A 115,343-nucleotide genomic window follows, 5' to 3' on the forward strand; every position below is an offset into this window, starting at 1 on the left:
CGACAAAGATTGCATCGATGACGGAGATTGAAACGACCATCATGGAGCGAATATTCAGCCGTGCATTTGAAAGTTTGCAGGAAGCATGGAAGACCGTGTTGGATATTTCCCCAAGGATGGAAGCGCTCGAGACCAATCCGCAATTTATGCAGATTGTATCTCCCAATGAAACGATTGCTCTGATCTCGCTCAGCACCAAAATTGGTGACACGACAGGCATGATCAATCTATGTATACCGCATGTCGTTCTTGAACCTATTATGTCACGGTTGTCCACTCATCAGTGGTTTGTTTCGGAGAAGAAAACCAGAGCTCCGGAAGAATATGATGCTTTAAGAGAGCGTGTGAACAAAGCCAAATTACCCATCGTTGCGGAATTGGGAGAATCCAGAATTTCAATTGCAGAATTTCTGGGTCTGTCCGTTGGTGATGTCATTACGTTGAACAAACCAGTGGATGAGGGACTTTCCATTAAAGTGGGTGACAAACTGAAATACATGGGCAGTCCGGGGACAATCAAGGACCGTGTGGCTGTGCAAATAGACGAGATTGTCACCGAAGGAGTTGAAGAATTTGACGAGTAAGGATTATTTATCCCAAGAAGAAATCGATGCTTTGCTCAGGCAATCGGAGTCGATAAACAGCTCGGAGCCCGCTGAAAAGACGGTTGATGATTTTTTGACCGAGCTGGAGCAGGATGCCTTGGGGGAGATTGGTAACATTACATTTGGTAGCGCGGCAACAGCCTTATCCACGCTATTGGGCCTCAAAGTAGATATTACAACACCTAAAGTTTCTATTATTAGTCGAACGCAGTTTGAAGAAGCTTTTCCCAAGCCGCATGTTGCCGTTCATGTGAATTACGTGGATGGATTTGAAGGCATTAACTCGCTTGTTATCAAGAAGAGAGATGCTCAAGTCATCGCTGATTTGATGCTGGGTGGCGAAGGAAATCCGGTCGATGAAGAACTGAACGAAATCCATATTAGTGCAGTACAGGAAGCAATGAACCAGATGATGGGTTCATCTGCAACTTCAATGTCCACGATTTTTAATCGTTTTGTGAATATTTCTCCTCCGGGAATCGATATTCTCAATCTGGAGAGTGGAGAAGGTGTAAGTAATCTCCCGGCAGATGAGACTCTTATCCAAGTTTCATTTCGTTTGTTAATCGGGGATCTGATTGATTCCAATCTGATGCAGTTGCTTCCAGTGCATTTTGCCAAAAACATGGTAGATATGTTGATTGGAGGTGCTCAGGAGTCAACTGCCAGCGCACCAGTGGCATCAACCCCTGAACCTGCACCAGCACCCGTACCCGCAACGCCACCACCAGTGGCTGAGCAGCCGCCCGTTCAACACCAGCAGCCCCCACAGGCTCCTCAGCAGCCTGTTCAGGACTATAACGGATATGGACAGACTCCGATGGGGATGCCGCAAGGAATGCCGCCACAGCAGCCGTATGGCATGCCACCGCAGCAACCTTATGGTGCACCTCAACATTATGGTGGAATGCCAAATAGGAATGTTAACGTACAGCCAGTTCAATTCGCCAATTTACAAAATGGGGCGTACGGTCAGGTAGACGAAAACAATTTGAATTTATTGATGGACATTCCCCTTAAAGTCACCGTAGAATTAGGAAGGACCCAGAAGCAAATTAAAGATATTTTGGAACTGTCACAGGGTTCGATTGTCGAACTGGATAAGTTAGCCGGGGAACCTGTCGATATTTTGGTGAATAACAAACTGATCGCCAAGGGAGAAGTTGTCGTTATAGACGAAAACTTTGGTGTTCGTGTTATAGATATCGTTAGCCAATGGGACCGAATTCAGAAATTACAATAAGCACAATTTAGGGAGGACTTGAATCAAGATGGCAAACCGAATTTTAGTCGTAGACGACGCTGCATTTATGAGAATGATGATCCGGGACATTTTGTCCAAAAATGGATATGAGGTTGTTGGTGAGGCACAGGATGGTTCACAAGCCATTGAGAAATTTAAAGAGCTTCGTCCGGATCTGATCACAATGGATATTACGATGCCTGAGATGGATGGCATTGCAGCTTTGAAAGAAATCAAGAAGATTGATGCTAACGCTAAAGTGATTATGTGCTCGGCCATGGGTCAACAAGCAATGGTAATCGATGCTATTCAAGCAGGTGCCAAAGACTTTATCGTTAAACCGTTCCAATCTGATCGGGTTATCGAAGCGATTAGCAAGACACTGGGCGTTTAAGAGACATGATGATGGCTCAGGGTGATATACCAGGAGGAGCTGGCGCGGGAACCAATTATTATTTACAGCTTGTATGGGTGATTGTTGTCCTGGCCGTCATCCTGGCCCTTATTGTCTATCTGATCCGGTTCTTAAACAAACGGAATCAGCAGTGGTTACGTCATGGCACGATTCGTACCCTGGGCGGGGTTGGACTGGGGCAAAACAAGTCGCTGCAAATTATGGAAATTGGTGGCGTTGTATATCTGCTTGGTGTAGGTGAAGACATCCAGTTGATAGATAAGGTTTCGGACCTGGAAGAGGCGCAAAGAATCATTGATTCCTTCGAACGGGATGCTGCTTCACAACAAGGGAATCTCTCACCTCTCATTGCCAAGCTCACAAAACGTTTCCGTAGAGAAGAACCGCCGAGGGAAATGGAACTAGAGGACACAACTTCTTTTCACGAAATGTTTGAATCCAAACTTCGGCAGATGCCTAACCGTAAAGAGAAGATGGAAAAGCTCCTGGATAAAGACAATACTACAGATCGGTCGAGGGATTCATGAAGAAAAAGATTTGGTTAGCGTGTTGTTTATTAGGACTTATCAGTCTGGCATCTGTAACGGTTGCCTTTGCCGAACCTATTCCGAATATTGATATTCAGATTGGGAACGGAGATGGAGGGACACCAAGCACGAGTTCACTGTCCATTATACTGTTAATTACGGTGCTTAGTATTGCTCCGGCCATGCTTGTGCTGATGACCAGTTTTACTCGGATTGTGATTGTACTAGGTTTTGTACGTACATCTTTGGGTACACAACAAATGCCACCCAATCAGGTGCTCGTCGGTTTGGCGCTATTTCTGACACTTTTCATTATGTCGCCAACGTTGTCTTCCATAAATCAGGTAGCGCTTCAGCCCTATCTCCAGGGAGATCTTACGCAAACCGAGGCACTTGAAAAAGCAGCGGATCCGATAAAGAAATTTATGTTTAGTCACACCAGAGAAAAAGATCTTCTGCTGTTTATGAAGTACAATCAGACTGAACAACCCAAGACTTATCAGGATATCCCAATTACTGTTATGGTGCCGGCATATGTAATCAGTGAGTTGAAGACAGCATTCCAGATGGGATTTATGATTTTTATTCCGTTTCTTGTTATAGACATTGTTGTTGCGAGTACACTCATGGCAATGGGCATGATGATGCTTCCGCCGGTCATGATCTCATTACCTTTCAAAATACTGCTCTTTGTCCTTGTGGACGGGTGGTATCTGGTTGTCAAGTCACTGTTACTGAGTTTTAACACTTGATCCGGAAAGTTAAAGGAGGACGGTCATGACTTCGGAATTTATTATCGGTCTGGCCGGGAAAGCGGTATACACGTCATTGCTGGCCAGTGCACCCATGCTTATACTAGCTCTGGTTGTAGGACTTGCAATCAGTATTTTTCAAGCGACAACCCAAATTCAGGAACAAACATTAGCTTTCGTGCCAAAGATTGTTGCCGTACTTTTGGCGGTACTTTTGTTTGGACCTTGGATTTTGAATATCTTGGTCGATTTTACGTTTAACATTCTCGATAATCTATACAGATACATAGGGTAGGCTTTAGCAGATGGAGACATTATTGCAAAGTTTCCCTGTCGCTCTGCTTATGTTTTGTCGAATCACATCATTTTTTGTAACTGCGCCGGTTTTTTCGGCTCGAAATGTACCCGCTTCAGTTAAAATTGGACTCTCTGCTTTTGTCACATTGACCGTATATATGACATATGGCATAAACCAGACAGTACCCACGGATCTGAGTTATATTTTGCTCATCATCAGAGAGATTCTAATAGGTTTGCTTTTGGGATTTGTTGCGTATCTATTGATGACAGCTGTACAGACAGCAGGTGCTTTTATTGATATACAAATTGGTTTTGGTATTGCGAACGTATATGATCCAATGACAGGTGCTTCAGCACCGCTTACAGGTAACTTCAAATATGCATTCGCAGTGCTTTTATTCCTAACCATGAATGGACATCATTATCTCCTGGATGCCCTTGTATACAGTTATCGCTGGATCCCGTTGTCGAATGTATTTTTCATAAGGCTGGCCGATGGAAGTATTGCTGAATTTTTGATTCGTACGCTAGGTGAATCGTTTATGCTTGCGTTTCAGATGGCTGCACCTATGGTAGTTGCGTTGTTTTTAACGGATGTAGGATTAGGATTTTTGGCAAAAACAGCTCCTCAATTTAATGTGTTTGCTGTCGGAATGCCGCTTAAAGTGCTCGTCGGGCTTGCTATTTTGCTTTTGCTGGTTCCCAGCTTCGCCTTTGTATTTGGTCAATTGTTCGAAGTGATGTTCAGATCCATGGAAAAATTGCTTGGGACCATTGGGCAAAGGCCGGGATGAGTGAAACGGAGGACAAGATTCGAATGAAACTTCAACTCGACCTCCAGTTGTTTTCAGGGGAAAAGACGGAGAAAGCTACCCCAAAAAAGAGACAGGATACACGTAAAAAGGGACAGGTTGTCAAAAGCATGGAGATATCAGGTGCCTCGATTCTCCTGTTTACCTTTTTAATCATGATGGTTTTCAGTGATTTTTACAAGGAGCGTACGGTTCGACTCTTCACGGATATCTTCATCAATCGGTTGAGCATGGAAGTCACTGATGAAAATGTAATGTCACTTATGATGCGATACGGTATAGAAGTGATGTTGTTGCTTGCTCCTGTTCTGCTTGGTGTAGCATTAGTTGCTCTGATCGTTAACTACATGCAGGTAGGTTTTCTACTTGTAGGTGAAGGTTTAAAGCCGAAGCTGGAGAAGTTGAATCCGATTAAGGGATTCAAAAATATTTTTTCTCTTCGTTCGTTGGTCGAATTTGCTAAATCCATTTTGAAGATGACCATCATTGGTTATCTTGTGTATAGCACAATCACAAGTTACCAGTCCGATATTGCTTCACTTTCTCATTTTTCAATGGATGCCATTTTACATTTTGCTGCTTCAATTACTTTAAGTCTTGGAGTCAAGATTGCGGTAGCTCTGTTGGTACTTGCGATCTTTGATTACATGTATCAGAAGTATGATCATGAGAAGAAGATCCGTATGTCCAAGCAGGACATTAAGGATGAGTACAAAAAAATGGAGGGTGACCCGCTGATCAAAGGTAAAATCCGGGAACGTCAGCGTCGTATGGCTATGCAGCGTATGATGCAGGAAGTACCGAATGCGGATGTAATCATTACGAACCCAACTCACTTTGCAGTTGCATTAAAGTATGAAGGTTCCGAGATGGAGGCACCACAGATTATTGCCAAAGGTCAGGATTATGTTGCCTTGCGAATCAAGGAAATTGCCAAAGAAAACGGTGTTATTACGATGGAAAACAAGCCGTTAGCACGGGCGTTGTTCCAGAGAGCCGAGATTGGTGACGCCATACCGGCCGATTTGTTCCAAGCGGTAGCCGAAGTGCTAGCTTATGTATATAAACTAAAGGGCAGAACGAAATAAAAGGGGATCGGAGGCCGTACATTCATTGAAAATTAAAGATATAGCTGTCCTTGCGGGTATCATTGGCATTGTGTTAATGATGATTCTCCCGATCCCGACCTGGCTGTTGGACTTGTTACTGGTCGTCAATATTTCAATTGCTCTGATGATACTCCTTGTTGCCATGAACAGCAAAGAAGCATTGCAGTTTTCTATTTTTCCGGCTTTGCTGCTGATCACTACACTATTCCGACTGGCACTGAACATTTCCACAACCAAGTTGATTCTTGGTAATGGTGATGCAGGAGCTGTAGTTGCTACCTTTGGTAGTTGGATTGCTGGAGGGCAAATTGCAATTGGATTTATCGTGTTTTTGATCCTCGTTGTCGTTCAGTTTATCGTTATTACCAAGGGTTCTGAACGCGTAGCTGAAGTTGCTGCTCGATTCACTCTCGATGCGATGCCTGGTAAACAAATGAGTATTGATGCGGATCTGAATGCAGGTCTGATCAACGAGCAACAAGCTCGTGAGCGTCGTTCCAAAATTGAACGTGAAGCCGATTTCTATGGAGCGATGGATGGAGCAAGTAAATTCGTAAAAGGTGACGCAATTGCAAGTATTATCATCCTCCTGATCAATCTTATCGGTGGATTTATTATCGGTATGACTGTACATGGGATGGCTTTCGCAGATGCAATGTCAACGTACTCTGTTTTGACTATTGGAGATGGATTGGTAAGCCAAATCCCTGCTCTGCTTATTTCCACAGCAGCAGGACTTATTGTCACCAGAGCGTCATCAGAAGGAAACTTGGCAGATGATATTACGGGGCAACTGTTTACATATCCAATACTTATTTATATCGTAGCTTTCGTTATTGCCATGCTCGGTTTCTTTACGCCAATTCATGTTATTACTACGCTTCCGCTGGCAGGTGTGTTGGCATATGCCGCGTGGCGCATGCAGAATAATTTGAACTTGAAACAGGAAGCGGAAGAACAGTTGGAAGAAGAACAGCAGATTGAAGAGGTCAGAAGTCCTGAAAGTGTAATTAACCTGCTTCAGGTGGACCCTATTGAGTTTGAATTTGGTTATGGTTTAATCCCGCTTGCTGATAATCAGCAGGGTGGGGACTTGTTGGATCGGATCATTATGATTCGGAGGCAGTGTGCTCTTGAACTGGGGTTGGTTGTTCCGGTTATACGGATTCGAGATAATATCCAGCTCAGACCCAATGAGTATGTGATCAAAATCAAGGGTAATGTGGTAGGTGGCGGAGAGCTGCTGTTGAATCACTACCTTGCTATGAGTCCAGGTTATGATGAGGAGTCCGTGACAGGTATTGAAACGACAGAGCCTGCTTTTGGACTTCCGGCACTATGGATTGATGAAGTAACCAAAGACAGAGCGGAACTTGCAGGATATACGGTCGTAGACCCGCCTTCCGTTGTGGCTACACATCTGACGGAATTGATCAAAAAGCATGCGCATGAGTTACTTGGAAGACAAGAAACGAAAGCCCTTGTGGATAATCTCAGAGAGAACTATTCTGCCCTGGTGGATGAACTGATCCCTTCACTGCTTTCCATTGGTGATGTGCAGAAAGTACTTGCCAAGTTATTGCGTGAGAAAATATCCATTCGTGATATGGTTACCATCTTCGAGACACTAGCTGACTATGGTACATATACGAAGGACCCTGATGTGTTAACCGAATACGTCAGACAATCCCTCTCACGTCAAATTACTCAGCAATTCTCACAGAAAGGTGAGACACTTCGGGTGATCACCGTTGGACCTGGTCTCGAGAAGAAAATTGCTGAAAGTGTGCAACAATCGGATCAAGGTAGCTATCTTGCGCTAGATCCTGTTTCTACACAAAGTGTTTATCAGAAGCTGAGTGAACAAGTGAACCGTTTGATTCAATCAGGTCAACAACCTGTTGTATTAACTTCTCCAACCATTCGGATGTATCTGCGTCAGGTTATTGAACGTACTATGCAGGACATTCCTGTGCTTTCCTACAGCGAATTGGAGCCGAATGTTGAAATTCAAAGTATCGGGGTGGTGAACTTATGAGAGTAAAACAATACGTTGTTGAGACCATGCCCGAAGCTATGCTTCAAATTCGCAAAGACCTGGGAAGTGATGCCGTCATTCTGTCCACCAAAGAGATTAAGGTGGGCGGTGTGATGGGAATGTTTCGCAAAAAACGGATCGAAGTTGTAGCTGCAGTGGATAAGGAAGAAAACAAGCAAACGACAAAGCCTGTACAAAATCAATTCACACCTGTACCTCGTGCATTTGTACCTGAAGCTTATCGGCAAACAGCACGTTCGTTTGTTGAGGCTTCTGATGAGTCGGCGACAACGAATACAGCTGATCAAAGTGTACAGGAACAATCTGCTGCCGCGTCATCTGTGTTTGAATCGCGTAATATCAGTTCAGACATAGACAGCGGCTCAGGTTCTTCAAGCACGGATCATAAACCGCGACCGCAAGGGGCGGATTTTTCGGGTTCAACAACTGCGACGAAGCCAACAGGTACAGACCTGCAGCAGGATAAGTTGATGACTGAATTGCAGGATCTTAAACAGATGGTGACCAGGCTTTCTAAGCAAGGTACTTCCGCGGACCCTCTGACAGAGGAACTGCAACCGATCCGAGAACGTCTGACAGAACAAGATGTTTGGCCTGAAGTTTGGGAAGCCTGGTTCGATTCAATCCAAACAAGATTGTCTGAGGATGAATTGAAGGAACAGGATGTAGAACGCGTTGTGAAGCTTGAGGTCATGCACTTTTTGGAGCAGCGTATTGAAGAAGGCATCCTTCCTACCACTCGAATCGTCTATGTTGCTGGACCAACAGGTGTAGGAAAAACAACGACAATCGCAAAATTGGCTGCTGAGCAAATGTTCAAAAAACATCGTAAAGTTGGATTCATTACATCAGATACGTATCGGATCTCGGCGGTAGAACAGCTTAGAACATATGCATCTATATTGAATGTTCCACTTGAGGTGGTGCAATCGCCCGGGGATACACAACGTGCCATTTCTCGATTAGAGAATTGTGACTTGATTTTTATGGATACAGCAGGTAGAAACTACAGAAATGAATTGCTTGTTTCGGAACTGCAAAGTTTGCTTGCTCCGGTAGAGAATAGCGAAACCTTTCTGGTCATGAGTATGACTTCCAAAAGCGCTGATATGGTTCAGATTACGGAACATTTCAGTAAATATGGCCTGGATAAGGTGATTTTCACCAAAATGGATGAGACTGGGAGCTGCGGTCCGTTATTTAATTTGTTACACCGTTTTCCACTCAAGCTCGCATATGTGGCTAATGGACAAAATGTTCCGGACGATTTGTTGAAGCCGGATGCAGATTCATTGTCTAAACAGTTGCTGGGAGAAGGGCCACAATGAAGGATCAGGCAGCTGCACTTCGAAATATGGTCTCCGCGCCATTGGAATTGGAAGGTATTGAGCGAGATATTCGATCCTCTAAAATCATTACTGTGGCCAGTGGTAAGGGAGGTGTTGGTAAATCCAATTTCACACTGAACTTTGCCTTGGCACTGCAGGCTTTGGGGAAAAAGGTACTTGTATTTGATGCCGATATTGGAATGGCTAATATTGATGTTCTTATGGGTACGTCTTCTTCCTATAATCTTTATCACCTGTTATACCGACAAAAATCTATAAGGGAGATCATACAACTGGGTGCCAGCGGCTTGCCTTACATTGCTGGTGGATCGGGCATGAAAGAGTTATTCTCATTGTCTGATCGTGATCTGGAGTTCTTCGCCAGTCAAGTGGAGGATATTGCCCAGGAAATGGATTATGTCATCTTCGACACTGGGGCAGGACTCTCCAGGGAGAATATGAAGTTCATCGGTGCTGCCGATGAATGCCTGATTATAACCACACCTGAACCGACTTCAATAACCGATGCTTATGCTTTAGTCAAAGTTATGCACGGCCAGGAAAATGCTACGCCCTTTCGGATGATCGTTAACCGGGTGGAGGACGAACGAGAAGCGGAACGGGTGGCAGATAAAATAGCTGGAGTGGCAAGGCGGTTTTTGCAGACGGATATTCCGCTGCTTGGGTATATTTCGGAAGACGCCCAGGTGGTCAAGGCGGTTAAAAGGCAAATGCCCTATAGTCTGGCTTATCCCAATGCCAAAGCCTCCAAAGATATAGAGAAACTTGCTCTTCGTTATCTGGCTGTACCTGCAACTCCGGGATCCGGAACCTTGACAGGAATCAGGGGATTTATGAATAAGTGGCTTAAACGGACAACATGATTTCTGAAAAAAGGAAACAGGGGTGACACAACATGGCGGTCTATCAAGTATTGGTTGTCGATGATTCCGCTTTTATGCGTAAGATTGTTACGGATTTGATCCAAGCGGATCCGGAATTCAAGGTCACGGCAACGGCATCAAACGGTAGAGAAGCGATTCAAAAATCACTGGAATTGAAACCCGATATTATTACAATGGACGTTGAGATGCCCGAAATGAATGGGTTGGATGCATTAAAATCAATTATGAAGGAATCCTTCGTTCCTGTGATTATGCTCTCAGGTATCAATGAACAAGGCATGAAAGAAACCATTATGGCGCTTGAAGCCGGAGCATTCGACTTCATTCGGAAACCATCTATTTCACATGACCAGGATATTGCTCAAGTCGGTAAGGCCTTGGTTGAGCGCATGCGTGCTGCGATGAATGAGATCAAGCGAAAAGCTGATCGTGAGTTATCGTTGAAAAATAGAGAGATTTCGCGAGCAACAGTTGTCCCTTCAGCTCAGCAGGTAAACAAAGAAATGCCAGGCAAGGATCGAGTAGAGCCTGCGAAAAAAATGATTGAACCTGCGAAGACGAGTCAACGCTCTCTTCAAGAGCGGACTGACGTCTTTCAGGCCAAATCCAAGAAACCTATTGAGCCATTATCACCTTCGAAACCAGGCCGCTTGGAGAAAAAAACGGAACCTTTGCCGAAAGCAGAGCGGACTTTGGAGACGAATGTAGAGAGAGTAGTGAAGTCAGCTAATCCAGTGCAGACTCCGAAGGAAGTTCGGCTACCTAATGCAGCTAGACTGGCAGCTGACCAAATAGCAGCAGCCTCTGCAAAAGCCAAGGATGTAATCAAGCCTAATCCTGTCTCTAAAGGTACAGTGGGAGCGGAAGGAACATTCAACAAGCTTGTGGCAATAGGTTGTTCTACGGGTGGACCGAGGGCTCTCAAGACATTGCTCGAGCAGTTGCCTGCTGATTTGCCTGCACCGGTCATTATTGTGCAGCATATGCCGCCCAATTTCACACGTTCTTTGGCTCAACGATTGAATACATTCAGTCCATTGCATGTAGTTGAAGCTGAAGAAGGCATGGTCCTGAAAAAAGGTACCGCCTATATAGCACCCGGCGGATTCCATGTGAAAGTTAACAAAACAGCAGACGGGAAGTTTATCGTGAAGTTGACTGAAGATCAACCAGTGAATGGACATAGACCTTCAGTGGATACGATGTTTGAGTCACTTCTGCCGTTTACATCTTTACAAAGGCATCTTGTTTTGCTGACAGGAATGGGAAGTGATGGAGCACGTATGATGAAGAGATTATACGAAGCTGGAGTTACATCAACCTTTGCCGAGAATGAAGAAACATGTGTTGTATATGGTATGCCGCGTTCTGCTGTAGAGCTGCAATGCGTTCGTCATCTTTTGCCACTGCAGGAGATTGCGTCTAAACTTGTTCAAGCAGTGAAATAACGGAGTGTAACTCACGGAGGAGGTGCCTCACAATGGACATGAACCAATATTTATCCATGTTTATTGATGAGTCTAATGATCATCTGCAATCGCTTAACGAAAACATGCTTCAACTTGAAGGCAATCCAGAAGATCTGGGTATAGTTCAGGTAATATTCCGCTCTGCTCATACCTTGAAGGGTATGGCAGCAACAATGGGCTTTGAAGATTTGGCATCACTGACACATAAAATGGAAAATGTGTTGGATCTGGTTCGTAATGAGAAGTTAAAAATGCAGGATTACATTTTTGACACCATGTTTAAGAGTCTCGACGCCTTGGAAACGATGGTTCAGGATATTACCGAAGGTGGACAAGGTAAAGCTGATGTTTCGTCAATCGTTGCTTCGCTTCAGGCCATTGAAAACGGTGAAATGACAAACGGAGATACATCTGCTACGGAAACAAAAAAGCCAGCTAACGCTTCAATTGCTTCGGCTGTGGAACTGGATGAATTCCAATATTCGGTGCTGGATCAGTCGATTGCCGAAGGTCATCGTGTGTTCTATGTGGATGTACTCGTTAGCGAGCATAGCCAGTTAAAAGGTGTACGGGCTTACATGGTTTTTGATATGCTGGAACGTTCAGGTGAAGTCGTAAAGGCTTACCCTTCCGTTCAGGATATTGAGCAAGAGAAGTTTGAGCGCAGTTTCTCGTTGTATTACATAACAACTAAAGAGGCGCACGAACTGGAAGAAGGCATCATGAGTATCTCTGAGATTGAAAGTGCAAAGCTGATTCAACTGGATCAGGAGACTCTTCAGCAGATGGCTAATCAGGTAGCAGCTACAGTTGAAGCGCCACCCGCATCAACAGCTGTAGCTGAAGTTGCTTCGCCGGATAACAATTCTGCACCTGCAGAAGAATCCAAAACGGCACCAGCCAAAACTGCTGCGCCGAAACAAGCTGCTGCACCTTCACGTACCATTCGTGTGGATATTGAACGTCTCGACGTATTGATGAACCTGTTCAGTGAATTGTTGATTGACCGTTCACGTCTGGAGCAATTGGCCAGTGAGACAGGCAACAATGATTTATCCGATACAGTTGCACATTTAAGTCGAGTTAGCACAGATTTGCAAAATATTGTACTGAAATTGCGGATGGTACCGGTAGATACCGTATTTAACCGATTCCCGCGTATGATCCGTGATCTGGCCAAGACACTAGATAAAAAAATCGATTTGGTTATTACGGGTGCTGAGACGGAATTGGACCGTACGGTAATTGATGAGATTGGTGATCCGCTTGTGCATTTACTGCGTAACGCGGTTGACCATGGTGTGGAATCCATTGCAGAGCGTGTAGCTGCAGGTAAACCAGAGATGGGTACAGTAAACCTGCGTGCCTTCCACAGTGGAAATCACGTGTTTATTGAAATCGAAGATGATGGTAAAGGTATCTATCGCGACAAGCTTTTGAAAACCGCGATCAAACGTGGTGTTGTAACCGAAGAACAAGGTGCCAAGATGAGTGATGATGAAGTGAATCAACTGTTGTTCGCACCTGGTTTCAGTACTGCAGATATTATCTCGGATATCTCTGGCCGGGGCGTTGGCTTGGATGTAGTAAAATCGAAGATCACTTCGCTTGGTGGTAATGTAACGATTCATTCAACTCCAGGCAAAGGTACTAACTTCTCTGTTCAGCTTCCGTTGACTCTATCCATTATCGCGGCGATGCTGGTACGACTTGGTTCAGAGAAATACGCTGTTCCGTTATCCTCCATTGTAGAGACGGCCATTGTACAACGGGAACAAGTTCGTAATATTCACGGCAATAAAATGATTACGTTCCGTGAGTCACTGATTCCGTACTTGTCCTTGAGCGAAGTTTTCTCCGTACCGGACTTCAATGACGCTGATGAGCAGGAAACAGAAATTGTCGTGATTCGCAAAGGTGACCGTCTTGCAGCCGTAGCTGTTGAAGAATTCATTGGACAAAGTGAGATTGTTCTCAAATCAATGGGAACCTATCTTCCTGCTATTGAAGGAATCTCTGGAGCAACTATACTCGGAGATGGACAAGTAGCCCTGATTCTTGATCCTAATGCATTTATTAAATAAGCATAGAGCGAAGTCTTACATTTAATAGGGAGGTTTTTTACATGGAAGAAGAGTTGAAAGTCATCGTCTTTAAATTGGGTTCCGAAGAGTATGGTATTGAGGTAGACAAAGTTCAGACGATTGAGCGCATGATGCCAATTACCCGTGTTCCCAAGACACTTTCCTTTGTAAAAGGAGTTATCAATTTACGCGGCGTTGTTATTCCGGTCATTGATCTGCGCGGTCGTTTCTCCCTTCCGGAATCAGAATACACGGATCAGACTCGTATTGTTATCGTAGGTGTTGACGACATGCAAGTTGGCTTCATCGTAGATTCTGCTAATGATGTTATCGATATCAAGAGCAGTGCGATCGATAGTCCACCAGAAGTGGTTGGCGGCGTTAAAGCGAGATACCTACGAGGTGTTGCTAAATTGGAAGATTCACGCCTGTTGATTATGCTTAACTTGAACGAAGTATTAAATAAAAGCGAGATTGTACAGCTGGAAAGTGTTGAGGGCTAGTACCGTGGAGATGTTCAACCGATTTGAGGTATTCCAGATGGATGTGCTCAAAGAGGTCGGTAACATTGGAGCAGGCAACGCCGCAACGGCGTTGTCTCAACTCCTCAACAGACCGATTGACATGGGTGTACCTAAAGTACAAATGCTCCCTTTTGAAGAAGTTGCCGAAAAAGTGGGCGGAGATGAACGCATCGTTGTTACCGTTTTTCTTCGTGTGGAAGGGGAAGCACCGGGAAATCTTTTCTTTATGATGACACCTGAGGCTGCTAAAATGTTGTTGAATAGACTCGCCGGGTTTGATTTGAAAGAAGGACTTGCTTTTACAGATATGGAGCAATCAGCGCTTTCCGAGATTGGAAATATTTTGGCTGGATCCTATCTTTCTTCTTTGGCAGATTTCACGAAATTGTCCATGTATCCAACCGTTCCTGGACTTGCCATCGACATGGCGGGTGCCATTCTAAGCTATGGTTTGTTGCAGTTTGGCGAGATGGGTGACGCTGCATTGTTGATTGACACATCTTTCTTTGAAGGTGAAGATCAGGTTGAGGGTCAGTTTTTCCTCATTCCGGACCCACCATCCTTTGCAAAGATATTTGAATCGCTAGGGGTGCCACTGAGCCATGATTGAGGACAAAAGCGTCGTTAAAGTCGGTATGGCGGATCTAAACATCGCTCATCTTCCCGGTGTAATCCGCACGACTGGCTTGGGTTCGTGTGTGGGATTAACAATGTATGACCCACATTTGAAGCTGGCTGGAATGGCGCATGTCATGCTTCCTACTTCAGAGATCGCACGCGAAGGGAAACTGAACACTGCGAAATATGCGGATACGGCGTTGCCTGAGCTTTTGGAAAAGATGATAAAACTAGGTGCTTCTCACTCACGTATTGTGTCTAAAATGGCCGGAGGCTCTCAGATGTTTGCCTTTGCCGGGGCTGGAGATACCATGCGCATTGGACCACGTAATGCAGATTCTTGTCGAGAGTGGCTTCAAAAACTCAATATCCCTCTTCTTGCAGAAGATACCGGTGGAAATTATGGACGAACAATTGAAATGGATTGTGAAACTGGACTTTTGACTATTCGAAGTGTACAAATGGGTGTAAAGGAATTATAAGACTATGATAGGAAACTACCGCATTAATCTTGGAGCAGGCATCGTTGGGTTTATTATTACTTTTTTTGTAGCATACAGCAGCAATGTGTTGATGACCAGTTTAATTCGCGGATTGATCGGATTCGTAGCCTGGTTTGTCCTTGCATACGGTTTACGCTGGGGATTGGGATTGCTGCTGAACCCTCAGGTCGAGGGGAATGGATATGGTTATGATTCACCAAATGCTCAAGATCAAAGAGGTTCACAGGTGGACATTAAAATCGAAGACGATGGACAAGAGCTGAATGATTTGCTCAAGAGTGGACAGAACGCTTCATCTGGGGACGATCTTCCGCCATCTGAGACGAAAGCTCCAACGGGATTCGCTCCTTTGGATCCGCCTAAACTTGTCCGGACCAAGGATCCGGAGGAATTGGCGCAGGCCGTTCGTCACCTGACAGACAAATAAGGAGGGTGAAAGCAATTGAACGAGCGTAAAGCTTCACATTTGAACCATTCTGATCTGTGGGAAAAGTGGAAAGAACATGGAGATCTTGAAGCCAAGAAAGCTTTGATTGAAAAGTATCTTCACATTGTAAATTATGTATCCGGTCGACTGGCTGTTGGTTTGCCCAAAAATGTTCCCAAAGATGACTTGGAGAGTAACGGCGTTATGGGGTTAATTGATGCTTTGGAGAAATTCGACTATGAACGTGGTTTGCAATTTGAGACGTATGCATCATGGAGAGTCCGCGGAGCCATTCTTGACGGTCTGCGTCAAGGTGATTGGGTTCCGCGTTCTGTTCGAGAGAAGGCCAAGCGTATTGAAGACGCCTACCAACAGCTGGAACAAAGCTATCTGAGGTCCGTTAGTGATGAGGAAATGAGTCAGTATCTGGACGTGTCTACCAAAGATTTTCAACATATGCTTCAGGAAGTGGCAGTCATGTCACTTTGCTCGCTGGAGGACCCCATTCGTGAAGAAGAGTCTGAGACTCGTCTGTCTTTGATGGTGGATGAAAAAGCTAAAAATCCGGATTATAAAGTGAATGAATTTTATTTGAAGGAAGCTTTGGTGCAAGGGCTTGACAAATTGACGGTAAAAGAGAGAACGGTTGTATCACTCTTGTATTACGAAGATCTTTCTCTTAGTGAAATTGCGGAAGTCATGTCTCTTTCTCCGTCTCGTATATCTCAGTTACATTCCAAGGCAATATTACGACTACGCGGCACATTGGACAAACAGAAAGATTTGTTGATGCGTAAAGATTAATAGAGATAAGTAATATAATTGGAGTTTGGGGAGTGGGAAGTCAAAAAGGGGGAAGAACTGCAGTGACACAGCGGACTGCTTTGGAACAATGTTTAAACATTGTTTTATCGGACGACAAATGCATAGCCTACCTTGAATTTTCCAAAGAGGAAGAGGGCTTTGCCTGCACGATCGATGAACTCGAACAATTCGTGGCGAACAAGGGCATCAAACAAGGTGTATTGCGAGAGGCATTACTACTTTTTGTGAGTAACCCTGAAACCTATTTAAAAGATAAATATAAGATTGCCGAAGGGATCGCTCCTATCCAGGGAACAGATGGATTCATCAAAATTCTGGTTGGGATGGACGATACAAACGAACGACGACCGCTTGAATCGGAAGATGGAACCGTCGATTACAAAGAAGTGACCCGGTTAAACAATGTCCGTAGTGGTCAGATCATTGCAGAGCGAATCGCTCCTTGCGAGGGCATACCAGGCAGGGCAGTAACGGGTGAGGAAATTCCTTATCGTCCGGGAAAAGAAGCTCGGTTTAAAGTTGGAAAAAACGTTGTGATTAACCCGGATGGTTCTGCAATGTATGCTGCACTGGATGGGCTAGTTACCAAAACGGACGGTAACAAACTGAATGTGTTTCCAGTCTATGAAGTCAATGGCGACGTTGACTACAATAACGGTAATATCGACTTTGTAGGCACGGTTGTCATACGCGGCAATGTACTTACCGGATTTAAAGTAAAAGCAGCAGGTGACATTCGTGTCGTCGGAGGTGTCGAAGGAGCGGAACTGGAAGCAGGCGGCTCAATCGAAATAACCGGTGGTATTATTGGGTATAACAAAGGACTTGTACAAGCAGGCCATAATGTTAAATGTACGTTTATTCAAGAAGGCAACGTGGATGCTGGTGAAGATGTTCTGGTTTCCCAAAGCATAATGCATTCCAATATTCGTGCTGGCCATGGTGTCATCTGTGCAGGAACTAAAGGTCTAATCGTTGGTGGTTCAATTCAGGCAGGTCAGAATGTATCAGCTCGTGTTGTAGGTAACAGTATGTCGACGGTCACTTCCATTGAAGTGGGTGTTCTGCCAAGGCTGCGTAACGAACTGAATGATCTGCGCAAGGAAGCCAGAGAACAGATGGACTCCTTGGACAAAACGAAGAAGGCTCTGACTTTGTTAGACCAGTTAGCTGCCGCTGGACAATTAAGTCCGGATAAGATGTCGATGCGAATCAAGCTGAATGCTACGCAGAAATCTGCTCTTCGGATTAGCGAAGAAACGAAAATGCGTATCTTTGAAATTGAAAAGGCACTTGAAGATACAAGCAAGGCTCGTGTTGATATTCTGAAGATGATTTATGGAGGCTCTAAAATAGTTATCGGCAGATACACGAAATTTATTAAAGATCCAGTGAGTCGAATTTCATTTTATTATCATGATGGCGATATTACGATGGTTCCATACGTTTAAGTACAGCATTCAGGCACAGGAAGAAATCCATTCGAAACCGTGAGGTGAGCGTATGAGTTTCAAAGCAGTGGAGTTGCAGATTGCGGTACCACGAACAAGCGAAGCGGGACGTTATCAAAGTGAAGCCCAGCAGAGACCGATTACGGATCAGAATCTTCTGGCAGAGCAAACGACGAAGGAAGCCAATGAAGCAAGGCAACGAAGTGAAGCAATGGACGAAACTTCACAGACTTCGGTGCGTGATGGTCAAACCAATGATGGGAATCAGCAGAGTGGTTCCGATGGACAGCAGACTGTTGAGGCTCAAGAAACTGTCAAACCTGCAGAACACCCGTACAAAGGAAAACATATAGATCTGTCTTTATAATAAATGGTTGTTATAGACAATGCAGTCTTGCGCACCGATGGTTGAATCAGAAGGAGAGAACCCAATTTGTCACCATGGATCATTATTGTCATATTAGGGGCCTGCGCCATCGCCTACGCTTATATTATGCCTCGGAAAAATAAGGCGCAAGAGCCAGGGCATCAACTGGTGCAGGAGATGGAATCTACGCTTGAACACTACATGACCGAGATTGAAAATGATAATGATGCCCTTATTCAACGTGTGGCTGAAATGAAGGGAGAAGCGACAGCAGCCGATCAACGTATGCAATTGCAACTTCAGGAATTACAGCAGCGGTTGGATCAGCTGGAACAGAGCAAAAAGAACGAACCTGTCGCATCGCCTGTTCTACACTCAGGTAATGTACCCGTACAAGCTTCCGAAGGTTTGCAAGCACAAGCGCTCGTGAAAAGTGTACAAGCAGAGGCGGCCCAGCAGGCGTTAGATTCAGACCCACAGAACGGCAAGGTCGAAACTTTGCCTGGGCGTGAATCAATTAAAGATCGATATGCAGAACTCTTTAATTTACATGCTGAGGGCAAGTCGATGGATGCCATATCCAAGCAGACAGGTATTCAGCGTGGTGAGGTACAGTTAATACTGCAATTGGCAGAACGGGAGGACAGCTAAGTCATGGACAAGCGATCCTTATGGATTGGTCTGGGGAGCGGCATGATTATTGGGGCAGTTTTGCTTCAACTGGCCACAGTTGGACAAAATGCATTAGCAGATAGTAATCTGGCCCCCGAGCAGACCGCCAATATGACCAAAGAACAGCTTGAAACAGCGGCAAAAAGCCTGGATATGAAGTTGGTCGGTTCTGAAGAGGAGCTATACACAGAAGCAGAGTGGGTGGCGAAGAAAAAGAAGGAGAGCAGTGAGTTGCAGGGGAATGCAGCAACACCGCCTGAGACAGTAACTTCTACGGATACACCTACAGAGCCTGAGAAGCCACAAGAGCCTGCGGCAAATGAGTTTGAAGGACAGAAAGAGATAACTGAGCCGAAGACATCAGAGCCTGTAACGCCGAGCAATCCGAAAGGCGCAACAGTATCATTTAAGGTACGTTCAGGCAATAGTCTGGCGATCGTTGCAGCAAATCTAAAAAACGCGGGAATCGTAGATGATGCTCAAGCGTTTATAAAAGCTGGCAAAGCTGAACGAATCAACACCAAAATTCAAGTGGGTACGTACGCGCTTGAAAAAGGCGAAAGTTTTAAATCCATTATCGCAAAAATTACGAAAGAACCGTCAAACTGAGCATGCTCGGACAGGACGGTTTTTGCTTATTGAACGGTGCAATTTCAAAACTGAACAATAATTTAGTGTTGAGTTACATATCAAGGTTAAAATGATTCGATACTAGCAAAAAGTAAAAATAGAATTAGCTTCAAATACTGTTGCATCAGACCTCCAGCTGTGCTATATTAGATAACGGTGTTAAAACACACGCATGTGCTAATTTTGTTGAGGGTGCTTTCCTTATGGAGAGTCTTGGCGAAAAATGATGCCGGCGGAGGACACAATAAAACCATATTAGGAGGTGTGTGAAGATGGCAGTAATCTCCATGAAGCAGCTTCTCGAAGCTGGGGTACACTTCGGTCACCAAACTCGTCGTTGGAACCCAAAAATGGATCGTTATATCTTCACTGAAAGAAACGGAATTTATATCATCGACTTGCAAAAGACGGTGAAAAAAGTCGAAGAGGCTTACAACTTCGTTAAAGGAATCGCAGGAGAGAATGGTACAATTCTTTTCGTGGGTACTAAGAAACAAGCTCAAGATTCTGTTAAAGAAGAAGCTGAACGCGCTGGTCAATTTTACATCAACCAACGTTGGTTGGGCGGTACCCTGACTAACTTCTCAACTATTCAAAAACGTATTGATCGTTTGAAACAGTTGGAAGCTTGGGAAGAAGACGGTACATTCGCTGTATTGCCTAAAAAAGAAGTTATCTTGCTTCGCAAAGAAAAAGATCGTCTGGAGAAATTCTTGGGCGGTATTAAAAATATGAAAGGCCTGCCAAGCGCCCTGTTCATCATCGATCCACGCAAAGAGCGTATCGCTGTTGCGGAAGCTCGCAAATTGGGTATCCCAATTGTAGGTATCGTTGATACTAACTGCGATCCGGATGAGATCGATTATGTTATCCCAGGTAATGACGACGCGATCCGCGCTGTTAAATTGCTGACAGGTAAAATGGCTGATGCTGTAATCGAAGCTAACCAAGGCGAAGAAACTTCCGCTTAATAGATTCGAACATATGTTATAAACTAAATGAAAAGGGTGGTTGGCAGGTGGATAACCTCTCACTGCCCTTTTTTTAGAGTGTACGTACAATACTTAATTTTGGAGGGAATTTATAATGGCAGTTAATGCGAGTGCAGTAAAAGAACTTCGCGAAAGAACGGGCGCAGGTATGCTCGATTGTAAAAAAGCACTGGAAGAAGCAAACGGTGATGTAACGAAAGCAGCTGAATTGTTGCGTGAGAAAGGTCTTTCCGCAGCAGCGAGCAAAGCTGGCCGTGCAGCAACTGAAGGTGTTGTTGAATCTTACATCCACGCTGGTGGACGTATTGGTGTATTGGTTGAAGTTAACTGTGAAACAGACTTCGTTGGTAAAACGGATCAATTTAAGGATTTCGTTAAAGATGTAGCTATGCAAATTGCTGCAGCTAATCCTAAATTTGTTACACGTGAAGAAGTTCCTGCAGATGAGCTGGAAAAAGAAAAAGAAATTCTGAAAGCTCAAGCTCTTAACGAAGGCAAACCAGAGAAAATCATTGAAAAAATGGTTGAAGGTCGTATTGGTAAATACTACGAAGAGTACTGCCTGATGGAACAAACTTTCGTTAAAGATCCAGACAAAACGATCTCCCAATTGCTGAATGAAAAAATCAGCCAAATTGGTGAAAATATCTCCATCCGTCGTTTCGTTCGTTACGAACTGGGTGAAGGTCTTGAGAAAAAAGTAGACAACTTCGTAGAAGAAGTAATGTCCCAAGTAAACAAATAAGACGGTTTTTAAACCGGCGAGCAGGATTGATTTTCGAAGATATAAGAATGAACATACTTCGAAGCGTAAACTCCCTTATATCTCAGGAAAACAGTGCCTTACCGGTTAAACGTTTTTCCTAAAAGAGCGGAACACAACTGTGTTCCTTTCTTTTTAAGCAGGAGGCCATGCGCGAGAAGTTTTGTTGGTTGAACACCAAGCGTGTTCGATTCAAAGTGGAGGGTGAATAATTGGAACAGCCAGTATTTAAACGTGTTGTCTTAAAGGTCAGCGGAGAGTCTCTTTCCGGTCAAAACGGCTACGGTATTGATGCAGATACGATCTCGTCGATTGCCCAACAGGTAAAAGAGGTTGTTGCACTTGGTGTACAGGTTGCTATTGTATGTGGCGGCGGAAACATCTGGCGCGGAATTGCAGGTAGCGAAAATGGCATCGATCGTGCAACTGCCGATTATATGGGAATGCTGGCGACAGTAATGAACTCGCTGGCACTGCAGGATGCTTTGGAACAGATTGAAGTACCTACGCGTGTACAAACATCTATTGCAATGCAACAAATTGCGGAGCCTTATATTCGTCGTAGAGCTATTCGCCATCTGGAGAAAGGCCGGGTCGTTATTTTTGCAGCAGGTACAGGTAACCCGTTCTTTTCCACGGATACAACAGCAGCACTGCGCGCAGCGGAGATTGAAGCAGAAGTTATCTTGATGGCCAAAAATAAAGTTGATGGTGTATACTCAGCAGATCCGTTTAAAGATAGTACAGCTGTGAAGTTTGATCAGTTGACTTACATGGATATTCTTAACAAAGACCTTGGTGTAATGGATTCAACGGCATCCTCGCTTTGTAAGGACAACAACATCCCGTTGATCGTATTTGCCATTACGGAACAAGGTAACATCAAACGTGTTGTTCTGGGCGAACGTATCGGAACAATCGTTAAAGGGAGTGTAGATTAATGCCACAAGCGGTTAAACAACATGCCGAAGAGCGTATGGAAAAAGCAATTCAAGCATTGCGTCGTGACCTGGCTACTTTGCGTGCAGGCCGCGCAACTCCAGCCCTTCTGGACCGAATTCAGGTAGAGTATTATGGAGCGATGACACCACTGAATCAACTTGCTAATATCAGTACTCCGGATTCCCGTACACTGATGATTCAGCCTTGGGACAAATCTTCCATGGGTGAAATCGAGCGTGCCATCATGAAATCCGATCTGGGTCTTACTCCAGCCAACGATGGTAACATGATCCGTTTGTCTATTCCGGCATTGACGGAAGAACGTAGAGCGGAACTTGTAAAGCTGACGAAGAAGTTCGGTGAAGAAGGTAAAGTAGCGATTCGTAACATTCGCCGTGATGCGAATGATGATATCAAGAAAATGGAAAAGTCCGATATTTCCGAGGATGAATCACGGAGACATCAGGAAGATATCCAAAAATCGACCGACAAGTTTATTGCTGAAGTCGATAAGGTACTCGCTGCCAAAGAAAAAGAAATCATGGAAGTGTAAGACAAGCGCAGCCCCTCCAATACGGTGGGGTTTTGTCTCTTTTTCCAAGCTTCAGATGAAGAAACTTCAGGGATTTTGGAGGAACAGGAATGATCAAACGGGTTCGGTCGTGGTGGAATGGGGCTGACAAGCAGGAAACGCTGACTATATCCGAGGACAATATCCCGCAGCACGTCGCCATCATCATGGACGGCAATGGACGATGGGCCAAACGTTTGGGACTCCCGCGTATAGCCGGGCACCAAAATGGCATGAAGGCGGTCAAACGTGCGACCATCGCGGCGGATGAACTGGGCATCAAATATCTGACGATGTACGCTTTTTCGACAGAAAACTGGACGCGTCCAAAAGAAGAAGTGGATTTTCTGATGCGACTTCCGCAAGAATTTCTGGCCATAGAGCTGGATGAACTAATAGAAAAAAATGTGCGCATTCGCATGATGGGCCAAGAGGAACATTTACCTTCTCATACCATCAATGCCTTGCGGGAAGCCATTCGTCTTACGGAACATAATACAGGTCTCGTTTTGAACTTTGCAATGAACTATGGAAGTCGTCGTGAAATGACGGACTGTGTTAAACAGATTGCTCTGCATGTAAAATCGGGGGAACTATCTGCAGAGGACATAACACCCGAACTCATTGACAGGCATATGCTGACGGTTGATATGCCTGATCCGGATCTGCTGATCCGGACGAGCGGAGAGCTTAGATTAAGCAACTTTATGCTTTGGCAGCTTGCATATAGTGAATTATGGTTTACGGATATATACTGGCCCGAATTTGGCAAAAAGCATTTGCTTGAAGCAGTAGCCGAATATCAGCGCAGAACAAGGCGTTACGGCGGTTTGAAATAGATGGAGGATGAAGCCGTTGAAACAGCGATTAACGACAGGAATCATAGCAGGTGTGTTGTTTTTAGGTTTTTGCATGCTGGGCGGACCCTGGTACCATGGTTTGGTATTGCTTATGGCTCTCATCGGTTATTATGAATTTGTTAAAATGACCGGGGTGAAGCCTTTTTCAGGTGTGGCCCTGATTGGATACGCTGGTGTTTTTGCCATTGTGTTTCCTTGGGAAATGCTTTGGGAGGCCAGACCGCTATCCTTATTTCAGGTCATCTGGATTGTAATGCTTGTACTGATGACCGCTTCGGTTGTTACCAAAAATAAGGTGCCCGTAAATACAGTGGCCATGCTTTTCCTTGGCGTGTTGTATATAGGAATCGGTTTCTATTACATTGCAGAATCCAGACATCTGCATCATGGGTTGTTCTGGACGTTTCTGTTGCTGGGCTCCATATGGGCCAGTGATGCAGGAGCTTACTTTGTAGGGAAACTCATTGGTAGAAATAAGCTGTGGCCTTCCATCAGTCCAAACAAAACCGTGGAGGGTGCATTGGGTGGCATCGTAATTGCAATTGTTACGTCTATTATTTTTGCATTAGTGTCAGATGGTTTGCTTTCCTGGCAGAGAGCAATTGTGATTGGGATTGCCTGTGCAGTTGTAGGTCAGATGGGTGACTTGATCCAGTCTGCTTACAAACGTGTATATAATATCAAGGATTCAGGTAATCTTCTCCCAGGGCATGGAGGCATTCTTGATCGGTGCGACAGCTGGATTGTTGTTTTTCCATTCGTACATATACTAATGCTACTGCCCTATTAAAGAAGAACATAAGTCTGAGATAACAGCATTGTTCGCCGTAGGCATTGGATAATTAAAGATGAGGTGCAGCATGAAAAAAATTGCGATTCTCGGCTCGACCGGTTCCATTGGAACCCAGACACTGGATGTAGTTGACATGCATCCTGAACTCTTTCAAGTGGAGGGACTGGCTGCCGGAGGCAATACAGACCTGCTGATTGAACAAGCCAAACGTTACCGACCGAAGAAGATATCGGTGGGGTCCAAGGAATTGGCGGATAAGGTTGCTCCACATTTGCCTGCAGGAACGCAACTGTTTTATGGCACAGAAGGACTTGTAGAAGTGGCGGCAGGAACTGATGCGCATATGGTTGTAACAGCAGTGGTGGGAAGTGTTGGATTGGAGTCGACGCTTGCAGCCATAGATGCGGGTAAACAGATCGGACTGGCCAACAAGGAGACATTGGTTACGGCAGGGCATATTGTTACTACAAGAGCGACTGCCAAAGGAGTCTCTTTACTACCCATCGATAGCGAGCACTCTGCGATTTTCCAATGCTTGAATGGTGAAAACAGAGAACGCTTGACAGGTATCACGCTCACTGCTTCAGGCGGATCATTCCGTGATCTTACCCGTGAACAGTTGAAGAGTGTGACTATAGAGGATGCGCTTAAACATCCGAATTGGTCAATGGGTTCCAAAATTACGATAGACTCGGCAACCATGGTAAACAAGGGACTTGAAGTGATTGAAGCACATTGGTTATTTGGTCTTCAATATGATCAGATTAATGTATTGCTTCATCCAGAGAGTGTGATTCATTCTTATGTGGAATTGGATGACACCAGCATCATCGCCCAACTGGGGAATCCGGATATGCGAGTTCCAATTCAATATGCATTGACTTACCCTGACCGTCTGCCATCGCCAGCACAGCGTCTGTCTCTTGCTCAAGTTGGGAAATTACATTTCCGCGAGATGGATATGGAGCGGTTCCCATGTTTAAGAATGGCATATGAGTGTGGTAAAATGGGAGGAACCGCAACAACGGCGTTTAATGCAGCCAACGAGGTTGCCGTAGCCCGTTTCTTGCGTAAAGAGATATCATTCCTTAAAATAGAAGATATTATTGCTTCTGTGCTGGAAGCACACCACAATGTGGACGAGCCTGATCTGCAGGAAATCGCCCGTTGTGATCAGGAGAGCCGTAAGCTTGCGTCCAGTCTGTAATCTCTTTTTTCATAACAAATTGGAAGAAGTGATTCTCTTGTGCGGCATCAGAGAATAATGATAATCTAGAGGGACAGACTGCGGTATGTGCCGTGAAGGAGGATGGATAGGGATTGGAAACCATACAAGTGGTATTTCTAACGGTGCTCATGTTCTTTGTCATCGTGACGGTTCATGAATGGGGGCATTACTATTTTGCCAAACGCGCCGGTATTCTTGTACGGGAATTTGCGATCGGTTTTGGTCCCAAATTGTTCTCATATAAAAGAAACGAGACCCAGTTTACATTGCGTTTGTTGCCTTTTGGTGGATATGCACGGATGGCAGGGGAAGATCCGGAACTGGTAGAGATCCAAGAAGGACAGACCATTGCGGTAAGATCAGCGGATGACCAGGTGAAGATGATCTATCTGGACCAGCTGGATAACCGTAAAAATGTAATACGTGGTGAAGTCATCTCCATTGACATGGAGAATGCCCTGAAGCTTCAACTTGATGTAGATGGTGAAATTCAGGAATACCGAATACATCCCCAATCGATGTTGGTAAGTCGGGGTAAACAAACGCAGATTGCACCGAAAGATCGTCAATTCGGAAGCAAAACGGTTGGACAGCGTGCGTTGGCTATTTTTGCTGGCCCGCTGATGAACTTTATTTTGGCCTTTGTGCTGTTCGCTGTATATGCGCAAATGGCAGGAGTTCCGGTGGAGAACCCTAAAAATCTCCAAATTGGCGAAGTGCTTGAAGGTGGGGCAGCTGATCAGGCGAACCTGCAAAAGGGCGATATTATCGAGACGATTAATGGTACTGCTATTGGTACAGATTCACAAAAAATGGTGTCGATGATTGCCGATTCCAAAGACAAGCCGATGGAATGGACGCTGCGCCGGGGGTCGGATACGTTTAATATAACGATTACTCCACGTGCTGTAGAGGGACAAGAAGGCGGTAAAGTGGGGATCGTACCTACGCTACCAACCCGATCTGTTGGATTTGCAGAGACATTTAAAGTCTCAGGTGTGGCCATGGTTGATACAACCAAAGTGATATTTGAAGGTTTTAAACATCTGATCAATCAATTCAACATGGATGATATTGGTGGTCCGGTTCGTACATTTGAAGTAACAGGGCAAATTGCCAAGCAAGGGATTGAGCAGTTAACGAGATGGGCAGCGATTTTGAGTCTGTATCTTGGGATATTCAACCTGCTACCAATACCTGCGCTGGACGGCAGCCGCCTGGTATTTTTGGGAATTGAAGCGCTGCGCGGCAGACCAGTTGATCCCAATCGTGAAGGTATGGTACATTTCATCGGATTTGCGATGTTGTTCGTCTTGATGCTGGCAGTAACGTATAATGATATATTACGTTTAATTAACGGATAATTACGTTTGGACTATGCTCTGAACTTTTCTTTCAGAGTGTAGTCGTTATGGGAGGACGCTGGAGTCTTATGTCAAAGGAAAATGATAAACAGTTCGTGACCGAAATCACACCACAGGGTGAGGATTTCTCACGCTGGTATATTGATGTTATCAAAAAAGCTGATCTCATGGACTATGCACCCGTACGCGGTTGTATTGTGTTCAAACCAGACGGATTTGAAATCTGGGAACATATTAAGGATGAGTTGGATCGTCGTTTCCGGGAAACGGGTCATCGCAATGCGTATTTCCCAATGTTCATTCCTGAGAGCTTCTTTCAAAAGGAAAAAGAACACGTGGAAGGGTTTAACCCTGAATTACCATGGGTTACGGAAGCTGGGGGAGAGAAGCTGGAAGAACGTCTGGCAATCCGCCCTACATCCGAAACGATTATTGGTCACATGTATTCCAAGTGGATTCAGTCGTATCGGGATCTTCCGGTACTGATCAACCAATGGGCTAACGTAGTCCGTTGGGAAAAAAGAACATTGCCTTTCCTTCGTACAAGTGAGTTCCTGTGGCAGGAAGGTCATACTGCGCATGAGACCGAAGAAGAAGCACGTGAAGAAACGATGAAAATGCTTGAGATTTATCGTGAAGTCGTTGAGGAGTATTTGGCTATTCCTGTAATTGTCGGTCAAAAAACCAAATCCGAGAAGTTTGCGGGTGCGGTGGATACGTACTCCATCGAAGCCATGATGAAGGATGGACGGGCTGTTCAAGCAGGTACATCTCACTACATGGGTACGAACTTTGCAAAAGCATTTGAAATTCAGTATCTTAGCCGGAACAATGTGCTGGAGCTGGCTTACACTACTTCATGGGGAGTAAGCACACGTTTGATCGGTGCTTTAATTATGGTTCACGGAGATGACCGTGGTCTCGTACTTCCTCCTAAAGTTGCACCGACACAAGTGGTCATGATCCCAATTGGACCTCCGAAAACGCGTGATGCTGTGGTTGGGCGTGCAGATGAGCTGTTCAGTGAGTTGAAAAAAGCTGGAGTCCGTGTGAAAATGGATGATCGCAGCGACGTTCGTCCAGGCTGGAAGTTCAACGAATACGAGATGCGTGGTGTTCCGATTCGTCTGGAGATTGGTCCACGTGATATGGAAAATGGCGTTTGTGTACTCGTATCACGGATCACAGGTGAGAAAAAAGTTGTAGAACAAGCGAACTTGGTAGAAGAAATCCAGTCTATGCTGACACAGATCCAGGTAGATATGTTAGAGCGTGCTCGCACATTTATGTCGGATAACTTCTACTCCGTGGATACACTCGATGAGATGAAAGAACTGATGGAAAATAAACGCGGGTTTACTCTGGCTGGATGGTGCGGTTCAGAAGCTTGCGAAGATAAAGTAAGAGAAGTCACTGGTGCAACAAGCCGGAACATTCCGTTCCAGCCTGCGGAAGAAAAGCATACGTGCCTGGCTTGTGGTGAAAAGGCAGAACACACGGTTGTGTTTGCAAGAGCGTATTAAGTCAGGATAACCTGACGAAGAGCACTTTTTCACCAGTTGAGTAATGAATGGGAGCTTCTGTCGGATAAAATGAGTCGGTGCGAGTTCGGATCGGTGACATTTTTGAATGCAGGGGCTTTTCATGCTTTAAGGGGGTACAAGGAGGAACACGATGAGCGGATTTGATGAGAAGAGAAAACGGTTTGAGTTGTTGATGAAACAGGCAGAGCTTCCGTCTGGTCTGTTAGATCCCTATTTTTTGGATGGATGGATTGAACAAGTAGAGACCAATCGAACTAATCGGGAATGGAATATTCTGATTGCGAAGGATACATTGGTACCAGCTCCAATCTATCGTACATTTTGTCTGCATATTCAAGAGAAGATGAATCATATCGCCAAAATTTCATTTGGCTTTAAATATACGGACAAGGTACAGAATGGCGATATCGTTAGTGAATATTGGAATTTGTTTCGGGAGTGGGTTACACGTGAGATTCCATCCGTGAATGGTTGGATGAACCGGACTACGTTTGAATGTGAAGCAGATCTCCTGCAACTGACGATGAGTGATGCAACGTCAATGGAATTGGCTCGTAAGAAACAGATTGATCAGGCCATTAAGACGTTCTATGAAAAATACTTTCATCTACCGCTCCGCATCAAGATGCAAGTAGGCGAAGTGGGAAGCAATAAAGAGGCCATGGAACAGTTCCAGGCCCAAAAACGTGTTGAGGAACTTGAGGTCATCGAAAAGATGATGAGTGAAGTGGATACAGAAATCCCGGTGGATGAGGAGCAGGGGGATCTGCGTTTGCAGATGGGTTACGATATCAAGGAGCCAGCAGTGCCTATGCAGGAAATCCAGGATGAAGAGAAAAAGGTTACGCTTCAAGGTACGGTGTTTGGTCTGGATCGCAAAGAACTGCGAAACGGCAATACGTTGTTTACCTTCTATCTAACCGACTTCACGGACTCCATGCAAATGAAGATGTTTGCCAAAACAAAAGAGGATGTTAAAATTCTCAGTTTGCTTGCTAATGGTAAATGGGTAAAAGTGCGTGGTCGTGTAGAGTACGACCGGTTTATGCAAATTCCTGAACTTGCAATGATTCCATCCGATCTGATTGAAGTCAAAGCACCTCCTTCTCGCAAAGACAATGCACCAGAGAAGCGGGTGGAGTTCCATCTGCACTCTACGATGAGTACCATGGATGCTGTAACTTCAATTGACAAATACGTGAAAATGGCAGCAGAGTGGGGTCATAAGGCCATTGCTGTCAGTGATCATGGCGGGGTGCAGGTATATCCCGAGGCTTCCAAGGCTGCTAAGAAAAATGGAATTAAAATGATCTACGGTCTTGAGGCTAATGTCGTGAATGACTCTGTCGCAGTTGTAATGGCTCCGCAGCCTTTGGATCTGCAAACCGCGACATACATCGTATTTGATATCGAGACCACAGGTCTTTCGGTAACGCAGAACAAAATTATTGAGATTGCTGCCGTGAAGATGCAAGATGGCAAAGAAATCGACCGGTTTGCGACCTTTGTCAATCCGCATGAGCGTATTCCCTACAACATTCAGCAATTGACGAATATTAATGATGACATGGTAAAAGACGCACCTGAACTTGAGCCTGTTATTCGTGATTTTGTGCAGTTTGCGGGAGATGGTGTACTTGTTGCCCATAATGCACGTTTTGATATGGGCTTTATCCAAGCTTCCCTGAAGCAAATTGGACTGCCGGAGCTCCCTAACCCGGTTCTTGATACGTTGGAACTGGCGCGATTGTTATTTCCGAAAAATAAAAACCACCGTCTGAATACGATGGCGGATAAATATAAGGTTGGACTCGAAAGCCATCACCGTGCCATTGATGATACGGTTGCACTCGCGGGTATCCTGATTGGACTGCTAAATGATGCTGCACAGATGAAAGGTTTGACGAGGCTCGATCGTTTGAATGATTATGTGGGTGTCGATTTGTCGAATACAAGACCTTTTCATTGTGGAATCTATGCACTGAATGATATCGGTAAGAAAAATCTATATAAGCTGGTATCTCTCTCTCATACGGAACATTTCAAGCGTGTACCTTGCATTCCCAAATCAAAACTGATTAATTTGCGTGAAGGCCTTGTTGTGATATCGGGCTGTGAAAAAGGGGAGTTTTTCGAAGCGGTACTTAACAAATCGCTCGAAGAAGCGGAAGAGATCGCCGAGTTCTATGACATACTGGAGATCCAACCACTTACCATGTATATGCATTTGGTGGATAAAGGTCTGGTGGCTACACCCGAAGAGATCAAAACAGCGATCCGTAAAGTCATTGATATAGGTGCAAAGCTTAACAAACCGGTCATAGCCACAGGTAACGTGCACTATCTGGAGCCGCGTGACAAGTTATATCGGGATATCACCATTCACGGAATTACAGGATTTAGTCCACTGAAAGATCAACGTAAACCGGATGCACATTTTAGAACGACAGAGGAGATGCTGGAAGAGTTCCAGTTCCTCGGTCAAGACAAAGCATACGAGGTTGTTGTTACTAATACGGTGGAGTTGTCTGACCGATTTGAGGAAATTAAGTTATTCCCGGACAAACTGTTTACTCCGATTCTGGAAGGTGCGGACGAAGAAATTCGTAATACCTGCTATAACACTGCCAAGTCCATCTATGGCGAAGAATTACCAGAAGTAATCGTGGCACGGCTGGAGAAAGAACTCATTCCAATTATTAAATATGGTTTTTCTGCCAACTATCTGATCTCGGAACGCTTGGTTAAAAAATCGAATCAGGATGGTTATCTCGTAGGTTCGCGGGGATCGGTAGGCTCCTCTGTCGTTGCTACATTCCTGGGTATATCCGAGGTTAATCCGCTGCCAGCTCATTATATTTGTGTGAATTCAGAATGCAAATACAGCGAGTGGTTCTTGGATGGTAGTGTTCGGAGTGGATTTGACCTTCCAGAGAAAGAATGTCCGAATTGTGGTGGTACGCTTAAAGGAGAAGGCCAGGATATTCCGTTTGAGACTTTCCTTGGCTTTAAAGGAGATAAAGTTCCCGATATTGACTTGAACTTCTCTGGTGATTATCAGCCTCATGCTCATAACTATACGAAAGTACTGTTTAGTGAGAAGAGTGTTTTCCGTGCCGGGACCATTGGTACGGTGGCTGAGAAAACAGCATTTGGTTTTGCCAAGAAATATGAGGAAGAACATCACAAGAAATGGCGCGGAGCTGAATTGAATCGATTGGCTTCGGGATGTACAGGGGTAAAACGGAGCACTGGACAACACCCCGGCGGTATTGTGGTGGTTCCTGATTACATCGAGGTCGAAGACGTTACACCTGTTCAATTTCCGGCTGATGACGTTAATGCAGAGTGGAAAACGACACACTTTGATTATCATGCTTTTGAAGAAAACTTGCTGAAACTCGATATTCTGGGACACGATGATCCGACGATGATGCGGATGTTGCAGGATTTGACAGGGGTCGATCCAACGACCATTCCGATGAATGATCCCAAAGTCATGAGCATGTTTAACTCCACCGAAGCGCTGGGAGTTACACCGGAACAGCTTCGGTCGCCAGTTGCGACATTTGGTGTGCCGGAGATGGGAACGAAGTTTGTACGTCAGATGCTTGTTGAATCCCAGCCGACATCTTTTGCCGATTTACTGCAAATCTCCGGATTGTCACATGGTACAGGGGTATGGCTTGGAAACGCTCAGGATCTGATTAAGAACGGAACGTGCAACATTAAGACTGTAATCGGTTGTCGGGATGACATCATGTTATTCCTGATCTATAAAACGGGAATGGACGCTAGTCTGGCCTTTAAAATCACGGAGAGCGTTCGTAAGGGACGTGGTTTGCCACAGGAATGGATTGACGAGATGAAGAATTGTAAAGTGCCTCAATGGTACATTGATTCGTGTCTCAAAATCCAGTACATGTTCCCGAAGGCTCATGCGGCCGCTTATGTTATTTCAGCAGTACGTACGGCGTTCTTCAAGCTATATCATCCGATTGAATATTACGCAACCTACTTTACCGTGCGGGCGGATGAGATTGACATCGAACTGATGTGTCAGGGATATGATGCGATCTATCGAAAAATAACGGAAATTGAGCAATTGGGTTTCCAGGCACCTCCAAAAGAGAAAAACATGTTGCCTGTCCTGGAAATGGGTCTGGAAATGACAGCACGCGGATTCTCGCTGAAATCCATTGACTTATACCGTTCGGAAGCAACGAAGTTCATCGTTGACGGAAATTCATTAATCCCTCCATTTTCGGCGCTGGCAGGAATCGGTGATAATGCCGCTCGTAATATTGCTGCAGCTAGAGATCATGGTGAGTTTCTGTCGGTTGAGGACTTCCAGCAGAAGTCGAAAGCAAGTAAGACCATTGTTGAACTGCTGTCGAATATGGGATGTTTCCGGGGCTTGCCAGAGAGCAATCAGCTTTCTCTTTTCTAGGCCTGAATTTGGATCTTAAAATGGTGATTGATGGGGGCAACGTAATTTTTCCTTCATTAGTAAGTAAACCGCCTGAATCATCGCTTACTTGTCACTATTACCAGACTATGTTATAATTTTTGAAGTGAACGAGATAGTACGAATTTCTAAAGAGTGGGGAAACCCACTCTTTAGTCTTTGGTATACAAGAATCTTGGGTATTGAATAATCTGCCAGTGCTTTTTTGCTGGTGTAACCTAAGTTGGAGGTTATTGGTTTTGAGCACAACGAACATTAAATCTACCGTGGAAGAAATGATCCAACCCTACTTGAACGAACAAGGCTTCGAGCTGGTTGACATCGAATACGTCAAAGAAGGCAGCAACTGGTTTTTACGGGTGTATGTCGACAAAGAGGGTGGCATCGACATCGACGATTGCGTCTTGATCAGCGAAAAGCTGAGCGCCAAGCTGGATGAGAACGATCCGATTCCAACCATCTATTTCCTTGAAGTGTCTTCTCCCGGTGCGGAGCGTCCACTGAAAAAACCTGAGGACGTTACCAAAGCTGTAGGCAAAAATGTTTTTGTTACAACCTACGAGCCGGTGAACGGATTGAAGGAATTTGAAGGCAAGCTGCTTTCCTTTGATGACGGGGAACTCGTGATTGAAGCGGGTAAAAAACAGCATGCCATTTCTTATGATAAGGTTGCCAGTGCGCGCCTAGCTATTTTGTTTTAAGTGCCTTGTTCACTTTATTAATGAAAAAGACACATCTCACGATAACGGCAAGGTGCTCATGAGTTCAGAGCCTTTCGCCGTTTTACGTATGAGATGCCATGTTTGAAAGGGGGATCAACATTCATGAGTATGGATTTTATTGAAGCAATGAATGAATTGGAACGGGAAAAAGGGATCAGCAAGGATGTGCTGTTTGAAGCGATCGAGGCTGCACTAATTTCCAGCTACAAGCGGAATTTCAACACGGCCCAGAATGTGCGTGTTGACATGAACCGTAATACGGGAGTTATACGGGTGTATGCCCGCAAATTGATCGTGGAAGAAGTCCTGGATTCACGTACCGAAATTTCATTGCCTGCTGCACGAGAAATCAACCCACACTTCCAGCTGGAAGATATTGCGGAGATTGAAGTTACGCCGCGTGATTTCGGACGTATCGCCGCACAGACTGCCAAACAGGTAGTGACCCAGCGGATTCGTGAAGCCGAACGCGGCCTGATCTACAACGCTTTCGTAGATAAGGAAGAAGATATCGTTACGGGAGTGGTGCAGCGTCAGGATTTGCGCAATATCTACATCGATCTGGGCAAAATCGAAGCGGCTCTACCGCTAACCGAATTGATGCCGAACGAGAAGTTTGTTCATGGTGACCGTATTAAGGCGTATATCACCAAGGTCGAGAATACGACCAAAGGGCCGCAAATCATCTTGTCCCGTACCCATCCGGGTCTCTTGAAACGTCTCTTTGAACTGGAAGTGCCTGAGATCTTTGACGGTGTAGTTGAAATTCGCTCCGTCGCTCGCGAAGCAGGGTTCCGCTCCAAGATTGCCGTACATTCCCGCAACGAGGAAGTTGATCCAGTTGGATCTTGTGTAGGTCCTAAGGGAATGCGCGTGCAGACCATTGTGGGTGAGCTGCGCGGTGAAAAAATCGACATCGTTCGTTTCTCCGATCAGGTAGACGAATATGTTGCCAATGCACTGAGTCCTTCCAAAGTGTTGGAAGTTCATGTATTTGAGGAAGAAAAGATGGCTCGGGTTATCGTTCCGGACTATCAACTGTCGCTCGCAATTGGTATCAAAGGCCAAAATGCCAGATTGGCAGCCAAATTAACTGGCTGGAAAATCGACATTAAGAGCGAGAGCCAGGCGGAACAGGAATTCGGCAGAGAAAAAGATTCTTCTTCTGAAATGCATCAGGATTCCGTCTCCGTCGACTAAAGTAAAGTACGGGGGGCGCTGACGTATGAAACCAAAAAAAGTGCCGCTGCGCAAATGTGTGGCATGCCAGGAAATGATGCCCAAAAAGCAGCTGATTCGCATCGTTAAAACGCCAGAGGATGAAGTGCTGATCGATTTGACTGGCAAAAAATCCGGACGTGGTGCCTATTTATGCGGCAAAGAGTCCTGTTTTAAGCTCGCACTCAAAAACCGGGCTTTGGATCGGGCGTTAAAAGGCAAAGTCTCACCTGAAATTTACGAGCAACTAGCAGCTGACTTCATCGCGGTTGAGGATGAATTCATAGCAGCACAGGAGCGTGAACATGACTAATATTAAAACGCTGTCTTATCTGGGACTCTCTATGCGTGCAGGTAAACTTGTAACAGGTGAAGAAATTGTACTTAAAGCGATCCGTTCTTCCGAAGCTAAAATGGTTATTGTTGCGGGTGACGCCTCAGCCAATACACAAAAGAAATTTCGCGATAAATGCGGAACTTATAAGGTTCCTCTGTTGATCGGATTTGACCGGGATAGTCTGGGTTCAAGTATCGGTAAAGACACGCGTGTTGTTCTTGCAGTAACGGATCGAGGGTTTGCAAAAATGATCTCCAAGCAAGTCGGTATAATGTCGGAGGTGGAGTATATTGAGTAAACAGGAAAACAAGGATAAATTGCGAGTTTATGAATATGCGAAGTCCCTTAATATGAGTAGTAAAGAAATTATAACCATTCTTAAAAAGCTGGAAATTCCCGTAAACAATCATATGAGTGTCATGGAGAATGGTTCAGTCGGTAAGGTGGAACAATTTTTTAAAGATATAAAATCCACTGCTGCTTCCAAAAAAGGCAACGAAGCAAAACCAGTTGCTACTTCGGCAGTACGCAGTGACAAACCAGTGGACAGCAACAAGCCGGCCGGCGGAGTGAACACGCCGAATAGCAGTAACACATCCGGTAGTCCCGTACAAACAAAAATACAACAGGAAAAGCAGGTAGGTATGAACAATAGACCAAATTCCAACAATAACAATGGCACCCAAAGACCCAGCGGCCAAGACAGCCGCAACAGAACGAACTCTTCCCAAGGCTCAAGCCAAGGAGGACAATCAACTAACCGTCCAAGACCGGCTCAAGGTGGACAAAGCAGTACTGCATCCCGTCCGCAAGGAACGGGTCAACGTCCAAATAACAGCGGTGGCGGTCAAGTAAGAACTTCAGGACCTAACAGCGGCGGTAATACAGGTACTGGCGGCAACCGTAGCGGTGGCCAAGGTCAGAGCCAAGGACAAGGCCAACGCAGAAGTGGCCCAGGTGGTACTACTGGCAACAATAACAATAGTGGCAACCGTTCAAACAGCGGTGGTGGTGGACGTCGTTATGATGACAATCGTGGTGGCAACTATCGTGGTAACCGTGGTGGCAAGAACAATCGCAACAGAAATCAACAACAGTACCAGCAACGTGAGAAAATTGATAACACACCTAAGAAAATCATCGTTCGTGGTGATATGACCGTTGGTGAAACAGCGAAGTTGCTCCATAAGGATGCTTCCGAAGTTATCAAAAAACTCATCGCGATGGGTGTTATGGCAACAATCAACCAAGAACTTGATATCGAAACAATTCTGCTGCTTTCTGGAGAGTTCGGTGTCGAAGTTGAAGTGAAGATTGTGCTCGAAGATGACCGTTTCGAAACACTGGAAGAGAATGATGATCCTGCAGATTTGCAGTCTCGTCCTCCAGTAGTAACCATCATGGGACACGTTGACCATGGTAAAACGACATTGCTTGACGCGATTCGTTCTACGAATGTAACAGGCGGCGAAGCAGGCGGAATCACGCAACACATCGGTGCGTATCAAGTTGAAATCAATAACAAGAAAATTACGTTCCTGGATACTCCGGGTCACGAAGCGTTTACAGCGATGCGTGCGCGTGGAGCACAGGTTACGGATATTACAATTATTGTTGTTGCTGCGGATGACGGTGTTATGCCACAAACGGTTGAGGCCATTAACCATGCCAAAGCTGCTGGGCTTCCAATTATCGTAGCTGTCAATAAAATCGATAAACCGGGTGCTGATCCGGATAAAGTAAAACAAGAATTGACTAACTATGAACTCGTTCCGGAAGAATGGGGCGGAGATACCATCTTTGTTAACGTGTCTGCGAAACAAAGAATGGGTCTGGAAGGTCTGCTTGAAATGATTCTGCTCGTTGCAGAAGTGAACGAATACAAAGCTAACCCGGACAAACGTGCCCGTGGTACAGTGATCGAAGCCGAGCTGGATAAAGGACGTGGCCCAGTTGCCCGTATCCTCGTACAGCACGGTACGTTGAAAGTCGGAGATGCTTTCGTAGCAGGTAACTGCTTCGGTCGTGTCCGTGCGATGGTCAATGATAAAGGTCGTCGTCTGAAAGAAGCTGGACCTTCAACACCTGTCGAAATCACAGGTCTGACAGAAGTTCCAGGTGCTGGAGATCCATTCATGGTGTTTGAAGATGAGCGCAAGGCGCGTTCCATCGCTGACAAACGTGCGATTACGCAACGTGAATCCGATCTGGGGACACATACTCGCGTAACGTTGGATGATCTGTTCCAACACATTAAAGATGGCGAGATCAAAGATCTGAACGTTATCATCAAAGGTGACGTACAAGGTTCGGTTGAAGCATTGAAAGGTTCCCTTGCTAAGATCGAAGTTGAAGGTGTTCGCGTGAAAATCATTCATAGCGGCGCTGGTGCAATCACTGAGTCCGACATCATTTTGGCTGCAGCATCCAATGCCATCGTGATTGGTTTTAACGTTCGTCCTGATAACCAGGCGAAAGCAACTGCAGATCAAGAGCAAGTAGACATCCGTCTGCATCGCGTAATCTACAGTGTTATCGAAGAAATTGAACAAGCGATGAAAGGAATGCTTGATCCGATCTACAAAGAAAAAGTTATCGGTCATGCTGAGGTTCGTAGCACGTTCTCCATCAGTAAAGTGGGTACCATCGCTGGTTGTATGGTTACCTCAGGTAAAATTACGCGTTCTGCGGAAGCACGCCTGATTCGTGACGGCATCGTCCTTTACGAAGGTAAGCTGGATTCCCTGAAACGTTATAAAGATGATGCCAAAGAAGTAGCCCAAGGCTATGAGTGCGGTATCACACTGGATAAATATAATGATCTCAAAGAGGGCGACGTTATCGAAGCCTTCATTATGGAGACAGTACAACGATAAGCAAGGAAGCATGAGGTGAACAACAATGGCTAAGATTCGTACAGGTAGAGTGGGCGAGCAAATCAAGAAAGAATTGAGTTTGCTCATCCAGTCTGAACTGAAGGACCCGCGTATCGGCTTTATTACCGTAACGGGAGTCGAAGTGACAGGAGACTTGTCGCAAGCCAAAGTTTATCTGAGTGTCTTCGGTGAACAGGAACAAAAAGATAACTCGCTCAAAGCACTGGCAAAAGCAAATGGATTTTTGCGTTCCGAGCTGGGCAAACGTATCCGGTTTCGTCATGTTCCCGAGTTGATATTCAAGATTGACGAATCCATCGCTTATGGTAGCCGAATTGAGAAGCTGCTTGGCGATATTGGTTCCGACAAGAACGAATCCCAGTAACAGAATAGAGGAGACGGCAATGCACACTTATGAACAGGCGCTCCAGGCCGGAAAGCAATTTCTGCTGGAGCATGATGATTACCTGGTCGTGTCGCATGTACAGCCGGACGGTGACGCAGTCAGCTCGACGGTAACGGTGGGCTGGCTGCTGTCATGTCTGGGTAAGACATTCACGATGATTAACGAAGGCGATATCCCGCATCGCATGCAATTTTTGTGGGGAGCAGGCAACATTGTGAACATGACCGAACAACCACTGCAGCGAAAATATAAAGCTGTTATCTGTGTGGATTGTGCAGACTTTGCCAGAGTAGGTTTGACGCGTCATTATTTCGAAGAAGATGCTGTTATTTTGAATATCGATCATCACCCTACGAATGACGGTTATGGTACAGTCAACATCATTAAGTCAGATGCTGCTGCAACGGCTGAAATTTTATTCGATTTTCTGAACCTTTTCCAAGTAACATGGGATAAAGATGTTGCGACAGCAGTTTATACAGGATTGCTTACGGATACAGGTGGTTTCCGCTATGCCAATACCAGTCCAAATGTAATGACAACGGCCTCCAGACTGCTTGAACATGGTGTGGATGGACCTTATCTTGCCCAGACCTTGCTGGAGCAGGTGACTCTTCCACAAGTTCGAATTTTGAATCAGGCACTAACAAGCCTACAGATGACAGATGATGGAAAGATAGCCTGGGTTGTTATTACACCTGATGATATGGTAGCTTGCGGAGCGGCTAATGAAGATCTTGAAGGGGTAGTAAACTATCCGCGCAACATTCAAGGCGTGGAAGTGGGTATCTTTTTCAAAGTCATCAACGAGAACGCCGTCAAGGTTTCTCTGCGTTCGGCTGGCAAGATTGATGTTGCTGCATTAGCACAGACCTTTGGCGGAGGCGGGCATGTGCTCGCAGCCGGATGTCGTCTTGAAGGTAGTCTTGATGAAATTGTCGCAAAAGTACTGAAGCAGGTGAATTCACAATGGTAAAGCCATTTGAAGGTGTACTTCCGGTATATAAACCGGCGGGATTTACTTCTCATGATGTTGTAGCCAAGATGCGTCGCATTCTCAAGATGAAGCGCATTGGTCATACGGGCACACTGGACCCACAAGTTACAGGCGTCCTGCCGCTCTGTCTTGGACGGGCGACACGCGTTGTAGAATACATGCAGGAGCTTCCGAAGGAATATCTGGCTACGCTTAGATTGGGACTGTCTACTGACACAGAGGACATGACAGGGGAAGTCATTGAGCGTGCTGAAACACCGGTGGAAGTCACACAGGATCAGGTTCAACAGGTGCTTGAGCAGTTTCTGGGCACGATCTCTCAGGTTCCTCCCATGTATTCTGCGGTAAAGGTAGACGGCAAACGTCTTTATGAGCTTGCTCGTGAAGGGAAGACGGTAGAGCGTAAGAGCCGTGAGGTCACAATCTATGAGCTTGAGCTTACAGGGATTGAAACTCAAGGCGATACGACCGATATATCTTTCCGCGCCTTGTGTTCAAAAGGTACCTACATACGTACATTGTGTGTAGACATCGGTCGACAACTCGGATATCCATCGACCATGGTTCGACTGGAGCGTACGATATCAGCAGGTATCACTGCAGATCATTGTCTTCGTATTGAAGAAGTGGAACAATTTATGGCTGAGGGAACTTTGGCGGAGGCGCTGATTCCTGTTGACGAGGCTATTGCTTCGATTCCGGCCCACAAGGTTGGAGATGAACAGGCCAAAGGAGCACTTCAAGGTCAGAAGCTGTCTGCACGTCTTCTGGAACCGCCAGTAGAGCAACCAGGTTTATTACGGTTGTATGCTCAGGATGGTACGTTTCTGGGGATATTTGAACGGGATGAACTAAAACCAACGGTGAGGGCAGTTAAAGTCTTTTTGCCGGAATAAAGAGGTATCGGGCTTGGAGTTTTAGTGGTAATGCTCAAGCCTGGCCTATCTAGTGAAATGCAGGTGAATGATTGTGAAAACTGTAATGCTAACCTATCCGCAGACGTTACATTCGACTGAGCTGGGCGCACTTCCCCAAGTGCTTGCAATTGGTCAATTCGACGGACTGCATCTCGGACATGCAAGTGTCATTTTATCAGCTGTCCGCATTGCGCGGGAAACGGGCATGCAGGCAGCGGTCATGACCTTTCATCCACATCCGAAGGAAGTTATGCGCAAAGGGGATTACGAGGGTTATCTAACTCCCTTGAGAGATAAAGAAGATATCCTGGCAGGAATGGGCGTTGATGTACTTTATGTGGTGGAGTTCAATGAAGAGTTCTCACGGTTGACTCCACAGCAATTTGTACACGACCTGTTGATTCCTCTTCAAACACGAACAGCGGTTGTGGGTTTTGACTTCCGTTTTGGTCATAAGGGGGCAGGGGACGAACAGCTTCTTCGTACGTTGGGAGAAGGAGAGATGACGGTGGAAACCGTTCCTCCTTTCTTGTTGAATGGTGAAAAAGTGAGCAGTTCTCTCATTCGTGGCCTGTTGAAGCGTGGGGAGATGGATGAGGCCAGTCAGTGGCTTGGCAGACCTTACAGCATCAGAGGAACCGTCATTCACGGGGAGAAGCGTGGACGAACGATTGGATTTCCCACAGCCAACCTTGAACTCACGGATCATTACGTTACTCCATCGAAGGGTGTTTATGCTGTTCGTGTGCAGTATGGCGAACAGGAACTGCATGGCGTAATGAATCTCGGTGTGAAACCTACGTTTCACGAAAGCGGGATGAAACCTACGTTTGAAGTGCACCTGCTTGATTTTGACGGACACTTGTATGACCAGGAACTAAAGGTTGAGCTCGTTCACTATATTCGTGCAGAACGAAAGTTCGACTCTATTGATGCATTGATTAGTCAGATTCGTGAAGATGCATTAACCGCCGGTCGCCTGTTATCTTAAAGGTTCTGGATTAAATGCATGTTTACATTTACTTTGACTAGGCAATTATGATATACTGTACTACGTTGTCGATTGAGATAACATTAACCTTGGCTTGGTTGCTTGCTCTCACCGGCGGTGACGAGGCTAATGGCGATTATATTGAAGGAGGTGAACAGGATGGCATTGACTCAAGAACGTAAACAACAACTGATCGACGAGCACAAAACTCACGAGTCCGATACAGGATCTCCAGAGGTGCAAGTTGCTATCCTTACGGAAAACATCAGAAGTTTGACAGACCACTTGCGTACGCATAAGAAAGACCACCACTCACGTCGTGGACTTTTGAAAATGGTAGGTCAACGTCGTAAGCTTTTGGCTTACGTGAAAAACAAAGATGTTAAACGTTACAGCGCACTGATCGAAAAACTCGGATTGCGTCGTTAATTATCGTACATGTTTTCAAAACCAACCTGGCTGTTATCCGTCATTCTTTTGTCTAAAAGGACAAGCGGAACTTACAGCCGGGTTGTTTTGTAGATGAACATGTTGCCATATATTTGTAGATGGGGCTCCGTGAGGAGCTTTTGTTGTGCAGGTTAGCATGTTGAAAGATCCATACATAGCTAATGAATGCAGGACAAGCAGGAAATACTGTGAATATGCAGAATCCATTGAATTAGGAACGAATAAAAGGAGGGGTTTCATGGAACAGCGTGTTGAAATGCAGCTTGGTGGAAGAAAGCTTACGCTTGAGACTGGGCGTTTGGCCAAGCAGGCTAATGCTGCCGTTAAGGTAACATACGGGGATACCGTTGTATTGTGTACCGTGACAGCATCAAGTGAGCCGAAAGATCTGGACTTTTTCCCATTAACGGTGAACTATGAAGAAAGATTGTACGCCGTAGGTAAAATCCCGGGTGGATTTATTAAACGTGAAGGCAGACCGAGTGAGAAAGCAATTCTTTCAAGCCGTCTGACAGACCGTCCAATTCGTCCATTGTTCCCGGAAGGCTTCCGGAATGATGTACAAGTTCTGAATATTGTTATGAGTGTGGATCAGGATTGCGAACCGCAAATCGCTGCAATGATTGGTACATCAGCAGCATTGAGCATTTCGGATGTTCCATTCAGCGGACCGATTGGTGGCGTAAAAGTTGGACGCATTGATGGCCAATTCATCATTAATCCAACGATTGCACAGCTTGAAATCAGTGAACTTGAACTGGTGGTTGCAGGAACTAAGGATGCCATCATGATGGTTGAGGCTGAAGCAAACGAATTACCTGAAGAAGTGATGCTCGAAGCAATCATGTTCGGACATGACGAGATCAAAAACATTGTTGCGGTAATCGAACAACTCGTGCAAGTTGCCGGTAAGGAAAAAATGGCTGTTAAGTTGCATGCCGTTAATGCTGAAGTCAACAGCAGTGTGCGTGATTTCGCAAGTGCTCGTCTGGTTGAAGCTGTTAAAATTGCTGAGAAGCATGCTCGTCAAGATGCAATCGATGTAGTGAATGACGAAACGGTTGCTCACTTTGAAGAGAAATATATTGAAAGTCCTGAATTGCTTAAAGACGTGAAGGAAGTTCTGCACGATATCGTTAAAGAAGAAGTGCGCCGTCTGATTACGCATGATAAAGTTCGTCCAGATGGACGTGGACTTGCTGAGATTCGTCCAATCGAATGTGATACTTCCCTGCTGCCACGTACGCATGGTTCAGGTTTGTTCACACGTGGTCAAACGCAAGCACTTAGCATCTGTACACTTGGTGCACTTGGCGATGTTCAAATTTTGGACGGAATTAGCCTTGAAGAAACGAAACGTTTCATGCATCATTATAACTTCCCACCATTCAGCGTAGGTGAAGCTCGTCCATTGCGTGCTCCAGGCCGTCGCGAAATCGGACATGGTGCTCTGGGTGAGCGTGCGCTTTCCAAAGTAATCCCTTCCGAAACAGACTTCCCATACACGATTCGTCTGGTATCAGAAGTTCTGGAATCCAACGGTTCAACTTCCCAGGCAAGTATCTGTGCAAGCACACTAGCTATGATGGATGCAGGTGTACCTATCAAAGCTCCAGTTGCGGGTGTAGCTATGGGTCTGATCAAAGACGGAGATCATGTATCCATTCTGAGTGATATTCAAGGTATGGAAGATCACCTCGGCGACATGGACTTCAAAGTAGCCGGAACACCTGAAGGTGTAACTGCGATTCAAATGGACATCAAAATTGATGGAATTGATCGTCAAATTTTGTCTGAAGCATTGGCTCAAGCCAAAGAAGGTCGTTTGCACATCTTGAGCAAAATGACTGAAGTGATGAATACGCCACGTGAGCAGTTATCACAATATGCGCCTAAAATTACAACGATGCATATCAATCCGGACAAAATCCGTGATGTTATTGGTGCAGGTGGTAAGATTATCAATAAAATCATCGAAGAAACCGGTGTTAAAATTGATATTGAACAGGATGGACGTGTCTTTATCGCTTCTTCCAACCAGGAGATGAATGATAAAGCTAAAGCGATTATCGAAGGTATTGTACGCGAAGTATTGGTCGGCGAGATTTATGTCGGTAAAGTAAAACGCGTTGAGAAATTCGGTGCATTCGTTGAAGTACTTCCAAACAAAGAAGGTCTGGTGCACATCTCACAACTGTCAACAGAACGTGTTGCCAAAGTGGAAGATGTTGTAGCCATCGGTGATTCCATTACGGTAAAAGTAACGGAAATTGACCCACAAGGTCGAATCAACTTGTCCCGTAAAGCGGTTTTGACTGCTGAAGCTCCGGCTCAATCCTAGGATACCGAAGCAACAGGTTATAAATGGATAGATTGAATGAAGAGACAGAATGTGAATTTCTGGCTCTTTTTTTAACGTTTAAATACGAAAAACAAGGATGAAACCATGGCTTAGTATTCATATTCCTGCCCTTGTCCTCATATGATGGGGACAAAGACGGCGGGAGGATGGAGCTGTGGGAAACCAATCCAAAAAGCTGGCGGCTGTTCTGGCAGGTGTGACTGCGGTCATGTTGATCGGACAAGTTGGCAGTGTACGTACATACATTACGGAGATCCGTGATGGGCCAGGTACGCAAAATGCTTTTGACATGTTCAAGGAAGCAACGGGAGAAGATGCGCTGTTGTCGGCGATTCGGGATAAAGCGGCTGAGACAAAAATTGCTCCGGTAAATGCCAGGGTAGATCGGGTATGGAAAGCGATTCCTGGCTATAATGGCATGGAGATTGATGTGGAAGCGACATACCGTAAGGCACTGAGTGGAACGTTGAATACCAAAATTGCTTATATCTACCGTCAGATTGAACCGGCGATTCAGCTTAAAGATTTGGGTGCACATCCGATCTATCGGGGAAATGCGAACAAACCGATGGTTTCTTTTATGATTAATGTCGCGTGGGGGAACGAATATATCATACCGATGCTGGATACGCTCGATGCAGAGAAAGTGAAAGCCACTTTTTTTCTGGATGGAAGTTGGTTAAGCAAAAACGTTGAACTGGCCAAGGAAATTCAGAAACGAGGGCATGAGCTGTCCAATCATGCGTATTCTCACCCGAATATGAGTCGATTGAGCGCAGAACGAGCCAAGCTGGAAATTAGTAAAACGCAGGATCTGCTCCATAAAACACTGGGGGTAGAGAATCGCTGGTTTGCTCCGCCTTCAGGTGACTTTAATCAGAAGACCGTTGATATTGCTTTTTCCATGGGATTGCAGACAGTGTTATGGACAGTAGATACTGTAGATTGGCGTAAACCAAGCCCGGATGCCGTTGTTGCCAAAATTGCGAAAAATACCGAGGCAGGCACGTTAATTCTAATGCACCCTACAGCTGCTTCTTCGGGAGCTTTAAAGGGTATGATTCAATCCATTCGGGCCAAAGGTCTCGTGCTCGGAACGGTAAGTGAGACGTTGTCTTCGGAACGTGTAAACACGTCTGCGGTTGAGTGAACGTTGTTTTTTTGTTAATATCAAAAAGTTGGAACCAAATGTCGATTTCAATTTCAAGGTTGAGATCAAGGCAATTATAGAGATGTAGGAGGGCCAACCATGAAAAAAATTCAGCTGGGCAATGGCCTCAGAGTTGTCATGGAACAGATACCGACCTGCCGTTCTGTGTCTTTCGGAATATGGGTCAAGACAGGTTCGCGTAATGAGCAACCTGCAAGTAACGGAGTATCACATTTTATTGAACACATGTTATTTAAGGGAACAGATCGTTATGATGCTAAGGCGATTGCGGAACAGTTCGATGCGATTGGTGGTAACGTGAATGCGTTCACTTCCAAAGAATACACGTGTTATTATGCAAAAGTGTTGGATGAACATTTACCGATTGCCGTTGATGTGTTATCTGATATGTTTTTCCGTTCCAAAATGGATGATGGTGAATTGATCAAGGAGAAAAACGTCATCCTGGAAGAAATCTCAATGTATGAAGATACGCCTGATGATATGGTTCATGATCTGATGGCCTTGGCCGCTTATGGTGAGCATCCGCTCGCATACCCTATCCTGGGTACGGAAGAACGTCTCAAAGCGATGGATTCCAGCCATCTGCGTGCATATATGAAGGAGCACTACACAATTGAGAACACGGTCATTAGTATTGCGGGTAATATTGACGACAGTGTAATTGATCTGATGGAGAAGCATTTTGGTGCTTTTGATGTTAATGGAGTAACAGAAGCAGTGACGATGCCGGCGTTCCAAAGCGGACAGCTCTTCCACAAAAAGAAAACGGAACAGAATCATATCTGTATCTCGTTCCCAGGCTGTAAAATCGGAGATCCGCTTCAATTCGCTATGGTTGTTCTGAATAACGCTATTGGTGGAGGCATGAGCTCCAGACTGTTCCAGGAAATACGCGAGAAACGGGGACTTGCATACTCCGTGTATTCCTATCATAGTTCTCATGCAGACAGCGGACTGTTCACGATATACGCGGGTACAGCACCGAAACAGACAAAAGAAGTGCTCGACCTCACCAAAGAGGTTCTGGGCGACCTGGCTGTAAACGGCTTGACCGAAGATGAACTCCGCAAAGGAAAAGAACAGCTGAAGGGAAGCCTGATTCTCAGCTTGGAAAGCACAGGCAGTCGCATGAACCGTCTGGGTAAAAACGAGCTAATGCTAGGCAGACACCATACGCTGGATGAGATGATTACCAAAATTGAGCAAGTAACCATGGACGATATTAACGCGGTGCTTGATCTGATGTTTGCTGAGCCTTTTGCACTTGCCATGGTTGGCGCTTCGGATAAGACGATCGCTGGATTGAGAAGGGATGATTTTGTTGCATTACGTTCAAATACAGAAACTGCCGGGCAATGAAGATATTAAACTGCCTCAAAAAATGTCGGAGCTGGCATCCGGCTTTGATGTCGTAGCTGCACTTCAGGAAGATGTTGTATTGCAGCCGGGTCAGCGTACGCTGATTCCAACAGGACTGGCAATGGCAATGCCAGCTGGATTGGAAGCACAGATTCGTCCTCGGAGCGGACTGGCTTTCAAACATGGAATTACCTGCCTCAACACACCGGGTACCATTGATGCGGACTATCGCGGAGAAGTCAAAGTACTGTTGATCAATCTGGGTCAGGAACCGTTCACGATTGTACGGGGAGAGCGCATCGCACAGATCGTCTTCCAGACGGTGCCTGCGGTTGAATTGACGGAAGTGACGGAACTTTCAGAAACGGTACGTGGTGAAGGTGGATTTGGTCATACCGGGAAATAAACAGCGTATATATACCCATTCTTTAGAGTCGTCCCTGACAGGGGCGGCTCTTTTTTACATTTGAGAAACGGACGGTTGAATGCAATTATTGTTTTCACCCCGCTGTGGGCCCCTGCATACGATAAGGCATACATGTGGTGAAAGGAGTGACGTCCCGATGCTGACCGGAGTCCGGATTGTAGTCCTGGGCGGAGATGCGCGGCAGCTTGAAGTCATTCAAAAGTGCGCAGAGCTGGATGCAACGGTAAGTGTGGTGGGTTTCGATAAAATAGAGCGTTCCATTCCGGGGATTGAGCATCAGGAACTGGAGGACGAAGTATTTGCTTCCGCAGATGTACTGGTACTGCCTGTTGTCGGTTGCGATGACCAGGGAAAAGTGAGTACTTCATTTAGTGACACGCCGATCTATTTGAAAAAGGAACATATTGCAGCATTACCGGAGCATTGTATTGTGTTCACAGGTATGGCTAAGCCTTACTTGCGCGAACTTTGTCTTGAAAATGGGCTGCGACTTGTTGAAGTACTTGATCGTGATGATATTGCACTGTACAACTCCATTCCAACAGCTGAGGGAGCCATCGCCATAGCAATTCGGGAGACGGACTTCACAATCCATGGTTCGGAATGTATTGTGCTTGGCCTTGGTCGAACAGGATTCACAATGGCCAAAACACTGCAGGGACTTGGAGCAAATGTACGGGTGGGAATCAGGCGGGAAGAGGATGCTGCCCGCGCTACAATAATGGGCTGGAAGCCTTTCATGACAACGGATTTGGCCGCTCAAACCGGGGAAGTTGACTTGCTTTTTAATACGATACCGACTATGATAATCACAGCACAAATCCTGTCCAGAGTGCCGCAAAAGGCTGTTATTATCGACCTTGCATCCGCTCCTGGCGGCTGTGATTTCAGGTATGCAGACAAACGCGGTATCAAAGCGCTACTTGCGCCTGGCCTCCCCGGCATTGTTGCTCCCAAAACGGCTGGCGGCATTATTGCCGACGCGTTGATCCGTTTGCTTTTGGAAGAACAGAACGCACGGGAGGTTAAATCATGAACTGGCAGGGAAAAACGGTAGGTTATGCAATTACGGGTTCTCATTGTACGTTTGAAGAGGTTATGCCGGTTATTAGCCGCTTCGTGGCTGAAGGTGCCAATGTCATTCCGATTATTTCGAATTCGGTGCTGACGACCGATACACGCTTCGGTACGGCGCAAAATTGGCAAAAACAGTTGAAAGATATAACAGGTAATGATATCATTTCTACAATTGTTGAAGCGGAGCCATTAGGGCCTTCCAAGCTGCTTGATGTGCTGGTGATTGCTCCATGCACAGGGAATACAACAAGCAAGCTGGCTAATGCGATGACCGACAGTCCAGTGCTGATGGCAGCCAAAGCGCAGATGCGCAATCAGCGTCCGCTTGTACTTGCCATTTCCACGAATGACGGTCTGGGCTTGAATGCTGCGAATATCGCCAAATTGCTCGTGGCCAAATACTTGTATTTTGTGCCATTTGGGCAGGACGATCCAGTGAAGAAACCAAACTCGTTAGTCGCCAAAATGGAATTGATTCCAGAGGCTTGCTGGAGTGCCCTTGAGGGCAAACAGTTGCAGCCGATGATTGTGGAGCGTTCTTCACAAGCTTAAGAGATCAATGATTCGGTGACAACGTTTATGCGCTTGGAGAAATGAAGGGTTTGAGAGACAAAGAAAATCATGGGGGACGATATGCTGGATTGAACAGCTACTTGTGTCCACGTTCCTGTCTATAAGGCATTCCTGCTTGCGGGCAGTAAAGGTTAAGCAAGCGGGAGAGGTCTATTGTGAATGTATGCGTCATGATCTCGATAACAACCGCCACCTTTGAGTTGTGATTGTCTAAGACAATTACAAAAAAACAAAGAGTGGCATGGAATGCCGTATAAAATGCTGAAATTATCGCATCAGAACGCTCCCTAGAGTGATCCATTTGTTGATTTGACCCGTGTCCAGTCTTCTTGCGTACACAAATGGAGGAATAAAGATGCGTATCATGGTACAGAAATTCGGAGGCACGTCTCTCTCCACTGTTCAGGCGAGAGAGCATGTGCTCCGTCACGTTAAACGTGAACTTGAGGCAGGATTGAGTCTAGTCATTGTTGTGTCTGCGATGGGACGTCGAGGCGAGCCATATGCGACCGATACGTTGCTGGACTGGGCTGCACAGAACGGAAACGCACTATCCGCACGCGAAAAGGATTTACTGCTGTGCTGTGGTGAAATCATATCGGCGACAACTTTGAGCAGTTTACTCGAACATGAAGGCATTCCAACTACAGTGCTGACCGGTGCACAAGCAGGTTTTGTGACGGACGACAATTTCGGGAATGCCCGGATATTGGATGTCCGTCCTGTTCGTGTGTTGGAGCAGCTGCAGCTCGGGCGTGTCGTTATTGTAACCGGATTCCAGGGGCAGACGGAGAACGGAGACTTCACGACATTGGGTCGTGGGGGAAGTGATACGTCTGCGACAGCGCTTGGTGCAGCATTACGTGCTGAAATGGTGGATATCTACACCGATGTGAACGGGATACTCACAGCCGATCCGCGAATTGTTGAGGATGCGCGTCCGCTGACTGTTGTGAGTTATGCCGAGATCTGTAATATGGCCCACCACGGGGCCAAGGTAATCCATCCACGTGCGGTCGAGATTGCCATGCAATCCCAGATTCCAGTGCGGGTAAGATCTACTTTTGCAGACACGGAAGGAACGCTGGTCACGCATCCGGAAGGATTTCGGGATGTGCAGACAGGCATTGTTGACCGTTATGTAACAGGTATCGCCTACGTGAGCAATGTCACGCAAATTACGGTGGATGTACCTGGTGGTGCAGATCGGCTGCAACTAAAAGTGTTCAAAACCATGGCTGAGAATTCGATCAGCGTTGATTTTATTAATGTTACCCCCTCGGGAGTTGTCTATACGGTTTTTGACAGTGATTCCGAGAAAGCCATACAAGTATTGCAGGAGATAGGTCTCAAGCCACAAAGCCTGTCCGGTTGTGCCAAAGTGTCTGTCATTGGCGGAGGCATTAATGGTGTACCCGGAATTATGGCTCGAATCGTCGAGTCCTTGACACTGGCTGACATTCAGATCCTGCAATCGGCAGATTCGAATACAACGATCTGGGTACTCGTAAAAAAAGAAGATATGGTTCAGGCCCTGAGGGCACTTCACGCCTCATTCGAACTTCATTTGTAAATAACTGAAGTTAGAGGAGCCAAACCTGTTTTGAAGGAGGAATCGAATTGGACTTTGGAAGATTGATTACAGCAATGGTCACTCCGTTCAATGAACAAGGAGAGATTCATTGGGAGGAAACGGCACGTCTAATCGACTATCTGATTGTAGATCAAAAGTCGGAGACGCTCGTAGTTTCCGGAACAACAGGGGAGTCTCCAACACTTAGTGATACTGAGAAAGTTCAATTATTCGAATTTGCAGTGAAACATGCAGCCGGCCGGTGCAAAATTATAGCCGGAACGGGAAGCAATAACACGGCACATTCCATCCATTTGACACAGGAAGCTGAACGTGCCGGAGTGGATGGCATATTGTTGGTTGTTCCGTATTACAACAAACCAAGCCAAGAAGGGTTGTTCAGACATTTTGAAGCGATTGCTGGCTCTACCAAGCTGCCAATTATGCTGTACAACGTGCCTGGGCGTACAGTAACCAGCCTGTCAGCAGCAACTACGCTTCGTCTTGCAGAGATCCCGAATATCGTCGCTACGAAGGAATGTGCGTCTACGGAGCAGGTTACGCTGATTGCAGCAAGTGCTCCAGAACATTTCAGAGTCTATTCCGGTGACGATGCTTCAGGCTTGCCGGCGATTGCGGTTGGAGCACATGGAATTGTCAGCGTGGCGAGTCATGTCGTAGGGGCAGAAATGAAGAAAATGATTGACGCCTTCTATGGCGGTGCACCTCTTCAGGCCGCTCAGATTCATCAACAGCTGTTCCCTGTATTTAAAGGCCTGTTCGAGTGTCCACAGCCTCTACCGAACCCGGTAGCGGTAAAATATGCGCTGACATTGCGTGGTTTGAACGTTGGCTCTGTACGTTTGCCTCTTATTCCGCCAACGGAAGAGGAGCAGGTGTACATCAAAGGTCTGCTTAATTTGTAATCATTTTGGTTGTATATGGAACTATTTTATTAATCATGGGAATATCTTCAGATCAGGAAAAGAACCGCTCCTCTTCATAGAGGCAGCGGTTCTTTTTTTACGAATAATGTGAGGTTTCTTTTCCATTGCTAAGGGGAAACCTACAGGTTAACGAGAGAGTGACTTGTTTTTTTTGTTTTTAATCATGTATAATGATGTCAAGTGACTGGGTGCGGTATTTTTTTGAAATTGAAAGCGACATCGTTTCGTGGTGTGGCTTTGCGGTGAAAAAGGAAGGAACGGCTAAGAGGGAATTTTCAACTCCAACTTGTTGGTAAAAGGGAATAACTTCGAAGAACTTCTTCCAAATATCGTGAATAAAGGTGTTCTTTTGCATTCATCCCAATAGATGGGCATGTGATGTATGGACTACTTTTCTTAACTTACAATAAATAATAAGGTACGACGTCCAACTACCATAGGAGGTTTAGATTCATTTGTCTAAGAAAAATAATAACGATAAACTGATGATTTTTGCTTTGGGCGGCGTAGGCGAGATTGGTAAAAACATGTACGTCATCCAATACGCCAACGACATTGTAGTCGTAGATGCTGGTCTGAAATTCCCTGAAGAAGATATGCTTGGTATTGATATTGTCATCCCTGACATTTCTTACCTGACTGAGAACCGTGACAAAGTAAGAGGAATTATCCTTACTCACGGACATGAGGATCACATTGGTGGTCTGCCATATGTTCTCAAACATCTGAATGTTCCTGTATACGGAACAAGACTTACGCTTGGACTTGTAGAGAACAAGTTGAAAGAAGCGAATTTGCTAGGTGAAACAAAACGTATTCTGATTGATGCGGATTCCGAGATTCAACTTGGAACTGCATTGAAAGCTTCGTTCTTCGCTACTAATCATAGTATTCCGGATTCTGTTGGTGTATGTGTCGAAACACCGGAAGGTGCAGTTGTTCACACAGGTGACTTCAAATTCGACCACACGCCAGTCAATGGTCAATATGCAGATCTTCAGCGTATGGCACAGATCGGAACAAATGGCGTGCTTGCGCTGTTGTCTGACAGTACGAACGCTGAGAAACCTGGATTCACACCATCGGAGAAAAATGTGGGTATCGTTCTGGAAGATATCTTCCGTAAAGCAAGTCAACGTGTTGTCGTAGCGACATTTGCTTCCAACGTACACCGTATCCAACAGGTGATCAATGCAGCAGAAGTGACTGGACGTAAAGTTGCAGTTATTGGACGCAGCATGGTGAATGTGGTGGGTATTGCTTCTGAACTGGGTTACCTTGAGATTCCGGATGGCATGATCATTGAACCTGAAGAAGTAGGCAAGATGGCTGCAGATCGTGTCGTGATTCTCTGCACAGGAAGTCAAGGAGAGCCAATGTCAGCACTGACACGTATGGCTCGTTCCACGCACCGTAAAGTGGACATCCTGCCAGGCGACACTGTCATTATCGCGGCAACACCGGTTCCAGGTAACGAAAAATATGTAGGCCGTACGATTGATGAACTGTTCCGTCTGGGCGCTAACGTGCATTACAGCGGTGCTAACAGTGGTGTTCACGTATCTGGTCACGGTAGCCAGGAAGAGTTGAAACTGATGCTCAACCTTATGAAACCGAAATTCTTCTTGCCAATTCACGGTGAATTCCGTATGCAGCGTCGCCACGCGGTTCTTGCTGAATCTGTAGGCGTTGAACCGGAAAACATTTTCATCACGGACATCGGTGAAGTGATTGAAATTCAAGGTGGAGCAGCACGTAGAGCAGGTAAAGTCACTGCAGGTAACGTATTGATCGACGGCTTGGGTGTAGGCGATGTGGGTAACATTGTACTGCGTGACCGCAAATTGTTGTCACAAGATGGTATCCTTGTTGTCGTGGTAACACTGAGCAAACAGGATGGAAAAATTGTTTCCGGTCCTGACATCATCTCTCGCGGATTTGTGTATGTACGTGAATCGGAAGGACTTCTTGATGAGGCCAACCGGATCGTTAGCAGCACATTGCAGAAGTTGATGAGTGAGAACGTTAACGAGTGGGCTTCACTCAAAACAAATGTTAAAGATGCTTTGGGACGCTTCCTGTATGAACAAACTCGTCGTAGACCGATGATTTTGCCAATCATTATGGAAGTTTAAAATAGGCTAAACAAAAACATATATTCAGGCACACAGTCGCCCCTTCTCTACGAGTAATATTGGACGGTTCCTCGTAGAGAAGGGGCTTTTTTTGCGTTTTTCAGGAAGATCAGCAATATGGTCAATATGTAAGCAATTTGGATGTAGCGGGTATAAGGCGGCTGGAAAAATCCCCATACTAAGGAATACATTAAATGTTTCTGGAGAAGGGGATTAATGAAATGAATGAACGTATGAATGGCAAGCAGGCGTCAAAATCCAATCAACCGGAAGTTGAAGCGCCAGAGATTCCGATTCAAGAGGACAAGAACATCTCGCCCGTGACAGAGACGATTCAGCAATTTGGGCAGACACAGTCGCCGGCAGGTGAATCAAATATTTTCTGTATGACCATTATTGGACAGGTCGAAGGGCATCTGATTTTGCCGCCACAAAATAAAACAACAAAGTATGAGCATATCATTCCACAGCTGGTGGCTGCAGAGCAGAATCAGCGTATTGAAGGTATACTGATCATTTTGAACACGGTAGGTGGAGATGTAGAGGCCGGTCTGGCCATTGCAGAGATGATTGCTTCTCTAAGCAAACCTACGGTCACTGTGGTCATTGGAGGCGGACATAGCATTGGAGTGCCGATTGCTGTAGCTTCAACGTATTCCCTGATTGCCGGAAGTGCAACGATGACAATCCATCCCATACGGATGAACGGCCTTGTCATTGGTGTACCTCAGACGTTTGAGTATATGGAGAAAATGCAGGAGCGGGTTGTACGGTTCGTGACGTCTCATTCGAATATCTCGGAAGAGATGTTCAAAGAACTGATGTTTAAGACCGGTGAGTTGAACCGGGACATCGGCACAGCTGTAGGAAGCGCGGATGCAGTGAAATATGGATTGATGGATGCGGTAGGCGGAATTGGACAAGCTATTGCTCAGTTAAATCAGCTCATAGGAGACAAGAGACAGACGCTGCAAGCGGGAGGTTATACCCAATGACGTTATATACAGTGATGCCCCCTGAACAACTCTGGTCAGGAATGTGGAAAGAGGGCGAAGATACAAGAGAAATCAAGATGAATGGTTTATTAATGCAGGTGAGGCCTGTAAATGACAATGAAGCCGTTATTGTACGTTTGCTGGATTGTCCACTCGAAGCCTATCTTAATCCTGCCAATATGCCCGGTTCGACCATTCCGCTTTCGGGTAACTTGGGATCAGCATAACGCGACGAATTCAGACAAATTGAGCAGAAAAAGAACATATGTACGGATTATATTTGTATGGTATAATATTCTTCTGGGGGTGACCTGATTTTGGCCAGAAGAAAAAAGAGGAAAAAAAAGGGCGCTGGTTTTAGTGGCGTTTTAAAATATGAAATTTACGGAATTGTGCTTATTACCCTTGCTGTCATAGCATTATCGGGTGAAGCCACCGTTGGACGTTCGCTTTCCAAGATGTTCGGACTGATGCTTGGTAAGTTTTATTTTGCGATTCCGCTTGTTGGTATTTATTATGGTCTCATGGTGATGATTCATCGGAAATGGCCGAGTGGCTGGACCACACGCAAAACAGGACTGGTATTGTTGGTCTTTGCCTTAACCCTGATGAGTACCGTCTCCGCAATGCACCAGAAGCTCATTCCGGTTGGTGCGCTTGAGCCTGGTGCTGTGATTACACAGGTACATAATGATATGCAAACCGAGTTGTTAACCCCTGTTGTACCAGGGGAGAGGGACTCCATGCTTAACAAGGATATCAGCGGTGGTTATCTCGGAGCTGGGCAATTCGCTCTTTTCCTGTGGCTGTTCGGCAGTCTGGGTGCGAGACTCATCATGATTGTCATGTTTGTCATCAGTTTTATGTTGATTACGAGTCTATCTTATGTGGATCTGATTCGAATATTCCGAACCAAGGTCTGGGATGCCGGGAGTTCGATGTACAAGAAGATGGAATCGCGGTCTTCTGCACGATCAGCTGTAACTTCTGATGGAAGGAAAAAAGGTAACGCTCGTAAAGTGGTACCTGTTCCTGTTGAAGATGATGAAGACGAGTACGAGGATGAATTAGAGGAACAACATTTGCCAAAACGAAAAGCCCCAATATTCTTTCAGCTTTTTGGAAAATGGGGAGCTAATCGAGAGCAAGAGACATCAGGACGTGAAATGGATGAGGTCGATTCAGTTGAAACAGAACAGATTGTATACCGCGCCGAGCAAGATCACAATGTAGAGACGTGGCAGGATGCAACCGAAGACGTAGCGAACAAATCAGCTTCATCACATGTTCCGGTTCAGGCCAAACCTAACTCAGCGCCGATCATTCGAGACTTTTTTGAGCATGTCAGAGCCGAAGATGCAAGCATTGAAGATGATTTGGACGATGCTTATCCTTTCCCTGATGATCTCGCTGATCCAAACGTAGTTCAACAGGGCGAACATGACATTAAAATAACGGATGAACTTGTAGAGACAGAGTGGTCAGCATCCGGTGCAGGTATGGACGAGCTGAATGCTGAGGATGGGCTTCAGAGTGGAGAAGAAGTGCCTAATGATGCAATGTTGGGAGCAGATACTCCAACTCCTGAAGGGCAGGACACACAACCAGTGAAACCACCACCCCCTCCTCCGAAGCCTTACAAGCTGCCATCCTTCCGTCTTCTTGCCAAGCCTAACAATGCGGGTAAGGCAGGCGACCAGAAGGATTATATGCAGACAGCGCGTAAGCTGGAAGCTACACTGGAAAGCTTCGGTGTTCGTGCCAAAGTACTTGAAGTGGTTCGGGGTCCTGCTGTTACAAGATATGAAATTCAGCCTGATATCGGTGTCAAGGTCAGCAGAATTGTCAGTCTGACTGATGACATTGCGTTGGCTCTGGCTGCAAAAGATATTCGGATGGAAGCGCCGATTCCCGGGAAGTCCGCTATAGGTATCGAGGTTCCTAATGGCGAGGTGTCGGTTGTAACGATGCGTGAAGTAATGGAGACGGCAACATTCCAGGATGCAGAATCCAAAGTGACCATTGCATTTGGCCGGGACATCTCCGGACAGACAATCATTGGTAACTTGGCTCGTATGCCCCATTTGCTGGTCGCGGGTGCGACAGGTTCCGGTAAGTCTGTGTGTATTAACGGAATTATTACCAGCATATTGTACAAAGCAAAGCCGGATGAAGTGAAGTTCCTGATGGTCGATCCCAAGATGGTTGAGTTGAACGTATATAACGGCATTCCTCATCTGATGGCGCCAGTTGTAACTGATCCCAAACGAGCGTCACTTGCTCTCAAAAAGATTGTGGTCGAGATGGAGAAACGATATGAACTGTTCTCCAAATCAGGTACACGTAACGTCGAGGGTTACAACAATCTGATGAAAGACAATCCTGCGGCTGTTCTGCCTTATATTGTTGTCATTGTGGATGAGCTTGCAGATCTCATGATGGTTGCAGCCGGAGATGTTGAGGATGCCATTGCGCGACTCGCTCAGATGGCTCGTGCAGCCGGAATCCATCTGATTATTGCCACCCAACGTCCGTCTGTTGACGTTATTACCGGGGTAATCAAGGCTAACATTCCATCTCGAATTGCCTTCGGCGTATCTTCACAAGTGGATTCCCGAACGATTCTGGATATGGGTGGGGCTGAGAAGCTGTTGGGTCGTGGAGACATGTTGTTCATGCCTATGGGTGCATCCAAACCGGTTCGTGTACAAGGTGCCTTTATGAGCGATGAAGAAGTCGAGAATATTGTAAACTATGTACGGGGTCAAGGTGAAGCGCAGTATGATGAGTCCATTGTACCTGAAGTGGATGATTCCATTCAGGCGGCAGATGAAGTACAGGATGAGTTATATGAGCAAGCGGTACAGATTATTTTGGAGGCAAAACAAGCGTCAGTCTCCCTATTGCAACGTCGTATGCGGGTTGGTTACACACGTGCAGCGCGTTTAATTGACTCCATGGAAGCCCGGGGGGTCATCGGTCCTTACGAGGGTAGCAAACCACGGGAAGTGCTGGTATCACTTGAACAGTATCAACAGAATAAAATAAGCTCATAGTGACTTGGAGCATCGGTCGTTTAAGCCCTCAACCTATTGGTTGGGGGCTTTTTGTATGCTCTGCAGACTGAAGTTTTGCCATCTACTCCAAAGATCGGATGATTTGGTGCATAGGAAACAAGCAGGCTTGTCATAATAACCTTAGCGATTCTGTTAATCCCACAAGAGAAAGGTAGAGCACAGTCGATGCGAAAAATGAACCTATGGCTTTTCACTGCTATTTTGCTGATATCCGCATTGGGAATCCGTTATTTGCTTCCTGGGAATACAGCAACGGAAAGTTCAGCCGAGCGTACACCGCAGGTAGAAGAAAAGGCCTTGCCTACGTTTAGCAGCAATACAGTGAAATATGGAAGTTACGGTCAGGATGTATATGAGCTTCAGGGACGTCTGAAGTATCTGGGATTTTACAATGGTAAAATCGACAGTAATTTTGGCAGCAGCACATTGAAATCCGTCAAATGGTTTCAATCCGAGTTTGGCATGAAGGCAGATGGGGTGGTTGGAGCTGAAACCAAGCTCAAGCTGTACAATGCGTCAACCAAATGGTCGCCAACAGAACCGCCGCTACACAAGGAATCCTCTGGTGGGGGTGGAGGAAGCAACAACAATACGGCAGATAAAGAGCAAGACAATATGGGATCTGCCAATGCACTCCGTCTCTCCGAGAATGAACTCAAGATTATGGCTAACGCCGTATATGGTGAAGCCCGGGGTGAACCGTTTGAAGGTCAAGTCGCAGTAGCGGCAGTTATTCTGAATCGCGTAAAATCCCCAAGCTTTCCGAGTACACCCTCAGGGGTAATTTTTCAACCCGGTGCATTTACAGCTGTAGCGGACGGACAGATCTATCTAGAACCAAACGCACAAGCCAAGAAGGCAGTTGAGCAGGCCCTGAATGGCTGGGACCCATCCGGTGGTTGTCTCTATTATTTTAATCCCAAGACAGCAACATCCAAATGGATCTGGACCCGTCCACAGGTGAAAACAATCGGGCAGCATATTTTTTGTATGTGATGATGTTGGAAGCAACCAGAAGGCGTGACTTCGGTTGCTTCTTGCCTTTTGAATGGGTTAAAATGGTTGTTACATTTAGCGTAATACGATTGCATGACAAATGACGCCGTAAAGGGGTTTTGACATTTGAATACATCAGGATTCGAACGAGGCAGCAAGAGAGAGTTTCGTATACATGTGCTTCCGACTAAACGTTTCAAAACGTTTGCTATATCGCTATATGCAGGTGTTCCCTTACGAGAAGATACAGTAACCAAAGTAGCGCTGACACCTTTTGTACTACGACGGGGGACGGAGTCCTATCCGGAAACAACGCAATTTCGTGAACAGCTGGAGCATCTGTATGGAGCCGGTTTTGGTTTTGACGTCTATAAACGCGGGGATTATCAGATAGTACAGTTTCGGATGGATACCATTAATGACTCCTTTGTTGGAGGCGATGAGCAGTTGCTGGATCGGTCATTTGCCTTCCTGGGAGAGGTTCTTACCCAACCTGCACAGGAGAACGGACATTTCAGGACGTCGTATGTACAAGCAGAGCGAGAGACGGTTCGGAAAAAGCTGGAGTCCATCGTTAATGATAAAATGCGGTATGCCGCTGAACGCAGTATCGAGGAAATGTGCAAGAACGAGCCGTACCGTCTTCACCCCCTGGGTGAGCGAAAGGATCTGCCCGGGATTGAGCCTGACATACTGACTGCGTCTTATCAGGAGTGGCTGCAACAGGCGAGTATGGATCTGTATGTGGTAGGGGATACGACACTGGAGGAGGTGGAGAACCTTGTTCAACGTCATTTCAATGTAGATCGAACCTCCTCCTCCGATTACCAGGCACAGGCGGCAGTTCGAGGAAATAAGGAAGTAGAGACCGTTGTTGAGCGACTGAATGTGAGTCAAGGAAAACTCAATATGGGACTCCGTACATCGATTACTTATGGAGATCCTCAGTATGCAGCGGCACTCATGTACAACGGGATTCTCGGTGGGTATCCTCATTCCAAACTGTTTGTTAATGTTCGTGAAAAAGAAAGCCTGGCGTATTACGCTTCTTCGCGATATGACGGACATAAGGGCATTGCCACGATTCAATCCGGAATTGAAATCCCTAATTATGAGAAGGCTGTCACCATCATCAAGCAGCAGCTGGAGGAAATGAAAAGCGGTACAATCAGTGATCTGGAAATGTCCCAGACCAAAGCAATGATTCGTAACCTGCTTAAGGAGATGCAGGATTCTGCTTTTGAGATGATCGCTTATGATTTCAATCGACAGTTGTCTGGCAAAGAGAGAACAGCTGAAGAACTGCTAGCTCAGGTAGAACATATTAGCAAGGAAGATGTTCGTGAGGCGGCAGAACAGTTCCGTCTGGATACGATTTATTTCTTGCGGGACGAGAAGGAGGAATAGTCGGTGGAGAGCATTCGGTATGAACATTTGCAGGAGACACTATATTACGAAGTAATGGATAACGGACTGCATGTCTATATTTTGCCTAAACCGGGATTCCAGAAAACGTATGCTACGTTTGCAACCAAGTATGGATCGGTGGATAATCATTTTCAGGTTGAGGGACAGGAAGCAGTCAAGGTTCCGGATGGAATTGCCCATTTTCTGGAGCACAAAATGTTTGAAGAACCCACAGGCGATATTTTTGCAACATTTGCGTCTCACGGTGCCTCAGCTAACGCATTTACGAGCTTCGATCAGACGGTTTATTTGTTTTCAGCGACCGAATATGTGAATGAAAATATACAAACATTAGTTGACTTTGTGCAAAATCCTTACTTCACGGATCAAAATGTGGAAAAGGAAAAAGGCATTATTGGGCAGGAAATTGATATGTATGCTGACAATCCGGATTGGCGAGTTTATTTTGGATTGATCGAAGCCATGTATCAGACACATCCGGTGCATATCGATATTGCAGGAACGGTGGAATCCATTCGTACGATTACCAAAGAGATGTTGTATGAGTGCTATAACACCTTCTATCACCCGAGTAATATGCTCTTATTCGTGGTAGGTGGTGTAGATCCACAGGAAGTGATTGATATGGTTCGTTCGAACCAAGAACAGAAGGATTATAAGCCACAGGGGAGTATCGAACGTTTCTTCGAACCGGAGCCAGAGCGAGTAGGAGAAGCCAGACGGGAAGCAAAACTGGCTGTTTCACTGCCAAAATGTCTCTTTGGATTCAAGGAGACGGACATTGGACTTACTGGAGAAAAATTGTTGCGGCGGGATATGACAACGCAACTGATGATGGATCTTTTGTTTGGTTCAAGCACACGATTATTTCAGAAGCTCTATGATGAAGATCTGATCTCGGACAGCTTTGGACATGAGTATAACAGTTCGCCGCAATATGCGTTTTCAGCTATTGGTGGTGACACGAAAGATCCGGATCAACTGCTGGCACGTATACGTGAAGAAGTGGATGCCATTGTAGAAAAGGGGTTCGAATCCACGGATTTTGAACGTGCACGCAAAAAGAAAATAGGCGGATATTTGCGTATGCTCAATTCTCCGGAGAACATTGCGCATGAATTTACACGTCAGCAATTCCGTGGCGGTGATTTCTTCAATATGCTTCCGCTCTATGAATCGATTACACTGGAAGATGTAAATCTCAGACTGAGAGAGCATATTCGCTGGGATCAACTGGCTGTATCGCTAGTCGTGAGTCCTTGATATGGAGAGGGGAACAGGACAATTGAAGGCAATTGGGGAAATGACTGTACTGGTGACTGGAGCAAGCGGTGGCATCGGAGCCGCTATCGCAGAACGTTTCGCCAGAGTGGGAATGAATGTTGTTATACACTATATGAAATCGCATGAGGCAGCGAATGAAGCTGCCAGACGGTGCATGGAACAGGGCAGTGGGAGAATCATGACGGTGTCTGCGGATCTTCGCAGCCGGGAACAGATTGAACGTATGCGTGAGAAGCTGGAGTCACACAATCTCATGCCAGATATCCTCGTGAACAATGCAGGAATCTCGCACTATGGGATGTTGTCTGATGTTACAGAGGAGATCTGGGATGAAGTGATGGCCATTAATCTCAAAGGCACGTTTATGTGTACACAGGAAATGATGCCTCACATGATCTCCCAAAGGTATGGTCGAATCATTAATGTATCGTCGATCTGGGGGCTGTCTGGTGCCTCTTGCGAGGTGTTGTATTCCACAACCAAGGGCGGGGTGAATGCATTCACCAAGGCACTTGCAAAAGAACTCGCACCTTCCGGAGTAACCGTAAATGCTGTGGCTCCTGGCGCCGTTCAGACATCCATGTTGAACCATCTGGATCAGAGTGAACTGAAGATGCTGGAAGAGGAAATTCCGGCAGGAAGACTTGCTCAACCTGATGAAATCTCATCACTGGTTTATTTTCTGGCCCTCCCTGAATCGGGGTATATCAATGGGCAGATTATCAGTCCAAATGGCGGTTGGTTAACGTAAGCAGCAAGTAAACTTGAGTGGCTATGAACGAAACAAGTGAAGGTTGGCCGAGAAGCATCCGTCTTCCGGATTATTTTCAAAATGCTCGTATATAAAATGCTTCGAAAGCACATATTACAACTGTTGATTTTAAATCTCATGCGTCATCTAAGGAGGATTTATCATGTCAACAGAAAAAACAGTGCTCTCCAGCTTTGACACATGGAAGAAGTTCCTGGGTGACCGCGTACTGCAAGCAGAGAAGATGGGGATGAGTGAAGAAACCATCAACAAACTTGCGTATGAAATCGGCGATTTCCTTGATGAGAAAGTCGATCCGGCGAACCATTCCAACCGGGCATTGAAAGAGTTATGGGATGTCGGCGATGCAGATGAGCGTCGTACGATCGCGTGCCTGATGGTCAAATTGGCCAAACAAAACGCATAAGATTACAGATGAAGAGCTCCCGCAAGGGGGCTTTTCTCTAATGATTACAAACGGATTACAGAGCTGTTCTTGTAATTCATTTTCATTTTATATATCATTAACGTGACCCATTTTTAGAAGATGTCTCAGTTTGCTGTCCAGTGGACACGTTCTGTTGCTGTCGAATAATGTGGAATAATGCATTACGGGGTGTTGAAATGGAATCTAAACAATGGTACATGGAATATAAAATACATAAGAACAGACCCGGTTTGTTAGGCGATATTGCCTCTATGCTGGGGATGCTTGAAGTGAATATATTGACCATTAACGGTGTGGAAGGCAAAACGCGAGGTATGCTACTTGAATCGGATGATGATGAGAAAATCCGTTTGCTTGGTGAAATGCTCGGCAAAGTCAACAGCATCACCGTATCGGCTTTGCGTCAACCTAAATTGGTGGATATTTTGGCTGTGCGTCATGGCAGATATATTGACCGTGACTCGGATGATCGCAAGACATTTCGTTTCACACGAGATGAACTTGGGTTACTTGTGGACTTTTTGGGTGAAGTATTTAAGAGGGAAGGCAATCAGGTCATCGGTTTGCGCGGAATGCCTCGTGTTGGTAAAACGGAGTCCATTATTGCGGGCAGCGTATGTGCGATGAAGCGATGGACTTTTGTTTCCTCCACACTTCTTCGTCAGACGATAAGAAGTCAAATGTCCGAAGACGAATTGAACCCGAACAATGTTTTCATCATTGATGGAATTGTAAGTACGATTCGTTCCAGTGAGCGGCATTACAATTTGTTGCAGGATATTATGTCGATGCCAAGTACAAAGGTTATCGAACATCCGGATATTTTTGTGCAGGAATCCGAATATGATTTTAATGATTTTGATATTATTATTGAATTGCGCAATATTCCAAATGAAGAAATTATTTATGATACGTTTACGGCAAGCTATACCGACGAACTGTAAGGCTCCGTACGGAATCATGGAATAGATTAGCAACAACTCATGAGATAAACATAAGGAGGAGATGGCATGTCTGAACTGGGTCAGCAGTTAAGAGAGGCCCGGCTGCAAAAAGGGATGAGTCTTGACGATGTACAGGAAATGACAAAAATTCGCAAGAGGTATCTAGAGGCCATAGAAGCAGGAGACTATAAAGTGCTGCCGGGTAGCTTCTATGTGCGTGCTTTCATTAAAACCTATGCGGAGACCGTTGGACTGAACCCTGATGAGCTGCTGGAGGGGCACAAAAAAGACGTACCGGCAGAAGAGGCGGAAGCAACGATGGAACCGGTAATACAGAAGCGTTCCAGCCGTCCGGTTGAGCGTAGTAATCGATGGATGTCTGTCGCACTGATGTGGACATTCCCTGTTTTGATTGTAGTACTGTTGTATGTATACGTGGTGTATAACAATGGTGATGAAACGGATAATCAAGGACTTGATTCGGTCAAAATTACAGACAGTCAACAACAGCCTGAAGATAAACCGGATCAGCCTGCCGACAACGGACAGGCATCTAATCCGCCTGCAACAGACTCAGGCACTGATGGTAAGGGTGAAGGCGACGCTGGCGGTAACGGTGGCGGAACAGACACGGAAGGTCAAACTGATGGTCAAACTGATGGCCAAACAGACGGTCAGACGGGAGAAAATCAGGAAGAACCGACAGATAATTCATCGTCTGCTGTAACGGTTGCAGAAGATGGGAAGTCAGGCAATATTACGAACTTCAAAGTTAACGGAAGTGCAGGCAAACCTGTAACGGTTACGATCAAAGCCACAGGTCATAGCTGGCTGGAAGTATACAAGGGCGAGAACTCCAGCGGAGAGAAGTTGGAGTATGGTAACACAGCCGAAGGCGACAGCTATACTTTTGAGCTGGATAGTGCAGGCATGTACATTAAGTCCGGTTACGCTGCAGCGACCACGATTGAGGTTGGCGGGCAAGTTGTAACGGATGGTAAGGCAACCAATCGGATCCGTTTGAAGCTTGGTGAAGACACTGGCAATACTGCTACTTCCACAGGTGCTGAAAATGGTTCAACGGACACTACAGAGGGTACCACTGGTAGCGAATAACCCGGTCAACTGCAGGAGACAATAACTGTGTCTTAACTTGCAGTTAACTTTTGGTGAAGTGAGGTGGATGGCTGTGACAGTCAGCTGGATCGTAACGGGTTTAGGGATCATTGTCAGCCTCCTGGGTTATTATCTGACTCCAAGTGCTTGGGGTTACGGAATATTGGGGTTTGGACTTGCACATGTGCTTTTGGGTGTGCTCGATATGTTCAGACAGCCCAACCGCAGCCGCTATTAGTTGGAAGCTGGACCAGCAAGCATTTTTGGCAGCCACTTCAGGTGGAAGCCAAAAATGCTTTTTTCTTTGTATAGAACAGCTTGAAATTAGACTTTTGCTTGGGGTATCCTCTATAATGTTACAGAACATATGATTAACTGAAAGGGTGACTGTTTTGAGTTCAGAAAATTCATTTGATATCGTGTCCAAAATGGACTTGCAGGAACTGACAAATGCCGTTACACAAACCGAGAAGGAAATTGGCACTCGTTATGACTTCAAGGGCAGCAAGAGCAGCCTGAAACTGGATAAGGATGCGTTAACAATCGTATCTGATGATGAGACCAAACTTAAGGCTGTCATTGACGTACTTCAATCCAAAATGGCGAAGCGTGGTCTACCATTGAAAAACATTGATTACGCAAAGGTAGAGCCAGCATCTTCTGGTACTGTCCGCCAGCGCTTGAATTTTAAACAGGGGATTGATCAGGACATCGCCAAAAAAATCAATATTCTGATTCGGGATTCCAAGTTGAAAGTGAAGAGTCAGATTCAGGGAGACCAGCTACGGGTAACGGGTAAGAGTAAAAATGATTTGCAAGCAGTCATGCAGCTGTTAAATGGTGCCAACCTGCCTCTGGATTTGCAATATACAAATTTCAAGTAATAAGACCTTCTTGTAGCAGAAGTGTTTTTTGACATGGTATTAGGCGTATATTATACTAAGTGTGCATTGCTGGCAGTCATGCATCAAGTCCAGTCCTCATCGTTTGCTGACTTTGTGAAAAGCAGTACATCTTCTGGAAGTCACCGGAACGTTTAAAGCGGTTTTGCTTTTGAGCGGTTGACTTATTTTTTTGCGTTTCTACATAGTGGGATCATGTTAATATGGATTGACATTGAAAATGTACATTTCATGTTCCGGATGATGATAACGGGATTATGATGATTGTTTGGAGTAATGGAGGATATGAGGGAGGGCGTCTTGTGAATTTACCCAACCGGATTACGCTTGCACGAATTTGCTTAATCCCTTTTTTGATGGTGTTCCTGCTCGTGGATTTTCCATTTTATCCAGAGCCGTTGCAGCTTGGAAGCTTTTCGCTTCCGTATAATCAACTGATTGCTGCTGTTATTTTTATCATCGCCGCAAGCACAGATGGAATCGACGGATACCTTGCGCGGAAAAATAACATGGTTACCAATCTAGGAAAACTGCTTGATCCGCTCGCAGACAAGCTGTTGGTTACTGCAGTTTTGATCTCGCTCGTGGAGATGGGCAAGCTGGATTCTTGGATTGCAGTGGTTATTATTAGTCGTGAATTTGCAGTTACCGGCTTGCGCCAAATCGCATTGCTGGATGGTTCGGTTGTTGCTGCGAGTGCCTGGGGCAAGCTGAAGACGGTAGTGCAGATTGTGGCAATTGTGTTGTTGCTGTTGAACAATTTCCCGTTCTCATACACGGGTATTCACGTCGATATTATCGCAGTATGGGCAGCAGCGCTTATTACCATCTGGTCGGGTATCGATTACTTTATCAAAAACAAAAACCTGCTTCATTTAACAAAAGCATAATAGTTGGTTCTAAAAATGGGTAATCATGAAGGAAGCATTGGGTCAGGGGCAATAGGAAATTATCCTATTGCCCTTTGATCACTCACCACATGTACAGGAGGATGCTCAATGAAGGCAGAAATCATTGCAGTTGGCACAGAGCTACTGCTTGGACAAATCGTCAATACCAATGCCAGATACCTATCCCGTGAATTGGCTGCGATGGGGATCGATGTATATTTCCAAACGGTGGTTGGGGATAACCTGAACCGACTTAGTGAAGCTATTCGCATTGCACAGGGCCGTGCTGACGTTATTTTATTTTCCGGTGGCATCGGACCCACTCAAGATGATCTGACCAAGGATGCGCTCGCAGCTGTTCTTAACCGAAAACTGCATACGGATCGAATGGCGATGGATAAAATTGAGAGCTTTTTCAGAGATCGTAATGTGGACATGACAGAAAATAACCGACGTCAGGCAATTGTTATTGAGGGTGGGACACCTCTGGCCAATGAAACGGGTCTTGCGGCAGGAAATGCGATTTCTGATAATGATAAACATTATGTTGTGATGCCTGGACCACCCAAAGAGCTAATTCCAATGTTTGAACAGGAAGTCAAGCCTTGGCTGTTCCAGCATGTGCTTACAGAAGAAATGCCGATCTATTCCCGAATGCTCAAATTCGCAGGTATCGGTGAATCTGCTCTGGAGGATCGACTGCTGGATCTGATTGACGCGCAGACAGACCCTACAATTGCTCCTTACGCGAGCGAAGGCGAAGTTACGGTACGTGTCTCCACTAAGGCTACGAGTGAAGGAGAGGCGAAGCTGAAGCTGGATGCGATGGAGGTTCAGATTCGGGAGCGTTTGACAGAACATCTCTACGCGAACGAGGATGTGCCTATAGAGTACACAATTGTAACCATGATGTCTGACATGGGGCTGACGCTTAGCGCTGCTGAGAGCTGTACAGGAGGTCTTGTCATGCAAAGTCTGACTTCTGTACCGGGAAGTGCTTCAATGCTCAAAGGTGGAATTGTTTGTTACTCCAATGAGATTAAGGAAAAGCTGCTAAATGTGCCTCATGATTATCTGGAAGGTGAAGATGCACCTGGAGCGGTAAGTCCTGAGGTTGCAAAAGTGCTTGCTGAGCAGATCCGCATGATTGGCGATGCTGATTTTGGCTTGGCTGTTACCGGTGTAGCTGGACCGGGATATTCGGAACGCAAGCCACCCGGACTTGTCTTCATCGCTCTGGCTGAACGTGGAAAAGAGACGGAAATTCATGAACTGCGTATTAATGGTAATCGCGAGACTGTCCGCATTCGTTCAGCCAAAGCGATTCTCTATCGCTTATGGCAAAAACTTGTGGCGATGGATTGATTAGTTAATAGCTTCGATTGCATTTGAAGCTCTAAAGAAGTATAATTAAGGAAGACGGAAGAACCGCAGAATTAGGCTTTACAGCCTTGTTTACGGTTCTTTTTTCTGTTTAATGGAAAGTTTCTTTGAGGAAGAGGCGCCTCGGCCTTTACAAAAAAAACGAATGTATGTTCGAAAAAAAGCTTGGCAAACGTGTTAAAACAAGGTATCATTATCTTATAAACAGTAAAGGGTGTGAGCTTATTGTCAGACCGTCGTGCCGCGCTTGATATGGCGCTCCGTCAAATAGAGAAGCAATTTGGTAAAGGATCCATCATGAAACTGGGTGAGTCCACTCATATGAATGTGGAAATTATTCCCAGTGGTTCCTTGGCTTTGGATATTGCATTAGGAACAGGCGGCTTGCCTAAAGGCCGTATTGTTGAAATATATGGACCTGAATCTTCAGGTAAAACAACTGTCGCATTGCATGCGATTGCTGAAGTACAACGTGTTGGTGGACAAGCAGCCTTTATCGATGCTGAGCATGCTCTTGATCCTCAATATGCAAGTAAATTGGGCGTTAACATTGACGAATTGCTTCTATCTCAGCCAGATACGGGTGAGCAAGGGCTGGAAATTGCAGAAGCTCTTGTACGCAGTGGTGCAGTAGATATCGTCGTTATTGACTCTGTAGCTGCATTGGTTCCAAAAGCAGAGATTGAAGGCGAAATGGGTGATTCACACGTTGGTTTGCAAGCGCGTTTGATGTCTCAGGCGTTGCGTAAATTGTCTGGTGCAATCAGCAAATCCAAAACAATCGCAATCTTCATCAACCAGCTTCGTGAGAAAGTCGGCGTTATGTTTGGTAACCCGGAAACAACACCTGGTGGTCGTGCTCTGAAGTTTTATTCTACGGTACGTCTGGATGTACGTCGTATTGAGAGTATCAAATCAGGCAATGACATGATTGGTAACCGTACTCGTATTAAAGTTGTGAAAAACAAAGTGGCACCTCCGTTTAAACAAGCGGAAGTGGATATCATGTATGGCGAGGGTATTTCGAGAGAAGGCAGTATCATTGATATTGGTACTGAGCTGGACATCGTTAATAAAAGTGGTGCTTGGTACTCTTACGAAGGTGAGCGTTTAGGACAAGGCCGTGAGAACGCGAAGCAGTTCATGAAAGAGCATAAAGATATTGCTGAAATCATTGAACAAAAAATTCGGGTAGCTAGTAACTTGACTACCGCAGTTCCTGCGCCAACGAGTGAAGAGCAACAAAAAGAAGCAGAAGAAGAACAAGAATTGTTTGAAATCAACGAGTAATCTCTCAAAGCCTCCCTTGCTGGGAGGCCCTGAGGGTGTTTCCCACTGGGCTCCATAAACTTATCTGATTGAGCTTGGATCAATCTGGATAAGTGGATTGTAGTGGGACTGCTCTTGCTGTCCAACAGCCCCTGTCCCAATGGACAGGGGCTGTTGGCACGCTACTGTGGAGACAAAGGCCGGGCTGAGTTCCCGGCCTTTTGTATTAGCATTCTTTATGTGAAGATGTGCTTGATGTAGTCAGAATGAACATGATGTGAAAGGGGAGACCTGAATGGATCAACATGACGAGGATTTATATGAAGAAGCAGAACAGGATGGCCTATCCCAATTTCCGGACAACGAAGAACTTATAATTACGCGTGTAGAACGGACAAAGCACAGGCAAGCTCGTTATCGAATCTCTTTTGGCATCCACTCCATAACGGTTCTTGAAGATGTAATGATTAAATACAGGATGACTCAAGGCAATACGTTTATGAAGAAGGATCTGGAAGAAATCATTGTAGCTGACGAGCGACAGCGGACGTATACACAGTCTCTACGTTTTTTGGAACATAAGCCGCGTACACGACATGAATTAAGTCAGAAACTTCGTCAAAAAGAGTTTGCTGCACCTTTAATTGAAGAGACGCTGGATCGACTTGAGCGCGAGAATTTGGTGGATGATGACCTATTTGCGAAGGAATGGACAAGACAGCGTATGGAGGGCAAGCGGAAGGGAAAACTGTGGATAAGGCAAGAGCTCCGTCAAAAGGGCATTGCCAATGATCTTATTGTTGAAGCGCTGGAAGGTGTCAGTGCGGATGCGGAATTTGAGACTGCATTGAGTGCCGGACGAAAAAAATGGAATCAGGTCAAAGGGGACGTCAAAGAGAAGAAAAATAAAACGCTCCCCTTCTTAATGAGACGTGGTTTTTCAATGGATATGGTGCGCCGGGTCGTGAATTGTTTAATTGAAGAAGATGAGGCTGAAGACGCCGAAGATGACGAAGCGTTGTTATGGGATTAGCAGACTAGAGTCTCCATACTGCATTCTCTTGACAATTTCTTTCGTCAAATACTAAAATGGACATGAGTCTGTAAGAAATGGACAACCCTTTTTCCTTCCAAAAAAGCGGTTTCGGTTTCTTAAGATTTATACCATTCTTAATTATGGGTTCGCTGGAAACAGTGAATAGTACGTGGAAACATGTACATGTGAAATGAAAATCGGCGGGGGATCGCCGTGAGTATTCGTTATTCCCAAAAATATGTAAGGTTTGAAAACTGCAAATTGACCCAAGGAATGCCTTGGAGGAACCAACGAGGAGGTGAACAGTATGGAAATTGCAATCACGATCGCTCTCGTTGCAGCCGCGCTATTCATTGGGTTCGGAGTAGGATATTTTATTCGCAAATCTCTTGCAGAGGCTAAAATCTCTAGTGCGGAACAAGCTGCCGTACAAATCGTGGAGAACGCGAAGAAAGAGGCAGAAGCACTGAAGAAAGAAACAGTGCTGGAAGCGAAGGATGAAATCCATCGCATTCGCGCTGAAGCTGAAAAAGACACTCGTGAACGTCGGAATGAAATTCAACGACAAGAAAGACGATTGTTGCAAAAAGAAGAGTCGCTGGATAAAAAATTGGAATCACTCGAACGTAAAGAAGAGCAAGTGGCTAACAAAGAGAAACGAATTGATGAGACTCAGCAGCAGATCGAAATGATCTACAAAAACCAGGTGACAGAGTTGGAACGTATATCCAACCTCACTATGGAAGACGCACGCAGTATCATACTGTCCAACGTAGAACAGGAAGTTCGTCATGAGACGGCTCAAATGATCAAGGACATTGAACAACAAGCGAAGGAAGAAGCGGACAAAAAGTCCCGCGAGATTATTACACTCGCCATCCAACGTTGTGCGGCTGACCACGTAGCGGAAACAACGGTATCTGTTGTTACCCTGCCGAATGAAGAAATGAAAGGCCGGATTATCGGTCGTGAAGGACGTAACATCCGTGCGCTTGAAACCCTTACAGGGATTGACCTCATTATCGATGATACGCCAGAAGCTGTTATTCTGTCGGGCTTTGACCCGATTCGCCGTGAGATTGCCCGTACTGCCCTGGAGAAACTGGTGGCTGACGGACGTATTCACCCGGCACGGATTGAAGAGATGGTTGAGAAATCCCGCAAAGAAGTGGATGAGCGCATCCGTGAATACGGTGAGCAAGCTACCTTTGAAGTTGGCGTGCATGGTCTGCATCCGGATCTGATCAAAATTTTGGGCCGGTTGAAGTTCCGTACAAGTTATGGTCAGAACGTCTTGAAACATTCGATGGAAGTCGCTTATCTGGCTGGATTGATGGCTGGCGAACTCGGAGAAGACGTAACTCTGGCAAGACGTGCAGGTCTATTGCATGACATCGGTAAAGCGCTGGATCACGAAGTGGAAGGATCACACGTCGAAATTGGCGTGGAACTGGCGAAGAAATACAAAGAACATCCGGTTGTAATCAACAGTATCGCGTCCCATCACGGAGATTGCGAAGCGACTTCGGTCATTGCCATGTTGGTTGGTGCAGCAGATGCACTCTCCGCAGCAAGACCAGGCGCACGCCGCGAAACGCTGGAAACGTATATCAAACGACTGGAGAAGCTGGAAGAGATTTCGGAATCCTTCGAAGGTGTCGAGAAATCGTACGCCATTCAGGCCGGACGCGAAGTTCGTGTTATGGTACAGCCTGAGAAGATCGATGATGCTGAAGCCTTCCGTCTCGCCCGTGACATCACGAAGATGATTGAGAATGAACTCGACTATCCGGGTCACATCAAAGTCACCGTCATCCGGGAAACCCGTGCGGTTGAATACGCAAAATAGAGCAATACGGAAAAGTGGCCGCGTTAATGGGCCACTTTTCCTTTTGATAGCCTCTTAAAGTGTGTTTTCAAAAAGAGGCTAGGCTTTTTCGGCTGAATTCCATATTCGTCAAAGGCTTTTTGTATAAATACACATCTTGGAACAAGAGATAGAGTCCTGCAAAGGTTCAACATTCGAAAAAGAGAACTTTGCAGGAATTGAGGAGGCAGTAATCAGTGAAAGTTTTGTTTATTGGTGACATTGTAGGCAACGTGGGACGTAAGGCATTAAAGGAAAATCTACCGTACCTGAAATCGAAGTATAAGCCACATGTGGTGATTGTGAATGGTGAAAATGCGGCAGCAGGTCGCGGTATTACCGGGGCAATTGCAAATGAGTTTTTCAACTGGGGTGTACATGGTATTACACTTGGTAATCATACTTGGGACAATAAGGATATTTTTGATTTTATAGATGATGAGCCTCGCATGATTCGTCCAGCGAACTTTCCACCAGGCACACCAGGACGAGGATACACGGTTGTCAAAGGGGAAGGGAAAGAGCTGGCCATTGTCAATCTGCAAGGAAGAACGTTCCTGCCTGCTCTGGATTGCCCGTTCCGTGTAGCTGATGAGATTGTTGATGAGCTGCGTCAGGACTATAAATGTATTCTGGTCGATATGCATGCTGAAGCGACGTCAGAGAAAATTGCCATGGGATGGCATCTGGATGGACGTGCGTCTCTCGTTGTAGGTACACATACACATGTACAGAGTAACGATGATCGGATTTTGCCTGGAGGAACGGCATACTTGACGGATGCGGGCATGGTAGGGCCGCGTGACGGCATATTGGGCATGGAGCGTGAGGCCGTGCTGCGCAAGTTCTACACCCAGCTCCCGGTACGTTTCGTTGTGGATGATGGCAAATGGCATTTCCATGGTGTGTTTGTTGAAATTGATGAAGCTACAGGTGCGGCAACACGCATCGAAAAAATTCGTCTGATGGAGGACGAGTGGCGCATGGAATAGGGGTATTGTCCCATTTTGCAGGGAAACCCGTCTAAAAAGAAGGAATTTTTTTGCCTCCCGCGAATAACATCTAGTAAGTGGAAACAAACTTTCAACATTCCCAGGGAGGTACTTACCATGGATGTATTAAAAGTTTCAGCAAAGTCCAATCCTAATTCTGTAGCCGGCGCTCTTGCAGGGGTTCTTCGTGAACGTGGAAATGCTGAACTGCAGGCAATAGGAGCGGGAGCACTGAACCAAGCCATTAAAGCGGTAGCGATAGCCCGGGGATTTGTAGCACCAAGCGGAGTTGACCTGATTTGTATTCCAGCTTTTACAGACATTGTGATCGACGGCGAGGACCGAACGGCCATTAAGCTGATTGTGGAGCCCAGATAATACATGCAGTATGCATTGAACCTGTTTACGATGGATGTAGACAGGTTTTTTTGCGTTTTCTTCGCAATAAAATATTGAGGAGGGTTTGTCCATGTCTGATTGGCGTGTAGCTGATTTTCACTGTGATGCACTGAGCAAAATTTTGATGCAGCCTGCTCTTTCTTTTGAAGATGCTCCAGAACTGGATGTGAATTTGCAACGCTTGAAAGAAGGGAAGGTAGGGTTGCAGGCGTTCGCCATCTATTTACCCGAAGTACTTGGCAGAGGCAAGTTTGAACATGTGATGGGGCAGTTGGAGATTTATCGTAGTCGTGTAGAGAGAAGTCAGGGGCGGCCTAGCGGCACACAGACGTTGTTATGGCGTGAGCAGGTGGCTCAGGTGGAGCAAACAGAGGGTACGTGGGGATTAATCACACTGGAGGGTGTGGATGGTCTGGAGGGCAACCTGTTCTATCTGGAGTTATGTTATCAGATGGGCGTTCGAATCATTGGACTAACGTGGAATTATGCCAATTGGGCGGCTGACGGAGTCATGGAGAAGCGTGGGGCGGGTCTGACCGAGAAAGGGAAAGAACTGGTGCGCCAGTGTAATGAAATCGGAATGCTGTTGGATGTGTCGCATCTGACGGAGAAAGGGTTCTGGGAACTGGCTGACTTGAGTAAGCGTCCTTTTATCGCCTCCCATTCCAACAGCTATAGCGTATGTCCCCATGTGCGCAATCTGAAAGATGATCAGATCCAGGCCATCATTGCCCGGGAAGGGCGGATCGGACTGACGTTTGTTCCCTGGTTTGTTAAACAGGAGGGGGAAGTGCTTATAGAAGACTTGCTGCCTCATATCGAGCAGATCTGTTCTCAGGGCGGACAGAACCATCTGATGATGGGGTCTGATTTTGACGGAATCTCAACGTATATTCAGAGACTTGAACACTCGGGGCATTATCCAAGACTGACGGAACTCCTGCTCAAACATTATGATGAACATTTAGTGCGCGGCTGGTTGTGGGGGAATGCGATGAGTTATCTGAGGGAACACTTGCCAGAGGGAAATCCTAAAATAAAGGGGGCTTCCGTGAAATAGTAAAGTGTTCTGTGGGACAGAATGGGTTGAATAAAGCTTGTTTTCCAAATAAAGGAGGGGAATGATGGTGAAATAAGTGTATTTCATGAATTTTCACCAGTTCGTTTTCATTTCACTCCAAAAAGGGGTATAATACCATTGGATTGTTAAGAGCCTGAGTTCAGGCCATAGATAAACAAGGAGTGAAATTTACAATGAGTAAAACAGTACCTGTGGGCGTATCTGCCCGTCACATTCATGTATCCCAAGAGCACGTTGAAATTTTGTTTGGCAAAGGTTATGAACTGACTGAATTTAAACCTCTGTCCCAGCCTGGCCAATACGCTGCTAACGAAACTGTAGCGGTCATTGGTTCGAAAGGACAGTTTGATAAAGTGCGTATCCTTGGACCTGTTCGCCCTGAAACGCAACTGGAGATCTCCATGACAGATTCATTTGCGATTGGTGTTAAAGCACCTGTTCGTGAATCTGGAAGCATTGAAGGTACACCAGGAATCACGATTAAAGGTCCTGCTGGCGAAGTAACGATCGATAAAGGTGTCATCGTAGCTGCTCGTCACATTCACTTCCATACTTCGGATGCTGCTAAATGGGGTATCGAGGACAAACAAATGCTGAAAGTTCGCCTCGGCGGAGATCGCGGTCTGGTACTGGAAAATGTACTGGCTCGTGTATCTGATTCTTTTGCACTGGACATGCATATTGATACGGATGAGGCTAACGCTGCTGGCGCTCGTAATGGCGACACTGCTGAAATCATCGATTAATACCATGGAATAGCTTCAGCAGCCTACTAGGGCAGTCTGAATAACGTATAAACCTGAGCACAGCCATTAAGGGCCGGTTAATTCCAGCCCTGTTGGCAAAGCTCAGGTTTTTCTGTTTTCTAAGTGTTCATTAGAGCATGGCATGTCTCGGATTATGCGAAGGGACGTGCGGTTTGCATGTGGAACTACAGCCCAATTCATGCTATAATTTGCTGTAATGCTCTTTTAATGTTCCCGGCAAGAAATTCACGTGGAACAGGGATGAATGAACGATTTTTTATTAATTGAGGCTGTAAGGAGTGACCGAAGGAAATGGCTAAAGACTCAAAAAAGGATTACTCCCAATATTTTGATTTCTCCGATGCCAAAGTAATTTCGCAAGATGAATTCAGCAAAAAGATAAGAATCCGGGGTCGTGAGATTAACATCAAATCGGAACCTAATCATCGTCAGGAGAAACAGCGGGGCAAGGAAGACGTCCAGGTGTTATACGAAAATGCCGTTCCCGATGAACTGAAAAACATAGGGAAAGGCAAACACTATATTGTATATACGTATGGATGTCAGATGAACGAGCATGACTCAGAGACCATCAAAGGACTTCTTGAATCAATGGGATATCAGGCTACAGAGGATCGCAAAGAAGCTGATATTATCCTGCTCAATACATGTGCCATACGAGAAAATGCGGAAGATAAAGTATTTGGTGAGCTTGGTCACCTGAAAACGCTAAAACTTGAACGTCCGGGATTGTTACTTGGCGTATGCGGGTGTATGTCCCAAGAAGAAGGCGTCGTCAACCGAATCATGCAGAAGCATGGCTTTGTGGATATGATCTTTGGTACACATAATGTGCATCGACTGCCACATCTAATCCAGGAAGCGCTGTTCAGCAAAGAAATGGTTGTTGAGGTGTGGTCCAAGGAAGGCGACATTATTGAGAACCTGCCGAAGAAACGTGAGGGTATGCGCGGCTGGGTGAACATTATGTATGGTTGCGACAAGTTCTGTACATATTGCATCGTCCCGTTTACGAGGGGCAAAGAACGCAGCCGTCGTCCTGAAGATGTCATTGCCGAAGTTAGGGATTTGGCACGACAAGGCTTTAAGGAGATCACTCTACTTGGTCAAAATGTGAATGCGTACGGCAAGGACTTTACCGACCTGAAGTACAGCTTTGGGGACTTGATGGATGCCATTCGTCAAATTGATATTCCGCGAGTGCGGTTTACAACCAGTCACCCACGTGACTTCGATGACCACTTGATTGAAGTGCTGGCCAAGGGCGGAAATCTCGTAGAGCACATTCATCTACCAGTGCAATCTGGCAGTTCGGAAGTACTTAAACGCATGAGCCGCAAGTATAGCCGGGAACACTATCTGAAACTGGCTGACAAAATTAAGAAAGCCATCCCGAATGTTGTGTTGACAACGGATATTATTGTTGGTTTTCCGGGGGAAACGGAAGAACAGTTTGAAGATACACTTTCCCTTGTCCGTGAAGTAGGGTATGATTTTGCCTATACCTTTATTTATTCCCCACGGGAAGGTACACCGGCTGCGGTGATGGAAGACAACGTACCGATGGAAGTGAAGAAGGAACGTTTGAAGCGCTTGAACGAAACAATCAACGTATATAGCCATCGAAGCAATGAAGAACAACGTGGCAAAGTTGTTGAAGTGCTCGTTGAAGGTGAGAGCAAGCGGAATTCCGAAGTTCTGGCAGGACGTACGCGCAGCAACAAGCTGGTGCATTTTGAAGGACCCAAAGAGTTGATCGGTACTTTCGTACAAGTGGAAATCACCGATCCGATGACTTTTTATATTCGGGGCAACCTGCTCTCTGAGCCGGTAGCTGCCAATCAGTAATACACACACCAATAAGATGAATGATTTTTGCACTTAGTGGGGTTGCAGCCGAGCGTAGCGAAGGTGACGGAATCGATTCTGTAGAAGCGAAGCGTTCGCCTTTGTCTCCGAATTTTAACCTTGAACAATTTTCAATCGAAAAAATCCGGAGACAAGAGCGATCAAAAGAACGATCCGACACCGCAGCGGTCACTCAGCAGTCGAATGAGCTTAGTGCAACATCCAGTATTCATCTTATATCATCTCATAGAATGGAGCGATTTCAGTGGCGCAGGAAGAAGTGCAGTACAACCATTACGGAATGCCTACCTACGATACGCGCAATCTGGTCATACGCGACGACATTATGGGAAAAGCCAAAGAATTGGCTGATATGCTCGGAACGAGTGAGGAAGTTAGACAGTTCCAACAGGCTGAAACCAAAATTCGTGATCATGAGCGCATCCAGCAGTTGATCGCAACGATCAAGAAGAAACAAAAAGAGATCGTTGCTTTTGAGAGCTTCAAAAATGTGGAGATGGTCAGCAAAATTGAACAGGAAATTGAAGATCTGCAAAGCGAACTGGACAGTATTCCATTGGTTACGGAATTCCAGCAGAGCCAGAGCGACATCAACTACTTGCTTCAGTTAGTGATCTCTGTAATCCGGGATACGGTTTCCGAAAAAGTAAACGTGGAGGCTGGAACGGATTCACCTCCGACAAGTTGCGGTTAAATGACGGAAGGGTGCGGACGCTGTCCGCGCCTTTTTTGACGATTATAGAATTATAAGTTTTCAGCGGAGCTGAAGGATTCGATAATCGCAAGAAAAGCAACTGCCAAACCACGAATGTGGCATCATCGATAAGGCTTCAATCAGAAGCTTTTCTTACATTGCATAACTCTTAACGTGGAGTGGCTGTCGCCAAGTACTCGGAATATCATTCCAAGCAAAGCTCCACGTTGTGGGGTTATTTTGTGTGGCGCGCTGATTTTTTAATGTTAAAGGCACATGACATCAAGAGAGCATGATACGTACAGTGAAAAAGGAGAAATGAATAATGAGCATTTTGGACAAAATGGTAGAAGACGGAGCCGAACGATTCTGGGGATTTCTCGGATGTCGATATATTAAAGGAGATGGCAAAGAAGTACAGATCGCGTTGACAGCAGGGGAACATCATACCAACTCCATGGGGATTATTCATGGGGGTGTATTAACTTCACTGATGGATCAGGCGATGGGGATGGTTGCAACAGCAGCAATGGAAGTAGATGGCTGTGTGACAACCAATCTGAATGTACATTTTCTCGCACCCATGAAACAAGGGGAATTAACGGTGACGGCTACAGTGTTACATCAGGCTGGACGCAGTGTTACGACTCAATCAGAGGTTCGTGATGCATCAGGCACCTTGGGATGCATGGCTACGGCTACTTTCCGTATAGCACGTCCGAGAACGTAAAGTATGAATCCCGCTGTTGACAAAAGATATTATTATGTCATAATGAAATTATCAAAATGAAAATAGTCGGTGGTGCCCATGAACGAAAACTACGAACACTTCAATTCAGAGAGCGACGAACAAGCAGCACGTGCCTATAGTTCCAAGAAATATCGTACCCCCGATGGAGTTCCTGCGGATATCGTTATGTTCACCTTGACCAAGCGGGAGCGCAAGACGGTGACCAAGACACTTCCCATTCGGGAATTGAAAGTGATGCTGATTAAGCGCAAAGGCTGGCCTTTTGCAGGTAGATGGGCATTACCCGGTGGTTTTTGTCAGGAGAATGAATCCATCTACGGTGCAGCAAAACGTGAGTTGATGGAAGAGACAGGTGTAGACGGTGGACATCTGGAGTACTTGAATGTATACAGTCAGCCGGGTCGTGACCCGAGGGGCTGGATTATATCTCACGCATTTTTCGCGCTTGTGGAGGAATGGATGCTGGATCAACGTCAAGCAGCAGATGATGCTGAGGACGTTGGATTGTTCACGATTCAGGAGGCGTTGCAAGAATTGGAACTCGCCTTTGATCACAGAACAATCATTGAAGATGCATATCGACGCATTCAACAACAGATGCTGGAGACGACGATTGCTCGTCAGTTCCTGCCACGTGATTTTACATTAAGTGAATTATATCAGGTTATTCAAAGTGTTGTACCGGATTTTGAAGAACCAAACTTCATTCGCAAGATTACGTCTACCCGCAGTCGCAAAGGCATTGTGGAAGAAGTACGGGATGAAGAGGGGAACTTGGTGAGTTCCAACCAGTACTCGCAGCGTCCGGCGCAGCTATATCGTTTTACAGAACTCGTGCCACGCCTTTCCATCTACACGTAAAAAGGTGCAGATGTGTCAATTGGATTGAATCAGGATCAACCATTTCTGAGCTAAGGGAGTGTTGACGATGAAAGCACTGATTGTGATTGATTTTACGAATGATTTTGTGACAGGTTCTTTACCTGTAGGTCAGCCGGCGGTAGAGATCGAAGAGACGATTGCAGCTGTAACCGAGGCTTATTGTAATAACAAACATGAGGTAATCATGGCCGTGGACCTGCACGAAGAAAATGATCCGTATCACCCGGAGACGGTACTTTTCCCACCTCACAACATCAGAGATACAGAGGGGAGACAGTTATATGGACGTCTTGCCCAAGTGATGGAAGTACGGAAAAACGATATTCGGTGGATGGATAAGACGAGATATAGTGCATTCTGTGGAACCGATCTGGAACTCAGACTGCGTGCACGTGGAATTACGGATATTGCACTTATAGGGGTATGCACGGATATCTGCATATTGCATACCGCAGTGGACGCTTACAATAAAGGATTTCATATTACGGTATATGAAGATGCTGTTGCCAGCTTTAATCCGGCAGGACATGAATGGGCGCTAGGACATTTTCGTTCCAGCCTGGGTGCTTCGGTGGTTAAGGCGAGTGAGACAGTCCTTGCGTAATTTAATCGATAATTCTGTTTGGTTCTGCCTGTTAAGAACCGGATGAATGTGGTGAATGGTGTATAGAGTTTTACGGGAGACTTGTTTGTTTAATGCGGATGAACAGAATCATGAAGAATGAGTCTCCATATGTTAACCCGTGTCCTCAATTGAAATCTGGGGCACGAGCGGAAGTCAGAGAGGATGAGACAAATGCAGACAACTAGCCTGGCTTTACATACGGATAAATATCAGATCAATATGATGTACGCCCATTGGGTGAATGGTACTCACAAGCGGAAGGCGGTATTTGAAGCCTATTTCCGTAAGCTTCCTTTTGGCAACGGATATGCGGTATTTGCCGGATTGGAACGGATTGTGAACTACATCAGCCAGCTTCGGTTTACAATGGACGACATCAAATTTTTATCCAAACAAGAGGAAAATTACGATCCGGTCTTTCTGGAAGAGTTGCTCCAGTTTTCATTTCAGGGCACGATTCATTCCATGAAGGAGGGAGCAATTGTTTTCCCTGACGAACCGCTCATTCGGGTAGAAGGCTCCATTATGGAGACACAATTGGTGGAGACGGCAATACTTAACTTCATGAATTATCAGACGTTGATTGCAACCAAGGCTTCGCGGATCAAACAGGTAGCCCAACAGGATACGTTGCTCGAATTCGGTACACGGCGTGCACAGGAAGCGGATGCGGCCATCTGGGGCGCACGTGCTTCGTATGTAGCAGGCTTCCATGCAACCTCCAACATGCTGGCCGGAGAGCGCTTCGGAATCCCAACAGCAGGTACACACGCCCATTCCTGGGTACAGAGCTTTATGAGTGAACAGGAGGCGTTTGACGTGTATGCCAAGGTCTTGCCTGATCAGGTTACGTTATTGGTTGATACCTTTGACACATTGAACAGTGGAGTACCTCACGCCATCAAGACAGCCAAGAAGCTAGAGAGCCAAGGCAAAAAGATGAATGCGATTCGTCTGGACAGCGGTGACCTTGCGTACTTATCCATTCAGGCACGTCAGATGCTGGATGAGGCTGGCCTGGATTATGTGAAAATTGTAGCATCCAATGATTTGGATGAAAACACGATTTTCAACCTGAAGGCACAAGGAGCACGGATTGATACATGGGGTGTCGGGACACAGTTGATTACCGCTTCTGACCAGCCATCTTTGGGTGGAGTGTACAAATTGGTAGAACGTGAAGTGGACGGTGCCATGTTGCCTACGATCAAAATTTCTGCCAATCCTGAAAAGGTGTCCACTCCAGGTAAAAAGGAAGTGTTCCGGATCATTGATCCGAAACATGGCAAAGCGATTGCGGATTATATCTGCTATCCAGATGAAGAGCAGCCGCTCCAAGGCGGACCGCTCAAGCTGTTCAACCCGCTACACCCTTACCTGAAAAAAACCGTTACCCGCTACGAAGCGGTCAATATGCTGGAGCCGATCTTTGTGAACGGACGCAAAGTGTATGAGCTGCCTAATCTGGATGAGATTCGGGCGTATCACCGGGAACAGATGAATCTGTTCTGGCCTGAATACCAACGGAAGCTCAACCCGGAGATCTACCGTGTAAACATTAGCCCTGCGGCATGGAATATGAAGCAGAAGCTTATTGCGGAACATGTGAAATCCACAGAGGAATGATCTAAACTTAAGAATGACAAAAAGGCATAACCAGGTAAGAATACTGGCTTATGCCTTTTTGATGATCATGGAATGTATACGTGTTTAGCGAAGGTTGAACGATTCGACGCTTACAAGCAAAATTTCAGCTAAACGCGGTCTGTCTTCAGAAAGTATGTCGATAGACGTTTTTTATATGATCCGATTAACTCGGACCCGTATGTAAGAAATCTCATGGACAGACTGCCAAGGTAGCAGGCTATACTGGAAATGGTCATGCGCAATTCAAAAAGTTATTCTGGAGAACGCAGTAATTATTTCTCGGGAAAGCGCAGGAGACGCCAAATTCTGCATCTATTGATTCAATCCCGCAGCTGTAGGGGATGAAAGTAAGAGGAGGTGCAGACATGAGATGGATATTAGGACTGGTCTGGATCGCTTTTATTGCCTATGCATTGATGCTGGCACCGGGGCAGTCACCTGGAAGTGATCCAATATTCAAAGAACTGATCACCATGCAAAGCAAAGAGCCTTGGTTGCTTACTGTGTTTTCGTGGTTAGGTATTTTCCCGGCAGTTTATGCCTGTATGCTGTTAAGAACATCGGTGAAAGAACGAAGTGGCCGTGTACCGGCTTGGCCTTTTGTTCTGCTTTCTTTTGGACTAGGTGCTTTTGCCCTGCTTCCCTACTATGTGTGGTCATCATCCGCAAATAGAGCTTCGGGTTATACAAGCTTGCATTTTGGTCGTCAGCGGGAGTCGGGTATTGGAAGAGTGGCAGCTCACAAGTTGACGCATGTAGTCCTTCTGCTATTGACGCTGGGGACCGCATTCTACGCCGTGACGCAAGGTCATCCGGATGTATATGTGGAGGCGTTCAAGCAATCATCCTTTGTACATATTATGACGATTGATTTTGTACTGTTGACCTTGCTTTCCGTGATTGCAATATACAGGGACGCCAAAGGCAGTCGACGTTCACCAGCTTGGGCCGCGGCGGGCATTATCCCTATCGTGGGTCCGCTAATCTATCTGTTGACGCTCAGGAGAGATAGAGCTTGATGATTACGTTAAGACTGAATGCGAACAATTCATGTGCTTAATGGAAAAATATATAAAATCCGAAAAAGGAGTGGCTATCGATGAAAAACCATTTTAACGCATATGTTGTTCGTAAAGAAGAGCAGGGCGGAGTGAAAGCGGGTATAGAGCAACTGAAGAAGGAAGATCTTCCGAATGGAGATGTAACGGTACAGGTGCAATATTCCAGTGTCAATTATAAAGACGGACTTGCGACTCTTGAGAAGGGTGGCGTCGTTCGTGAATACCCGATGGTACCGGGAATCGATCTGGCCGGAACGGTAGAAGAGTCCGTGAGTGGACGTTTTGCACCAGGAGATCGGGTAATCAGTACAGGATTCGAACCTGGCGTATCTCATTACGGAGGGTACAGCGAGTATGCTCGTCTGCGCAGTGAATGGCTGGTGCCTCTTCCACCGGGTCTCAGTGAGAAAGAAGCCATGGCGATTGGAACCGCAGGATTTACGGCTGCACTTTCGGTAGATGCGCTGTTACAGGCTGGAGTAACCCCGGCGATGGGCAAGATTCTGGTTACGGGTGCAACGGGGGGCGTTGGAAGTATGGCCGTGGCGATTCTGGCGAAACTTGGCTTCCAAGTAACAGCCAGCACAGGCAAGAAGGATCAGGAGGAGTCATTGCTCCGGAACTTGGGAGCTTCGGAGGTTATTACTCGTGAAGAAGCTGATGCTCCAGCTAAAGGAGCCATGGGGAAACAGCTATGGGCGGGAGTTGTTGATCCAACAGGAGGACCTGCACTCGCGGAGCGATTAAAACAGATTCAATACGGAGGAGCGGCAGCGGTCTCCGGGTTAACGGGAGGCACAGCTTTTGAATCCACGGTACTTCCGTTTATATTGCGTGGTATCCAGCTTATTGGTATAGACTCTGTATATTGTCCGATGGAACGTCGGGAACGGCTGTGGGAACTGCTCGGCGGAGAATGGAAACCGGAGCGTGCGCTGGAACTGGGAATCCGCGAAATTTCTCTAGACCAGTTGCCGCATACACTTGAGACGATACTCCAAGGTGGTGCAGTAGGTCGGACTGTGGTCAATACAATATCAGATATGCCATCCGCATAAGTTTCCAAGTCCTAAGACATGCTAATTCTACCTGATTGGGTCACAGTACATGTGGCTGGAAAGGAAGGATTGGCATGTGTTTTGATAGAAAAAAACGAAGTCTGGTTCGAAGAACAATGAAGTCGATACTTATAAGTGGAGTGTTGATCACAAGTGTCTGGACCCTGGTGGCATGTTCGGCATCAACCATTGAGCAGGAGCGGAAGGTCTACACCCGTGAAGCGACAGATGAAGGGAATGTGCGGGCACAGAGTCAAGGACACGGATTAAACGGTGAATTGGTAAGTGAGATCAGTAAGAGTTTTGAAGCAAAAAGCATTCAGCTGATGAATAATATGTTTGAAGATGATGGCCATGGTGGGATCTCTTATATGTATTTGCTGAATGGAAGTAGTAGACATATCGTGAAAGTCCACATTTTCAGTGATGCAGCAACCCGTGCTGCCGGCATGAAACAAATGTATAGTGAGAATCGTGATGAGGCTGTCTTGGAGAATGCGCTTGGCCGGACAACGATTCGCAGCAAAGGATACGTCTCACTCGTGTATACAGCTTCGGGTGGGGAAAAGGACAAGTATGAACAGGATGTTATGCAGGTGTTCCAACATGTGCTGGGGCAACTAAGGTAAGTAGAGCGAGACAACTCATACTATACCGTACAGCTGAAAATAAACCCGAAAACCCGTCTGATCTTTCAGACGGGTTTATATATTTCACGCATGACATGCCGTAGTTCAGGCAAAATGAGTTTTTCCATGGCCAATTTGACGGCACCTCTGGAACCTGGCATGGAGAATACCGCAGTGCGTCCAATCGTACCAGCAACGGCTCTGCTTAGGATGGCAGCTGAACCGATATCTTCGGTGTAACTGAGAAATCGGAAGATCTCACCGAAACCTGGAAGTTCCTTGTCGAGCAATGAGGATACCGCTTCGTATGTCGTATCTCGGGGAGCAATTCCTGTTCCGCCGCTAAGCAGCACGGCTTCAATATCATCACGAACAGCTGCATCCTGCAGGATGCTTCGAATGTTCTCCGTTTCGTCTGGTGTAATGATGTATTCAACAATCTGATACCCTGCTTCATTCAGAAGCTGATGCATGAGCTGGCCACTGGTGTCCGTGTCTTTGGTGCGCGTGTCTGACACTGTAACAATCATGCACGATACCGTGGTCGGAGCTTCCTGGCGATGTTGTTCCACTGAACTAGTCATGAAACTTCCTCCTTCAATCAACATGTCCTCATAGCATAGACCATCCGTTAGCATCAGGCAATGTACTGGGGAAGAATTGAACATGATTGCATAACGAATGCGGGATGGTGTACACTCGCTAGATACAGATAGATCAGGTTACAAGAAGGACAATCAGAGAGGTGTATACGCATGAATGAAACAATTTTAAAAGAACAATCCATACCTGTATATATACTGTCAGGTTTTTTGGGAAGTGGCAAAACAACACTGCTTGTTCAGTTGATTGAACATTGGCAACAGCAGGGTTTGCGTCCCGCAGTGGTTATGAATGAGTTAGGCGAAGTCAATCTGGATGGTCAGATTGTGGATTCCACCGTTCCCATGACAGAGATGTTAGGTGGATGCATCTGTTGTACCGTTCGTGGTGACTTGGGATTGCAACTTGCTGATCTCGTTCAGGAGGAATCACCTGATGTGATCGTTATTGAAGCAACCGGTGCGGCGAATCCAATGGAGATTCTGGATGCGGTAACGGAGACCTCACTCTACATGCGACTGGAACTGAAAAGTCTCATCACGGTTGTGGATGCAGCACATCTATCTGGTCTGTATCAGGAGCAGAAGGGGCAGACCTTCAAACTAATGCAGGAGCAGATTCGTTGTGCGTCTGTGCTTCTCTTAAACAAAACGGATCGGGTGAGTGCACAGGAACTGCAAGATCTGGAACAGCTTTTGGCAAAATGGAATAGTTTTGCACCTGTAATCCCCACAGTTAAATGTGAGGTGGAAATGGATCTGTTGCTTCGCAGCGGGTCAGACGTGCACGTGCGTGATTCAGCTTCTGAAGCAGGGAAGCATGCTCAACAAGAGCGTCATGTACATACGGAAACCTGTGGTACACATGGCTGTAGTCATGGACATGAACCTGAGCATACACATCATCAAGTCGAAAGCAATGTTACCAATACTGACCTATCCCATAGCCATGGCGTGGCCCATGACCAAGCTCACGAGCATTCCGCTCCTCATGCCTCACACGAACATGTCATGGTTTATACGCACTATTTCAGTCATCCGGTGAACAGCGAGGCGTTTGAACGATTTGTATCCGCACTGCCACGGGATGTGTATCGAGCAAAAGGTATTTTATCATTTAGTGACACGGCGAGCCGCTTTTGGTTCCAGTATGCCTACCGTGAATCGGACTACATGAAGATCACACCTCAGGGAAATGTCCCTAATGTTGCTGTGTTTATAGGTGAACATTTTGACCAAACTGTCATTCGTGACCAATTACTGGAATTGGAAGCGATAAAGTAAGTTGGATGATTCAATATTCCTCCCAACTGGGTATTAAGAAGCATAGCAAACTTTGCCTGGGAGGTAACTTTAAATGACACAACAACAATATCAACAATGTATCGATGCTTGCCTGGAGTGCATGAATGCTTGCAACGTATGTTACATATCGAGTCTGAAAGAATATGATCTGGCGATGCTGCGTGATTGTATCCGTTTGAATCGGGAATGTGCGGAGATCTGCAGTTTTGCTGCACAAGCGATGACACGTGGAAGTGATTTCATTGCTGAAATATGCGAATTGTGTGTGAAAGCTTGTGAAGCTTGCGCCGCAGAGTGTGGCAAACACAACCACGATCACTGCCAAGCATGTGCAGAGGCTTGCCGCAGATGTGCAGAAGCTTGCCGGTTGATGGCAGCAGTAGCATAATTACTATTTCACTGGAACATATAATAAAAACCGATAATGACCTTGGTCCCCTAAGGGAAGGTAGTGAAACACAGGCATCTGAGACGATGTGCCTATGTGTATTGCCTTTCTGTAGGGGATTTTTAATGCAGGTTGCCAAGTCTAAACGTGGTATGTATAATGATGGGAATGAATTGAAACGAAGAATATCAATGATCGGGAGAGTAGCCAGATCCATACATGACAGCGAGCCGGGAGAGGTGGGAGCCGGTATGACATGACCTGTGTGAACCGCACCCGTGAGATGGTTATCCGAAAAGATGTACGTATCCCGATTGGGGATAGGCCAGATCTGTCTGAGGGTAACTCGGCTTGCGACCGTTATACGCATCGAGCGGAATTGGTTCTGCGGGTATGCATGTTGATGCATATGAAGAGCAACCTGTTCACTTAGAGTGGTACCGCGGGAACTGTTAAGTCAGCTCTCGTCTCTTATGTAGAGACGGGAGCTTTTTTGTGTTTATTTTCAGCCACTGATGAATGGATAAGGAGTGTTTGACATGTTGATGAAACAGGCTGCGGCCGATATTGCGCCTTTAACGGGATTGACTGAAGAAGAAGTTATGAGATTACTGGAGGTTCCACCACAAGCGGAGATGGGGGATGCAGCATTCCCTTGTTTTGCATTAGCGAAGTCATTAAAAAAAGCACCGGCAGTCATTGCAACTGAGCTCGCAACGGGATTACAGGCATCTGGAATTGAAGCGACTCCGGCCGGGCCGTATGTAAATATCCGCTTTAATCGGGAGGCGCTCGCGCCGAATCTGCTAAAAGAACTGGGAGATGCCGCATTCGGTAAGCTTCAGCTTGGTCAGGGTTCGCGTGTCGTGATTGATATGTCTTCTCCTAACATCGCGAAACCCTTTGGTATCGGACATTTGCGTTCTACTGTCATTGGTGCAGCACTGTATCGGTTGTATAACGAAGCGGGTTATACCTCTGTAAGTGTGAATCATCTGGGAGACTGGGGAACCCAGTTTGGCAAACAGATTGCAGCATACAAAAGATGGGGCAATGATGAAGCATTGCAGGCAGAACCGATCCGTACGTCCCTGGAACTGTATGTGCGCTTCCACGATGAGGCAGAGAACGATCCTTCCCTGGAGATGGAGGCACGGGAGTGGTTCCGCAAGCTGGAGCAAGGGGATGAAGAAGCACAGCGGTTATGGGCGTTCTTTGTGGAAGTCAGCATGAAGGAATTCAACCGGATGTATGAACGTCTGAATGTACAGTTCGACCATACGTTGGGGGAGAGCTTTTACAATGATAAGATGGGCGCGGTGGTTGAAGAACTCAAGGCGAAAGGTTTACTTGAAGAGAGTGATGGAGCACTCGTGGTACGTCTGGAGGACGAGAACATGCCCCCGTGCCTGATTATCAAAAAAGACGGAACAACCATCTATCCTACACGGGATTTGGCTACGGCGGTGTATCGTCATGAGGTGATGAAGGCAGATCGCTTGTTATACGTGGTCGGAGGCGAGCAGAAGCTGCATTTCCGGCAGGTATTTGCGGTCCTTTCCCGGATGGGGCATGAATGGTCTGCGAAATGTGAACATATCCCGTTTGGATTAATGCGTTTTGAGGGACGGAAAATGTCTACACGTCGCGGTAAAGTCGTCTTCTTGCAGGAAGTGTTGGATGAGGCAGTCGCTCGTGCTTTGCAGATTATTCAAGAGAAAAACCCGAATCTGGAGAACCCTCAGAAGGTAGCTGAGGCTGTTGGTGTAGGTGCTATTATCTTCGGTGATCTGCGCAATAATCGGTTAAACGATGAGGACTTCTCACTGGAAGATGCGGTGAGTTTTGAAGGAGAGACCGGACCTTATGTGCAATATACCCATGCCCGGATTCAAAGTGTGCTTGCCAAGGCAGAAGAGGCGATACGTGTAGAAAATGAAAACCATCTGACTAACGCCAGCCTTGCGGATGGTGAGAATGAAAAAGTGACCACTTCATCCAATATCGGAGATACCGCTTGGGCGTTGCTGAAACTGCTCGGTGAATATCCCGAGTATCTGGCAAAAGCAATTCATCGGAATGAACCTTCGGTCATTGCCAAATACACAATAGATGTCGCTCAGGCGTTCAACCGCTTCTATCACGCCGAACGGATTGCGGATGCGTCATCTGATGTAAGATCCTTCCGGGTGGCATTGGCCAAACGGACTGCCGAACGCCTCGCTTACAGTTTACATTTGCTAGGTGTGCAAGCTCCAGAACGGATGTGATTCCAATGACATGGAGTACACGTGGTCTTTTCAGGAAGTCGGATCAAGCTTCACCAGACTCATCAGTCCGAGGTATACTGCTTCAACAAGTGAGCAAACGATTAGGTTATGCTCAGGTACTGGATCAAATTAATCTGGAAGTGAAGCAGGGCGAATGCGCTGTGATTGTTGGCAGAAATGGCTCGGGCAAAAGCACATTGCTTCGTATGATGGCGGGTATTCTGTTACCTGACAAAGGATCGATTTATCGCACATTGAAGGGTTCTGCAAAGTATGCAGTAGATGGCCTGCCACGTGTACCCTTTACATCTAGGAAGTACTTGTGGGAGATGGGACGGATTCGGGGCATTCGCCCCGAAGAACTACGTGGGCGGATAAGAGAACTTAGCGAACTTTTATATCTTGATACCGCGATCGATCAGAAGTTACTCTTATTGTCCAAGGGCACATTGCAAAAAGTAAATTTGATTCAGGCCCTTTTAGCTGGACCGGGTGGTCTTTTGTTGCTGGATGAACCGTTATCAGGCTTGGATATTCCAGCGCAAGAGGCAGTCGTATCCCTATTGGGGGAATGGAAGGATGAAGGGACATGCATTGTTACAGCTTGCCATGAACCCTTGCTTATCGAACGTTTGGCAGACCAGGTGATTGTGTTGAAGAAAGGCAGTGTGCTCCGCTACTGGAATCGTGAGGATATACTGCAAGCTGGCGAACCGGTTGTATGTATTCAAAGTCTGGCTCCTGCTGGAGAGGATCTGGCTAATGATCCATCCATTTCACATCAACCGGGAGTGTTGTCTTTAGATCGTGATACGAGCTTGGGGAACGCAAAATCTTGGTTGTGGGATTGGAAAGTGGTTCAACAATCCACAGATGATGTCCTCCGAATGATTCTGGCTTCCGGAGGTTCGGTAGTGTCTGTACAACAGGAGGAAAGTCAATTACATATGGAAAGTCTGCTTGGAGGACAACATCCAGCTGTACATGCGAGTCGTGGAGGTGTCACAGAATCTGTGGACTTAAGCTCTTCCATGGATGGTGCGGGGGGAGAAGCCGAATGATCTATCTGACCCGATATTTGTTAAGGCATCACATTCGCTCACAGAAATATTTTGCACCGGTTATCTTTTATATCATTGCCATGTTACTGATCTATTCTTACAAACCCAACCCAATTGCGGACAGTTACAGTGTCACGGCTATGTTGTTATTTCTGGCAGCAGCTTGGCATGGAGTCATGGTGATGAATACCGAACCTGCGAAGCAGTTTCAATTACTGGTCCTTCATGCAGGAAGCAGGCGTAAGGTTGTAACAAGTCAACTCATCTGTGCCTGGATTATGCAATTCATGCTTACCGCAATTACTGTGCTATATCCCGTGTTCGCTGGAATGTTCGAAAGACAACCCACAGGTGAGGAGTGGATGATGACCTGGTTAGGACATCTGGGATTATCGCTGCTGGGATTAGGCATCAGTGTATTCTTTCAAAAATCGTACATTCCCTTGCTTAGTCGCAGTATGCCTGCCCTCATTATTGTATTATTACTATCGTTTATCCAAGGCTCGTTAAGCGAACGTTTGCCTGAATCGTTAGAATGGCTTGGTCGCATACTTCCACCAGCCTTTTATCTGGTTCGTGAGATGATGTTATTTGATGAATCAAAGATGGACTCGTTTGTTTCGGTTATGCTTTGGACTGTGCTCTACGCAATGGGGTTACTGATTATCCATGTGTGGCTGTCCGGAAGAAGAGATCTGCGGGGTTAGAAGACGCGCTTCCCGATAACTTGAATGTTGCTCTTGGTTTGGTTAGGATAGAGGGACATAGAATGGATAACATCGTACGGTTGAAGGAGGCGCTCGCATATGCAAAATACAGATATCCAGAATGGTGACATGCTGGACAGCGAACACTCCAGGGAATTGTTTGCCTATTACGGATTGGCCGTGTACTACGGGCAGGCGCTTGAACAGCAGCTGGTCAATCTAATTTTATTAATGAAAATGTCTCAGGGCAAGGCTGTGTCTGAAGAAGACCTGGAAGATCTGTACGAACGAAAGATGAGCAGTTCACTGGGGCAGCTCATTCACGAAGTACGTCATCATTTTACATTCTCTGAGGAAGAGACACGCCAATTGAATGAATTATGGCAGCAACGTAACCGTATCGTACATCATTATTTCAAGGAACGCATTCATGAGACATTTAGTCCGGAAGGACGATCACGCATGATTAAGGAATTGGAGGATTTCAAAGACCGCGCACAGGAGTTGGAGATCCGTCTTCAGCAATATACGGGTGCCTGGATTGCAGAGCTTGGTCTGGATGCCGAATCCGCAGCAGCTCTGCAAACGCTGGAGCGTATGCATACCGAGAGTATGCAAGCAAGGGCTTTGGAAGAGGATGAATGACAAGCAGACGGATAACGAAACGCTGGATATTAATTATGGCTCTGACTGTAGTATTCGTTGGAATCCTATGGACCGTGGTTACGGCAGTACGAATATCTGCTTATACGGATGAGGATTCATCGAGGGTATCGGATGCAGCAATCATTCTGGGTGCAGCAGTGGAGGGAGATAATCCTTCACCTGTATTTCGTGAACGAATCGAACACGGGATTGAATTATACCGTCAGGGTACAGTTCGTAATCTGCTTTTCACAGGCGGGTCGGCTGCTGATGGAGAACATACGGAAGCTGAAGTGGGTCAGAAGTATGCCATCGCACATGGAGTAGATCCTGCGGACATTCGTATAGAGACCAAATCCAGAATTACCGAGGAGAATCTGGTCAATTCAATTCCAATTGGTGAACAGGCCGGTTATCACACCTATACAATTGTGAGTGATCCGCTGCATATGAAACGGGCCATGAAGCTGGCTGCCGGGCTAGGCATGGATGCCGTTTCCTCTCCGACACGAACAACGGCTTATCGAACCTGGCGCAGCAAGTTTCCTTTTCTCGCAAGGGAGACCGTAATGTACATGGGATATACGATCAAAGGATGGATAGACAATCCGCAGCAGCCGTGAGGTTGCGCGCGGATTGTTTTTTGTCTGGGGGAAATAAGCGGTAAAGGAACATGGCTCCTGATGAAACTAAAAAAACCGATCTACACCGCAATCCCCTAAGGTAGCTGTGTAGATCGGTTTTTGTGTTGCCTGTTTTACTATATTATGCATTTCCTCCTGCAAAGGAGGCTGATGTTCGAACGGTGTCGCCCGATGGATTCTCGAGTGTCGCGACCGCTGCTGCTTGCGCACCTTGCTGAAGCTGGTACATCTTATAATAGCGGCCTTTAAGCTCCATCAGTTCATCATGTGCACCCTGCTCAACGATTCGCCCTCGATGCAGAACCAGAATCTGATCTGCCGAACGAATGGTGGAGAGACGGTGAGCAATGATGAAGGTGGTACGTCCTTTTTTGAGGACTTCGAGTGCATTCTGAATGAGAGCTTCCGTTTCCGTATCAATATTGGCAGTCGCTTCATCCAGAATGAGGATAGCCGGATCAAAAGCCAGCGCACGAGCGAAGGAGATTAACTGACGCTGACCAGCAGACAATGTGCTTCCCTTCTCGATGACAGGTTCGTCAAAGCCTTGAGGCAAATGAGCCAGTATACGCTCAGCGCCTACATCACGCAGCGCCTGTTCAATGCGTTCACGGGAGATCTTCTCATCGCCTAGACTGACGTTGGAAGCAATGGTGCCGGTGAACAGATACGGGTCCTGAAGTACAATCCCCATATGCTCACGAATCCACTGTTTAGGCAGATCCTTAACATTCTGACCATCGATCGTGATCTTGCCCTTTTGCGGATCATAGAACCGGAACATCAGGTTGATGATGGAGCTTTTACCCGAACCGGTGTGGCCGACCAGAGCCACCGTCTGACCTTGTGATGCTTTGAACGAGATATTGTTGAGCACATAGTCCTTTTTATAGGCAAAGGATACATCGTCGAAGACAACATTCCCTTTGTATCTTGGCATGGAGCCATCGGTTACGGGTTCTCCTTTTTCATCCATCAGCTCAAAGACGCGACCAGCAGATACGAGGGAGGAGTCCAGGTTGGCGAGCTGATTCACCATACCGGTGATCGGCTGGAACAAACGGCCCAGGACATCGACGAAGGCATACAGAACACCCAGGGAAATAATACTTGTGCCATCCAGCACACTGGAACCGAAGTACCACAGGACCACTGCAAAGGCGATATTCCGTAATACGTTAACCAGGTTGTGTGAGGTGAAGGCATTCAGGTTGAGCATTTTGTTCTGGTGTTTCATATAGTCATCATTCAGATCTTCGAATTCCTGCTTGGTTTGTTTCTGATGGCGGAATACGCGGATAATGGACATCCCCTGAATGGACTCGTTAATGATCGCATTGATCTCACTCAGCCTTGACCGAATGATCGTGTTGTAGCGAGTGGCGAACTTGCGATAGAGCACAATCCATGTAATGAGCATCGGCACGACGAATAATGAGATCAGGCCCAGACGAACATCGAGCAGGAAGAGTGCGACATACACACCTGTAATCGTGATGATTCCTGAGAAAAAGTTCGAAAGAACGGCAACGAACAGATCCTTGACGGCTTCTGTATCGTTTGTGACCCGAGATACAACTTTACCTGCGGGCAGGTTATCAAAAAAGTGCACTGGCAGTCGCTGAATGTGGGCATACACATCGTTACGCAGTCTTTGAATGACCTTGTTGGCTGAGGACTGCAGCCAGAATGTTTTACCAAACTCCATAATGACCGAGATCACGAGGAAGATCATGTAGTACACAATTAATTGATAGATGCTGGGCATCTCCGGTTTGTAAAAAGCAAACAGTTCACCGGCGGACAGGGGGGCTGCCGCATATTGGCCTGTTACTTCACCTGCGCGTGTAACCGTGAGGATTCCATCCGCATATGTGCGGTCTCCGTCAGGGGCATTGACCGGTTCGTTTACAAAATAAAAACTTTTGCCGGCCTGTAATACCCGCACTTCGGAACCTTTGTTTTCATCCGGTTCGAACAAGCCTTCGCGTTTGTAGTTCTTACCGTTGTAGACTGCGGCTTCATCTGAAGCTGTGGTCTCATAGAAAGGCTGCTCAATCGCGAGCAAGTGATTGTCGATCATGGATTTGGCGATGAACGGCCCGGCAAGCTCGGCCGCAACACCAATGGTAAGCATAATTAATGCAGCGATAAATGTTCCTTTGGCTTTCAAGGCGTAATCAAGCAGCCTTTTGCCTGTATTAGACTTCAATGTATTGACCTCCTACGTGGACAGATTGGACTCGACCTGTTGCCGTTCATACTGTTCACGGTACCAGCCGTTCATGGCTAACAGTTCCTGGTGAGTGCCTTCTTCCGTAATTTTCCCGTGCTCCAGTACGATGATTCGGTCAGCATGTTCAATAGCAGACAGGCGATGAGTCGAGATCAGCGTGGTTTTGCCCGAGCGTTTGTTGCGTATATTTTCAATGATTTTAGCTTCAGTACGTGCATCGACAGCAGATAAAGCATCATCAAGGATCAGAATATCAGGATTAGCAATAAAGGCACGTGCCAGCGATACCCGCTGTTTCTGTCCACCGGACAGAGAGATTCCTTTTTCACCAACGAGTGTATCCAGTCCATCCGATAAGGTTCCCAGATCCCCGTCAAAAGCGGCGGTACGGATGGCTTCCATGATGACTTCATCACTGGCCCCAGGTTTACCAAATTGAATGTTCTGACGAACGGACTTGGAGAACAGCACTTGTTCCTGTGGTACATAGCCGATCCAGCTATGCAAGTCATCTTTGGCGATATCCTGAATCGGATGACCCGAGATGCTTAATGTACCCGAACCAGCAGGGTATTCATGAAGCAGTTGTTTGAGCAAAGTAGACTTACCGCTACCCGTACGACCCACAACACCCAAGGTTTGACCCCTTCGCAGCGAAAAGCTGATATGACTGAGATTGTCGACAGTGGAGCTAGGATAACGGAATGTAACATCTTGCATCGCAATTTCTTCCGGATTCGTAACGTGAGCAGGTTGCTCCACATCCTGTACAGCAGGTTCTACCGATAATGTCTCGTTGACCCGATCAAGTGAAGCGCTACCGCGCTGCATCAGGTTAATCAATTCGCCGATGGCGAACATAGGCCAGATCATCATCCCCAGGTACATATTGAATGATACGAGATCACCCAGAGTAATTTCATTATGGAATACAAGATATATGCCGTAGGCCAGTGCAATCACATAACTGAGTCCAACGAAGAGCCGGATGGTGGGTTCGAATAGGGCATCCATTCTGGCAACAGCGAGGTTTTTGCGATACACATCTTCGGTCACATCGGCGAACCGTTTTTCGTCCAGACGTTCCTGCACATAGGCACGCACGACACGGATACCGGCAATGGATTCCAGCACCTGGTCATTCATATCTCCGAATGCATCCTGTGCGAGGGTGTAACGTTGATGTACAGCTTTACCATAGATCATCATGGCAATGGCGATAAAAGGTAATGGCAGGATTGCCGCCAGGGTCAGTTTCCAACTAACCAGAAAACCCATAGCGAACAGTACGGTGGCCAGAAAGGCTGTAGAGTCTGTTAAAGTCAGCATGCCGAAGCCTGCTGTAGTGGCAATGGAACGAAGATCATTGGTGGCCCGAGCCATCAGATCGCCAGTTCTGTTTTTCTCAAAAAAGGGAGGAGTCATCCGCAGCAAGTGGTCCATAAAGCGCGAACGAAGAAGCCGTTCCACCAGATTGGCACCACCAAACAGTTTGTGCATCCAAACGTATGTAACCAGATAGATAATGATGACCGTTCCTAGAATAAGCAAGATATAACGCGTAAGTGAGGTGCCGGTAATGGAACCGCGCACAATCTCGTCGATGGCATTGCCAAGAAGACGAGGAGGCAGCAGTTCGGCAATGCCCACCAGAATAAGCAAGATGACACCGGTTAGGTATCGTTTGCGTTCCAGCCGGAAGAACCAGGCCAGGTTTTTAAGTACAGAGAACAAGTGTTATCCCTTCCTTTCGATGTCCGAAAAATGCAGATTCCGTTCATGTATGCCGAAATGTACCCACAAAAAAAGACATACCGCACGCAGGCGGTATGTCTTCATATCATCATACGGCAGCATGGCTCAGAGAACAGAGCCGCCACCATATATAAGTTCGATTGTGAGTAAACATCACAGAGGTTCTAATGAAAGACCGCCTGTAATGCCGACTTATGAACGGAATAATGATTTCGGGTGTGCTCCGGTATTTAATTGTGTGTTGAATTGAACAATCATATGTTTGTTAAACACCGTAATCACCCTTTCTTTTTTGGAAATAAATACAATGTAGACCTCGTATGTTTGCATCTTAACACCGGCTTTTACAATCTGTCAAACATTTTTCACAATTTATTTTGTCTTTATAGGAGCACTCGGGTTTGTATTCAAGTCCCTGTAGAGATATGATGGAACATATATATACAGAAGGAGCTGACACCAAATGAGTACCATACATGTATCCGATCAAGCTGCTCGCTGGTACAAGGAAGAACTGAATTTGAGCGAGGGAGACAGCATTCGATTTTTTGCCCGTTATAGCTCAGGCGGAGGTCTTCACCCTGGATTTTCGCTAGGTATTGCTGTGGAAAAACCAAGACATCCTGCTGATCAAACCGAAGTATCGGGAATTCAATTCTTTATGGAAGATCACGATTATTGGTATCTGAAAGGGCACCAACTGCATGTGGATATCGTTGATGAAGGTCAGGATATCGAATATCGTTACACTGAAATATCTAATCCTTGAAGTATTCTGCTAGGCAATAAATGAATCACAGGTCGCCACCGGCTTCCGAATAGGAGGAGGGGATAAGCAGTGAATCTGCCAGCACGAGATTTGGCCCAGTATATCGCAAAACGCTCTCATATTGTTGTAAAAGCGGCGGTGCGGGCTGAGAACGAACAAGGTGAATTACTGCTGATTCAGCATGCGGAACACGGTCAATGGCGGTTGCCAGCTGGTGAGATGCGCCCTGGGGAAGCCATAGAAGATGCTGCGCATCGGGAGTTATGGGAAGAGACAGGTTGGACCGTTGATACCATGACACTGGAAGGTCTGTATTCAGGGCCTGATCTTCGGTCTCTGCATTCGAGCGGAGATGAAGAGTATTATGTCATTGCCCTGTTCCGGACAGTGATCATTCAGGATGATCTTGTGGAGTCACGTGTCAATAGTGATGCGGGTCTTAAGTTTTACGCACAGGAGTCGTTACCACCTCTGAATGAAATTAGCCGAATTCTGTTAGCTCGGGATAATGTAGAATAAAATAAGTTGACGCAAAAATGACCTTGGCATCCACGTAAAATGGGTGACAAGGTCATTTTTTTGAAAATCGGATTCACGTGCTCTAATCATGAATTACACCTGATCCAGTGATTCATCATCCATCGCAAAATCAAAATCATCGATATCGAATACCTGTACAGGTGATTCAGACTCAATGATGCGTGTGATCAATTCAACCTGATCGGTGAGAATCGGGATACTCAGGCGCTGAGATGTCAGCAGCAATTCTGTCTCAATGGGATCGAAATACTCCCCGTACTGTGCCGTATCTATTGCATTGATAATGGCAATGGATACTTGGTCACCAAATAAAATGGAGGGGCTTTTGGCCCATGGAACAAGTAACGCACGCTCTATTTTTTTCTTATTCAGTGGTTCCTCGAAATAAGAAATCATTTCATTGATTTTGGATTTTACATGCTGATCATCTGCCGGGTTATCCATCATGGGATCAGGACTGGTCTGGAATTCATATAGCTCAAGGATGGTGGTATAAGGAAAAATATATTCAACAGGCGCGGGCGGCGCTAGCAATTGACCGTAAATAGCCACCATCACGGCTTCTGTAATAAACTGACGTGACATGGTTCCTTATTCCTCCTGGGCCATTAATAGTTGCAAAGTGAATCTATATCTTATGCAACAGCATAACCATAATATGGATTATTCTGCTGTAGACTCGTGTACATAATTTGCATGAATAGAAGTATATCACACAACGGTGGGAAATACAGCCAATCTGCAGAGCATGTCAGGTCACAACGATCACAACCGAATCAGGATTTGCCCAGTAGCAGTGACAGTATTCCTGCAGCAATCAATGGACCCACAGGTACACCCTTGAATAGGGCAACCCCAAGTACCGTTCCGATTAACAGCCCTGCAACGACAGTTGGCTGTGTACTCATCAGCGTAGCGCCACGTCCTCCGAGATATGCCACCAGTAATCCTACACCAATGGCGAGCAGTGATTTCCAGTGCAGGAAAGACTCACCGATCGTCTGCAGACTCATCTTGCCACTGGCAAGAGGTGCCATCACGCCAATGGTCAGAATGATGATGCCCAGTGTAAGTCCGTATTTTTCAAGCCATGGAAATGCCTGATTCAGGTTCAGGACTCGTAGCAACAACAGAAATACCATCGCTACGGTCACAGGTGTGTTGCTGCTGATAATCCCGAGAGCCGCAAAAACAAGTAGCAGCAGGGAAGTCATATCCATGGTTTTCATTTCCCTTCAGTCTGTCCACGTTGTTTGCTAACGATATGTTCCGCAATGTACCGTCCATGCCAGCGCCCGGATTCAATAAAGACTTCATTGGCATTACGCCCCGAAGCGATGACTCCGCCCACATATACACCAGGTACGCTGCTTTCCATCGTTTGTTCATCATATAGAGGTTTATCCATATCATCAGACATCTCCACACCTACCGACGTGAGTAGTTGACGATCTGGACGGAAACCGGTCATTGCCAGTACGAAGTCATTATCCAGTTCCCGAGTGGAACCATCCGTGTGTATCAGACGAATTGAATCATCGAGTATTTCATTCACGCGTGATTCCAGGTGCAGTGTGATATGACCTTTTGTCACCATGCTCTCGAATAGCGGGCGTACCCATGGTTTAATATGCTGGGACAAACCACTGCCGCGATACACCATATCAATATGTGCTCCGACCCGAACCAGTTCCATGGCCGCGTCCACGGCTGAGTTGCTTCCGCCAATAATGGCGACACGTGTACGGGTATAAGGGTGGGCTTCCCGGAAGTAGTGGGTTACCTTATCTTTATCTTCTCCAGGGATGCCCAGATAGTTAGGATGGTCAAAATAACCGGTAGCTACAACGACATTGCGTCCAACATGAACGATGGCTTCCCCGCGGCGATTGAGCGTATGTACCTCAAACGTACCATCATCCTTGCGTTTGATTTCACGGGCTTCTTCATAGTTATGAACACGCAGACCAAAATGTTCGGCTACCCTGCGATAATAGGCAAGTGCTTCATAACGAAACGGCTTATCATTAGGTGTGCTGAACGGAACGTTTCCGATCTCAAGCAGCGGTGCTGTGCTGAAAAACTGCATATGGGTTGGATACAGATAAATAGATTGAACGATATTGTATTTCTCAACGATCACAGCGGACAGTCCCAGCCGTTCACATTCAATGGCAGCAGATAGGCCGCATGGGCCTCCGCCGATAATAATGACATCTTCCATGTTCTTAATCCTCCTTATTTCAAGCAATATAATCCTACCGTAAAAAGCGAGCTAATGCCAGTTCAAGAAAGAGTTAAACCCAGACAAGCTTACTTGAATCCAAAGGAGTTGACGTAGAGAGAGGAAAAGACTAATATCAAATTAGATATTTATCTAAATGAAAGCGAGATGAACGATGATGCAGCTGGAGAAAATTGTGGCTTATCATAAAGCGTTGGCTGACCCGACCCGGCTTCGCATGCTGCTGTTGTTGGCACAGGGTGAACTGCACGGACAGGCACTTGCCGAGCGGCTGAATCTGTCACAGCCCACCGTGACACATCATGCATCCAAGCTGAGAGAGGCGGCGCTGATTAAGGAACGACGGGAGAAAAATACAGTGTACTTCACACTGAATCCTTCGTTTATCCGCGAGAATGCGCAGGCTTCGGTTGACTTTATCTTTAAGCGAGAGGAGGTTACGGATATGAGTGATGTGAACGAAACACTGAAAGCGTCGGTCATGAGAAATTTTTTCTCCAAAGATGGACGACTGCGGCAGATTCCCGCTCAATACAAGAAAAAGCTGATTGTACTTGGTCATCTGGTCGAGCAGCTTGAGTTCGGTCGGAAGTATACCGAGAAAGAAATGAATACATTTATACAGAAGTATCATGAAGATTTCGCTACCATTCGGCGGGAATTTATCATGCATCAGTTCATGTATCGGGAAGAAGGGATCTATGAACTGAATCCGAAGGAAATGTGGACGCGCTGGGATCAGGTCAAATAGAGTAGGCTGGAAAAAAAGTTTGGGCTTGACAAATGCAAAGCCCAGTGTGTAACATAATGGATAATTCTACAAGGGAGGCGATTGTTTATGACAAAGTTAAATGCAGTATACGTTAATTTGAATATGAACAGCGTCTCCGGAACGGATCAAAGCATGTAATTTTGCGTTAGTTGGATAGCAGTATCCATTGTAACGTAAAGTATGTCATGCTCAGATGAAGCCACGGGTGACGCACCCGTGGCTTTTTGATTTGCCGATAAAAGGGGGTTCCTGAATTGAATATAGCGGATGGTTAAGTAGGATATCCGGTATATCTACGAGAAGGGATGATCTTTAATTCGTCTAACTACTTATTGCCGCGGGTGTATTTCTACTCGTGGTTTTTTGTTTTGATCTGAACCGGAGATAATTGTTCACTGGTCTTGAACAAAAGCAAACAAACTTATTTTGGGAGGAATTTATATTTTAGATAACCATATTGAAAAGTACGGCTGGTCTGCAAAGTGGCAGGAACTGTGGCAAGTGACAGGAATGGAAGAGCAGGATAGAAAGCCAGCCAGAATTATCGCAGATCATGGACACCTGCAACGTTTGATTACAGAAGAGGGCGAACGCTGGGGGAGAATTTCGGGCCGAATGCGTCATGATAGTCTGGAAACGAGTTTGGTACCAGCGGTTGGAGATTGGGTGGCGATTACAGGCCAGGCAGGTGAAGAAGCAATTATTCATCATCTGGTGCCACGTCAGAGCAGGGTATCGAGACAGGCGGCAGGTCCAGTGACCAAAGAACAATTAATCGCTGCAAACGTGGATACACTGTTAATCGTGGCTGCACTTAATCATGATTTCAACCTTAGACGACTCGAAAGATACGTGATGATGGCTTGGAATGGTGGCGTAAGGCCAGTCATTGTCTTGAGCAAAAGTGATCTGTGCAACAATGTGGAAGAACAGATCCGAAATGTAGAAGGAATCGCTCCAGGTGTTGAAGTGCTTGCGATATCTGCAGTGGAGGACCAAGGCAAATCTTTACTGGAACGATATTTGCAGCCAGGGTTGACTGTTGCGCTCACAGGATCTTCGGGCAGTGGCAAGTCTACGCTGGTGAACTGGATGATGGGTGAGGATGTGCAACTTACACAGTCTGTTCGTGAGGGCGACAGCCGAGGGAGACATACCACAACACACCGGGAGATGTTTGTACTTCCACAGGGAGCCGTATTGATCGATACTCCAGGAATGCGTGAGCTTAACCTATGGGATGAGGGGAATGATGGGCTGTCGCATGCGTTTGGAGAAATTGAAGAACTTGCGGCAACGTGCAGATTCCTGGACTGCAGTCATACACGGGAAGCAGGATGTGCAGTGAAAGAGGCCATACAGGATGGTTCATTAGATGAAAAAAGACTGAATAATTATCTGAAAATGCAGAAGGAATTGCAATATCAGCAACGCAAGGAAGAAGTGGCATCCAGAAAGCGTACCGCTTCCAGCAAACCGGCCACTAGTCGCAAACCCAAGCACTCCCGCAGTGTGAAAGAGTGGGAGGAAGTCTGAAATCAGGCGGGCATCATCTGTTACCTTGCATAAGATAGGTCAGGAGGGATGTCATTATGCCAGATTACAGGATTATTGTAGATCTGTCTGACCACATGTTATATCTTCTTGATGGCAATCAGGTGATTAAGGGCTATCCCGTAGCCACAGGCAAGATGCTCACGCAGACGCCAAACGGGGAGTTCACGATTATTAACAAGCAATCCAATCCAGGTGGACCATTTGGCGTGTTGTGGATGGGGCTGTCTGCTCCCCATTATGGGATACACGGAACCAATGAGCCTTGGTCTATTGGCAAATCCGTCTCCCATGGTTGTATACGCATGTACAACTCGGATGTACTGGATCTGTCGTCCAAGGTTTCTGTAGGCACTAGAGTAACGATCCGGCCCTAGGGCCGGATTTCACTTTATGGGAGGTAGTTCAAAAAGTCCGCTTTTGATTACGAATCATACCTAGCGGCATGATCAGCATCGAATATGAAACTCAACCGAAATAAGCGGGTGGCTTTCGAAGTATGTTTCCTGAGGAAACATTGTGGTTGCTCACGTAGCTCTATCTACGCTCCGCTACTCCATTTTTAGCTTTATTCCATATTCTTGTACTTAAAACCAGACTTTTTAAACACGTATTATAAGGTTAAGATAGCCAGTTACCAAATAAGTTCTTACAACCAGAACTGGAGTGGATGAATTTGGAATTATAGAAAGATGAACATATAATATGGTAAAACTATGGAAGTTACGAGAGAAAGCGAGTGATAGTGATGTTAATCCGGCCGGCGCGCGAAGGGGATGCGCAAGGAATAGCCCATGTACATACAGAGAGTTGGAAAACAACGTATCGAGGAATTGTGCCCGACGATTTTTTGGATCATTTGACTATAGAATCAAGATTGTCGCAGTGGGAGAGGACCATTCGTTCTGGCGAAAAAGATCAGATCTTAGTGGTAGCTGAACAGGATCATGGGAACATTGTCGGATTTGCTTGTGGGGGTAAGGAGCGTGAAGGCAAATTACCTTATGATGGAGAGTTGTACGCTATATATTTGCTGAAGGAAGTGCAACAACTGGGGATAGGTGGGCAACTGGCAACACATGTCGTTAATCATCTGCAGACCTTCAATATGAAACGTTTGATCATATGGGCTTTGGAACGTAATTCAGCTTGTCGCTTCTATGAGAAGATGGGAGGCACTCCCGTCCATACACAGTCTATCCGTATTGGTGGTCAAGATCTGATTGAGGTTGGCTACGGGTGGGAAGAATTGAGCCTCTTTGGAGAGAAGGGCCTGCCCGATTGAGGAAAGAGGTACAGATGGGGACAGAATACTCGGGTTGTATTGTTTCCTTAAACTTAAAGAATGGAATAGCTAATTCAGGTCTGCACGTTTGCGTAATTCTGAACAAGGTTAATGATGTATTACACCGTTGTGCAGGTGTGACATTCAATTTTGATCAGGAGGCGTATTCATATGACTTTAATGGAAACCGAACATACAACATGGACGAAACAATATATTAATGGCAGATGGGTAGATGGCTCCGGTGAGAAAACAATGGAGAATATCAACCCTTATACGGGAGAAGTTATTGCCACATGGCGCTCTTCCAATAAAGAAGATATAGATAAGGCGTATGAGTCTGCTCATAAAAATTCGATTGAGTGGGCGAAGTCATTACCTGCTGTGAAAGAAGAGGTACTACGGAAAGTTTCATCTCTGATGGCAGAGCGAAAAGAGGAGATCATTCAACTGTTGATCACAGAATCCGGGAGTACCCGAATCAAATCGGAGGCGGAGTTTGCAGCGGCTAAACGCATTGTGGATGAGTCAGCATCTTTTCCTTATCGTATGAAGGGTGAGATTATTCCGTCCAATACTCCTGGTAAAGAGAACCGTGTAATTCGGGAGCCGAAGGGTGTGGTCGGTGTGATCGGGCCGTGGAATTTCCCTTTGCATCTATGTCTTCGATCCGTAGCTCCGGCGATTGCTCTCGGCAATGGGGTGGTGATTAAACCGGCATCAGACACTCCGATTACGGCAGGTTGGCTCATTGCTGATTTGTTCGAACAAGCCGGTCTGCCTGGGGGCGTGCTAAATGTCGTTGCCGGAAGTGGCAGTGAGATCGGGGATTACTTTGTGGCTCATCCGATTCCCAAAGTAATTTCATTCACGGGTTCCACAGAAGTTGGGCAGGGAATCGGTAAACTGGCGGGTGAACATTTAAAAGAAACGGCACTGGAGCTAGGCGGCAACAACGCCATGGTTGTGCTGGAAGATGCGGACATTGAACGTGCTGCCGAAGCCGCAGTCTTTGGCAAGTTTCTGCATCAGGGACAGATCTGCATGGCTCTGAATCGTATCATTGTGCATGCTGATATTTACGACAGATTCGTTGATTCATTTGTTACCAAAACGAAGAATGTGCAGGCAGGTGACCCGGCTAATGCCAAAACACTCGTAGGTCCTCTCATTCGGGAAAAAGAGGTAACACGATTGCAGGATCTTGTGAACAAAGCCAAGGACGAAGGCGCACGTCTATTGCTTGGTGGGACCAACAAAGGCAGTGTGCTGTCTCCTACTGTACTTGCTGATGTTAAACCTGAACAAGATATTGTGCAGCAGGAATTGTTTGGTCCGGTGGCAGTGATCATGAAGGCTCATGATGAGCATGAAGCTGTGCGTTTGGCGAATGATACTCCTTATGGACTTAGTGGTTCCGTATTCACCAAAGATCTGAATCGAGGATATCTGGTTGCTCAGCGCATTGAATCTGGTATGGTGCATGTAAATGATCAGTCCGTGAACGATGAAGCGCATGTGATGTTTGGCGGTGAAAAGGCTTCAGGGATTGGACGTTTCGGTGGTGATTGGGCAATTGAGAAGTTTACACGTACTCGTTGGATCAGCATTCAGCACCAATATCGGGAATATCCAGGAGTGAAATAAGTCGAAAAAGGATGAACTAGCAGGGTCGTTTATGAACGATTAGAGTGAGTTGCAAAAAGATCGACAAATCATGCGAAAGCCCGTCCCAGCTTGGTGGGACGGGCCTTTTGCACAATTTTACACCACAGCAAAATACGACTTAATATAAGAGTGGAAAAGCTGTTTGGCTCTGACGCTATCTGGTTATTTATGGATACACGGAAGAATCGATCCGTAAATCCAATGGCAAAGGGGCTTTAAATTCATGTCCATTGACCGCTTTATTCTGAGGAAACTGAATACCTGTCAGGAAGAACATACACGTGCCAATTTGGTTCGGCTGTTTGTCATTCGTATTCGTAAAGCCGAGATTGCGGAAGAGCATGATGCCGCCTATGTCCTTAGCAAAGTGCACTGAGTGATGGCTGATCATAACTGCAATCCGCTGTTAACGTGTATACACCTCAAAAAGGAAGCTTGTCTATAACGACAGCTTCCTTTTTCATGTCTTGTCATAAATGTGGCTTGGTAGACTCCTTTTAATATAATGATAAAGCAAGGGAGTCGTTTTCACTTCGACTGTGGAGAATCGCTTCTCCATTAACAATCTCAATACTAATTAAAGAATGCAGACATTTTTGAATGGCACGTTTACCGTTGCTAATTTTATGCTCAAGAGCACTGCTAAGCAATCTTAATGTCTTCTGCATAGGCTGTTTGTTTTCTTGATTAAAGTATACAGGGATTGATTTGTTTTGAAAGGTTATTAGGGTTCTCACTTGAAATCACCTCACGGTTGTTATTTCATACAGGTAATATTAAATTCCAATGCTTAAAATTACCTTAAAATCAGCTTATGAAAACATAAAGGTGGGTAATGTTTGAAAAGTGTTCACAATTCAATTGTGAGCGAAGGAATAAAAGTCCCGAAAAACAAAACCTAATTACCATTTAAATGGAATAGAAAATGAAAATTTTCGTATCCTCGCAATATTCAAAAGCATAACTGCCACGAAAGTTCTGAGTCAAATGTACGATATTTTAATATATACGTGGGTCATATGTAACAAAATTACAGGTGGCACATTGCAAACAGGGTGTTTATGTAAGAAAATAGGGTTGATATAACGATTCATTCTCTTTTTTTTGATTTAATCTGACATTAGGACAATTTACATATGAGACCATGGGAGGGATTCGGATGATTCTAACCGTGTATTCCGGCCGCGAGGAAGGAGAATGGTTCGACATCGATGTTCCGGATGAATGCACCATTGAACATTTGAAGACATTACTTGGCGTTCGCATTTTCGGACAGGCACCGGGAGACGGCATTCAGTACATCCTTGAAGCCAAGTTTCCGGAGGGGCTGTGGTTCTCTCCGCAGAACGCACAGCAGTTAATGGAAACAGGGCTGCGGCAAGGCAGTTGCGTACGTGTCCAGCGGGCTTTTTCAACGACTTCGGAAGAAGCGCCTGTATATGGGAGACGTTCATTATTTCAAAAGGACAGCAACGAATAGGGCTTTTGAACGTATACATTCTATTGAACGAACTAAAGGAGGTCTTCTCTTCGTGAATGTGTTATATCAGCGTTCTCCAAGAATGACACCGGTTCTCAAGGAAGAAGGACTCGAAATACTCAGGCCTCCAACAGAACCGAGCAAACCCACGTTTTCCATGATATCCATTATTGTGCCGATCATGATGACCATGGTCAGCATTGGTTTCTACGTATATATCAATATGACCGGCAAAATGGGCAACAGCAATTATATGATGTTTCAGATGATGACGGTCATGATGATGCTTACTTCTTACACCATTCCATTCTTCGTGTATCTGAGCAACAAGAAATCATATCGCAAAAAATTGGAAGAACGAAAAACAATGTATCTTGCCCAACTGGACAAACACCGGGAAGAACTGAAAGAAGCTCAGGCGGAGCAAGTGAAGAGCCTGTATGAAATTCATGGGGATCCGGGTGTGTGTCTTCAAGTGGTGAAAAACCGGAACAGTTCCTTGTGGGAGCGTTCACCAGAGGATGATGATTTCCTTCAGGTGCGCATTGGTACAGGAGAGATTCCATTCCGTATCAAACTTCAGGTTCCACGGATTGATGGTTATGAGAAGGATGAGCTAATTGAAGCCGCCCATGAACTTGCGGGTGAATTCCAGACGGTACCGGATGCTTCCATTACATTGCCTTTGTTCCAATCGAAGGTTATGGGACTGGTCGGTGATCGGGAGGAAGTGCTTGCTTCCCTGCGAGTCATCATCTCACAACTGACGGTACGTCACTCCCCGGATGAACTGAAGCTTGCTGCTTTCTATGAAGAAAAGGACAGCAAGGAATGGGATTGGCTTCGCTGGATGCCCCATATCTGGGATGAAGACCAGGGACAACGCTATATGGCCGACAGGCACAGCGGTGCGCATCAATTGGCGGACAGCTTGTTTTCCGTGTTGAACCGGCGCCGCAACAATAAGGAAGACCGCTACAAGAAAAGCATACAAACGCCGTGTTACGTTGTGATTCTCTCCGATACGCAATTAATTGAAGAGGAACCGTTGCTTCCATTGCTACTGGAATCGGCTCAGGACATCGATGTATGCACCATCATACTGGCTAATCGCAAGGAGTCTCTACCAATGCATTGTCAGTTGATTATGGATGCCTCTAAAGGCAAAGGGGTGTATATCAAAAAAACGGAAGATGCGGATGTTATTCAACAAACGTACAAGCCTGATGTGATCTCGAAGGAAATGGCAGAGGCGCTTTCCCGTTATATGTCACCGATCCGGTTAAAACGGTCATCTGCATCAGATATCCCGCAAGTGCTTCCGTTATTCGATATGCTGAGCACATCACGCGTGGAAGATCTGGATGTGGTATCCAGATGGGGGCAGACGAGATATCCGGACACGCTGCCCGTACCAATGGGTGTACGAGCTGGCGGCAAAAAAATAGCGATAAACCTGCATGACAAAATTGAACGTCAGGGTCATGGTCCCCATGGTCTGATTGCAGGTACAACCGGTTCAGGTAAAAGTGAAGTCATCCAGTCCATCGTAGCTTCACTGGCTGCTGAATTCCATCCGCATGATCTGGCCTTCATGCTGATTGACTACAAAGGTGGCGGTATGTCCAATACATTTGTTGATCTACCTCATGTAGTAGGGACAATCACCAATCTGGATGGAAATCTGATCGAGCGGGCGAATATCTCACTTCGTGCCGAACTGGTCAGAAGGCAAAAAATATTAAATGATGCGGGAAATCTCCAGCACATTGATGAATACTATAAAATTCTGCGTTCCAGACATGAGCAGCCGCTCCCGCATCTCGTCATTATCATTGATGAGTTTGCTCAATTGAAACGGGACCAGCCGGAGTTCATGGATGAACTGATTAGTATCGCGGCCATTGGCCGAACACTTGGGGTTCATCTAATTCTGGCAACCCAGAAGCCAGCCGGAGTTGTGGACGATAAAATATGGAGTAATTCGCGCTTTCGGATCTGCCTTCGCGTACAGAGTGAGGGAGATAGCAGGGACATGATCAAGATTCCAAATGCTGCCTGGATTACGAAGCCTGGTCGTGGATATTTTCAAGTGGGTAGTGATGAAGTATTTGAAGAAATGCAATTCGCCTGGAGTGGTGCACCGTATAACCAACAGGAGGATTCAACGACCGTACTGCCTGTCATGGAAGTACGCCTAAACGGTAAGCGGGAGCCCCTGTTAACGGGAGAGCGCAGAGCCGTTCTCAAAGGTGAAGATGTTCCGAAACAGCTTCAAGTATTTATTGATTATGTTGCTCAGTCTGCAGCGGATGCGGGCATCCGTCGGTTGCCAGGACCATGGTTGCCACCTTTACCAGAAACACTGGAATGGGAAGGTCTTCAGGACTGGCAGGAAGAAGAAAATCGGGATCTGCTGCTTGATGGTGGGGCAAGCGGTCTGAAACCCCTGGTTGGTTTGCTGGATGATCTCCCCAATCAGCGCCAACAACCGCTCGCATTGCCTGTGGATCAAGGCCATCTGGTTGTTTACGGCATGCCGGGACTGGGAAAAACGACATTTGTTCAGACCTTGCTTATGTCTCTGGCCCGTTCTCACAGAACTGAGCCTTGGCATGGTTACATTATCGATATGGGCCGCATGATGAAGGACTTTGCAGGACTACCACAGATCGGTGGCGTGATGATGGCGGAGGAGGAAGACCGGATCAAACGGTTATTCCGTTATATCCTCAAGCTGTCAGCACAACGCAAAGATATCATCTCGGAGGCGGGTGTTAAAACGATCTCGGCATACCGACGGACAGCTCATGCGGCTGTCCCGCAGGTTGTGGTGGTTATCGATGGTTATCTTTCATTCCGCAATGCCTATCCGGAAGAAAATGAACTTCTGGAGACGATCCTGCGTGAAGGCGGAAGTCTGGGGATTACCTTTGTACTTACTGCGAATCGGGTAACAGATGTATTTGAGAAATTCAGAAGCAATATTCCCAATGCGGTTTCATTTGAGTTATCTGATCCAAGTGATTATTATTATGCCGTGGGAAGACCTTCCAAAGCACCAAGCCAACTTCCGCCAGGAAGAGGTCTGGTCAAAGGGCAAGTGCCTCCGTTGATGTTCCAGGCGGCATTACCTTCTTCCGGGGCAGATGAGGGCAAACGTTCATCGGCATTGCGCCGCACGATCGCTGAGATTCGCCAAGGCTGGACAGGGGAAGAAGCACCTCAGATTGCTCCGCTTCCGGAAGAGATCAAACTCAAGGATCTGCTCATTCAGATAGGATCATATGGCCAGGCATGGGATACATCATCTGTAACTGTCCCTGTAGGATTGCTTACAGATGATCTTGAACCATTCCAGCTTAATCTGCGTGAAGGTCCACATTTCATGGTGACGAGTCCGATGGAAGGCGGAAAAACGACATTTTTGTTGACATGGATGTTATCACTGGCTTATCATGCTTCTCCGGAAGATGTACAAATATACACAGTAGATATGCGTTATGGTGCAGGTGGGCTGGGGGAAATCAGCAGTTTGCCCCATGTCCGTGGACATGTATCGCGAGAAGAACAGCTTGCACCTGTGATTCAACAGTTGTACGATGAAGTTCTGAAAAGAGGCGAGATTTCCGGTGGACCGGAACTTGTGCTTGTTATCGATGATGCGGACACCTTGTCCAAACAGCTAAACGATTTTAATGTAAAAGATCAATTGGGAGCGATTGTTCGTCAAGGAAGGGATCGTGGTGTACACGTGATTCTGTCCGGGGTTCCGGCAGACTTCCCGACCTTCGGTTCGGATTGGGTAACGGATGTGAAGGCTTCCCAGAGCGGAATGCTGTTCGGGACTTTAGACCCTAACGATCTCTCGTTCTTCCGTATACCTTATTCGGAATCCGGAGGTAGTTCAGGTGGGCTGAAGGTACTGCCTCCAGGTCAAGGTTATTATGTAAAACGTAAATATTCCAGGGTTAAAGGTGCAGTTCCATGTGATGACAGCTGGAAAATGACCGATTGGATTTCTGAAATTCGTGACCGATGGCATGTTGTAGTTTGAGGGGAGGTGGCTCATAATGTTGACGGTTCATGATTCTAAGCAAAAGGTAGTCACGTTGCAAACAAAAGAACTTTTTTTCCTGGCGGGTATTCTCGGTTCAGACCGACTGCTTGGTGTGGAAGATCCGTTTCGCGGCTATATGGCGGAGGATATCGCGATGGAGTGGGAGCGTGTGAAAACCTCCCTGCTTGACAAAGGATATCTGATTCGGGATCAGGATACCGATGAGCTGATCATGACACCGACCGTTTTCTCCAGGGTAGCCATTGCCGGATTGTCCGACAGAGCTTGTTGGATTCGATACACGATCAACGGCAAGTCGTATGAAAGTTATATACATTGCACGGATGAGCGAGTCGTTGAAGTTTCCCGTGTTGACGACGTACCGGACTCGTTCCGGCTTAGCGATCTGGGAAGTGTTCGTGAAGCCATTGATGTTCTGATAGAGCGGATGAAATGGAGCGGCCATTCTCCTGCGGAGAAACCGGCACTAATGTGCTCCAAGAAAAAATTTTATGATGTCATGAATGAGCTTGAGAACAGCGGGGTACAGACCGTAGCAGATGAACTCGCACAGGAGACAAGTGATCCTGAGGGCTCGCTTGCGCTGGCACGCTGTCTGGTGGGTAAGGAGTCAGATGGGGAGCTTCGTTTGCTCGTATGGAATGAAGACGGGTGGAAGTCGCAGTCTGCAGCATTTGCTGCAAGTGCGGTATCCAATTGGTTGTTCCGGATGAGCACTGCGGCTTCAGATGATTGGCTAGTTGCAGCACTGACGACTAGAGAACAGTTTCACGAGATGCTGCTGGACTGGCTTAAACAGCCTGCAGGGGAAGAGGAAAGGTGATGGTAAATGCGCATTCGTGTGGAACCGGATGTGCTTCGGGCACTGAGCAAGCAGATTCAGTATGCAGCGGAGCAAATACAGCAAAAGATGACAGTGTTGGATCAGGCGATTCATTCGCTGGAGTGGGAGGTTGAATCCCGCGCAGCGGTGATGAGTGAATGGAATCACAGTAAACGACTGGGCGAGGATGCGCTTCGTCGATTAATGGACTTAAGCGTACAGCTGGGACGCAAAGCATTGTTATTCCAGCAGGCAGACATGGAGTATCGTTCCGTGCTGAGTCATGTGAACACAGCCTATGGTAATGCGGTCAATATGCTGAATGTTCTTCAGAACAATCGTACAGGAGAAATCATGCCTGCACATTCTGCAACTGTAGCTGTAGTATCCGATCCCCTTTCCGCAATGGCGGCCGTATATCGTGTACAGGATGCCGCACCGCCTGATGGCTCCCCTGCTACATTGGTTCAGGCCATGCAGCCTGAGCCGGTAGCATGGAGATTCACTGATCCTTCCTTTCGGGGAAGAAGAGGAACCGAGCCTGTGGTTTCCTGAAAAGGGTGAATAAAAGTAACAGCAGGAAGTGAATTTTTTTGTAAATAGGCTGTTAGGAGAAGTTTCAAGGACTGAAAATGGGGTAAATAGGATTAGGTCCTTCGACTTTTGTTCGATCGATCCTGGTATAGTACAATTTGAACAAGTCAAAATTTAATTGCACAAACCAAGGAGGAATTTACCAATGGCAGGACGTATTTTAGTTACCCCAGAGCAGCTTGATCAGGTTTCCAACCAATTTAAACAAAGCGGTGAGCAAAGTCAGCAAATCGTATCCACATTGACTCAATCCATCACAAGCATGGAAGGACAATGGGAAGGTATGACAAAGCAACGCTTCTTCCAGGAGTTCCAAGAAGCTAGCAAACAAATGCAATCATTCGTTCAAACGCTGAACAGCATCAGCGCTGAACTTACAGCTATTGCTAACAAATTCCGTACAGCTGACCAAGCTCGTTAATCTGCTTTACATAGATCAGGCCGAGTTGAAGTCTGAATTCGCCCTGAATCATTGGCGGGTAGCAAGCTGAAGATGTACAACTACAGCAAAAACCGGGCGTTGTCACAACACCCGGTTTTTGCTGCAACTATGACACTAGGACAGAGAGAGGGATAAGCATGTCTTTTCAACCGAATCCCGGGGATGAAGTGGTGATTAACGACATTGCCTATACGATTGGGCAACATCCGGCTGCGCCGGGTCTAGCTTATGCCCAAGCTGGAAGGCAGGGGATTGTTTATCAGTTGTTACCCCGAAACGGTTCCCTTCATGGGGCCAAAGCACTAAAAGTATTTTTTCCTAAATTCCGTATTCCAGCTATGGTATATCAGTCTGAGCATATGGAGTCTTATAGTGAACTGCCAGGTTTGCAAGTATGCAAGCGTGATGTGCTCACTCCGGAAAGAAACGGAGCGCTCATTGGAAAACATCCCGATCTGTTATATGCGGTGTTGATGCCATGGGTGCAAGGTCAGACCTGGTTCGATGTGATCAGTGATCAGAGACAGTTGACGGCTGAGGAGAGCCTGAAGCTGGCCAGAGCGCTTGCTGGGACGGGTTCGGCCATGGAACAACGTGGACTAGCTCATTGCGATATGTCCGCTCCCAATGTAATGATTCCGTTTTTTTCCGAAGTGGAGAACCTGGGGAAGACGTCTGCGGTAGAACTTGTGGATGTCGAGCAGATGTACGGTTCCAAGATGGATCGTCCGGATGCCCTGCTTGCCGGGTCACCCGGTTATGCAGCCCATCGCACAGTGCACAGCGGTTTGTGGAGTTCATATGCTGACCGATTTGCCGGAGCTGTTATCATTGCTGAAATGTTAAGCTGGTCGGACCCTGTGATTGTAGAGAAAGCGTGGGGCGAAAGTTATTTTGACCAGCATGAAATGCAGACGGTGAGTGAACGGTATTATGCGATGCGGGAGTCCCTTGAGAAGCGTTGGGGTTCCAAACTGTCCGATCTGTTTATTCGAGCTTGGGAAAGTCACGATCTGAGCAGTTGTCCAACGTTTGGTGAGTGGTATGTTGCATTGGCTGCGGTAGACGTGGATCAGGCTAATGCGGCGGCTGCTGCATCGTCGGAAGAAGAAGCTGGCAATCCGTCCGAAGCGGATGGGAATCTGAAGGAGAGCTCAGAACCGGTAAGTGAATCTGTGAATACGCAAGAGGGGGACATTCCCCAAACGCCGCACTCTCCCGATCAGGAAGCGATTGTGAACCGTCTGTTCTTACAGGCAAGATCCTTGGAGGATGAAGATAAACCAGCTGCTGCGCTGGAAGTGTATCGTTCGCTGTATCATTTCATTCCTCATAACAGCGCGATGCAGATGGAAGTGGAGGCTGCAATCAAGGAACTGGACGCCAAGCTTAATCCAAAAGAAGATACAGATAAGCCTGTACCTGTGCCATTCTACCGATCCAAGAAGTTCATGATTTCTTCCGCTGTGCTTATTGTATTGCTGGCAGGTGGTGTTCCAACGGTCAAAATACTGGCCGATCAGGCAGAAGTGAAGCAGAAAGAACAGCAGGAAGCTACACGACTGGCAGAGGTCAAGGCTGCGGAAGAGGCTGAAGCTGCAAAGGCAGCTGCGATCAAGCAGCAGGAAGAGCAAGAGAAGCAAAAGGCCGCAGAAGCTGCAAAACTGGATGCTGAGGAAAAGAAAAAGCTTGCTGAAGCCAAACAGAAGGAAGCAGAAGCGAAGAAAAAAGAAGAAGAACGCAAGGCATTACAGGCCAAGTACGACAAACAGGCGAAATATGAGGCCTATCTGGTGAAGCAGGAACAGCAGAAGAAAGAAGCTGCCAAGAGAGCACAGCAGGAGAAGTACGATAAACAGGCAAAATATGAAGCTTATCTCGTCTGGAAAAAAGAGAATGATGCCAAGCTTGCAAGACAGGAAGCGGAGCGTAAAGCGGCAGCTGAAGCTAAACGTCAACAGGAGATTGCTCAGAAAGCCGCACTCAAGAAAAAGCGTGCCGAGAATGTGGTCACGTTGATTGCTCATTACAATAAAACGTATAACGCACAAAAAGGCAGAAAAATTGAAAATGCGGAAGCGTATGCCCGTGATTTTAAAAATCTATACAATACCGATGCGGCTTATTTCAAAGGAGTTGGCAAAGTGGCCGCTCGAATGAGTGCCATTAACAAATTCCTGAGCAACACCAGTTATACGTTGCCTAACTTATAAAGTAATTGACGGAGGTGACTCATCCTAGATGAACTACACAATTCAAGCATCACAGCGTACACCTGCACTCATTATCTATTTAATTGATATTAGCGCCTCCATGAACATGGTTCTGGAAAATCGTCGGCGGATTGACGTCGTCTATGATGCCTTATCTCTCGCGATACGCCAAATGGTATTTCGGTCCACCAAGGGAAATCGTCTGACACCTCGCTATCGCATAGCCATATTGGCTTACAGCGATGATGTATATGACCTGTTGAACGGCATCAAAGGAATCGACGAGATCGCTGCAGTTGGATCTTTGCCTGACCTGACCCCGAAACGGTTCTCGGACTCGGCAAAGGCTTTTCTGCAGGCGGAAAAGATTCTCCAGGCCGAAATTCCGAATATGCAGGATTGTCCTGCTCCACTTGTGTGCCATATGACCGACGGGGTAGCCACAGGTGAAGATCCCGAGCCTATTGCGAAAAGAATCATGGGCATGAGTGTACCAGATGGCAATGTGCTGGTGGAGAATATTTTTATATCCGATCATCTGCTGGAAGGGCCGATTGCTGAACCTAGAAGATGGAAGGGAATCTCTTCCGAAACAAATCTACAGGATGAGCATGGAGAGAAGCTGCGGAATATGTCTTCCGTTCTGCCCGAAAGTTATCGGGAAATGCTTGTTGAAGCTGATTATTTGCTTGCACCCGGTGCACTCATGATGCTGCCAGGTACATGTGCAGA

111 protein-coding genes (2 of these 111 running past the window's edge) are annotated in these 115,343 nt (G+C 46.1%); 104 read left to right on the plus strand and 7 right to left on the minus strand.

The window, feature by feature from the left end:
* The 81 genes from fliM to MKX40_RS11620 all read left to right on the plus strand — a co-directional run.
* A protein-coding gene (gene fliM / locus MKX40_RS11220) for a flagellar motor switch protein FliM (protein WP_253433786.1) crosses the window boundary here: on the plus strand, positions 1-584 show its 3' portion. It extends 415 nt beyond the left edge of the window; 584 of the gene's 999 nt are visible here — the last part of the coding sequence; its start codon lies beyond the left edge, outside the window; it ends in the stop codon at positions 582-584.
* Positions 574-1,848: a flagellar motor switch phosphatase FliY gene (gene fliY, locus MKX40_RS11225; protein ID WP_339241591.1), complete on the plus strand. Its 1,275-nt coding sequence runs from the start codon at positions 574-576 to the stop codon at positions 1,846-1,848. Before fliM ends, fliY begins: the two co-directional genes overlap by 11 nt.
* A 28-nt stretch (positions 1,849-1,876) precedes the next feature.
* Positions 1,877-2,242, plus strand: coding sequence for a response regulator (locus tag MKX40_RS11230; RefSeq protein ID WP_017689175.1), 366 nt, complete (start codon positions 1,877-1,879; stop codon positions 2,240-2,242).
* Between the two features lie 11 nt (positions 2,243-2,253).
* Positions 2,254-2,790 carry a flagellar biosynthetic protein FliO gene (locus MKX40_RS11235; protein WP_339243021.1) on the plus strand — a complete coding sequence of 179 codons (537 nt, stop codon included), beginning with the start codon at positions 2,254-2,256 and terminating at the stop codon, positions 2,788-2,790.
* The gene (gene fliP / locus MKX40_RS11240; RefSeq protein ID WP_315936325.1) at positions 2,787-3,542 is read left to right on the plus strand and encodes a flagellar type III secretion system pore protein FliP; all 756 of its coding nucleotides are present in this window, start codon (positions 2,787-2,789) and stop codon (positions 3,540-3,542) included. Before MKX40_RS11235 ends, fliP begins: the two co-directional genes overlap by 4 nt.
* A 25-nt stretch (positions 3,543-3,567) precedes the next feature.
* Positions 3,568-3,837 carry a flagellar biosynthesis protein FliQ gene (gene fliQ, locus MKX40_RS11245; RefSeq protein ID WP_047842485.1) on the plus strand — a complete coding sequence of 90 codons (270 nt, stop codon included), beginning with the start codon at positions 3,568-3,570 and terminating at the stop codon, positions 3,835-3,837.
* Positions 3,838-3,847: 10 nt separating this feature from the next.
* Positions 3,848-4,636 (plus strand): flagellar biosynthetic protein FliR, encoded by a 789-nt coding sequence (fliR, locus tag MKX40_RS11250; protein ID WP_339241596.1) that lies wholly within the window; start codon positions 3,848-3,850, stop codon positions 4,634-4,636.
* Positions 4,633-5,742, plus strand: a complete 1,110-nt coding sequence (flhB, locus tag MKX40_RS11255) for a flagellar biosynthesis protein FlhB (RefSeq protein WP_339241598.1) — start codon at positions 4,633-4,635, stop codon at positions 5,740-5,742. Before fliR ends, flhB begins: the two co-directional genes overlap by 4 nt.
* 25 nt (positions 5,743-5,767) lie before the next feature.
* A complete protein-coding gene (gene flhA, locus MKX40_RS11260; protein WP_339241599.1) occupies positions 5,768-7,801 on the plus strand; it encodes a flagellar biosynthesis protein FlhA in 2,034 nt (677 codons plus the stop codon).
* Complete coding sequence (gene flhF / locus MKX40_RS11265; RefSeq protein ID WP_339241602.1) at positions 7,798-9,150, plus strand: flagellar biosynthesis protein FlhF; 1,353 nt, start codon at positions 7,798-7,800, stop codon at positions 9,148-9,150. Before flhA ends, flhF begins: the two co-directional genes overlap by 4 nt.
* Entirely contained in the window at positions 9,147-10,034 is an 888-nt protein-coding gene (locus MKX40_RS11270; protein ID WP_339241604.1) for a MinD/ParA family protein, read from the plus strand. The genes flhF and MKX40_RS11270 overlap by 4 nt, the downstream gene beginning before the upstream one ends.
* 32 nt (positions 10,035-10,066) lie before the next feature.
* Positions 10,067-11,503 (plus strand): chemotaxis protein CheB, encoded by a 1,437-nt coding sequence (locus MKX40_RS11275; RefSeq protein WP_339241606.1) that lies wholly within the window; start codon positions 10,067-10,069, stop codon positions 11,501-11,503.
* Positions 11,504-11,535: 32 nt separating this feature from the next.
* Complete coding sequence (locus tag MKX40_RS11280) at positions 11,536-13,608, plus strand: chemotaxis protein CheA (RefSeq protein ID WP_339241609.1); 2,073 nt, start codon at positions 11,536-11,538, stop codon at positions 13,606-13,608.
* A gap of 41 nt (positions 13,609-13,649) precedes the next feature.
* On the plus strand, positions 13,650-14,111 hold the full coding sequence (locus MKX40_RS11285) for a chemotaxis protein CheW (RefSeq protein WP_145318865.1): 462 nt from the start codon (positions 13,650-13,652) through the stop codon (positions 14,109-14,111).
* A 10-nt stretch (positions 14,112-14,121) separates the two neighbouring features.
* Positions 14,122-14,742 carry a chemotaxis protein CheC gene (locus MKX40_RS11290; RefSeq protein WP_338594906.1) on the plus strand — a complete coding sequence of 207 codons (621 nt, stop codon included), beginning with the start codon at positions 14,122-14,124 and terminating at the stop codon, positions 14,740-14,742.
* Positions 14,735-15,232: a chemotaxis protein CheD gene (locus MKX40_RS11295; RefSeq protein ID WP_017689162.1), complete on the plus strand. Its 498-nt coding sequence runs from the start codon at positions 14,735-14,737 to the stop codon at positions 15,230-15,232. The genes MKX40_RS11290 and MKX40_RS11295 overlap by 8 nt, the downstream gene beginning before the upstream one ends.
* Positions 15,233-15,236: 4 nt before the next feature.
* A complete protein-coding gene (locus MKX40_RS11300) occupies positions 15,237-15,680 on the plus strand; it encodes a hypothetical protein (RefSeq protein WP_339241611.1) in 444 nt (147 codons plus the stop codon).
* Between the two features lie 15 nt (positions 15,681-15,695).
* Positions 15,696-16,484: a FliA/WhiG family RNA polymerase sigma factor gene (locus tag MKX40_RS11305; RefSeq protein WP_339241613.1), complete on the plus strand. Its 789-nt coding sequence runs from the start codon at positions 15,696-15,698 to the stop codon at positions 16,482-16,484.
* Positions 16,485-16,546: 62 nt separating this feature from the next.
* The gene (locus MKX40_RS11310) at positions 16,547-17,956 is read left to right on the plus strand and encodes a FapA family protein (protein WP_339241614.1); all 1,410 of its coding nucleotides are present in this window, start codon (positions 16,547-16,549) and stop codon (positions 17,954-17,956) included.
* A 52-nt stretch (positions 17,957-18,008) separates the two neighbouring features.
* On the plus strand, positions 18,009-18,323 hold the full coding sequence (locus tag MKX40_RS11315) for a hypothetical protein (RefSeq protein ID WP_339241615.1): 315 nt from the start codon (positions 18,009-18,011) through the stop codon (positions 18,321-18,323).
* A gap of 66 nt (positions 18,324-18,389) precedes the next feature.
* Positions 18,390-18,974, plus strand: coding sequence for a hypothetical protein (locus MKX40_RS11320; RefSeq protein ID WP_339241617.1), 585 nt, complete (start codon positions 18,390-18,392; stop codon positions 18,972-18,974).
* A gap of 3 nt (positions 18,975-18,977) precedes the next feature.
* Entirely contained in the window at positions 18,978-19,604 is a 627-nt protein-coding gene (locus MKX40_RS11325; protein ID WP_339241619.1) for a hypothetical protein, read from the plus strand.
* Positions 19,605-19,897: 293 nt separating this feature from the next.
* On the plus strand, positions 19,898-20,596 hold the full coding sequence (gene rpsB / locus MKX40_RS11330) for a 30S ribosomal protein S2 (RefSeq protein WP_024630243.1): 699 nt from the start codon (positions 19,898-19,900) through the stop codon (positions 20,594-20,596).
* A gap of 115 nt (positions 20,597-20,711) precedes the next feature.
* A complete protein-coding gene (gene tsf, locus MKX40_RS11335; RefSeq protein WP_124114084.1) occupies positions 20,712-21,362 on the plus strand; it encodes a translation elongation factor Ts in 651 nt (216 codons plus the stop codon).
* A 230-nt stretch (positions 21,363-21,592) separates the two neighbouring features.
* Positions 21,593-22,321, plus strand: a complete 729-nt coding sequence (pyrH, locus tag MKX40_RS11340; protein WP_017689153.1) for a UMP kinase — start codon at positions 21,593-21,595, stop codon at positions 22,319-22,321.
* Positions 22,321-22,875, plus strand: coding sequence for a ribosome recycling factor (gene frr / locus MKX40_RS11345; protein ID WP_253433837.1), 555 nt, complete (start codon positions 22,321-22,323; stop codon positions 22,873-22,875). Before pyrH ends, frr begins: the two co-directional genes overlap by 1 nt.
* 89 nt (positions 22,876-22,964) lie before the next feature.
* Positions 22,965-23,732 (plus strand): isoprenyl transferase, encoded by a 768-nt coding sequence (locus MKX40_RS11350; RefSeq protein WP_339241623.1) that lies wholly within the window; start codon positions 22,965-22,967, stop codon positions 23,730-23,732.
* 16 nt (positions 23,733-23,748) lie between these two features.
* Positions 23,749-24,543 (plus strand): phosphatidate cytidylyltransferase, encoded by a 795-nt coding sequence (locus tag MKX40_RS11355; RefSeq protein WP_339241625.1) that lies wholly within the window; start codon positions 23,749-23,751, stop codon positions 24,541-24,543.
* 70 nt (positions 24,544-24,613) lie between these two features.
* Positions 24,614-25,753, plus strand: a complete 1,140-nt coding sequence (locus MKX40_RS11360; RefSeq protein ID WP_339241627.1) for a 1-deoxy-D-xylulose-5-phosphate reductoisomerase — start codon at positions 24,614-24,616, stop codon at positions 25,751-25,753.
* A gap of 113 nt (positions 25,754-25,866) precedes the next feature.
* A complete protein-coding gene (gene rseP, locus MKX40_RS11365; protein ID WP_339241628.1) occupies positions 25,867-27,138 on the plus strand; it encodes an RIP metalloprotease RseP in 1,272 nt (423 codons plus the stop codon).
* Between the two features lie 68 nt (positions 27,139-27,206).
* Positions 27,207-28,661 (plus strand): proline--tRNA ligase, encoded by a 1,455-nt coding sequence (gene proS / locus MKX40_RS11370; protein WP_339241630.1) that lies wholly within the window; start codon positions 27,207-27,209, stop codon positions 28,659-28,661.
* A 151-nt stretch (positions 28,662-28,812) separates the two neighbouring features.
* A complete protein-coding gene (locus tag MKX40_RS11375; RefSeq protein ID WP_339241633.1) occupies positions 28,813-33,132 on the plus strand; it encodes a PolC-type DNA polymerase III in 4,320 nt (1,439 codons plus the stop codon).
* 257 nt (positions 33,133-33,389) lie between these two features.
* Positions 33,390-33,851: a ribosome maturation factor RimP gene (gene rimP, locus MKX40_RS11380; protein WP_062833826.1), complete on the plus strand. Its 462-nt coding sequence runs from the start codon at positions 33,390-33,392 to the stop codon at positions 33,849-33,851.
* 123 nt (positions 33,852-33,974) lie between these two features.
* Positions 33,975-35,072 carry a transcription termination factor NusA gene (gene nusA / locus MKX40_RS11385; RefSeq protein WP_062833827.1) on the plus strand — a complete coding sequence of 366 codons (1,098 nt, stop codon included), beginning with the start codon at positions 33,975-33,977 and terminating at the stop codon, positions 35,070-35,072.
* A 25-nt stretch (positions 35,073-35,097) separates the two neighbouring features.
* Positions 35,098-35,403, plus strand: coding sequence for a YlxR family protein (locus MKX40_RS11390; protein WP_036609307.1), 306 nt, complete (start codon positions 35,098-35,100; stop codon positions 35,401-35,403).
* Positions 35,396-35,725: a ribosomal L7Ae/L30e/S12e/Gadd45 family protein gene (locus tag MKX40_RS11395; protein WP_017689142.1), complete on the plus strand. Its 330-nt coding sequence runs from the start codon at positions 35,396-35,398 to the stop codon at positions 35,723-35,725. Before MKX40_RS11390 ends, MKX40_RS11395 begins: the two co-directional genes overlap by 8 nt.
* Complete coding sequence (gene infB / locus MKX40_RS11400) at positions 35,718-38,303, plus strand: translation initiation factor IF-2 (RefSeq protein WP_339241635.1); 2,586 nt, start codon at positions 35,718-35,720, stop codon at positions 38,301-38,303. Before MKX40_RS11395 ends, infB begins: the two co-directional genes overlap by 8 nt.
* A gap of 25 nt (positions 38,304-38,328) precedes the next feature.
* Positions 38,329-38,688: a 30S ribosome-binding factor RbfA gene (rbfA, locus tag MKX40_RS11405; protein ID WP_062833829.1), complete on the plus strand. Its 360-nt coding sequence runs from the start codon at positions 38,329-38,331 to the stop codon at positions 38,686-38,688.
* Between the two features lie 19 nt (positions 38,689-38,707).
* On the plus strand, positions 38,708-39,685 hold the full coding sequence (locus MKX40_RS11410; protein ID WP_339241638.1) for a bifunctional oligoribonuclease/PAP phosphatase NrnA: 978 nt from the start codon (positions 38,708-38,710) through the stop codon (positions 39,683-39,685).
* Positions 39,679-40,602, plus strand: a complete 924-nt coding sequence (truB, locus tag MKX40_RS11415; protein ID WP_339241641.1) for a tRNA pseudouridine(55) synthase TruB — start codon at positions 39,679-39,681, stop codon at positions 40,600-40,602. The genes MKX40_RS11410 and truB overlap by 7 nt, the downstream gene beginning before the upstream one ends.
* A gap of 85 nt (positions 40,603-40,687) precedes the next feature.
* Positions 40,688-41,614 carry a bifunctional riboflavin kinase/FAD synthetase gene (locus MKX40_RS11420; RefSeq protein ID WP_339243024.1) on the plus strand — a complete coding sequence of 309 codons (927 nt, stop codon included), beginning with the start codon at positions 40,688-40,690 and terminating at the stop codon, positions 41,612-41,614.
* Positions 41,615-41,773: 159 nt separating this feature from the next.
* On the plus strand, positions 41,774-42,043 hold the full coding sequence (gene rpsO / locus MKX40_RS11425) for a 30S ribosomal protein S15 (RefSeq protein WP_056700672.1): 270 nt from the start codon (positions 41,774-41,776) through the stop codon (positions 42,041-42,043).
* Between the two features lie 259 nt (positions 42,044-42,302).
* Positions 42,303-44,405 carry a polyribonucleotide nucleotidyltransferase gene (gene pnp, locus MKX40_RS11430; RefSeq protein ID WP_339241644.1) on the plus strand — a complete coding sequence of 701 codons (2,103 nt, stop codon included), beginning with the start codon at positions 42,303-42,305 and terminating at the stop codon, positions 44,403-44,405.
* A 175-nt stretch (positions 44,406-44,580) separates the two neighbouring features.
* Positions 44,581-45,576, plus strand: a complete 996-nt coding sequence (locus MKX40_RS11435) for a polysaccharide deacetylase family protein (protein WP_339241647.1) — start codon at positions 44,581-44,583, stop codon at positions 45,574-45,576.
* Between the two features lie 99 nt (positions 45,577-45,675).
* On the plus strand, positions 45,676-46,959 hold the full coding sequence (locus MKX40_RS11440; RefSeq protein ID WP_339241650.1) for a pitrilysin family protein: 1,284 nt from the start codon (positions 45,676-45,678) through the stop codon (positions 46,957-46,959).
* Positions 46,919-47,365 carry a dUTP diphosphatase gene (gene dut / locus MKX40_RS11445; protein WP_339241652.1) on the plus strand — a complete coding sequence of 149 codons (447 nt, stop codon included), beginning with the start codon at positions 46,919-46,921 and terminating at the stop codon, positions 47,363-47,365. The genes MKX40_RS11440 and dut overlap by 41 nt, the downstream gene beginning before the upstream one ends.
* A 157-nt stretch (positions 47,366-47,522) precedes the next feature.
* Complete coding sequence (dpsA, locus tag MKX40_RS11450) at positions 47,523-48,422, plus strand: dipicolinate synthase subunit DpsA (RefSeq protein WP_339241654.1); 900 nt, start codon at positions 47,523-47,525, stop codon at positions 48,420-48,422.
* Positions 48,419-49,015, plus strand: coding sequence for a dipicolinate synthase subunit B (locus MKX40_RS11455; protein ID WP_062833836.1), 597 nt, complete (start codon positions 48,419-48,421; stop codon positions 49,013-49,015). Before dpsA ends, MKX40_RS11455 begins: the two co-directional genes overlap by 4 nt.
* A 376-nt stretch (positions 49,016-49,391) precedes the next feature.
* Positions 49,392-50,609 (plus strand): aspartate kinase, encoded by a 1,218-nt coding sequence (gene dapG, locus MKX40_RS11460; protein WP_253433880.1) that lies wholly within the window; start codon positions 49,392-49,394, stop codon positions 50,607-50,609.
* Between the two features lie 47 nt (positions 50,610-50,656).
* Positions 50,657-51,535: a 4-hydroxy-tetrahydrodipicolinate synthase gene (dapA, locus tag MKX40_RS11465; protein ID WP_339241657.1), complete on the plus strand. Its 879-nt coding sequence runs from the start codon at positions 50,657-50,659 to the stop codon at positions 51,533-51,535.
* A 476-nt stretch (positions 51,536-52,011) separates the two neighbouring features.
* Positions 52,012-53,691, plus strand: a complete 1,680-nt coding sequence (locus MKX40_RS11470; RefSeq protein ID WP_062833839.1) for a ribonuclease J — start codon at positions 52,012-52,014, stop codon at positions 53,689-53,691.
* Positions 53,692-53,912: 221 nt separating this feature from the next.
* Positions 53,913-54,686: an ATP-dependent Clp protease proteolytic subunit gene (locus MKX40_RS11475; protein WP_339241658.1), complete on the plus strand. Its 774-nt coding sequence runs from the start codon at positions 53,913-53,915 to the stop codon at positions 54,684-54,686.
* On the plus strand, positions 54,683-54,913 hold the full coding sequence (locus MKX40_RS11480) for a YlzJ-like family protein (protein WP_036609282.1): 231 nt from the start codon (positions 54,683-54,685) through the stop codon (positions 54,911-54,913). The genes MKX40_RS11475 and MKX40_RS11480 overlap by 4 nt, the downstream gene beginning before the upstream one ends.
* Before the next feature lie 90 nt (positions 54,914-55,003).
* Positions 55,004-57,742, plus strand: coding sequence for a DNA translocase FtsK 4TM domain-containing protein (locus MKX40_RS11485; RefSeq protein ID WP_339241660.1), 2,739 nt, complete (start codon positions 55,004-55,006; stop codon positions 57,740-57,742).
* Between the two features lie 186 nt (positions 57,743-57,928).
* Positions 57,929-58,759, plus strand: coding sequence for a spore cortex-lytic enzyme (gene sleB / locus MKX40_RS11490; protein ID WP_339241662.1), 831 nt, complete (start codon positions 57,929-57,931; stop codon positions 58,757-58,759).
* Positions 58,760-58,885: 126 nt separating this feature from the next.
* Positions 58,886-60,166, plus strand: coding sequence for a pitrilysin family protein (locus MKX40_RS11495; protein ID WP_339241663.1), 1,281 nt, complete (start codon positions 58,886-58,888; stop codon positions 60,164-60,166).
* Positions 60,167-60,169: 3 nt separating this feature from the next.
* Positions 60,170-61,450: a pitrilysin family protein gene (locus MKX40_RS11500; protein WP_339241665.1), complete on the plus strand. Its 1,281-nt coding sequence runs from the start codon at positions 60,170-60,172 to the stop codon at positions 61,448-61,450.
* 1 nt (position 61,451) lies between these two features.
* On the plus strand, positions 61,452-62,222 hold the full coding sequence (gene fabG / locus MKX40_RS11505; protein ID WP_253433898.1) for a 3-oxoacyl-ACP reductase FabG: 771 nt from the start codon (positions 61,452-61,454) through the stop codon (positions 62,220-62,222).
* Between the two features lie 163 nt (positions 62,223-62,385).
* Positions 62,386-62,649, plus strand: a complete 264-nt coding sequence (locus MKX40_RS11510; protein WP_017689119.1) for a DUF3243 domain-containing protein — start codon at positions 62,386-62,388, stop codon at positions 62,647-62,649.
* 197 nt (positions 62,650-62,846) lie between these two features.
* Complete coding sequence (locus MKX40_RS11515; RefSeq protein WP_036609270.1) at positions 62,847-63,614, plus strand: DUF3388 domain-containing protein; 768 nt, start codon at positions 62,847-62,849, stop codon at positions 63,612-63,614.
* Positions 63,615-63,680: 66 nt separating this feature from the next.
* The gene (locus MKX40_RS11520; protein ID WP_339241668.1) at positions 63,681-64,730 is read left to right on the plus strand and encodes a RodZ domain-containing protein; all 1,050 of its coding nucleotides are present in this window, start codon (positions 63,681-63,683) and stop codon (positions 64,728-64,730) included.
* A gap of 73 nt (positions 64,731-64,803) precedes the next feature.
* Positions 64,804-64,968: a hypothetical protein gene (locus MKX40_RS11525; RefSeq protein ID WP_167350848.1), complete on the plus strand. Its 165-nt coding sequence runs from the start codon at positions 64,804-64,806 to the stop codon at positions 64,966-64,968.
* Between the two features lie 154 nt (positions 64,969-65,122).
* A complete protein-coding gene (locus MKX40_RS11530; protein WP_253433904.1) occupies positions 65,123-65,614 on the plus strand; it encodes a YajQ family cyclic di-GMP-binding protein in 492 nt (163 codons plus the stop codon).
* A gap of 320 nt (positions 65,615-65,934) precedes the next feature.
* Positions 65,935-66,522 (plus strand): CDP-diacylglycerol--glycerol-3-phosphate 3-phosphatidyltransferase, encoded by a 588-nt coding sequence (pgsA, locus tag MKX40_RS11535; RefSeq protein ID WP_062833849.1) that lies wholly within the window; start codon positions 65,935-65,937, stop codon positions 66,520-66,522.
* 108 nt (positions 66,523-66,630) lie between these two features.
* Positions 66,631-67,887, plus strand: a complete 1,257-nt coding sequence (locus tag MKX40_RS11540) for a competence/damage-inducible protein A (protein ID WP_339241671.1) — start codon at positions 66,631-66,633, stop codon at positions 67,885-67,887.
* Between the two features lie 243 nt (positions 67,888-68,130).
* A complete protein-coding gene (gene recA, locus MKX40_RS11545) occupies positions 68,131-69,195 on the plus strand; it encodes a recombinase RecA (protein WP_062833851.1) in 1,065 nt (354 codons plus the stop codon).
* A gap of 274 nt (positions 69,196-69,469) precedes the next feature.
* Positions 69,470-70,207, plus strand: coding sequence for a regulatory protein RecX (locus MKX40_RS11550; RefSeq protein WP_339241674.1), 738 nt, complete (start codon positions 69,470-69,472; stop codon positions 70,205-70,207).
* A gap of 310 nt (positions 70,208-70,517) precedes the next feature.
* Complete coding sequence (gene rny, locus MKX40_RS11555) at positions 70,518-72,059, plus strand: ribonuclease Y (protein ID WP_036670418.1); 1,542 nt, start codon at positions 70,518-70,520, stop codon at positions 72,057-72,059.
* A gap of 215 nt (positions 72,060-72,274) precedes the next feature.
* Complete coding sequence (locus MKX40_RS11560; RefSeq protein ID WP_145146946.1) at positions 72,275-73,069, plus strand: TIGR00282 family metallophosphoesterase; 795 nt, start codon at positions 72,275-72,277, stop codon at positions 73,067-73,069.
* A 117-nt stretch (positions 73,070-73,186) separates the two neighbouring features.
* Complete coding sequence (locus MKX40_RS11565) at positions 73,187-73,447, plus strand: stage V sporulation protein S (RefSeq protein WP_007430104.1); 261 nt, start codon at positions 73,187-73,189, stop codon at positions 73,445-73,447.
* Between the two features lie 91 nt (positions 73,448-73,538).
* Positions 73,539-74,528 (plus strand): dipeptidase, encoded by a 990-nt coding sequence (locus MKX40_RS11570; RefSeq protein ID WP_339241677.1) that lies wholly within the window; start codon positions 73,539-73,541, stop codon positions 74,526-74,528.
* Positions 74,529-74,722: 194 nt separating this feature from the next.
* Complete coding sequence (locus MKX40_RS11575) at positions 74,723-75,295, plus strand: phosphate propanoyltransferase (protein WP_017689107.1); 573 nt, start codon at positions 74,723-74,725, stop codon at positions 75,293-75,295.
* A gap of 312 nt (positions 75,296-75,607) precedes the next feature.
* Positions 75,608-77,164 carry a tRNA (N6-isopentenyl adenosine(37)-C2)-methylthiotransferase MiaB gene (gene miaB / locus MKX40_RS11580; RefSeq protein WP_339241679.1) on the plus strand — a complete coding sequence of 519 codons (1,557 nt, stop codon included), beginning with the start codon at positions 75,608-75,610 and terminating at the stop codon, positions 77,162-77,164.
* 265 nt (positions 77,165-77,429) lie between these two features.
* Positions 77,430-77,879, plus strand: a complete 450-nt coding sequence (locus MKX40_RS11585; RefSeq protein ID WP_036609251.1) for a YlbF family regulator — start codon at positions 77,430-77,432, stop codon at positions 77,877-77,879.
* A gap of 325 nt (positions 77,880-78,204) precedes the next feature.
* Positions 78,205-78,609, plus strand: a complete 405-nt coding sequence (locus tag MKX40_RS11590) for a PaaI family thioesterase (protein WP_339241680.1) — start codon at positions 78,205-78,207, stop codon at positions 78,607-78,609.
* Between the two features lie 78 nt (positions 78,610-78,687).
* Positions 78,688-79,491, plus strand: coding sequence for an NUDIX domain-containing protein (locus MKX40_RS11595; protein ID WP_339241682.1), 804 nt, complete (start codon positions 78,688-78,690; stop codon positions 79,489-79,491).
* Positions 79,492-79,558: 67 nt separating this feature from the next.
* Entirely contained in the window at positions 79,559-80,116 is a 558-nt protein-coding gene (locus tag MKX40_RS11600; protein ID WP_339241683.1) for an isochorismatase family cysteine hydrolase, read from the plus strand.
* A 192-nt stretch (positions 80,117-80,308) separates the two neighbouring features.
* Positions 80,309-81,763, plus strand: a complete 1,455-nt coding sequence (locus MKX40_RS11605; protein ID WP_091017227.1) for a nicotinate phosphoribosyltransferase — start codon at positions 80,309-80,311, stop codon at positions 81,761-81,763.
* A gap of 386 nt (positions 81,764-82,149) precedes the next feature.
* Positions 82,150-82,803 (plus strand): hypothetical protein, encoded by a 654-nt coding sequence (locus MKX40_RS11610; protein ID WP_339241685.1) that lies wholly within the window; start codon positions 82,150-82,152, stop codon positions 82,801-82,803.
* 80 nt (positions 82,804-82,883) lie between these two features.
* Positions 82,884-83,903, plus strand: a complete 1,020-nt coding sequence (locus tag MKX40_RS11615; protein WP_339241686.1) for an oxidoreductase — start codon at positions 82,884-82,886, stop codon at positions 83,901-83,903.
* A 74-nt stretch (positions 83,904-83,977) separates the two neighbouring features.
* The gene (locus MKX40_RS11620) at positions 83,978-84,532 is read left to right on the plus strand and encodes a hypothetical protein (protein WP_339241687.1); all 555 of its coding nucleotides are present in this window, start codon (positions 83,978-83,980) and stop codon (positions 84,530-84,532) included.
* A 65-nt stretch (positions 84,533-84,597) separates the two neighbouring features.
* On the opposite strand, the gene MKX40_RS11625 is transcribed toward MKX40_RS11620, so the two are convergent.
* Complete coding sequence (locus MKX40_RS11625) at positions 84,598-85,116, minus strand: molybdenum cofactor biosynthesis protein B (RefSeq protein WP_339241689.1); 519 nt, start codon at positions 85,114-85,116, stop codon at positions 84,598-84,600.
* Positions 85,117-85,287: 171 nt separating this feature from the next.
* Here MKX40_RS11625 and MKX40_RS11630 point away from each other — a divergent pair, with 171 nt between their 5' ends.
* From MKX40_RS11630 to MKX40_RS11665, 8 genes are all read left to right on the plus strand, one after another.
* Positions 85,288-86,418 (plus strand): GTP-binding protein, encoded by a 1,131-nt coding sequence (locus MKX40_RS11630; protein ID WP_339241690.1) that lies wholly within the window; start codon positions 85,288-85,290, stop codon positions 86,416-86,418.
* Between the two features lie 73 nt (positions 86,419-86,491).
* A complete protein-coding gene (locus tag MKX40_RS11635; protein WP_253433942.1) occupies positions 86,492-86,827 on the plus strand; it encodes a four-helix bundle copper-binding protein in 336 nt (111 codons plus the stop codon).
* A 256-nt stretch (positions 86,828-87,083) separates the two neighbouring features.
* A complete protein-coding gene (locus MKX40_RS11640; protein WP_339241691.1) occupies positions 87,084-87,260 on the plus strand; it encodes a hypothetical protein in 177 nt (58 codons plus the stop codon).
* A gap of 106 nt (positions 87,261-87,366) precedes the next feature.
* Entirely contained in the window at positions 87,367-89,097 is a 1,731-nt protein-coding gene (gene argS, locus MKX40_RS11645; protein ID WP_339241692.1) for an arginine--tRNA ligase, read from the plus strand.
* Positions 89,098-89,102: 5 nt separating this feature from the next.
* The gene (locus MKX40_RS11650; RefSeq protein ID WP_339241693.1) at positions 89,103-90,158 is read left to right on the plus strand and encodes an ATP-binding cassette domain-containing protein; all 1,056 of its coding nucleotides are present in this window, start codon (positions 89,103-89,105) and stop codon (positions 90,156-90,158) included.
* A complete protein-coding gene (locus MKX40_RS11655) occupies positions 90,155-90,865 on the plus strand; it encodes a hypothetical protein (protein WP_339241694.1) in 711 nt (236 codons plus the stop codon). The genes MKX40_RS11650 and MKX40_RS11655 overlap by 4 nt, the downstream gene beginning before the upstream one ends.
* A 99-nt stretch (positions 90,866-90,964) precedes the next feature.
* Complete coding sequence (locus MKX40_RS11660) at positions 90,965-91,510, plus strand: hypothetical protein (protein ID WP_053061520.1); 546 nt, start codon at positions 90,965-90,967, stop codon at positions 91,508-91,510.
* A complete protein-coding gene (locus MKX40_RS11665; protein ID WP_339241695.1) occupies positions 91,507-92,133 on the plus strand; it encodes a YdcF family protein in 627 nt (208 codons plus the stop codon). Before MKX40_RS11660 ends, MKX40_RS11665 begins: the two co-directional genes overlap by 4 nt.
* 142 nt (positions 92,134-92,275) lie before the next feature.
* On the opposite strand, the gene MKX40_RS11670 is transcribed toward MKX40_RS11665, so the two are convergent.
* Positions 92,276-94,366 (minus strand): ABC transporter ATP-binding protein, encoded by a 2,091-nt coding sequence (locus tag MKX40_RS11670; RefSeq protein ID WP_339241696.1) that lies wholly within the window; start codon positions 94,364-94,366, stop codon positions 92,276-92,278.
* A 12-nt stretch (positions 94,367-94,378) separates the two neighbouring features.
* A complete protein-coding gene (locus tag MKX40_RS11675; RefSeq protein ID WP_091031779.1) occupies positions 94,379-96,124 on the minus strand; it encodes an ABC transporter transmembrane domain-containing protein in 1,746 nt (581 codons plus the stop codon).
* Between the two features lie 484 nt (positions 96,125-96,608).
* Between MKX40_RS11675 and MKX40_RS11680 the strand changes: the two genes are divergently transcribed.
* Positions 96,609-96,914 carry a HesB/YadR/YfhF family protein gene (locus MKX40_RS11680; RefSeq protein ID WP_339241697.1) on the plus strand — a complete coding sequence of 102 codons (306 nt, stop codon included), beginning with the start codon at positions 96,609-96,611 and terminating at the stop codon, positions 96,912-96,914.
* Between the two features lie 69 nt (positions 96,915-96,983).
* Positions 96,984-97,433 (plus strand): NUDIX domain-containing protein, encoded by a 450-nt coding sequence (locus tag MKX40_RS11685; RefSeq protein ID WP_339241699.1) that lies wholly within the window; start codon positions 96,984-96,986, stop codon positions 97,431-97,433.
* A gap of 93 nt (positions 97,434-97,526) precedes the next feature.
* Here the strand turns inward: MKX40_RS11685 and MKX40_RS11690 are convergent, their stop codons facing one another.
* From MKX40_RS11690 to MKX40_RS11700, 3 genes are all read right to left on the minus strand, one after another.
* A complete protein-coding gene (locus MKX40_RS11690) occupies positions 97,527-98,039 on the minus strand; it encodes an ADP-heptose synthase (RefSeq protein WP_339241700.1) in 513 nt (170 codons plus the stop codon).
* 191 nt (positions 98,040-98,230) lie between these two features.
* Positions 98,231-98,674 (minus strand): DUF441 domain-containing protein, encoded by a 444-nt coding sequence (locus tag MKX40_RS11695; RefSeq protein ID WP_339241702.1) that lies wholly within the window; start codon positions 98,672-98,674, stop codon positions 98,231-98,233.
* 5 nt (positions 98,675-98,679) lie between these two features.
* Positions 98,680-99,678, minus strand: coding sequence for a YpdA family putative bacillithiol disulfide reductase (locus MKX40_RS11700; RefSeq protein ID WP_339241703.1), 999 nt, complete (start codon positions 99,676-99,678; stop codon positions 98,680-98,682).
* A 178-nt stretch (positions 99,679-99,856) separates the two neighbouring features.
* Here MKX40_RS11700 and MKX40_RS11705 point away from each other — a divergent pair, with 178 nt between their 5' ends.
* From MKX40_RS11705 to MKX40_RS11730, 6 genes are all read left to right on the plus strand, one after another.
* A complete protein-coding gene (locus MKX40_RS11705; RefSeq protein WP_339243025.1) occupies positions 99,857-100,450 on the plus strand; it encodes a metalloregulator ArsR/SmtB family transcription factor in 594 nt (197 codons plus the stop codon).
* Between the two features lie 531 nt (positions 100,451-100,981).
* Complete coding sequence (gene rsgA, locus MKX40_RS11710; RefSeq protein WP_339243027.1) at positions 100,982-102,007, plus strand: ribosome small subunit-dependent GTPase A; 1,026 nt, start codon at positions 100,982-100,984, stop codon at positions 102,005-102,007.
* A 56-nt stretch (positions 102,008-102,063) separates the two neighbouring features.
* Positions 102,064-102,402 (plus strand): L,D-transpeptidase, encoded by a 339-nt coding sequence (locus MKX40_RS11715; RefSeq protein WP_076318547.1) that lies wholly within the window; start codon positions 102,064-102,066, stop codon positions 102,400-102,402.
* A 371-nt stretch (positions 102,403-102,773) separates the two neighbouring features.
* A complete protein-coding gene (locus tag MKX40_RS11720; protein WP_339241705.1) occupies positions 102,774-103,310 on the plus strand; it encodes a GNAT family N-acetyltransferase in 537 nt (178 codons plus the stop codon).
* A gap of 171 nt (positions 103,311-103,481) precedes the next feature.
* Positions 103,482-104,957 carry an aldehyde dehydrogenase family protein gene (locus tag MKX40_RS11725; protein ID WP_339241707.1) on the plus strand — a complete coding sequence of 492 codons (1,476 nt, stop codon included), beginning with the start codon at positions 103,482-103,484 and terminating at the stop codon, positions 104,955-104,957.
* Between the two features lie 244 nt (positions 104,958-105,201).
* A complete protein-coding gene (locus tag MKX40_RS11730) occupies positions 105,202-105,354 on the plus strand; it encodes a hypothetical protein (protein ID WP_339241709.1) in 153 nt (50 codons plus the stop codon).
* Positions 105,355-105,475: 121 nt separating this feature from the next.
* Here MKX40_RS11730 and MKX40_RS11735 read toward each other — a convergent pair whose 3' ends face one another.
* A complete protein-coding gene (locus MKX40_RS11735; protein WP_074094612.1) occupies positions 105,476-105,715 on the minus strand; it encodes a hypothetical protein in 240 nt (79 codons plus the stop codon).
* Between the two features lie 422 nt (positions 105,716-106,137).
* Here MKX40_RS11735 and MKX40_RS11740 point away from each other — a divergent pair, with 422 nt between their 5' ends.
* The 7 genes from MKX40_RS11740 to MKX40_RS11770 all read left to right on the plus strand — a co-directional run.
* A complete protein-coding gene (locus tag MKX40_RS11740) occupies positions 106,138-106,458 on the plus strand; it encodes a hypothetical protein (RefSeq protein WP_339241711.1) in 321 nt (106 codons plus the stop codon).
* 52 nt (positions 106,459-106,510) lie between these two features.
* Complete coding sequence (gene essC / locus MKX40_RS11745; protein WP_339241713.1) at positions 106,511-110,515, plus strand: type VII secretion protein EssC; 4,005 nt, start codon at positions 106,511-106,513, stop codon at positions 110,513-110,515.
* Positions 110,516-110,531: 16 nt separating this feature from the next.
* The gene (locus MKX40_RS11750; RefSeq protein ID WP_339241715.1) at positions 110,532-111,362 is read left to right on the plus strand and encodes a hypothetical protein; all 831 of its coding nucleotides are present in this window, start codon (positions 110,532-110,534) and stop codon (positions 111,360-111,362) included.
* 6 nt (positions 111,363-111,368) lie between these two features.
* The gene (locus MKX40_RS11755) at positions 111,369-111,917 is read left to right on the plus strand and encodes a WXG100 family type VII secretion target (protein ID WP_339241716.1); all 549 of its coding nucleotides are present in this window, start codon (positions 111,369-111,371) and stop codon (positions 111,915-111,917) included.
* 184 nt (positions 111,918-112,101) lie between these two features.
* The gene (locus tag MKX40_RS11760) at positions 112,102-112,377 is read left to right on the plus strand and encodes a WXG100 family type VII secretion target (RefSeq protein WP_017689071.1); all 276 of its coding nucleotides are present in this window, start codon (positions 112,102-112,104) and stop codon (positions 112,375-112,377) included.
* Between the two features lie 158 nt (positions 112,378-112,535).
* Positions 112,536-114,611, plus strand: a complete 2,076-nt coding sequence (locus MKX40_RS11765) for a hypothetical protein (RefSeq protein WP_339241718.1) — start codon at positions 112,536-112,538, stop codon at positions 114,609-114,611.
* A 28-nt stretch (positions 114,612-114,639) separates the two neighbouring features.
* Positions 114,640-115,343 carry the 5' portion of a vWA domain-containing protein gene (locus MKX40_RS11770; protein ID WP_076330724.1) on the plus strand. 49 nt of this gene lie beyond the right edge of the window, so only the first 704 of its 753 coding nucleotides appear in the window; it begins with the start codon at positions 114,640-114,642; its stop codon lies beyond the right edge, outside the window.

Source organism: Paenibacillus sp. FSL R5-0517 (genome assembly GCF_037974355.1).
GTDB lineage: Bacteria > Bacillota > Bacilli > Paenibacillales > Paenibacillaceae > Paenibacillus.

Excerpts from the sequence above, each read along its gene's own strand:
- MKX40_RS11230 (WP_017689175.1), top strand. The coding sequence starts at position 1,877 with ATGGCAAACCGAATTTTAGTCGTAGACGACGCTGCATTTATGAGAATG.
- MKX40_RS11235 (WP_339243021.1), top strand. The coding sequence starts at position 2,254 with ATGGCTCAGGGTGATATACCAGGAGGAGCTGGCGCGGGAACCAATTAT.
- fliP (WP_315936325.1), top strand. The coding sequence starts at position 2,787 with ATGAAGAAAAAGATTTGGTTAGCGTGTTGTTTATTAGGACTTATCAGT.
- fliQ (WP_047842485.1), top strand. The coding sequence starts at position 3,568 with ATGACTTCGGAATTTATTATCGGTCTGGCCGGGAAAGCGGTATACACG.
- fliR (WP_339241596.1), top strand. The coding sequence starts at position 3,848 with ATGGAGACATTATTGCAAAGTTTCCCTGTCGCTCTGCTTATGTTTTGT.
- flhB (WP_339241598.1), top strand. The coding sequence starts at position 4,633 with ATGAGTGAAACGGAGGACAAGATTCGAATGAAACTTCAACTCGACCTC.
- flhF (WP_339241602.1), top strand. The coding sequence starts at position 7,798 with ATGAGAGTAAAACAATACGTTGTTGAGACCATGCCCGAAGCTATGCTT.
- MKX40_RS11270 (WP_339241604.1), top strand. The coding sequence starts at position 9,147 with ATGAAGGATCAGGCAGCTGCACTTCGAAATATGGTCTCCGCGCCATTG.
- MKX40_RS11275 (WP_339241606.1), top strand. The coding sequence starts at position 10,067 with ATGGCGGTCTATCAAGTATTGGTTGTCGATGATTCCGCTTTTATGCGT.
- MKX40_RS11280 (WP_339241609.1), top strand. The coding sequence starts at position 11,536 with ATGGACATGAACCAATATTTATCCATGTTTATTGATGAGTCTAATGAT.
- MKX40_RS11285 (WP_145318865.1), top strand. The coding sequence starts at position 13,650 with ATGGAAGAAGAGTTGAAAGTCATCGTCTTTAAATTGGGTTCCGAAGAG.
- MKX40_RS11290 (WP_338594906.1), top strand. The coding sequence starts at position 14,122 with ATGTTCAACCGATTTGAGGTATTCCAGATGGATGTGCTCAAAGAGGTC.
- MKX40_RS11295 (WP_017689162.1), top strand. The coding sequence starts at position 14,735 with ATGATTGAGGACAAAAGCGTCGTTAAAGTCGGTATGGCGGATCTAAAC.
- MKX40_RS11300 (WP_339241611.1), top strand. The coding sequence starts at position 15,237 with ATGATAGGAAACTACCGCATTAATCTTGGAGCAGGCATCGTTGGGTTT.
- MKX40_RS11315 (WP_339241615.1), top strand. The coding sequence starts at position 18,009 with ATGAGTTTCAAAGCAGTGGAGTTGCAGATTGCGGTACCACGAACAAGC.
- MKX40_RS11325 (WP_339241619.1), top strand. The coding sequence starts at position 18,978 with ATGGACAAGCGATCCTTATGGATTGGTCTGGGGAGCGGCATGATTATT.
- rpsB (WP_024630243.1), top strand. The coding sequence starts at position 19,898 with ATGGCAGTAATCTCCATGAAGCAGCTTCTCGAAGCTGGGGTACACTTC.
- tsf (WP_124114084.1), top strand. The coding sequence starts at position 20,712 with ATGGCAGTTAATGCGAGTGCAGTAAAAGAACTTCGCGAAAGAACGGGC.
- frr (WP_253433837.1), top strand. The coding sequence starts at position 22,321 with ATGCCACAAGCGGTTAAACAACATGCCGAAGAGCGTATGGAAAAAGCA.
- MKX40_RS11350 (WP_339241623.1), top strand. The coding sequence starts at position 22,965 with ATGATCAAACGGGTTCGGTCGTGGTGGAATGGGGCTGACAAGCAGGAA.
- MKX40_RS11360 (WP_339241627.1), top strand. The coding sequence starts at position 24,614 with ATGAAAAAAATTGCGATTCTCGGCTCGACCGGTTCCATTGGAACCCAG.
- proS (WP_339241630.1), top strand. The coding sequence starts at position 27,207 with ATGTCAAAGGAAAATGATAAACAGTTCGTGACCGAAATCACACCACAG.
- MKX40_RS11375 (WP_339241633.1), top strand. The coding sequence starts at position 28,813 with ATGAGCGGATTTGATGAGAAGAGAAAACGGTTTGAGTTGTTGATGAAA.
- nusA (WP_062833827.1), top strand. The coding sequence starts at position 33,975 with ATGAGTATGGATTTTATTGAAGCAATGAATGAATTGGAACGGGAAAAA.
- MKX40_RS11390 (WP_036609307.1), top strand. The coding sequence starts at position 35,098 with ATGAAACCAAAAAAAGTGCCGCTGCGCAAATGTGTGGCATGCCAGGAA.
- MKX40_RS11395 (WP_017689142.1), top strand. The coding sequence starts at position 35,396 with ATGACTAATATTAAAACGCTGTCTTATCTGGGACTCTCTATGCGTGCA.
- rbfA (WP_062833829.1), top strand. The coding sequence starts at position 38,329 with ATGGCTAAGATTCGTACAGGTAGAGTGGGCGAGCAAATCAAGAAAGAA.
- MKX40_RS11410 (WP_339241638.1), top strand. The coding sequence starts at position 38,708 with ATGCACACTTATGAACAGGCGCTCCAGGCCGGAAAGCAATTTCTGCTG.
- truB (WP_339241641.1), top strand. The coding sequence starts at position 39,679 with ATGGTAAAGCCATTTGAAGGTGTACTTCCGGTATATAAACCGGCGGGA.
- MKX40_RS11420 (WP_339243024.1), top strand. The coding sequence starts at position 40,688 with ATGCTAACCTATCCGCAGACGTTACATTCGACTGAGCTGGGCGCACTT.
- rpsO (WP_056700672.1), top strand. The coding sequence starts at position 41,774 with ATGGCATTGACTCAAGAACGTAAACAACAACTGATCGACGAGCACAAA.
- pnp (WP_339241644.1), top strand. The coding sequence starts at position 42,303 with ATGGAACAGCGTGTTGAAATGCAGCTTGGTGGAAGAAAGCTTACGCTT.
- MKX40_RS11440 (WP_339241650.1), top strand. The coding sequence starts at position 45,676 with ATGAAAAAAATTCAGCTGGGCAATGGCCTCAGAGTTGTCATGGAACAG.
- dpsA (WP_339241654.1), top strand. The coding sequence starts at position 47,523 with ATGCTGACCGGAGTCCGGATTGTAGTCCTGGGCGGAGATGCGCGGCAG.
- MKX40_RS11455 (WP_062833836.1), top strand. The coding sequence starts at position 48,419 with ATGAACTGGCAGGGAAAAACGGTAGGTTATGCAATTACGGGTTCTCAT.
- dapG (WP_253433880.1), top strand. The coding sequence starts at position 49,392 with ATGCGTATCATGGTACAGAAATTCGGAGGCACGTCTCTCTCCACTGTT.
- MKX40_RS11475 (WP_339241658.1), top strand. The coding sequence starts at position 53,913 with ATGAATGAACGTATGAATGGCAAGCAGGCGTCAAAATCCAATCAACCG.
- MKX40_RS11480 (WP_036609282.1), top strand. The coding sequence starts at position 54,683 with ATGACGTTATATACAGTGATGCCCCCTGAACAACTCTGGTCAGGAATG.
- sleB (WP_339241662.1), top strand. The coding sequence starts at position 57,929 with ATGCGAAAAATGAACCTATGGCTTTTCACTGCTATTTTGCTGATATCC.
- fabG (WP_253433898.1), top strand. The coding sequence starts at position 61,452 with ATGGAGAGGGGAACAGGACAATTGAAGGCAATTGGGGAAATGACTGTA.
- MKX40_RS11510 (WP_017689119.1), top strand. The coding sequence starts at position 62,386 with ATGTCAACAGAAAAAACAGTGCTCTCCAGCTTTGACACATGGAAGAAG.
- MKX40_RS11515 (WP_036609270.1), top strand. The coding sequence starts at position 62,847 with ATGGAATCTAAACAATGGTACATGGAATATAAAATACATAAGAACAGA.
- MKX40_RS11520 (WP_339241668.1), top strand. The coding sequence starts at position 63,681 with ATGTCTGAACTGGGTCAGCAGTTAAGAGAGGCCCGGCTGCAAAAAGGG.
- MKX40_RS11540 (WP_339241671.1), top strand. The coding sequence starts at position 66,631 with ATGAAGGCAGAAATCATTGCAGTTGGCACAGAGCTACTGCTTGGACAA.
- MKX40_RS11550 (WP_339241674.1), top strand. The coding sequence starts at position 69,470 with ATGGATCAACATGACGAGGATTTATATGAAGAAGCAGAACAGGATGGC.
- rny (WP_036670418.1), top strand. The coding sequence starts at position 70,518 with ATGGAAATTGCAATCACGATCGCTCTCGTTGCAGCCGCGCTATTCATT.
- MKX40_RS11565 (WP_007430104.1), top strand. The coding sequence starts at position 73,187 with ATGGATGTATTAAAAGTTTCAGCAAAGTCCAATCCTAATTCTGTAGCC.
- MKX40_RS11570 (WP_339241677.1), top strand. The coding sequence starts at position 73,539 with ATGTCTGATTGGCGTGTAGCTGATTTTCACTGTGATGCACTGAGCAAA.
- MKX40_RS11575 (WP_017689107.1), top strand. The coding sequence starts at position 74,723 with ATGAGTAAAACAGTACCTGTGGGCGTATCTGCCCGTCACATTCATGTA.
- miaB (WP_339241679.1), top strand. The coding sequence starts at position 75,608 with ATGGCTAAAGACTCAAAAAAGGATTACTCCCAATATTTTGATTTCTCC.
- MKX40_RS11590 (WP_339241680.1), top strand. The coding sequence starts at position 78,205 with ATGAGCATTTTGGACAAAATGGTAGAAGACGGAGCCGAACGATTCTGG.
- MKX40_RS11595 (WP_339241682.1), top strand. The coding sequence starts at position 78,688 with ATGAACGAAAACTACGAACACTTCAATTCAGAGAGCGACGAACAAGCA.
- MKX40_RS11600 (WP_339241683.1), top strand. The coding sequence starts at position 79,559 with ATGAAAGCACTGATTGTGATTGATTTTACGAATGATTTTGTGACAGGT.
- MKX40_RS11605 (WP_091017227.1), top strand. The coding sequence starts at position 80,309 with ATGCAGACAACTAGCCTGGCTTTACATACGGATAAATATCAGATCAAT.
- MKX40_RS11610 (WP_339241685.1), top strand. The coding sequence starts at position 82,150 with ATGAGATGGATATTAGGACTGGTCTGGATCGCTTTTATTGCCTATGCA.
- MKX40_RS11615 (WP_339241686.1), top strand. The coding sequence starts at position 82,884 with ATGAAAAACCATTTTAACGCATATGTTGTTCGTAAAGAAGAGCAGGGC.
- MKX40_RS11620 (WP_339241687.1), top strand. The coding sequence starts at position 83,978 with ATGTGTTTTGATAGAAAAAAACGAAGTCTGGTTCGAAGAACAATGAAG.
- MKX40_RS11625 (WP_339241689.1), bottom strand. The coding sequence starts at position 85,116 with ATGACTAGTTCAGTGGAACAACATCGCCAGGAAGCTCCGACCACGGTA.
- MKX40_RS11630 (WP_339241690.1), top strand. The coding sequence starts at position 85,288 with ATGAATGAAACAATTTTAAAAGAACAATCCATACCTGTATATATACTG.
- MKX40_RS11635 (WP_253433942.1), top strand. The coding sequence starts at position 86,492 with ATGACACAACAACAATATCAACAATGTATCGATGCTTGCCTGGAGTGC.
- MKX40_RS11640 (WP_339241691.1), top strand. The coding sequence starts at position 87,084 with ATGACCTGTGTGAACCGCACCCGTGAGATGGTTATCCGAAAAGATGTA.
- argS (WP_339241692.1), top strand. The coding sequence starts at position 87,367 with ATGTTGATGAAACAGGCTGCGGCCGATATTGCGCCTTTAACGGGATTG.
- MKX40_RS11650 (WP_339241693.1), top strand. The coding sequence starts at position 89,103 with ATGACATGGAGTACACGTGGTCTTTTCAGGAAGTCGGATCAAGCTTCA.
- MKX40_RS11655 (WP_339241694.1), top strand. The coding sequence starts at position 90,155 with ATGATCTATCTGACCCGATATTTGTTAAGGCATCACATTCGCTCACAG.
- MKX40_RS11660 (WP_053061520.1), top strand. The coding sequence starts at position 90,965 with ATGCAAAATACAGATATCCAGAATGGTGACATGCTGGACAGCGAACAC.
- MKX40_RS11665 (WP_339241695.1), top strand. The coding sequence starts at position 91,507 with ATGACAAGCAGACGGATAACGAAACGCTGGATATTAATTATGGCTCTG.
- MKX40_RS11680 (WP_339241697.1), top strand. The coding sequence starts at position 96,609 with ATGAGTACCATACATGTATCCGATCAAGCTGCTCGCTGGTACAAGGAA.
- MKX40_RS11690 (WP_339241700.1), bottom strand. The coding sequence starts at position 98,039 with ATGTCACGTCAGTTTATTACAGAAGCCGTGATGGTGGCTATTTACGGT.
- MKX40_RS11695 (WP_339241702.1), bottom strand. The coding sequence starts at position 98,674 with ATGGATATGACTTCCCTGCTGCTACTTGTTTTTGCGGCTCTCGGGATT.
- MKX40_RS11700 (WP_339241703.1), bottom strand. The coding sequence starts at position 99,678 with ATGGAAGATGTCATTATTATCGGCGGAGGCCCATGCGGCCTATCTGCT.
- MKX40_RS11705 (WP_339243025.1), top strand. The coding sequence starts at position 99,857 with ATGCAGCTGGAGAAAATTGTGGCTTATCATAAAGCGTTGGCTGACCCG.
- rsgA (WP_339243027.1), top strand. The coding sequence starts at position 100,982 with ATGGAAGAGCAGGATAGAAAGCCAGCCAGAATTATCGCAGATCATGGA.
- MKX40_RS11715 (WP_076318547.1), top strand. The coding sequence starts at position 102,064 with ATGCCAGATTACAGGATTATTGTAGATCTGTCTGACCACATGTTATAT.
- MKX40_RS11720 (WP_339241705.1), top strand. The coding sequence starts at position 102,774 with ATGTTAATCCGGCCGGCGCGCGAAGGGGATGCGCAAGGAATAGCCCAT.
- MKX40_RS11725 (WP_339241707.1), top strand. The coding sequence starts at position 103,482 with ATGACTTTAATGGAAACCGAACATACAACATGGACGAAACAATATATT.
- MKX40_RS11730 (WP_339241709.1), top strand. The coding sequence starts at position 105,202 with ATGTCCATTGACCGCTTTATTCTGAGGAAACTGAATACCTGTCAGGAA.
- MKX40_RS11740 (WP_339241711.1), top strand. The coding sequence starts at position 106,138 with ATGATTCTAACCGTGTATTCCGGCCGCGAGGAAGGAGAATGGTTCGAC.
- MKX40_RS11750 (WP_339241715.1), top strand. The coding sequence starts at position 110,532 with ATGTTGACGGTTCATGATTCTAAGCAAAAGGTAGTCACGTTGCAAACA.
- MKX40_RS11755 (WP_339241716.1), top strand. The coding sequence starts at position 111,369 with ATGCGCATTCGTGTGGAACCGGATGTGCTTCGGGCACTGAGCAAGCAG.
- MKX40_RS11760 (WP_017689071.1), top strand. The coding sequence starts at position 112,102 with ATGGCAGGACGTATTTTAGTTACCCCAGAGCAGCTTGATCAGGTTTCC.
- MKX40_RS11765 (WP_339241718.1), top strand. The coding sequence starts at position 112,536 with ATGTCTTTTCAACCGAATCCCGGGGATGAAGTGGTGATTAACGACATT.